At 61.5% G+C, this 111,074-nt stretch carries 109 protein-coding genes and 1 tRNA gene (2 of these 110 cut by a window edge); 45 read left to right on the forward strand and 65 right to left on the reverse strand.

The genetic code is table 11. The annotated features are described in order from the left end of the window. The 3 genes in view from grxC to ACP7AL_RS03915 are tightly spaced (each overlapping or abutting the next) and all read left to right on the forward strand, a layout consistent with a single transcriptional unit that may run on beyond the window. Nucleotides 1-41, forward strand: partial view of a glutaredoxin 3 gene (gene grxC / locus ACP7AL_RS03905; RefSeq protein ID WP_024921760.1) — the end only. 235 nt of this gene lie to the left of the window's left edge; only the last 41 of its 276 coding nucleotides appear in the window; its start codon lies beyond the left edge, outside the window; the stop codon is at nt 39-41. Then, nucleotides 38-928, forward strand: a complete 891-nt coding sequence (locus ACP7AL_RS03910) for a carbon-nitrogen hydrolase family protein (protein WP_425989077.1) — start codon at nt 38-40, stop codon at nt 926-928. The genes grxC and ACP7AL_RS03910 overlap by 4 nt, the downstream gene beginning before the upstream one ends. Next, nucleotides 925-1,392 (forward strand): DUF1178 family protein, encoded by a 468-nt coding sequence (locus ACP7AL_RS03915; protein ID WP_425989079.1) that lies wholly within the window; start codon nt 925-927, stop codon nt 1,390-1,392. Before ACP7AL_RS03910 ends, ACP7AL_RS03915 begins: the two co-directional genes overlap by 4 nt. Before the next feature lie 23 nt (nt 1,393-1,415). On the opposite strand, the gene ACP7AL_RS03920 is transcribed toward ACP7AL_RS03915, so the two are convergent. Next, nucleotides 1,416-1,982 carry a TetR-like C-terminal domain-containing protein gene (locus tag ACP7AL_RS03920; protein ID WP_425989082.1) on the reverse strand — a complete coding sequence of 189 codons (567 nt, stop codon included), beginning with the start codon at nt 1,980-1,982 and terminating at the stop codon, nt 1,416-1,418. 601 nt (nt 1,983-2,583) lie between these two features. On the opposite strand from ACP7AL_RS03920, the gene ACP7AL_RS03925 reads away from it, so the two are divergent. Both ACP7AL_RS03925 and ACP7AL_RS03930 read left to right on the forward strand, forming a co-directional pair. Beyond that, nucleotides 2,584-3,558, forward strand: coding sequence for a helix-turn-helix domain-containing protein (locus tag ACP7AL_RS03925; RefSeq protein ID WP_425989084.1), 975 nt, complete (start codon nt 2,584-2,586; stop codon nt 3,556-3,558). Nucleotides 3,559-3,693: 135 nt separating this feature from the next. Next, nucleotides 3,694-4,143 (forward strand): EamA family transporter, encoded by a 450-nt coding sequence (locus ACP7AL_RS03930; protein ID WP_425989087.1) that lies wholly within the window; start codon nt 3,694-3,696, stop codon nt 4,141-4,143. A gap of 1 nt (nt 4,144) precedes the next feature. Here ACP7AL_RS03930 and ACP7AL_RS03935 read toward each other — a convergent pair whose 3' ends face one another. From ACP7AL_RS03935 to ACP7AL_RS03945, 3 genes are all read right to left on the reverse strand, one after another. Then, nucleotides 4,145-5,044 (reverse strand): EamA family transporter, encoded by a 900-nt coding sequence (locus tag ACP7AL_RS03935; RefSeq protein WP_425989090.1) that lies wholly within the window; start codon nt 5,042-5,044, stop codon nt 4,145-4,147. A gap of 102 nt (nt 5,045-5,146) precedes the next feature. Beyond that, the gene (gene ubiG, locus ACP7AL_RS03940; RefSeq protein WP_425989092.1) at nt 5,147-5,896 is read right to left on the reverse strand and encodes a bifunctional 2-polyprenyl-6-hydroxyphenol methylase/3-demethylubiquinol 3-O-methyltransferase UbiG; all 750 of its coding nucleotides are present in this window, start codon (nt 5,894-5,896) and stop codon (nt 5,147-5,149) included. A gap of 41 nt (nt 5,897-5,937) precedes the next feature. Continuing rightward, complete coding sequence (locus ACP7AL_RS03945) at nt 5,938-6,393, reverse strand: PH domain-containing protein (protein WP_024921414.1); 456 nt, start codon at nt 6,391-6,393, stop codon at nt 5,938-5,940. A gap of 128 nt (nt 6,394-6,521) precedes the next feature. Here ACP7AL_RS03945 and ACP7AL_RS03950 point away from each other — a divergent pair, with 128 nt between their 5' ends. The 5 genes from ACP7AL_RS03950 to ACP7AL_RS03970 all read left to right on the forward strand — a co-directional run bounded on the left by ACP7AL_RS03950 (nt 6,522) and on the right by ACP7AL_RS03970 (nt 13,518). Further along, a complete protein-coding gene (locus tag ACP7AL_RS03950) occupies nt 6,522-7,775 on the forward strand; it encodes an aspartate kinase (protein WP_425989094.1) in 1,254 nt (417 codons plus the stop codon). 282 nt (nt 7,776-8,057) lie between these two features. After that, complete coding sequence (gene ptsP / locus ACP7AL_RS03955; protein WP_425989096.1) at nt 8,058-10,325, forward strand: phosphoenolpyruvate--protein phosphotransferase; 2,268 nt, start codon at nt 8,058-8,060, stop codon at nt 10,323-10,325. 59 nt (nt 10,326-10,384) lie between these two features. After that, on the forward strand, nt 10,385-11,470 hold the full coding sequence (prfA, locus tag ACP7AL_RS03960) for a peptide chain release factor 1 (RefSeq protein ID WP_425989099.1): 1,086 nt from the start codon (nt 10,385-10,387) through the stop codon (nt 11,468-11,470). Further along, nucleotides 11,467-12,351 carry a peptide chain release factor N(5)-glutamine methyltransferase gene (gene prmC, locus ACP7AL_RS03965; RefSeq protein ID WP_425989102.1) on the forward strand — a complete coding sequence of 295 codons (885 nt, stop codon included), beginning with the start codon at nt 11,467-11,469 and terminating at the stop codon, nt 12,349-12,351. Before prfA ends, prmC begins: the two co-directional genes overlap by 4 nt. A 444-nt stretch (nt 12,352-12,795) precedes the next feature. Further along, nucleotides 12,796-13,518 carry a DUF4167 domain-containing protein gene (locus tag ACP7AL_RS03970; RefSeq protein WP_425990016.1) on the forward strand — a complete coding sequence of 241 codons (723 nt, stop codon included), beginning with the start codon at nt 12,796-12,798 and terminating at the stop codon, nt 13,516-13,518. Nucleotides 13,519-13,582: 64 nt separating this feature from the next. On the opposite strand, the gene ACP7AL_RS03975 is transcribed toward ACP7AL_RS03970, so the two are convergent. After that, on the reverse strand, nt 13,583-14,338 hold the full coding sequence (locus ACP7AL_RS03975; RefSeq protein ID WP_006022455.1) for a methyltransferase domain-containing protein: 756 nt from the start codon (nt 14,336-14,338) through the stop codon (nt 13,583-13,585). A 127-nt stretch (nt 14,339-14,465) separates the two neighbouring features. Between ACP7AL_RS03975 and gloB the strand changes: the two genes are divergently transcribed. Continuing rightward, nucleotides 14,466-15,233, forward strand: coding sequence for a hydroxyacylglutathione hydrolase (gloB, locus tag ACP7AL_RS03980; protein ID WP_006022456.1), 768 nt, complete (start codon nt 14,466-14,468; stop codon nt 15,231-15,233). Continuing rightward, entirely contained in the window at nt 15,230-15,670 is a 441-nt protein-coding gene (locus ACP7AL_RS03985; protein WP_425989104.1) for a cupin domain-containing protein, read from the forward strand. Before gloB ends, ACP7AL_RS03985 begins: the two co-directional genes overlap by 4 nt. Here ACP7AL_RS03985 and ACP7AL_RS03990 read toward each other — a convergent pair. The 3 genes from ACP7AL_RS03990 to ACP7AL_RS04000 all read right to left on the reverse strand — a co-directional run bounded on the left by ACP7AL_RS03990 (nt 15,667) and on the right by ACP7AL_RS04000 (nt 18,654). Beyond that, the gene (locus ACP7AL_RS03990) at nt 15,667-16,542 is read right to left on the reverse strand and encodes a DMT family transporter (protein WP_425989107.1); all 876 of its coding nucleotides are present in this window, start codon (nt 16,540-16,542) and stop codon (nt 15,667-15,669) included. The two genes, ACP7AL_RS03985 and ACP7AL_RS03990, sit on opposite strands and share 4 nt — an antisense overlap. A 72-nt stretch (nt 16,543-16,614) precedes the next feature. Further along, nucleotides 16,615-17,340 carry an acetoacetyl-CoA reductase gene (gene phbB / locus ACP7AL_RS03995; RefSeq protein ID WP_024921406.1) on the reverse strand — a complete coding sequence of 242 codons (726 nt, stop codon included), beginning with the start codon at nt 17,338-17,340 and terminating at the stop codon, nt 16,615-16,617. 138 nt (nt 17,341-17,478) lie between these two features. Then, nucleotides 17,479-18,654 carry an acetyl-CoA C-acetyltransferase gene (locus ACP7AL_RS04000; RefSeq protein ID WP_006022460.1) on the reverse strand — a complete coding sequence of 392 codons (1,176 nt, stop codon included), beginning with the start codon at nt 18,652-18,654 and terminating at the stop codon, nt 17,479-17,481. A gap of 297 nt (nt 18,655-18,951) precedes the next feature. Here ACP7AL_RS04000 and phaR point away from each other — a divergent pair, with 297 nt between their 5' ends. Further along, nucleotides 18,952-19,551 carry a polyhydroxyalkanoate synthesis repressor PhaR gene (phaR, locus tag ACP7AL_RS04005; protein WP_006022461.1) on the forward strand — a complete coding sequence of 200 codons (600 nt, stop codon included), beginning with the start codon at nt 18,952-18,954 and terminating at the stop codon, nt 19,549-19,551. 58 nt (nt 19,552-19,609) lie between these two features. Here phaR and ACP7AL_RS04010 read toward each other — a convergent pair whose 3' ends face one another. Beyond that, on the reverse strand, nt 19,610-21,310 hold the full coding sequence (locus tag ACP7AL_RS04010; protein ID WP_425989111.1) for an EAL domain-containing protein: 1,701 nt from the start codon (nt 21,308-21,310) through the stop codon (nt 19,610-19,612). A gap of 285 nt (nt 21,311-21,595) precedes the next feature. Here ACP7AL_RS04010 and ACP7AL_RS04015 point away from each other — a divergent pair, with 285 nt between their 5' ends. Beyond that, complete coding sequence (locus ACP7AL_RS04015; protein ID WP_425989114.1) at nt 21,596-21,913, forward strand: hypothetical protein; 318 nt, start codon at nt 21,596-21,598, stop codon at nt 21,911-21,913. 6 nt (nt 21,914-21,919) lie between these two features. On the opposite strand, the gene ACP7AL_RS04020 is transcribed toward ACP7AL_RS04015, so the two are convergent. From ACP7AL_RS04020 to mtgA, 3 genes are all read right to left on the reverse strand, one after another. After that, on the reverse strand, nt 21,920-22,627 hold the full coding sequence (locus ACP7AL_RS04020; protein WP_425989116.1) for a hypothetical protein: 708 nt from the start codon (nt 22,625-22,627) through the stop codon (nt 21,920-21,922). Nucleotides 22,628-22,774: 147 nt separating this feature from the next. Next, nucleotides 22,775-22,957, reverse strand: a complete 183-nt coding sequence (rpmF, locus tag ACP7AL_RS04025) for a 50S ribosomal protein L32 (RefSeq protein ID WP_002713690.1) — start codon at nt 22,955-22,957, stop codon at nt 22,775-22,777. Between the two features lie 140 nt (nt 22,958-23,097). Further along, a complete protein-coding gene (mtgA, locus tag ACP7AL_RS04030) occupies nt 23,098-23,772 on the reverse strand; it encodes a monofunctional biosynthetic peptidoglycan transglycosylase (protein ID WP_425989119.1) in 675 nt (224 codons plus the stop codon). Nucleotides 23,773-23,931: 159 nt separating this feature from the next. On the opposite strand from mtgA, the gene ACP7AL_RS04035 reads away from it, so the two are divergent. From ACP7AL_RS04035 to ACP7AL_RS04045, 3 genes are read left to right on the forward strand one after another with little or no spacing between them, the layout of a single operon-like run. Continuing rightward, nucleotides 23,932-24,858 (forward strand): polyprenyl synthetase family protein, encoded by a 927-nt coding sequence (locus tag ACP7AL_RS04035; protein WP_425989121.1) that lies wholly within the window; start codon nt 23,932-23,934, stop codon nt 24,856-24,858. Nucleotides 24,859-24,872: 14 nt separating this feature from the next. Continuing rightward, complete coding sequence (locus ACP7AL_RS04040; protein WP_425989123.1) at nt 24,873-25,550, forward strand: DUF1345 domain-containing protein; 678 nt, start codon at nt 24,873-24,875, stop codon at nt 25,548-25,550. Between the two features lie 7 nt (nt 25,551-25,557). Then, nucleotides 25,558-27,165 (forward strand): Na+/H+ antiporter, encoded by a 1,608-nt coding sequence (locus ACP7AL_RS04045; protein WP_425989125.1) that lies wholly within the window; start codon nt 25,558-25,560, stop codon nt 27,163-27,165. 34 nt (nt 27,166-27,199) lie between these two features. Here ACP7AL_RS04045 and ispG read toward each other — a convergent pair whose 3' ends face one another. From ispG to ACP7AL_RS04060, 3 genes are read right to left on the reverse strand one after another with little or no spacing between them, the layout of a single operon-like run. Next, nucleotides 27,200-28,489, reverse strand: a complete 1,290-nt coding sequence (ispG, locus tag ACP7AL_RS04050) for a flavodoxin-dependent (E)-4-hydroxy-3-methylbut-2-enyl-diphosphate synthase (RefSeq protein WP_425989127.1) — start codon at nt 28,487-28,489, stop codon at nt 27,200-27,202. Between the two features lie 18 nt (nt 28,490-28,507). Beyond that, a complete protein-coding gene (locus ACP7AL_RS04055) occupies nt 28,508-29,461 on the reverse strand; it encodes a DMT family transporter (protein WP_425989129.1) in 954 nt (317 codons plus the stop codon). 38 nt (nt 29,462-29,499) lie between these two features. Further along, entirely contained in the window at nt 29,500-29,991 is a 492-nt protein-coding gene (locus ACP7AL_RS04060; RefSeq protein WP_006022471.1) for a Fur family transcriptional regulator, read from the reverse strand. A 188-nt stretch (nt 29,992-30,179) separates the two neighbouring features. Between ACP7AL_RS04060 and ACP7AL_RS04065 the strand changes: the two genes are divergently transcribed. Further along, entirely contained in the window at nt 30,180-31,286 is a 1,107-nt protein-coding gene (locus tag ACP7AL_RS04065) for a patatin-like phospholipase family protein (protein WP_425989131.1), read from the forward strand. 149 nt (nt 31,287-31,435) lie between these two features. Here ACP7AL_RS04065 and pcaF read toward each other — a convergent pair whose 3' ends face one another. Further along, entirely contained in the window at nt 31,436-32,644 is a 1,209-nt protein-coding gene (gene pcaF / locus ACP7AL_RS04070) for a 3-oxoadipyl-CoA thiolase (protein ID WP_425989133.1), read from the reverse strand. 198 nt (nt 32,645-32,842) lie between these two features. On the opposite strand from pcaF, the gene mutS reads away from it, so the two are divergent. Next, a complete protein-coding gene (gene mutS, locus ACP7AL_RS04075) occupies nt 32,843-35,575 on the forward strand; it encodes a DNA mismatch repair protein MutS (RefSeq protein ID WP_425989135.1) in 2,733 nt (910 codons plus the stop codon). A gap of 6 nt (nt 35,576-35,581) precedes the next feature. On the opposite strand, the gene ACP7AL_RS04080 is transcribed toward mutS, so the two are convergent. The 4 genes from ACP7AL_RS04080 to ACP7AL_RS04095 all read right to left on the reverse strand — a co-directional run bounded on the left by ACP7AL_RS04080 (nt 35,582) and on the right by ACP7AL_RS04095 (nt 38,855). Continuing rightward, entirely contained in the window at nt 35,582-36,094 is a 513-nt protein-coding gene (locus ACP7AL_RS04080) for an OsmC family protein (RefSeq protein ID WP_024921394.1), read from the reverse strand. 56 nt (nt 36,095-36,150) lie between these two features. Further along, nucleotides 36,151-36,930: an ABC transporter ATP-binding protein gene (locus tag ACP7AL_RS04085; RefSeq protein ID WP_024921393.1), complete on the reverse strand. Its 780-nt coding sequence runs from the start codon at nt 36,928-36,930 to the stop codon at nt 36,151-36,153. Continuing rightward, nucleotides 36,930-37,781, reverse strand: coding sequence for an ABC transporter permease (locus ACP7AL_RS04090; protein ID WP_425989139.1), 852 nt, complete (start codon nt 37,779-37,781; stop codon nt 36,930-36,932). The genes ACP7AL_RS04085 and ACP7AL_RS04090 overlap by 1 nt, the downstream gene beginning before the upstream one ends. Nucleotides 37,782-37,880: 99 nt before the next feature. Next, the gene (locus tag ACP7AL_RS04095) at nt 37,881-38,855 is read right to left on the reverse strand and encodes an aliphatic sulfonate ABC transporter substrate-binding protein (RefSeq protein ID WP_425989142.1); all 975 of its coding nucleotides are present in this window, start codon (nt 38,853-38,855) and stop codon (nt 37,881-37,883) included. 246 nt (nt 38,856-39,101) lie between these two features. Between ACP7AL_RS04095 and ACP7AL_RS04100 the strand changes: the two genes are divergently transcribed. Continuing rightward, nucleotides 39,102-41,894, forward strand: coding sequence for a [protein-PII] uridylyltransferase (locus ACP7AL_RS04100; RefSeq protein WP_425989144.1), 2,793 nt, complete (start codon nt 39,102-39,104; stop codon nt 41,892-41,894). Here the strand turns inward: ACP7AL_RS04100 and ACP7AL_RS04105 are convergent. Further along, nucleotides 41,891-42,430 (reverse strand): methylated-DNA--[protein]-cysteine S-methyltransferase, encoded by a 540-nt coding sequence (locus ACP7AL_RS04105; RefSeq protein WP_425989146.1) that lies wholly within the window; start codon nt 42,428-42,430, stop codon nt 41,891-41,893. The genes ACP7AL_RS04100 and ACP7AL_RS04105 overlap by 4 nt on opposite strands. A 136-nt stretch (nt 42,431-42,566) precedes the next feature. Between ACP7AL_RS04105 and ACP7AL_RS04110 the strand changes: the two genes are divergently transcribed. Continuing rightward, nucleotides 42,567-42,941: a DUF1304 domain-containing protein gene (locus tag ACP7AL_RS04110; RefSeq protein WP_425989148.1), complete on the forward strand. Its 375-nt coding sequence runs from the start codon at nt 42,567-42,569 to the stop codon at nt 42,939-42,941. A gap of 18 nt (nt 42,942-42,959) precedes the next feature. On the opposite strand, the gene ACP7AL_RS04115 is transcribed toward ACP7AL_RS04110, so the two are convergent. Then, complete coding sequence (locus ACP7AL_RS04115) at nt 42,960-43,388, reverse strand: DUF1330 domain-containing protein (protein WP_425989150.1); 429 nt, start codon at nt 43,386-43,388, stop codon at nt 42,960-42,962. Between the two features lie 198 nt (nt 43,389-43,586). Between ACP7AL_RS04115 and ACP7AL_RS04120 the strand changes: the two genes are divergently transcribed. Then, nucleotides 43,587-45,866 carry a PBP1A family penicillin-binding protein gene (locus ACP7AL_RS04120; protein ID WP_425989152.1) on the forward strand — a complete coding sequence of 760 codons (2,280 nt, stop codon included), beginning with the start codon at nt 43,587-43,589 and terminating at the stop codon, nt 45,864-45,866. Between the two features lie 67 nt (nt 45,867-45,933). Here the strand turns inward: ACP7AL_RS04120 and ACP7AL_RS04125 are convergent, their stop codons facing one another. The 4 genes from ACP7AL_RS04125 to ACP7AL_RS04140 all read right to left on the reverse strand — a co-directional run bounded on the left by ACP7AL_RS04125 (nt 45,934) and on the right by ACP7AL_RS04140 (nt 50,253). After that, nucleotides 45,934-46,773, reverse strand: a complete 840-nt coding sequence (locus ACP7AL_RS04125) for a M48 family metallopeptidase (protein WP_024921386.1) — start codon at nt 46,771-46,773, stop codon at nt 45,934-45,936. Between the two features lie 252 nt (nt 46,774-47,025). After that, nucleotides 47,026-48,351, reverse strand: coding sequence for a polyhydroxyalkanoate depolymerase (locus tag ACP7AL_RS04130; protein ID WP_024921385.1), 1,326 nt, complete (start codon nt 48,349-48,351; stop codon nt 47,026-47,028). 277 nt (nt 48,352-48,628) lie between these two features. Then, nucleotides 48,629-49,459 (reverse strand): ABC transporter permease, encoded by an 831-nt coding sequence (locus ACP7AL_RS04135; RefSeq protein ID WP_425989155.1) that lies wholly within the window; start codon nt 49,457-49,459, stop codon nt 48,629-48,631. After that, nucleotides 49,456-50,253 carry an ABC transporter ATP-binding protein gene (locus ACP7AL_RS04140; protein ID WP_006022487.1) on the reverse strand — a complete coding sequence of 266 codons (798 nt, stop codon included), beginning with the start codon at nt 50,251-50,253 and terminating at the stop codon, nt 49,456-49,458. Before ACP7AL_RS04140 ends, ACP7AL_RS04135 begins: the two co-directional genes overlap by 4 nt. 95 nt (nt 50,254-50,348) lie before the next feature. Here ACP7AL_RS04140 and ACP7AL_RS04145 point away from each other — a divergent pair, with 95 nt between their 5' ends. The 4 genes from ACP7AL_RS04145 to ACP7AL_RS04160 all read left to right on the forward strand — a co-directional run bounded on the left by ACP7AL_RS04145 (nt 50,349) and on the right by ACP7AL_RS04160 (nt 53,269). Then, nucleotides 50,349-51,680 carry an ActS/PrrB/RegB family redox-sensitive histidine kinase gene (locus ACP7AL_RS04145; RefSeq protein ID WP_024921382.1) on the forward strand — a complete coding sequence of 444 codons (1,332 nt, stop codon included), beginning with the start codon at nt 50,349-50,351 and terminating at the stop codon, nt 51,678-51,680. A 113-nt stretch (nt 51,681-51,793) separates the two neighbouring features. Continuing rightward, nucleotides 51,794-52,348 (forward strand): ActR/PrrA/RegA family redox response regulator transcription factor, encoded by a 555-nt coding sequence (locus ACP7AL_RS04150; protein WP_006022489.1) that lies wholly within the window; start codon nt 51,794-51,796, stop codon nt 52,346-52,348. Between the two features lie 104 nt (nt 52,349-52,452). Beyond that, the gene (locus ACP7AL_RS04155; protein ID WP_425989158.1) at nt 52,453-52,656 is read left to right on the forward strand and encodes a hypothetical protein; all 204 of its coding nucleotides are present in this window, start codon (nt 52,453-52,455) and stop codon (nt 52,654-52,656) included. A 25-nt stretch (nt 52,657-52,681) separates the two neighbouring features. After that, nucleotides 52,682-53,269 carry a biliverdin-producing heme oxygenase gene (locus ACP7AL_RS04160; RefSeq protein ID WP_425989160.1) on the forward strand — a complete coding sequence of 196 codons (588 nt, stop codon included), beginning with the start codon at nt 52,682-52,684 and terminating at the stop codon, nt 53,267-53,269. On the opposite strand, the gene ACP7AL_RS04165 is transcribed toward ACP7AL_RS04160, so the two are convergent. After that, a complete protein-coding gene (locus tag ACP7AL_RS04165) occupies nt 53,266-53,751 on the reverse strand; it encodes an MmcB family DNA repair protein (RefSeq protein WP_425989162.1) in 486 nt (161 codons plus the stop codon). The two genes, ACP7AL_RS04160 and ACP7AL_RS04165, sit on opposite strands and share 4 nt — an antisense overlap. 149 nt (nt 53,752-53,900) lie before the next feature. Between ACP7AL_RS04165 and ACP7AL_RS04170 the strand changes: the two genes are divergently transcribed. The 3 genes from ACP7AL_RS04170 (at nt 53,901) to ACP7AL_RS04180 (ending at nt 58,582) form a co-directional block, all read left to right on the forward strand. Then, nucleotides 53,901-55,043, forward strand: coding sequence for a vWA domain-containing protein (locus ACP7AL_RS04170; RefSeq protein WP_425989165.1), 1,143 nt, complete (start codon nt 53,901-53,903; stop codon nt 55,041-55,043). Nucleotides 55,044-55,377: 334 nt separating this feature from the next. After that, complete coding sequence (locus ACP7AL_RS04175) at nt 55,378-57,813, forward strand: EAL domain-containing protein (RefSeq protein ID WP_425989167.1); 2,436 nt, start codon at nt 55,378-55,380, stop codon at nt 57,811-57,813. 97 nt (nt 57,814-57,910) lie between these two features. Then, complete coding sequence (locus tag ACP7AL_RS04180; RefSeq protein WP_425989169.1) at nt 57,911-58,582, forward strand: MBL fold metallo-hydrolase; 672 nt, start codon at nt 57,911-57,913, stop codon at nt 58,580-58,582. On the opposite strand, the gene ACP7AL_RS04185 is transcribed toward ACP7AL_RS04180, so the two are convergent. The 8 genes from ACP7AL_RS04185 to ACP7AL_RS04220 form a co-directional block, all read right to left on the reverse strand. After that, nucleotides 58,583-58,966, reverse strand: coding sequence for a nitrile hydratase accessory protein (locus ACP7AL_RS04185; RefSeq protein WP_425989171.1), 384 nt, complete (start codon nt 58,964-58,966; stop codon nt 58,583-58,585). It lies immediately after the preceding gene. Then, nucleotides 58,963-59,625 carry a nitrile hydratase subunit beta gene (nthB, locus tag ACP7AL_RS04190; RefSeq protein ID WP_425989173.1) on the reverse strand — a complete coding sequence of 221 codons (663 nt, stop codon included), beginning with the start codon at nt 59,623-59,625 and terminating at the stop codon, nt 58,963-58,965. Before nthB ends, ACP7AL_RS04185 begins: the two co-directional genes overlap by 4 nt. After that, nucleotides 59,622-60,299, reverse strand: a complete 678-nt coding sequence (nthA, locus tag ACP7AL_RS04195) for a nitrile hydratase subunit alpha (RefSeq protein WP_425989176.1) — start codon at nt 60,297-60,299, stop codon at nt 59,622-59,624. The genes nthB and nthA overlap by 4 nt, the downstream gene beginning before the upstream one ends. 170 nt (nt 60,300-60,469) lie before the next feature. Next, a complete protein-coding gene (locus ACP7AL_RS04200) occupies nt 60,470-62,401 on the reverse strand; it encodes a PAS domain S-box protein (protein WP_425990018.1) in 1,932 nt (643 codons plus the stop codon). 122 nt (nt 62,402-62,523) lie between these two features. Beyond that, nucleotides 62,524-62,790 carry a pentapeptide repeat-containing protein gene (locus ACP7AL_RS04205; RefSeq protein WP_425989178.1) on the reverse strand — a complete coding sequence of 89 codons (267 nt, stop codon included), beginning with the start codon at nt 62,788-62,790 and terminating at the stop codon, nt 62,524-62,526. A 32-nt stretch (nt 62,791-62,822) separates the two neighbouring features. Next, nucleotides 62,823-63,770: a hypothetical protein gene (locus tag ACP7AL_RS04210; RefSeq protein WP_425989180.1), complete on the reverse strand. Its 948-nt coding sequence runs from the start codon at nt 63,768-63,770 to the stop codon at nt 62,823-62,825. 29 nt (nt 63,771-63,799) lie between these two features. Further along, on the reverse strand, nt 63,800-64,975 hold the full coding sequence (locus tag ACP7AL_RS04215; protein ID WP_425989182.1) for a DUF3095 domain-containing protein: 1,176 nt from the start codon (nt 64,973-64,975) through the stop codon (nt 63,800-63,802). 157 nt (nt 64,976-65,132) lie between these two features. Then, nucleotides 65,133-65,420 carry a DUF3551 domain-containing protein gene (locus tag ACP7AL_RS04220; RefSeq protein ID WP_425989184.1) on the reverse strand — a complete coding sequence of 96 codons (288 nt, stop codon included), beginning with the start codon at nt 65,418-65,420 and terminating at the stop codon, nt 65,133-65,135. 134 nt (nt 65,421-65,554) lie between these two features. Between ACP7AL_RS04220 and ACP7AL_RS04225 the strand changes: the two genes are divergently transcribed. The 5 genes from ACP7AL_RS04225 (at nt 65,555) to ACP7AL_RS04245 (ending at nt 69,957) form a co-directional block, all read left to right on the forward strand. Continuing rightward, on the forward strand, nt 65,555-65,959 hold the full coding sequence (locus ACP7AL_RS04225; protein ID WP_006022505.1) for a YccF domain-containing protein: 405 nt from the start codon (nt 65,555-65,557) through the stop codon (nt 65,957-65,959). A 113-nt stretch (nt 65,960-66,072) separates the two neighbouring features. After that, entirely contained in the window at nt 66,073-66,975 is a 903-nt protein-coding gene (locus ACP7AL_RS04230) for a CHAD domain-containing protein (RefSeq protein ID WP_425989186.1), read from the forward strand. Between the two features lie 128 nt (nt 66,976-67,103). After that, the gene (locus ACP7AL_RS04235; protein WP_425989188.1) at nt 67,104-68,483 is read left to right on the forward strand and encodes a cytochrome P450; all 1,380 of its coding nucleotides are present in this window, start codon (nt 67,104-67,106) and stop codon (nt 68,481-68,483) included. Nucleotides 68,484-68,593: 110 nt separating this feature from the next. Next, nucleotides 68,594-69,772 (forward strand): saccharopine dehydrogenase family protein, encoded by a 1,179-nt coding sequence (locus ACP7AL_RS04240; RefSeq protein WP_425989191.1) that lies wholly within the window; start codon nt 68,594-68,596, stop codon nt 69,770-69,772. A gap of 108 nt (nt 69,773-69,880) precedes the next feature. Continuing rightward, nucleotides 69,881-69,957, forward strand: a tRNA-Arg gene (locus ACP7AL_RS04245). A gap of 64 nt (nt 69,958-70,021) precedes the next feature. On the opposite strand, the gene ACP7AL_RS04250 is transcribed toward ACP7AL_RS04245, so the two are convergent. From ACP7AL_RS04250 to ACP7AL_RS04265, 4 genes are all read right to left on the reverse strand, one after another. Next, nucleotides 70,022-70,453, reverse strand: coding sequence for an MliC family protein (locus ACP7AL_RS04250; protein ID WP_425989193.1), 432 nt, complete (start codon nt 70,451-70,453; stop codon nt 70,022-70,024). Then, entirely contained in the window at nt 70,407-70,685 is a 279-nt protein-coding gene (locus ACP7AL_RS04255; protein WP_425989195.1) for a twin-arginine translocation signal domain-containing protein, read from the reverse strand. Before ACP7AL_RS04255 ends, ACP7AL_RS04250 begins: the two co-directional genes overlap by 47 nt. 161 nt (nt 70,686-70,846) lie before the next feature. Continuing rightward, nucleotides 70,847-72,133, reverse strand: coding sequence for an MFS transporter (locus tag ACP7AL_RS04260; protein ID WP_425989197.1), 1,287 nt, complete (start codon nt 72,131-72,133; stop codon nt 70,847-70,849). 35 nt (nt 72,134-72,168) lie between these two features. Next, a complete protein-coding gene (locus tag ACP7AL_RS04265) occupies nt 72,169-73,095 on the reverse strand; it encodes a LysR family transcriptional regulator (protein ID WP_425989199.1) in 927 nt (308 codons plus the stop codon). Between the two features lie 342 nt (nt 73,096-73,437). Between ACP7AL_RS04265 and ACP7AL_RS04270 the strand changes: the two genes are divergently transcribed. From ACP7AL_RS04270 to ACP7AL_RS04280, 3 genes are all read left to right on the forward strand, one after another. Beyond that, nucleotides 73,438-73,806: a lysozyme inhibitor LprI family protein gene (locus ACP7AL_RS04270; protein WP_425989201.1), complete on the forward strand. Its 369-nt coding sequence runs from the start codon at nt 73,438-73,440 to the stop codon at nt 73,804-73,806. Between the two features lie 74 nt (nt 73,807-73,880). Next, nucleotides 73,881-75,365 (forward strand): FAD-dependent monooxygenase, encoded by a 1,485-nt coding sequence (locus ACP7AL_RS04275; RefSeq protein WP_425989203.1) that lies wholly within the window; start codon nt 73,881-73,883, stop codon nt 75,363-75,365. 127 nt (nt 75,366-75,492) lie between these two features. Further along, nucleotides 75,493-76,746 (forward strand): TAXI family TRAP transporter solute-binding subunit, encoded by a 1,254-nt coding sequence (locus tag ACP7AL_RS04280; protein ID WP_425989205.1) that lies wholly within the window; start codon nt 75,493-75,495, stop codon nt 76,744-76,746. 5 nt (nt 76,747-76,751) lie between these two features. Here ACP7AL_RS04280 and ACP7AL_RS04285 read toward each other — a convergent pair whose 3' ends face one another. The 4 genes from ACP7AL_RS04285 to ACP7AL_RS04300 form a co-directional block, all read right to left on the reverse strand. Continuing rightward, a complete protein-coding gene (locus tag ACP7AL_RS04285; RefSeq protein WP_425989207.1) occupies nt 76,752-77,951 on the reverse strand; it encodes an alpha/beta fold hydrolase in 1,200 nt (399 codons plus the stop codon). Nucleotides 77,952-77,985: 34 nt separating this feature from the next. Further along, entirely contained in the window at nt 77,986-79,437 is a 1,452-nt protein-coding gene (locus ACP7AL_RS04290) for a DUF4403 family protein (RefSeq protein WP_425989209.1), read from the reverse strand. A 16-nt stretch (nt 79,438-79,453) separates the two neighbouring features. Further along, nucleotides 79,454-79,783, reverse strand: coding sequence for a hypothetical protein (locus ACP7AL_RS04295; RefSeq protein ID WP_425989211.1), 330 nt, complete (start codon nt 79,781-79,783; stop codon nt 79,454-79,456). A gap of 114 nt (nt 79,784-79,897) precedes the next feature. Beyond that, a complete protein-coding gene (locus ACP7AL_RS04300; RefSeq protein WP_425990020.1) occupies nt 79,898-80,215 on the reverse strand; it encodes a GCG_CRPN prefix-to-repeats domain-containing protein in 318 nt (105 codons plus the stop codon). Nucleotides 80,216-80,857: 642 nt separating this feature from the next. Between ACP7AL_RS04300 and ACP7AL_RS04305 the strand changes: the two genes are divergently transcribed. Further along, nucleotides 80,858-81,685 carry a c-type cytochrome gene (locus ACP7AL_RS04305; protein WP_425989213.1) on the forward strand — a complete coding sequence of 276 codons (828 nt, stop codon included), beginning with the start codon at nt 80,858-80,860 and terminating at the stop codon, nt 81,683-81,685. Nucleotides 81,686-82,096: 411 nt separating this feature from the next. Here the strand turns inward: ACP7AL_RS04305 and ACP7AL_RS04310 are convergent, their stop codons facing one another. Further along, nucleotides 82,097-83,023, reverse strand: a complete 927-nt coding sequence (locus tag ACP7AL_RS04310; protein ID WP_425989215.1) for a LysR substrate-binding domain-containing protein — start codon at nt 83,021-83,023, stop codon at nt 82,097-82,099. A gap of 312 nt (nt 83,024-83,335) precedes the next feature. Between ACP7AL_RS04310 and ACP7AL_RS04315 the strand changes: the two genes are divergently transcribed. Together ACP7AL_RS04315 and ACP7AL_RS04320 are read left to right on the forward strand one after the other, a co-directional pair. After that, the gene (locus tag ACP7AL_RS04315) at nt 83,336-85,132 is read left to right on the forward strand and encodes an ABC transporter ATP-binding protein (RefSeq protein WP_425989217.1); all 1,797 of its coding nucleotides are present in this window, start codon (nt 83,336-83,338) and stop codon (nt 85,130-85,132) included. Nucleotides 85,133-85,144: 12 nt separating this feature from the next. Next, entirely contained in the window at nt 85,145-86,128 is a 984-nt protein-coding gene (locus tag ACP7AL_RS04320; RefSeq protein WP_425989219.1) for a phospholipase D-like domain-containing protein, read from the forward strand. A gap of 245 nt (nt 86,129-86,373) precedes the next feature. Here ACP7AL_RS04320 and ACP7AL_RS04325 read toward each other — a convergent pair whose 3' ends face one another. The 7 genes from ACP7AL_RS04325 to ACP7AL_RS04355 form a co-directional block, all read right to left on the reverse strand. Beyond that, the gene (locus ACP7AL_RS04325) at nt 86,374-86,817 is read right to left on the reverse strand and encodes a PTS sugar transporter subunit IIA (RefSeq protein ID WP_425989221.1); all 444 of its coding nucleotides are present in this window, start codon (nt 86,815-86,817) and stop codon (nt 86,374-86,376) included. 45 nt (nt 86,818-86,862) lie between these two features. After that, on the reverse strand, nt 86,863-87,552 hold the full coding sequence (locus ACP7AL_RS04330) for a response regulator transcription factor (RefSeq protein ID WP_024575731.1): 690 nt from the start codon (nt 87,550-87,552) through the stop codon (nt 86,863-86,865). Then, nucleotides 87,549-90,266 carry a DUF4118 domain-containing protein gene (locus tag ACP7AL_RS04335; protein WP_425989225.1) on the reverse strand — a complete coding sequence of 906 codons (2,718 nt, stop codon included), beginning with the start codon at nt 90,264-90,266 and terminating at the stop codon, nt 87,549-87,551. Before ACP7AL_RS04335 ends, ACP7AL_RS04330 begins: the two co-directional genes overlap by 4 nt. A gap of 12 nt (nt 90,267-90,278) precedes the next feature. Beyond that, on the reverse strand, nt 90,279-90,881 hold the full coding sequence (locus ACP7AL_RS04340) for a K(+)-transporting ATPase subunit C (protein ID WP_425989228.1): 603 nt from the start codon (nt 90,879-90,881) through the stop codon (nt 90,279-90,281). A gap of 71 nt (nt 90,882-90,952) precedes the next feature. Further along, nucleotides 90,953-93,073 (reverse strand): potassium-transporting ATPase subunit KdpB, encoded by a 2,121-nt coding sequence (gene kdpB, locus ACP7AL_RS04345; RefSeq protein WP_425989230.1) that lies wholly within the window; start codon nt 93,071-93,073, stop codon nt 90,953-90,955. Between the two features lie 24 nt (nt 93,074-93,097). Beyond that, a complete protein-coding gene (kdpA, locus tag ACP7AL_RS04350; RefSeq protein ID WP_425989232.1) occupies nt 93,098-94,801 on the reverse strand; it encodes a potassium-transporting ATPase subunit KdpA in 1,704 nt (567 codons plus the stop codon). A 51-nt stretch (nt 94,802-94,852) separates the two neighbouring features. After that, entirely contained in the window at nt 94,853-94,942 is a 90-nt protein-coding gene (locus ACP7AL_RS04355) for a K(+)-transporting ATPase subunit F (RefSeq protein ID WP_006023596.1), read from the reverse strand. A 382-nt stretch (nt 94,943-95,324) separates the two neighbouring features. On the opposite strand from ACP7AL_RS04355, the gene ACP7AL_RS04360 reads away from it, so the two are divergent. Continuing rightward, a complete protein-coding gene (locus tag ACP7AL_RS04360; RefSeq protein ID WP_425989234.1) occupies nt 95,325-95,459 on the forward strand; it encodes a hypothetical protein in 135 nt (44 codons plus the stop codon). A 288-nt stretch (nt 95,460-95,747) separates the two neighbouring features. Here ACP7AL_RS04360 and dapA read toward each other — a convergent pair whose 3' ends face one another. Next, nucleotides 95,748-96,680 (reverse strand): 4-hydroxy-tetrahydrodipicolinate synthase, encoded by a 933-nt coding sequence (dapA, locus tag ACP7AL_RS04365; RefSeq protein ID WP_425989236.1) that lies wholly within the window; start codon nt 96,678-96,680, stop codon nt 95,748-95,750. Between dapA and ACP7AL_RS04370 the strand changes: the two genes are divergently transcribed. Then, nucleotides 96,660-97,109: a hypothetical protein gene (locus tag ACP7AL_RS04370; protein WP_425989238.1), complete on the forward strand. Its 450-nt coding sequence runs from the start codon at nt 96,660-96,662 to the stop codon at nt 97,107-97,109. The two genes, dapA and ACP7AL_RS04370, sit on opposite strands and share 21 nt — an antisense overlap. Nucleotides 97,110-97,161: 52 nt before the next feature. Here ACP7AL_RS04370 and ACP7AL_RS04375 read toward each other — a convergent pair whose 3' ends face one another. The 9 genes from ACP7AL_RS04375 to ACP7AL_RS04415 form a co-directional block, all read right to left on the reverse strand. Continuing rightward, nucleotides 97,162-97,446, reverse strand: coding sequence for a hypothetical protein (locus ACP7AL_RS04375; RefSeq protein WP_006023593.1), 285 nt, complete (start codon nt 97,444-97,446; stop codon nt 97,162-97,164). 172 nt (nt 97,447-97,618) lie between these two features. Then, nucleotides 97,619-97,903: a hypothetical protein gene (locus ACP7AL_RS04380; protein WP_425989241.1), complete on the reverse strand. Its 285-nt coding sequence runs from the start codon at nt 97,901-97,903 to the stop codon at nt 97,619-97,621. Nucleotides 97,904-97,957: 54 nt separating this feature from the next. Beyond that, entirely contained in the window at nt 97,958-98,458 is a 501-nt protein-coding gene (locus ACP7AL_RS04385) for a hypothetical protein (protein WP_425989243.1), read from the reverse strand. A 125-nt stretch (nt 98,459-98,583) separates the two neighbouring features. After that, on the reverse strand, nt 98,584-99,171 hold the full coding sequence (locus tag ACP7AL_RS04390) for a flavin reductase family protein (protein ID WP_425989246.1): 588 nt from the start codon (nt 99,169-99,171) through the stop codon (nt 98,584-98,586). Between the two features lie 7 nt (nt 99,172-99,178). Next, complete coding sequence (locus ACP7AL_RS04395) at nt 99,179-100,036, reverse strand: ATP-binding cassette domain-containing protein (RefSeq protein WP_425989249.1); 858 nt, start codon at nt 100,034-100,036, stop codon at nt 99,179-99,181. Between the two features lie 7 nt (nt 100,037-100,043). Then, a complete protein-coding gene (locus ACP7AL_RS04400; RefSeq protein WP_425989252.1) occupies nt 100,044-100,856 on the reverse strand; it encodes an ABC transporter permease subunit in 813 nt (270 codons plus the stop codon). After that, the gene (gene ssuD, locus ACP7AL_RS04405; protein ID WP_425989255.1) at nt 100,853-102,019 is read right to left on the reverse strand and encodes an FMNH2-dependent alkanesulfonate monooxygenase; all 1,167 of its coding nucleotides are present in this window, start codon (nt 102,017-102,019) and stop codon (nt 100,853-100,855) included. The genes ACP7AL_RS04400 and ssuD overlap by 4 nt, the downstream gene beginning before the upstream one ends. Beyond that, entirely contained in the window at nt 102,016-102,984 is a 969-nt protein-coding gene (locus ACP7AL_RS04410) for a sulfonate ABC transporter substrate-binding protein (RefSeq protein WP_425989258.1), read from the reverse strand. The genes ssuD and ACP7AL_RS04410 overlap by 4 nt, the downstream gene beginning before the upstream one ends. 43 nt (nt 102,985-103,027) lie before the next feature. Continuing rightward, nucleotides 103,028-103,978 (reverse strand): sulfonate ABC transporter substrate-binding protein, encoded by a 951-nt coding sequence (locus tag ACP7AL_RS04415; protein ID WP_425989261.1) that lies wholly within the window; start codon nt 103,976-103,978, stop codon nt 103,028-103,030. Between the two features lie 438 nt (nt 103,979-104,416). On the opposite strand from ACP7AL_RS04415, the gene ACP7AL_RS04420 reads away from it, so the two are divergent. Then, on the forward strand, nt 104,417-105,403 hold the full coding sequence (locus ACP7AL_RS04420) for an aliphatic sulfonate ABC transporter substrate-binding protein (RefSeq protein WP_425989264.1): 987 nt from the start codon (nt 104,417-104,419) through the stop codon (nt 105,401-105,403). A gap of 12 nt (nt 105,404-105,415) precedes the next feature. Here the strand turns inward: ACP7AL_RS04420 and ACP7AL_RS04425 are convergent, their stop codons facing one another. Both ACP7AL_RS04425 and ACP7AL_RS04430 read right to left on the reverse strand, forming a co-directional pair. After that, nucleotides 105,416-107,308, reverse strand: a complete 1,893-nt coding sequence (locus ACP7AL_RS04425; RefSeq protein ID WP_425989267.1) for a GGDEF domain-containing protein — start codon at nt 107,306-107,308, stop codon at nt 105,416-105,418. A gap of 319 nt (nt 107,309-107,627) precedes the next feature. Further along, the gene (locus ACP7AL_RS04430; protein ID WP_425989270.1) at nt 107,628-107,885 is read right to left on the reverse strand and encodes a DUF3551 domain-containing protein; all 258 of its coding nucleotides are present in this window, start codon (nt 107,883-107,885) and stop codon (nt 107,628-107,630) included. A 449-nt stretch (nt 107,886-108,334) separates the two neighbouring features. Here ACP7AL_RS04430 and ACP7AL_RS04435 point away from each other — a divergent pair, with 449 nt between their 5' ends. Both ACP7AL_RS04435 and ACP7AL_RS04440 read left to right on the forward strand, forming a co-directional pair. Continuing rightward, nucleotides 108,335-108,553 carry a hypothetical protein gene (locus ACP7AL_RS04435; protein ID WP_006023581.1) on the forward strand — a complete coding sequence of 73 codons (219 nt, stop codon included), beginning with the start codon at nt 108,335-108,337 and terminating at the stop codon, nt 108,551-108,553. Next, entirely contained in the window at nt 108,550-109,410 is an 861-nt protein-coding gene (locus tag ACP7AL_RS04440; protein ID WP_425989274.1) for an SDR family NAD(P)-dependent oxidoreductase, read from the forward strand. Before ACP7AL_RS04435 ends, ACP7AL_RS04440 begins: the two co-directional genes overlap by 4 nt. 5 nt (nt 109,411-109,415) lie before the next feature. Here ACP7AL_RS04440 and ACP7AL_RS04445 read toward each other — a convergent pair whose 3' ends face one another. Further along, nucleotides 109,416-109,652, reverse strand: a complete 237-nt coding sequence (locus ACP7AL_RS04445) for a hypothetical protein (RefSeq protein ID WP_425989277.1) — start codon at nt 109,650-109,652, stop codon at nt 109,416-109,418. A 166-nt stretch (nt 109,653-109,818) separates the two neighbouring features. Continuing rightward, nucleotides 109,819-111,074: the 3' portion of a molybdopterin cofactor-binding domain-containing protein gene (locus tag ACP7AL_RS04450; RefSeq protein ID WP_425989280.1), read on the reverse strand. 1,021 nt of this gene lie beyond the right edge of the window; 1,256 of the gene's 2,277 nt are visible here — the last part of the coding sequence; the start codon falls outside the window, past its right edge — the gene reads right to left on this strand; its stop codon occupies nt 109,819-109,821.

Genomic DNA, 111,074 nt, shown 5'->3' on the forward strand with positions numbered 1-111,074 from the left:
GGCTCGACGGCCTGCTCGCCGGTCAGAAGGTATCTTCATGACGGCCAGCATCGAAAGCGGCGCTCCGTTCACCGCAGCCATGGTGCAGATGCGCACCGCGATGCTGCCGGAGACAAGCCTCGCCCAGGGAATCGCGCTGATCCGTGAAGCCAAGGCCAAGGGCGCGGACTACGTCCAGACACCTGAAGTCACCAACATCATCCAGCAGAACCGCAAGGCGCTGTTCGAACTGCTGGCGAACGACGAAGACGACCGTTCGCTTAAGGCCTATCGCGACCTCGCGCGCGAACTGAAAATCTACCTGCACATCGGATCGATTGCGGTACGCGCTACACCGGAACGCGCAGCCAATCGTTCGTTCCTGATCGCGCCGGACGGCAACATCCTCGCCAGCTACGACAAGATTCACATGTTCGATATCGAACTCGACGGCGGCGAGAGCTACCGCGAGTCCGCCAATTATCAGCCGGGCGAAACCGCCGTCATCTCCGATCTGCCGTGGGGCCGGATCGGGCTGACGATCTGCTACGATGTTCGCTTTCCCGCGCTTTACCGTGCGCTCGCGGAGGCCGGTGCGTCGTTCATCGCCGTGCCGTCCGCTTTCACGGTCAGGACCGGCGAGGCGCACTGGAGCACTCTGCTGCGGGCCCGCGCCATCGAGAACGGCTGCTTCATCTTCGCCGCCGCGCAGGCCGGCAAACACGAAAGCGGCCGCGAAACCTACGGCCATTCGCTGATCGTCGATCCATGGGGTGAAATCCTCGCGGAAGGCGGCGCCGAACCCGGCGTGGTGCTGGCGAAGATCGACCCGGCGAAAGTGCAGGCGGTCCGCAAGAGCATCCCGTCTCTGCAGCATGGCCGCCGCTTCGGCCTCGCCGACCCGAAGGCCGGGCCGGAACATCTGCATCTCGTACGAGGATCGGCATGATCCGCTATGCGCTGCGCTGTGAGCGCGGCCACGCATTCGACAGCTGGTTTCAGAGTTCCGCAACTTACGACAGCCAGCGCAAGCGCGGGCTTGTCGCCTGCCCCGTCTGTGAATCCATCAAGGTCGATAAGGCAATCATGGCCCCGCGCATCGCGCGCAAGGGGAAATCCAAATCGGCGCCGGAGCCGGTAGCCCCAGCGGCCGACGACACCACATCGACATCGCTGGTGATGGCGCCGCAGGAACGCGAGCTTGTGGCCAAGCTGAGAGAGTTGCGCGACACCGTCCTCAGGAATGCCGACAATGTCGGCAACAAGTTCCCCGAAGAAGCCCGCAAGATGCATTACGGAGACACCGAGCATCGCGCGATCTACGGCGAGGCAACCACCGAAGAGGCGCGCGCGCTGATCGACGAAGGCATCGAAGTGGCTCCTCTTCCTGTGCTGCCGGGCGACAGGAATTAAGGCACGTCCTCATGCGGCCAGCCCTACTCCGGCATGGTCGCGCACGGCAGCCTGGCAGAAGCCCCGACCGAGCACACCCCGGCCACGTAGATCTCGACCATCCTCTCGAAGCTCTCGTCATACGAATGGACTTGCGAGAATGAGCCCAGGATCTGATGCATGGTAAAGCCGCGCACTAAGCTGCGAAGCATATACCAGGCGCTTTCTGCGTGTTGCCCATGCACTCCACATTCAGCAAGAATAGATTTAATGAAGTCGTAAAGTTCTTTGTCGCCTGCCCGCCACTCGGCACAATCAATTGTGGCCGTTCTGGATGTGGCAGCCCACAAGGCGGGACGGTCCAACGCATACTGTCGCATTTCTCGGGCAACCGACTTCAAGGCGTCAAATGACGTTTGGTCCGTGCATGCCGTCTTCAACCTAACGAGAAGGTCGCGATACCCCTTTATGGCGAAGAATCTCCGCAATTCCGGAAACGGATAACGCTTGTCGCCGCAGAAATCCTTTACCTCTGAGGCGAGATCTCTAGCGAGCAGTTGATCCCAGGATGTCGACAACATTTGATCAACGTTAAAGCTACGTTCGCTCATAAATCCAGACTCGCGTTCAGGAGGAAGGTCGGTTGTCTTCGCAGATACAAGACTTCGATCAGGTTGCCGCGTGTGCTGACTCTCCTGCATTGTTTGGAGACCAACCTTGGAGGGGGCGTGAATAAGAGGTGGAACTGGGTGAGATCACCCGGAAGAATCGCCTCAATTTGGGCACCGAGGTCCCAAACGCTCAAGACCCGGCAGTTTGTGGCCCACAATCCATCGACCGACGTGCATCTCGCATAAAGTGGAGTGGAGAAAGCTACGCGCTTCGGCTTCGCCAGACTCAAGGACGGAAAGCCCAGCGTCTGTCTGGTCCTCGACTCATTTGCGAGGACAATGGCTCGCAGGCGGGAAACGTTTCCCGGCTCTACTGGCAGTTGTTCTGACAGTTGAGTCGCCTGACGCTCGTGAATCGTCGGTCGTTGCATCTGCAGCCGTATTTTTGCTAATGGCGGCGAAAAAGTCCTAGGTTCCCTGAGAGTGAACGTCCAACAACGGAGTTTCGAGTTGCGTTTGTTCCTAGCAAATGGTGTGTGCTTGTATTCGGCTACCATGGATCAATTCGTCGGCTACGCGACGGTTAAGGAACGGCAACCAGTTGAAAGCGATATTCTCGACCTCTGCGGTTCACCCCCGCGACCGATTTGATTATTGGCACAGCGTCGCCTGCAAGGAGATCATCGGTCATGACTCTGTGCCGGAAAACCGGGCGACGTTTCAGGCCGAGATCAAAGCCTCGAACTTCGGCAATCTGGACCTTGTTGAATTCAACAACTCGCCGATGCAGGTCGCTCACACCTTGGCCCATGTCGGGCGCACCAGCCCGGACACAGTGTTCCTGTGTTACCAGTTGTCGGGTAAAATCTTTATCGTCCAGAACGCGCGCGAGGTTAACCTGGACGCCGGTTCGCTGACACTTCTTGAGCCGCGCTTGCCTTATGATGCGCGGTTTTCGCGAGATTCGAAAACCCTTGTTATCAAGGCTCCGCGTCGCGAGCTACGCGCACGAATCGGTGGTTGCCAGGATTTGATCGGGCGCCGTGTGTCGACAGAGCGGGCGGACGATGATCTGGCACTTTCTGTTGCCGCAAAGCTGCCATTGCTCGCTGGGAGGATAACTTCTTTAATGGAAGAGATGGTCGGAAATCATGTCCTCGACTTAATCGGATTATCCATTGCGAGAACAACCGGGAGCGCGACTGCTCGCGTCTCAAATCCAAAAGCGTTGTTGCTGGGACAGATTCGTGCAGTGGTCGAAGCGAGGCTCACCGACCCCAACCTCGACGGACAGAAGGTCGCCGATACTGTCGGAATAAGCGTCCGATATGCGAACGCAATTCTTGCCGAACAGGATCTCTCGCTTCACCGTCTCATTCTGTCGAGGCGGCTCTCACATTGCCGGGTTGCTTTCGAAGATCCCGACCAGATGCATCGAACCATAGCCGAAATCGCGCAGGGATGGGGGTTTTCGGACATGACGCACTTTGGCCGCTGCTTTAAAGCAGCGTACGGGGCTTCACCGCGCGAGTATCAGAAATCGGCGGCGCAATCTCGGCAAGATGGGCGGCTCTGACCCTGGGTGCGCATCGAGAGAAAAAAGTGGCGACCTCCATCGGCGGTCCGCTAGGGTAACCCGACGAGGCGCAATGGCTCGGCGCTCATGAGTCTGCGTCCTGGATCAAACCTGGGAGCCACCCGAGAACCTGATATGAGCCCCGATTCGATGTCCTGGTCCGGTTCATGGCAGATGTGGGCGTTGCTGTCGGCGGTGTTTGCCGCGCTCACCGCGATTTTCGCCAAGGTCGGCGTCGAGGACATCAACCCTGATCTGGCGACGTTCATCCGCACGATCATCGTGCTGGCGAGTTTCGCGGTCATTCTCTTCGCCACCGGACAGTTCAGCGCGCCCGGTCACATCTCAACGAGAACCTGGACATTCCTCGTGCTGTCCGGGCTCGCAACCGGCGCGTCGTGGCTCTGTTACTTTCGCGCGCTCAAGCTTGGGCCAGCGACGCTCGTGGCGCCGATCGACAAGCTGAGCGTGGTGCTGGTCGCGCTGTTCGCGTTTCTGTTTCTTGGCGAGCGGCCGTCCGCAACGGGATGGCTCGGGATCGTGCTGATCGCGGCGGGCGCCGTGCTTCTTGCCGTGAAGAAGTAACTTAAACCGCCACCAGCATCGCCACGCCGATCAGGATCAGCGCAATACCGGATATTTCCCGCGCCGATATGGGCTGCTTCATCGAATAATAAGCCGCCACTTGCGCGAACAGCACCTCGACCAGCGCCAGCGTCCGCACATTCGCGGCGGCAGTGAGCGCGAAGGCAAGAAACCAGAACAGCGACGCGAACGATCCCATGAAGCCGGCAAACATCGACGGCTTCCAGAGCCGGAAGATCGCCGTCATGGTGCCCGGTGCGCGCACGATCAGCCAGCCTGACAGGACGATGGTTTGCATCAGCAGGGTCGCGACCAGCGTCACGCTTGCGGCGGTAACGAAGCTGACGCCAGTGACGTTGAGAATGGCGCCGCGATAGCCGACCGCTGACAACGCAAAGAACGACGCCGCCAGCAATCCCAGCGCGGTCGGTTTCAGGGTGCCGAAGCCCTTCATGCCGCCGGGCCGCAGCGCGGTAATCACCACACCGATGGTGGCGATCAGAATGGCCGCAACCTTCAACACCGTGAGATGGTCCGCGAGGAACACAAACCCGAAGATCGCCGCCTGGATGGCCTCGGTCTTCAGATATGCCGTCGTCACCACGAACGAGCGCTCGTTCATCGCCATCAGCATCAGGGCGGTGGCAACAATCTGGGCCATGCCGCCGACCACGAGCCACGCCCAGAAGCCGGCCTCCGGCCACGACAGCCGGTCGCCATTCACGGCGAGGATCAGCCCGAGAAAAACAAGCGAAAACGGAAATCCGAACAGGAATCTGATATGGGTCGCGCCGAGCGTGCCAAGCTGAGCCGTCAGCCCGCGCTGCATGGCGTTGCGCACGACCTGACCTGCCGCCGCGAGCAGAGTGAAGGGTATCCAGAGCCAAACGAACTGGGTCATGATGAGGGACAGGGCCAGAACGGCGGGAGCGCTGCATCCCAGAGGGCCATTGTCAGCGGCCCCCGGTCAACCGGCACGATCTCACGCCGGCGTTGCACGATCCTAAACCGCCGCCTCCGCGATCACCATGTAGTTCACGTCCACGTCGGACGAGAGGCTCCACCGGTCGGCCAGCGGATTGTAGACCACGCCCGCCTGATCGCTGATGGCGAGCTTGTTGCGCTCGAGATGATGCGTCAGTTCGGCCGGCGTGACGAACTTGTCCCATTGATGGGTGCCGCGCGGCAGCCAGCGCAGAATGTATTCCGCGCCGACGATGGCAAGGGCAAAACTCTTCCAGGTGCGGTTGATGGTCGAAACCACCATCATGCTGGTCGGCTTGAGCAGCGCCGCGCAGCGATCGAGAAACATCCCGACATTGGCGACGTGCTCGACAACCTCCATCGCCAGCACGATGTCGAACCGTTCACGCGGGTCCATCTCTTCGATGGTCGTGCAGCGGTAGTCGATGCTGAGGTGACCCCGTTCGGCATGAAGTTTGGCAACCGCGATGTTGGTGGCCGACGGATCGACGCCGATCACCTGCGCGCCGAGACGGGTCAGCGGCTCGCACAGCAGGCCTGCGCCGCAGCCGATATCAAGGATACGCAGCCCCGACAGACAGTTCAGACTCTTCGGGTTGCGGTCGAACTTGCGGCACGCCGCGTCGCGGATATAGGCCAGCCGCAACGGATTGATCTTGTGCAGCGGCGCCATCTTGCCCTTCGGGTCCCACCACTGCTCAGACAGCTGCGAGAACCGCGCGACTTCGCCGGGATCGACCGTGGACGCAGGTGGAGAATTTGTACTCATGACGGGCGTTTACCGGGTTATCGACAATGCCTGCCGAAAATTTAGCGTGCCGTGATATGATTGCGGAATTCGATCGGCGCACCGATCATCTTTATCGTCTTCGTGCCTTCTCCGACACCGTTAACCCTGACATCTCCCCATCCAAAAATCCGGCCCAGGATGCTCTGGCTGACATCGACGCTTTCGATTTTATCGAGGCTCATCTCAAAGGTCTGGCGCTTGATGAAGCCTTCCTTGTGGACCACCCGCAGCGACGTCACGTCCGTTTCCGTCGTCCAACGCTGGAACCAGGCCCGAAACAGCAGGAAGCCGCCCACAAGCGCCAGAAGGGCGCTCAACGCCAGCAGCGGGAAGATGACCCCGCCGCCCGAACCGACCAGACAGGCCGCGGAGGCGGCCAGGCAAACCAGTCCCGGGAGATAGACGATCCCGTGAATCGTGGTGGAATACAGAATCTTCTCGCCTGGCTGCAGGATATCGTCGATATAGCGGCTCATTCCCGTCCCGTGTTGCTTGCTCGCGACCTGATGGGTATGTATAGCCGCCTTTTCGGGGCCGTGCTGCCGTTTTGCGCGGAACTGGCTCCTTACTGACAACCAGCCTAACCGGGACCGCGCCATTCACCATGGGCCGCCTTGTGATGAAATTCGGCGGCACGTCCGTCGCCAACATCGACCGCATCCGCAACGTCGCGCAGCACGTGAAGCGCGAGGTCGATGCCGGTCATGACGTCGCCGTTGTCGTGTCAGCCATGTCCGGCAAGACAAACGAACTGGTGGCCTGGGCCACCGAGACCTCGCCGCTGCACGACGCGCGTGAATACGACGCCATCGTGGCGTCAGGCGAACAGGTCACGTCCGGCCTGCTGGCCATCGCGCTGCAGGCGCTCGGCATTCAGGCCCGCTCGTGGCAGGGCTGGCAGATTCCGATCCAGACCAGCGACGCGCATGCGTCTGCCCGCATCACCGGCATCGACGGCAGCGAACTGATCAAGCGTTTCAAAGAACGCAAGGAAGTCGCCGTGATCGCCGGCTTCCAGGGCATCCACGAAGCGACGGGCCGCGTGACCACGCTCGGCCGCGGCGGCTCCGATACATCCGCCGTTGCGATTGCGGCTGCGATCCACGCCGACCGCTGCGACATCTACACCGATGTCGATGGCGTCTACACCACCGATCCACGTGTGGTGCCGAAAGCGCGGCGGCTGGAGAAGGTCGCGTTCGAGGAAATGCTGGAAATGGCGTCGCTTGGCGCCAAGGTGCTGCAGGTCCGCTCCGTGGAGCTGGGCATGGTTCACAACGTCCCGGTGTTCGTGCGCTCGAGCTTCGACAAGCCGGAAGATATCGATCCCCACGGCACGCCGCCGGGAACGCTGATTTGCAGCGAGGAGGAAATCATGGAAAGTCAGGTCGTCACCGGGATCGCGTTCTCAAAGGACGAAGCCCAGATCTCCGTGCGCCAGATCGAGGACAAGCCAGGCATCGCAGCCGCGATTTTCGGGCCGCTTGCGGATGCGAGCATCAATGTCGACATGATCGTGCAGAACGTGTCCGAGGACGGCAAGTACACCGACCTCACCTTCACCGTTCCGGCCTCCGAATACAGCCGCGCCAAGGACACCATCACCAAGGCGAAGGACAAGATCGGTTACAAGGCGATGGACTCGGCCACCGACGTCGCCAAGGTTTCGGTGATCGGCATCGGTATGCGCAGCCACGCCGGCGTCGCGGCGCAGGCCTTCAAGGCGCTGTCCGAGCGCAACATCAACATCCGCGCCATCACCACATCCGAGATCAAGTTCTCGCTGCTGATCGACGCGGCCTATACCGAACTGGCCGTCCGGACGCTGCATACGCTCTACGGGCTGGATCAGGCCTAAGCCCGACCCTGCCTGTAGGCCGCCGCGGCATTTTGCCGAAGTCATTTTGCTGGACTGCCTCTCATCTTTGGCAGGTGTTTTGCTTGGCAAAACGCGCCTCAATTCGATATAGCCTCAGGATAAGGCACCCGCGCCCGCGCCTCTGGTTCTGGACCGTCTGCTACGTCCCAAAATCGGCCAAGCGGCCCACGCGAGACCTGAAAAGTCGTTATTTTACTGCTAGTTAACGCTATGGCAGCCGGTTGCGGGCCGTGCTGGAATTGCGGGTAAGGATGTCAACGGATGCGGAGCGCGCTGGGAGGCCCCCGCGTCTTGTTGAGACGGCTCCGCGAAGTGATGGCCGAACAGGTCAGCGCTCAGGAACGGCTCGACAAGATCGTGGTGCTGATCGCCGCCAACATGGTGGCGGAGGTCTGCTCGACCTACGTGCTGCGCGTCGACAACACCCTTGAGCTCTATGCCACCGAAGGTCTGAACCGGGACGCGGTCCACCAGACCGTGCTGAACGCCCACGAAGGCCTTGTCGGTCTCGTTGCCTCCGAGGCGACGCCGCTGAACCTGTCGAACGCGCAGTCGCATCCCGCATTCTCGTACCGCCCGGAAACCGGCGAAGAAATCTATCACTCGTTCCTCGGTGTGCCGATCCTGCGATCGGGCAACACGCTCGGCGTGCTGGTGGTGCAGAACCGCGCTCACCGCACCTACGTCGAGGAAGAAGTCGAAGCGCTGCAGACCACCGCCATGGTGGTCGCGGAGATGATCGCCTCGGGCGAGCTGTCGGCCATCGCCAAGCCTGGTGCCGAGCCGGCGGCACGTCATTCGCTGCACAAGACCGGCGCGATCCTGTCGGATGGCATCGCGCTCGGCCATGTCGTGCTGCACGAGCCGCGCGTCGTCATCACCAACTACATCGCCGAGGATCTGCCGAAGGAACTCAAGCGGCTCGACACCGCGATCCTGAAACTGCGCTCCGATCTCGACCGCATGCTGGAACGCGGCGATGTCGCCGAAGGCGGCGAGCACCGCGATGTGCTTGAAGCCTACCGCATGTTCGCCAACGACCAAGGCTGGCAGCACAAGCTGCATGAGGCTGTGGCAACGGGCCTGACAGCGGAAGCCGCCGTTGAGCGCGTGCAGTCCGATACCCGGGCGCGCATGCTGCGCTCGACCGATCCCTATCTGCGCGACCGCCTGCACGATCTGGAAGACCTCGGCCATCGCCTGATGCGGCAACTGGTCGGACAGGATCACGCGCCCTCGCGCGAGCAGTTGCCCGACAACGCCATCCTGATCGCGCGCTCGATGGGCCCGGCTGCATTGCTCGATTACGACCGCAAGCGGCTACGCGGTCTTGTGCTGGAAGAAGGCACTGCCAACTCGCATGTGTCGATCGTCGCGCGCGCGCTCGGCATTCCGGCAGTCGGTGAAGTGGCGAACGCCGCAGGCATCGCCGATCCCGGCGACGCGATCATCGTCGATGGCACGTCGGGTTCGATCTACATCCGTCCGTCACAGGAAATCCAATCCGCCTACGCCGAGCGGGTGCGCTTCCGCGCACGCCGTCAGGAACAGTACCGCGAATTGCGGGACAAGCCCTGCGTCACGAAAGACGGCCAGCCCGTCGACTTGATGATCAACGCGGGTCTCATCATCGACCTGCCCCACATCGACGACACGGGCTCATCCGGCATCGGACTGTTCCGCACCGAACTGCAGTTCATGGTTGGCCAGAGCCTGCCGCGCACCAGCGAGCAGCTTGCGCTGTATCGTTCGGTGCTGGATGCGGCCGGCGACAAGCCGGTCACATTCCGCACGCTTGATATCGGCGGCGACAAGGCGCTGCCGTACATGGATACGATCGTGGAAGAGAACCCGGCGCTCGGCTGGCGCGCGATCCGCCTCGGCCTCGATCGTCCAGGCCTGCTCCGCGGGCAGATCCGCGCGCTTTTGCGTGCGGCCTCGGGAAGATACTTGCGTGTCATGTTCCCGATGATTTCGCAGGTCGATGAATTCGATCAGGCCAAGCTCGTCATCGAGCGCGAACTGACCTATCTGCGCCAGCACGGACATACCCTGCCCGAGCGCGTCGATGTCGGCACCATGGTCGAGGTCCCGGCACTGCTCTATCAGATGGACGAACTGCTCATGCGGGTCGACTTCGTTTCAGTCGGCTCGAACGACCTGTTCCAGTTTCTGTTCGCGGTCGATCGCGGCAACTCGCGGGTCACCGACCGCTTCGACACGCTGTCGGCGCCGATCCTGCGGGCCCTGCGCGACATCGCGAAGAAGGCCAATGCGGCAGGCAAGTCCGTCTCGCTGTGCGGCGAGATGGCCTCGCAGCCGCTCGGCGCACTGGCGCTGATCGCGCTGGGCTACCGCTCGCTGTCGCTATCGGCTACGGCGCATGGTCCGGTGAAGGCTCTGATTCTCGATCTCGACGCCAAGAAAGTCGAGGCCATGATTATGCCGCTGCTGGATGCGCCGGCTGGAAGCGTATCGATTCGCAGCAAGCTGATGGAATTCGCCGAAGCCGAAGGGCTTTCGTTGTAGCGACACTTCTGGACAGTTCCGAAGCCCGCCGCTGAATTCATCCCGACCGATCGAGACCCATGACCACACTTCCCGAAGTTAAACTCGATGCCTTGCTGGCGCGTCATGCTTCACTTGAGGCCGAACTGCTCGGCCAGGTGAACTCGGAAACCTATGTTCGCATCACCCGCGAACTGAGCGAACTGACGCCGGTGGTCGACGCCGTGAAGGCGTATCGTTCGGCAGTCGACGAGATCGCCGGCATCGATGCACTGATCGCCGATCCTGCCACCGAACCGGACATGCGGGCGATGGCGGAGGGTGAACGGCCGCAGCTTGAAGCCCGGCGCGACGAACTCGCGCAGGATATTCGCATCGCGCTGTTGCCCAAGGACGCGATGGACGAGCGCAACGTGATGCTCGAAATCCGCGCCGGCACCGGCGGCGATGAAGCCTCGCTGTTCGCCGGCGACCTGTTCCGGATGTACGAACGCTTCGCGTCGCTGCAGGGCTGGAAGGTAGATCTTATTTCCGCGTCCGAAGGCACCATGGGCGGCTACAAGGAAATCGTCGCCGAGGTGCAGGGCCGCGGCGCATTCGCCAAGCTGAAATTCGAATCCGGCGTACACCGCGTGCAGCGCGTGCCCGATACCGAAACCCAGGGCCGCATCCACACGTCGGCTGCAACCGTGGCCGTGCTGCCTGAAGCTGAAGAAGTCGACGTCGCCATCAAGAATGACGACCTGCGGATTGAGACCATGCGCGCACAGGGCGCCGGCGGACAGCATGTCAACAAGACTGAATCCGCAATCCGCATCACGCACATTCCGACCGGCATCGTCGTCAACATGCAGGACAGCCGGTCCCAGCATAAGAATCGCGCCAGCGCGATGAACATTTTGCGCTCACGCATCTATGACGCCGAGCGGCAGCGTATCGACGCCGAACGCTCCGCCGAACGCAAGGGCCAGGTCGGGTCCGGCGACCGCTCCGAACGGATCCGGACCTACAATTTTCCGCAGGGCCGCGTCACCGACCACCGGATCAACCTCACGCTCTACAAATTGCCGCAGGTGATCGCGGGCGATGCGCTCGGCGAACTGGTCGATGCGCTGACCACCGAACATCAGGCAAAGCTGCTTGCAGAACAGGGCAACGCGCTGTGAGCGCGAGCCATCCGTTCGCCGGATTGACGATAGAAGCGTCCCGCCGCGCGCTCGCGGCTCAATTCAAGGCACGCGGTATCGAGACCCCTGAACTCGATGCGCGGCTGCTGATCGGCGCCGCGCTCGATCTCGATCACACCGCCCTCGCCGCACAGGCGGCGCGCCTCATCACCAGCGAGGAATCGAAAGCGATCGCACGGTTCGCTCAGCGCCGGATGGCGCATGAACCGGTGGCACGCATTCTGGGCCGCAAGGAATTCTGGGGTCTTGATTTCGAGCTTTCCGCGGCGACGCTGGTCCCGCGCCCCGATACCGAAACCGTCATTGAGGCCGCGCTGGAATTCTTCCAAAACTCCCGAGCCAGCGCGCTGCGCATCGCAGATATCGGCACCGGATCCGGCGCCATTCTGCTGGCACTGCTGTCCGAATTTCCGGAGGCAACAGGCGTCGGCACTGACATCAGTTCGGAGGCTCTCGCAACTGCGGAGTTGAATGCACGCCGCTTCGATCTCGCCGGCCGGGCTTCGTTCGTCCGATGCGACTATGCCGCCGCGCTGTCCGGTCCGTTCGATCTCATCGTCTCGAATCCGCCCTACATCCCTTCCTCACACATCGCGACCCTCGACCACGATGTCCGCGATCACGACCCGATTCTGGCGCTGGACGGGGGCACGGATGGTCTGGATGCCTATCGTGCAATCATCCCTCAGGCAGCCGCCCTGCTCGGCCCTGATGGGGTCCTGATCGTCGAGACCGGGCACGATCAAAGCACGCCTGTGAGCGATCTGATGCGCGCGGCGAAATTAACTCTCCCACGGCCGCCTGTGGCCGATCTGGGCGGCATTCACCGTGCCGTCATGGGGCGAAAAGCGGCATTTTAAAGGGTATCCGGGCCAGAAAAAACCTCTTGGAATATTGCCCCGGAGCGACTACGTTCCGGCCACAGCATCGGTTCAGGGTCGTGGCCCCCGTTCATACGGGCCGAGCCAGAAGTCTCGAGAGGGACGCCCGCCGAGTGAAAGGTTCCTACAAAGGCAGGTCATGACGAGCGCGAAGGCTGAAAGAGCTGCGCTGCTTGAGACCTCGAAGCGAACGAAAGCCTGATATTGCGCTTGAACGATCAACCGCTCAACGTCACGCCTGAAGGCTCAGGCTGATCCGGCCCAGACGGCTCATTGCCTGCGGGCATTTGGAGAACGCGTCCTTGTTGAACGCGAAATACGGCAACTACGGTCTGACTATTTACGGTATCGCCGCCTGCGCGAATGCATCGCGCCGTGTCCGCACATCAATCATCACGATCCAGAATCGGTAAAAGGCACCACATGAGAAACGGCCCGAACAACAACAAGCGTATGCGTAGCCGGAACAACAACAATAATAATAACAATAACAACAACCGGCGCGGCCAGAACCCGATGACCCGGGTTTTCGAGTCCAACGGACCGGACATCAAAATTCGCGGCACCGCCTCTCATGTTGCAGAAAAGTACGTCCAGCTCGCGCGCGATGCGCGCTCGTCCGGTGATCCGGTCGCCGCTGAAAACTACTACCAGCATGCCGAACACTATTTCCGTCTGATCGCCGCGGCGCAGGAACAGTTCCGCCAGAACCAGCCGCAACAGCAGCAGCCGATGCCGCGCCAGGACGGCGACGCCCTCGACGACAATGGCGACGACAGCGACAGCTACTCCAATTTCGGCGCTGAGCCCGGCTTTGTTCCGTCGCAACAGCAGCAGCCGCAGTTCCAGCCGCGCGAGTCCCAGCCGTATCCGCGCGAACAGCATCAGCCGCGTGAGCAGAACTTCCGTGATCGCGATCAGCGTTCGCAGCCTTCGGCACAGCCCGCGGAAGGCGATCAGGTTGATCGGCTTCCATCCTTCATTACGGGTGGAGCCCAGCCGCAGCCAAACGGAAACAATGCTGAAGGCAACGGCAATCCGGGTGGCGAGCGCTTCGGTCATCGCCGCCGCCGCCGGCCGCCTGGCCCGCGTCCTGAAGGTCAGGCCCAGCCTGCGGGCGAAGATATCAATTCAGCCAGCGAATAAGCCTGTTCGATGATTTTGGGATTTAGCTGCCCGCCTGAGCGCTCCTCAGGCGGGCAGCTTTCGTTTAGCCGGCCGCAGGCCGGTCGTCGCGCCGTGTCGGCGTCGGCAAGAGAACCGGCGGCATCGACGGAATAAGACGCGTGCGCTCGCGATGTGCCGGAATTGCGCGGTAGACCTGCTTCGATGCTTCCACGATGTGAACGCCGGCAAACGGCGACGACACCGCCGCGCTCATCCGCTCCCACGCCATTGCCGAACGAAGCACCCATCCGCCCTGAAATGGCGGCACGAACAGCGCTTCGCCCCATGCGGTCGGCGTGAACCATGTCTGCCGAAGCAATTGCGTAATCTGCGAGCGCGAGTACGGCCGGCCGTGTCCGAACGGCGTATTATCGGTCCGCGTCCACACGCCGCGGCGGTTGGGGATGATGGCCATCATCCGTCCCGACGGCGCCAGCACGCGCCAGACTTCGCGCAGCAGGCCTTCCGGATCGTCGGATATTTCCAGCGCATGAACCAGCAGGATGCGGTCGATCGCGGCGTCCGCCAAAGGCAGCGCGAACTCGTCGACCAGCGTCGACAACGTCGGCCGTGCCGTGGGCCATTTAAGAACGCCCTGAGCGGCGGGCATCAGCGCGATGCACCGCTCCGCATCCTCGCGAAACAGGCCAAGATACGGCGTCGGATAACCAAGCCCGGCCACGCGCAGGCCATCCGCCTGCGGCCAGTGCCGCTGGATGCCGCGATTGATCAAACGCCGTGCCACCGCGCCAAGGCGCTGCGAATAGAAATTCCGCAGATCGATCACATCGATTGTCATGATCCCAGCCTATCACGAGGAACAGCGCCGTGCAGCGGCCGCGCGGCCATCCCAGCAACGGCGTTAACGCATTTCACTCGCGAATGAGGGCGTGTTAGCCTGTGCCATCACGACAAATGGAGCCGTCATGACTGCCGAGATTCGCCTGTTTCCCTGCCTCTCCGACAATTTCGGCTATCTCATTCACGATCCGGTCACCAAGGCCACCGCCTCGATCGACGCGCCGGAAGCAGCTCCCATCATCAAGGCGTTGCAGCGCGAGGGCTGGACGCTGACCGACATTCTGGTCACCCATCATCACATGGACCATGTCGGCGGCATCGCCGAACTCAAGGAAAAATACAATTGCCGCGTGGTTGCGCCGCACGACAAGGCCGCGGCGATTCCGCTGGTCGATGAACGCGTCAAGGAAGGCGATACCGTCAAGGTCGGCAACCTCACTGCGCGCGTGCTCGAAACCCCGGGCCATACGCTCGATCACATCAGCTACGTGTTCGACGCGGACCGCGCGCTGTTTTGTGCCGACACCCTGTTCTCGATCGGCTGCGGCCGCGTCTTCGAGGGCACCTATCCGATGATGTGGGACTCGCTTCTGAAGCTGCGCGCATTGCCGAACGACATGCGCGTCTATTGCGGCCACGAGTACACCGCATCAAACGTCAAGTTCGCGCTGGGCATTGAGCCGAACAATCCGGCGCTGAAGGCACGCGCCGAGGAAGTGGCGAAACTGCGTGCAGCAAACCAGCCGACGATTCCGACCCTGATCCGCGACGAGAAGGAAGCCAACACGTTCCTGCGTGCGGACGTTCCATCCGTTGCCGCCGCTGTCGGCCTCGCGGGCAAGAGCCCCGCAGACGTTTTCGGCGAACTGCGCGAACGCAAGAACAAGGCATGACGCGCGAACCATCCGCATTGACGGCCGACGCCATCGTCGCGCGCCTCGGCCTGCAGCCGCATCCTGAAGGCGGCTACTATCGCGAGACGTTTCGCGATACCCGCACCATCGATGGCGGCCGGGCCGTATCTACTGCGATCTACTTCCTGCTGGCGCGGGGCCAGACATCGCACTGGCATCGCGTCGATGCCGTCGAAATCTGGCACTACCATGCCGGCGATCCGCTGATGCTGCGGATCGCCGATGACGGCGGCGAACGCGCCATCCGGCTTGGATCGGATCTCAATGCCGGCGAACAACCGCAAGCTGTTGTACCTGCTCACGCATGGCAGGCCGCGGAGAGCACCGGCGACTGGACGCTGGTCGGCTGCACTGTGGCGCCCGGATTTGACTTTGCAAGGTTTGAGCTCGCGCCGCCGGATTGGTCACCGGCTTAAGGGGATCGTTTGAAGATCATGTCCTTCGCCGCGATCACCCCCCCGCCCGCGATCAGCGCGGCGGCGATGGCGAGTGTTGCGGTTGGCTTCGCAAAGCCGGCCATGATCAGAAACGCGGTCGACAGCACGGGCGTGGCATAAGAGGCTGCGCCCAATACGCGAATATCGCCGCGTTTCATGCCGATGTCCCATACAAAGAATGCGATACCTACCGGTCCGATCCCGAGTGCCACGATCGCAAGCCATTGCGTCATCGTCTCCGGCCAAACCGTCGTCTCAAGAACGAGATGGCCCACCGTCGCGAGCAGCGCAGTGGCGAAGCAAAATCCGGCAACCGCGTCGGTCGGCACCGCCGCCTGTTTCCGCGACATCACCGAATAGCCGGCCCAGACAAACGCAGCGATAAACGCTGCTATAAAGCCGGGAATATGCGCCGGATCGGGTGACGATCCGGTGTTTCCCGTGAACAGCAGGATCGTCCCGGCGAAGCCGAGAAGCGCGCCGACGATGTGATGCGGCGCCAGCCGCTCGCCCGGCAACAGCGAAGACAGCAGCACAATCAGGAGCGGCCAGAGATAATTCAGCAGTCCCGCTTCCGCCGGCGGCGCGAGGCGCAGCGCCAGAAAGTACAGCGCGTGATAGCCGAACAGCCCGCCAATGCCTACCAGCCACACCAGCAACGGTTGCCGCAACGCGCGAATGGCTGATGGCCGCCACAGCCATGTCAGCGGGCCGATGCAGGCACCGATGGCGAATGTCATCGCCAGTAATTGAAACGGCGGCACGCGGCCCGTCGCCACGGTGAGCGCGGCGAGCAGCGACCACATCACAATGGCAGCGAGGCCGACAAGGGTGGCGGTTGAGGACGTCATCGCGGATCAATGCCATTCAATCCGCGATAACGCCATATCCAGAGGCTGATTCCGTTGTTCGAGGAACAACGTCTATTGCAGGTATTGTCCGCCGTTGATGGTCATCGTTGACCCCGTAATGAAGCCGGAGTCGTCGGAGGCAAGGAATACCACTGCGCGCGCGATTTCCTCCGGCTCGCCGAGGCGGCTTACAGGAATCTGCGGAATGACATTCTTTTCGAGCACGTCCTTGGGCACGGCCTGGACCATCTCGGTGTTGATGTAGCCGGGGCAGATCGCGTTCACCGTGATCCCGCCGCGTGCATTCTCGAGCGCCAGCGCCTTGGTGAATCCGATATCGCCGGCCTTCGCAGCCGAATAATTGACCTGACCGAACTGGCCCTTCTGGCCGTTGATCGACGAGATGTTGATGATGCGCCCGAACTTGCGGCCGCGCATGCCCTCGATCACCTGCCTTGTCATGTTGAACAGCGAACCGAGATTGGTGTTCATCACGGCATTCCACTGATCGAGCGTCATCTTGTGGAACGGCACGTCGCGGGTGATACCGGCATTGTTGACGAGGACGTCGATCGCCCCGAGTTCGGCTTCGACTTTCTTCACGCCGTCCGCGCACGCATCGAACGCACCGACATCCCACTTGTAAACGGGAATTCCCGTCTCGGACTTGAATTTCGCTGCGGCTTCATCGTTGCCGGCATAACTCGCCGCAACCTTGTAATCCGCAGCCTTCAACGCCTTGCTGATCGCAGCGCCGATGCCGCGCGTTCCGCCTGTTACCAATGCCACGCGTGCCATATCAGGTATCCCCTCCGCAGTTCACTGAAGTGTTTTTAGAAAACAAGTATTCAGGCCAATTGCGATAACAGCAAGAAAAAATGCCCGGCAAACTGCCGGGCATTTTGATTTTGTATTGTGCAGTGCGTTCAGGGAATTTTATCGTTCAACGCACAATGCAATGCCCATGCCGCCGCCGATGCAAAGCGTCGCAAGGCCCTTCTTGGAATCGCGCTTCTGCATTTCATGCAACAGCGTCACCAGCACACGCGCGCCCGATGCACCGATCGGATGACCGATCGCAATCGCACCGCCGTTGACATTGACCTTGGCGGGATCCCAGCCGATTTCCTTGTTCACGGCCGAGGCCTGCGCGGCGAAAGCCTCATTGGCCTCGATCAGATCGAGATCGCTGGCTTTCCAGCCTGCTTTCTTGAGCGCGGCGCGGGACGCCGGGATCGGTCCGGTGCCCATGATGGACGGATCGACACCTGCCTGCGCCCACGAGACGATGCGTGCGAGCGGGGTCTTGCCTTCCTTGGCCGCCTGCTTTGCGGTCATCAGCACCAGCGCCGCGGCACCGTCATTGATGCCCGACGCGTTACCGGCGGTCACCGAACCGTCTTTCTCAAAGGCTGGCTTCAGCTTGGCCATCGCATCCATCGACGCGCCATGACGCGGACCTTCGTCCGCTTCCACGACGATATCGCCCTTGCGGGTCTTCACGGTAAACGGGACGATTTCATCCTTGAACTTGCCGGCCTTCTGCGCGGCCTCGGCCTTGTTCTGCGAACCGACGGCAAACTCATCCTGCTGCTGCCGGGTGATCTGGAATTGCCGCGCGACGTTTTCGGCGGTGTTGCCCATATGGTAGCCGTTGAAAGCGTCCCACAGGCCGTCCTTGATCATCGTATCGACGAAATCGAGAGCACCCATTTTCACGCCTGCGCGCAAATGCTGTGCATGGGGCGACATGCTCATGGATTCCTGGCCGCCGGCGACCACGATCTCGGAATCGCCGTTCATCAGCGCCTGATAGCCCAGCGCCACCGTGCGCAATCCCGAACCGCAGAGCATGTTGACGCCCCAGGACGGGCTTTCCACGGGAATGCCGGCCTTCATGGCGGCCTGACGGGCGGGATTCTGCCCCTGAGCGGCGGTCAGGATCTGGCCCATGATGACTTCGGAAACGCGCGCTGGCTCAATACCGGCCCGCTCAAGCGCAGCCTTGATGGCGACTGCACCCAGTTCGTGGGCTGGGATATTGGCGAACGCGCCGTTGAACGTGCCGACCGGGGTGCGGGCAGCGCTGACGATGACGACATCGTCGGACATGGGCATCTCCTGCTTTTTTGAAGTCGAAAGACGTGAGGGCGCGAGGGAAAGCCGCCACAAGGCTCAGGCTGGCTCTCGCACTATCCTGTTAACCTAGCCGTTTCGTGTCAATGAGCCAAAGCCATTCTGGCGGCTCGCCGGCCGGTTCCGCCCTTCCTGCTATGCCCGGACATTAACCGTCCTGCACAAAACGGTAGCCGTACCTTTCTGAAAGTGCTTAGTTTATTGCGATGCATTGTTTGCACTGCCCTCGGCAACGTTTGCCGGTTCCTCTTTACGCTAGGTACGTGTGACTCCATGGCAAAATCCGACCAGCCAATTACCATTAAAAAGTACGCCAATCGGCGCCTCTACAACACCGGCACCAGCACCTATGTGACGCTCGAAGACCTCGCCGCGATGGTGAAGGAAGGCGAAGACTTCCTCGTCTACGACGCGAAGACCGGTGACGACATCACCCGCTCTGTGCTGGCACAGATCATCTTCGAGCAGGAAAACAAGGCCGGCCAGAATCTGCTGCCAACCACATTCCTGCGCCAGTTGATCCGCTTCTACGGCGACAGCATGCAGATGGTGGTGCCGAAGTATCTCGAACAATCCATCGACACGCTGACGCGCGAGCAGGAAAAGTTCCGCAAGCAGATGACGAACACGTTCAGCAACACCCCGTTCGCGCCGCTCGAAGAACACGTCCGCCGCAACATGGAAATGTTCGAGCGCACGTTCGCGATGTTCAAGCCGTTCGGGGCGCCGGTGCGGAATCAAACTCCGTCCGCCGAATCCCCGCCGACTGCGAACGAGGCCCCGGAGGCCGACATCGACGATCTCAAGCGCCAGATGAAAGAGATGCAGGATCGTCTCGAACGGATGTCGAAAGAGTCAGAGAACAAGGGCTGATCGAAGCAGCCCTTGCAGCTCGTACGCGGCGGCAGGTTCTGCCGCCGATGTGGTGAAGTCAGTTAGCGCCTATCGCCGCGGCCGGCTTCGCCGCCATGGCCCATGGTTTCGTCAGTGACGCCAGTCCGGTCAGCCGTCCCTGAATGTAGTCGCAGCCCCAGCCCTGCAACAGCTTGGCGGACTCTTCATCCTGCACCCATTCGGCGACGGTCTTAATACCGAGCCGATGGGCGAGATCGATCAGGGTCTGCACGAAAGCCCGGTCATCCGATGAGCGCGCGATGTTCTGCACGAACGCGCCGTCGATCTTCACAATATCCACGCCCAGCTTTCGCAGGTTGCGGAACGACGTGTAACCCGCGCCGAAATCATCGATCGCAATCCGGCTGCCGAAATTTTTCAGCCGCGTGACGAAACCGCGAACGTCGTCCAGATCCTGGATCGCGACGGTTTCGGTGATCTCCACGATCAGCCGCTCGGCGACGCCGGGATGCGCCCGCATCAGCGATTCAATGCTGGCCCACCAGTCCGGATCCATAGTCGTGTCGGGCGAGATATTGAGACTGAGCTGGGCGTGAGGCGCGTCGGCCAGTTCAGCGACGACCAGTTCGAGCACCCTGTGATCGACAAGCCGGATCAGGCCGAGTTTCTCGGCGACCGGGACAATGTCCGGCGACAGCGAATACTCGCCGTCCTCCTGGCGCATCCGCACCAGGCACTCGTGGAATGCTGGCTGCCGCGAGCCCGTGGCCACAACCGGCTCGTAAGCCATCACAATACGGCGCTCATTCAGCGCCGTGACGATTTCATCGGTGACCCGGATGTTGACCCGGCGCTGGGCATCGCGTTCGACGTTCGGACGCCAGACCATCAGCGAACCCCGGCGGCGCGCCTTGGCGAGATCGAGCGCCTCCTGGGTACGGCTCATCGCCTCCTCGACGGTGCTGGCGTGCCGGAGTGCGTTGATAGCGCCAATCGACGCGGTCAATGCCACCGGACCGGAGCGCGTCGGCACTATTTCATCCCGGATTCCCGCAAGAAACCGCTCAGCCGCGACATGCATGTCATCGACAGAGCAGTTCTTCAGGATCAGGCCGAACTTGTTGCCGGAAAACCGGCCGAGCACATCGCCGCCGCGCAGCCGAGCACGAATGCGCTTTGCGACTTCGACGATGACTTCGTCGGCAACCTCATAGCCGAAGGCATCGTTGATCTGAGCAAGGTGATCGATGCCGACCAGCATGAATGCGAAGGATGAGCGGAAACGGCCGGCTTCTTCGATCGCCTCGGCTAGCGCCGCTGTCAGACGCGTGCGATTGAACTCGCCGGTCAGCGGATCGCCCTGCGAAAGCTTCAGAAGCTGCTCGTCCCGGGCGTGACGCTCGTTGTTGATGCGAATGATTCCCTGCGCTCGGGATGGCCTTCCATCCGCGCCGGCAAACCAGCGGCCGCATTCATCGACCCAGAGCACCGGCGACGACGTGCTGGGGCGCACGCCGTATTCGATCTGGTACGGCACACCCTCGCCGCTGTCCGTGGCAGTGGAGTTCAGCACCGCGTCGTTGCGGATGGCGCGCATCGGCTCGATCAGCTTCGAGAACTCGCTGGCCTTCGACAATGACGATTGCGGGATGTCGCGAAGCACGGCCGCGACGTTATCGCTCCAGTGCAGCGTGTCGCCGGCGATGTTCCAGGAAAAGCTCGCCTGCCCAAGGGCTGCGAGGAGATCCGCATCCGACGTTCGAAGAACGCTGTGCAAAAAGGGGCTGTCGCCGGGTGCGCCAGCAGGTCCCGGATTCCCCGAGGCTTGAAACGTCGTAGCTTTCAAAGGTGCCTCGTTCCGGGACGGCGGGGTGATTCGACGGCCAAGATTAAATCGTCCAACGCCCATCAGCCTAGGCCAACTTCCTGAACAATCCGACAAACCGCTTGATTATCAATGTCCGGAAGCAGGTAACCCCCTGCCAACCACATCCGGCATGGCCCTTGCGATGTCTTATCGAGGAAGCGCTTTGCGTCCCAAAATGAGACAGGCAGCCAGGTTATGATCGTATCCAGGATCGCATCGACGACCGGACCAAGCTCGCAGGCGCGGCAAACTGGGGCGGCAGCCAATCCCGCCTCCGCGGAGCCCGTTTCGCACCGGGCTCTGGTACCCGTCGAACCTCCGGGCCGGATGCCTGCGGTGCGCCCGGCACGCCCGGATGCATCGTTCGTGACCCATCTGATTGCCATGGCCGAGCAGACGCCTCAGACACGCACCTTGCGGCGCGCGACTCCGGCGGACGCGCACGCGGTCTACGGCCGCGCCGCGGCACTGCGTCCAAATTATTACGGGAAAGCGTTGTCGCAGACCGCCTGAAGCCGATCAGGGCTTCGGTGGCGTTTTAACCGTGCCATCCGGTGCGCTGTCCGACACAAGGTCGCTGACATTCCAGTCCGAAACCTTGCGATCTGCAGCGGGCGTTACGCCATCGGAATTGCGGATCACGGCGAGGGTCGGCACCGGCTTCGGCGAAGGCTCGGTGTCCGCGTGCTGGGAAGACGGGAACACTGGTTCAGCGGGCTTCACATCCTGATGCGGAGGGTCGAAAGCCGGTTCGGCCGGCGCGAGATTGGCCGGTGCAGGACTGACCGGCGCGGGACTGGCTGGCACGGGCGCAGGCTCGCGTTCGACCGCGGCAGGCTCAACGGCCCGAGTCCGGCGTTGCCGGTTGCGGAAGCCGATCGAAACCCCTGCGATAAACTCCACGACCATCAGCACGGTCAGCAGAAAAAAAGTCGATGTGCCGAACGGCACAAGCAGCAGAAACTCTGCCACCGCAGCGCCTGACACGATCAGAGACAGCAGATGATCGGTCAGATAGCGCGCGCCGGGACGCGCGGCCTTGATGACTTCGAACATCAGGAGAAGCGCTGTCAGCGCCAGTAGCGCATCGCCGAACGTCGGCGCCCACTGCACACCCGACATCAGGTTCACGCTCGCGACCGGCGCGGTGAAAGCCACGCCCGGCATCAGGAACACGAAGATGTTGTAGATCGCGAACGGAATCAGAAGCAGCGGAAAACCGATCATCGTCGGCAGGCTCTCTCTGAAGAAGTATCCTGTGATGCACAGGTCATCACATGCGTCTGTGGCGTTCTTATGAAGCCGCGTTCGCGTGCTCCCGCCAGCATCGCGGGCAAGCGCGCTGCGTGACAGCAGCGCGCCGCGATCCGGACGTTAGTCCTTCTTGACCTTCAGGACCTGGCGGCCCTTGTACATGCCGGTCTTGAGATCGAGATGATGCGGACGGCGAAGTTCGCCCGAATCCTTGTCCTCGACATAAGTCGGCTTCTTGAGCGCGTCCGCCGAGCGGCGCATGCCGCGGCGTGACGGCGAGGTTTTCCTGCGTGGAACGGCCATGGGATCGTCGTCCTCTAAATCAAGGCTCACCCGCCGGGCGGGGGCTCTCCAGAATTCGGATTGAGGCCGCGCTTATAGATGAAGGTTGCCGGGAAAGCTAGACCGACGGGCCCGAGAAAATAGGTCAAAAAGGCCCCAAATCAGCGATTTCGCTCCCAGCAATCGGAGATTTCAGCCGATTGGGCCCGGACCACATAAGTCCCTGCCATCCGCCGCACGCCCGGCCCCGGATTCCGGGCACTTCTGGTGACCGGGTTGGGCAGGATCGAGGCCAAAAGGGCTGCTTCGCGGGCCGACAGGGCCGCCGCGGGGCGTCCAAATGCATAGTTTGCACCCGCCTCCGCACCGAACTGACCGTCCGGGCCGAGCTCGGCCACATTCAGGTAAAGCTCCAGAATGCGCTTCTTGGACAGCACCAGATCGATCCACATCGCCAGCGGGAACTCAAGCGCCTTGCGGACCACGCTTCGCCCCGGCCAGAGGAACAGGTTCTTTGCCACCTGCTGCGTAATGGTCGATCCTCCGCGCGCGACCTCGCCGTCCTGCGCGTCCTCAATGATGTTCCGGACCGAATCCCAGTCGATGCCGTGATGAAAACAGAATTTGGCGTCCTCGGCAGCGACGACGGAGCGCGGCAGCGCCTCGGACATCTCGTCGAGATCGACCCATTTGCGGGTGACGGTTTGGCCCGTGAGATATCGCCCGATCATCAATGTGGAGACAGGGTGACCGCTGCCGTAGAGCGGGGTCAGCACGTAGGGCAAAAGCACCAGCCCCAGTACCACCAGCAAAACCATGCGGATCAATCTTCGCATCACACCTCGTGTCCGGGGAGCTCTTCCAGCAACCCCGACCAACAGAAACCATGCCTTTTTGTTTTTTCCAATCCCCGGCCAAGCCAGGCTTTGCGGAATTGACGCGGGCGCTGCCATAACCGATTGTCCGCCGAAATTTGCGTTCGTTTGGAGTTTTTGATGACCACCGGCACTACACCACAGGATTTCATGAAACGGCTTGACACCACGGCCGCCGACACGGAGGCGCTGTTGACGCGCCTTTTGTCTGACCAGCCGTTGTCCGGCGAGATCGTGCGCCCGCACCGGCTAATGGAGGCGATGCGTTATTCAAGCCTCAATGGCGGCAAGCGGCTGCGTCCGTTTCTGGTGGTGGAAAGCGCCGCCGTGTTCGGCGTGCCGCGCGATGCTGCGCTGATGGCCGGCGCCGCGCTGGAATGCATCCATTGCTATTCGCTGATTCATGACGATCTGCCGTCGATGGACAACAGCGATCTGCGGCGCGGACGGCCGACCTCGCACAAGAAGTTCGATGACGCCACCGCGATCCTCGCGGGCGACGGGCTGCTCACCATCGCCTTCGACATCATTACACGCGATGAAGTTCACAAGGACCCGACGGTGCGCCTGCTGCTGACCCGCGCACTCGCACGCGCTGCCGGCGTCGGCGGCATGGTGGGTGGCCAGATCATGGATCTCGCCGGCGAGGGCCGTTTCGGCGATCCCGAGCCACCGGACGTCGCCAAACTGCAGCAGATGAAGACCGGCGCATTGCTCAAGTATGGCTGCATCGCCGGCGCGCTGCTCGGCCAGGCGCCGAAGGACCAGTACGACGCGCTCGATGCCTATGGTCACGCGCTTGGCGAAGCGTTCCAGATCGCCGACGATCTTCTGGACGTCGAAGGCGACGCTGCCGCCCTCGGCAAGCCTGCCGGGCAGGATGCGGCGGCGGGCAAAACCACGTTCGTCACACTGCTGGGAATTGACGGCGCCAAGGCGCGCGTGCGCGACCTTCTGAAGCACGCCGATGCCGCGCTCGCGCCGTTCGGTGCGAAGGGCGATGTCCTGCGCGCGACCTCGCGTTTCGTCGCCGAGCGGCAGAACTAGAAAGGCGCAGCAGCATGCCGGGCAAGAAGGACGGCGATCCGTATCTTCTCCGCCTCAAAGGCATGCCCAGGCCGCTCCGCATTATCTACGGACGCCCGCGCACATTCATCGCGCTGGCGATCGGCCTTGTATCGCTTTTTGTACTGCCGATGTCGTGGCGGCCTGCGAGCCGCCTTCTCGTGGCATGGGATATCTTCGTCGCGATCTACATGATCCTCGCTTACGTGACGGTGTTCACGTGCGACACCGCTCAAATCCGCCGGCAGGCGGCGATCCAGGACGACGGGCGCTTCTTTATTCTCGCCATGACGGGCCTTGGCGCCTTTGCGAGTATTGCCGCCATCGTTATGGAGCTTGCTGTCAAACCGCAGGGAACGCCGCAGCTCGTGCTTGCGGTTGTGACCATCGCGCTGTCATGGGCGATGATCCACACCACATTTGCGCTGCATTACGCCCACGACTTCTATCGTGGCGCCAAGGCTGGCGGACTTTCGTTTCCGGGCGGAGGCGATCCTGACTACTGGGATTTCGTTTATTTCTCTTTCGTAATCGGCATGACCGCGCAGGTGTCGGATGTCGGCGTCACCGACAAGATCATCCGCCGGACTGCAACGGTCCACGGCGTCGTTTCGTTTATCTTCAACACCGCGCTGGTGGCCTTGATGGTCAATATCGCGGCCAGCGCAATATGACCGGTTCATGGTAACAATTTTCCTCACTTTCCTTCTTGTGCTTACGGCACTTGCGGCTTCCGCAACACTCGCGAAACGGCTGTCGGTCGCGCCGGCCATCGTTTTCCTGATCGTTGGAATCATCCTGGCATTTCTGCCGGGATTCCCGCGCATCGAGATGAAGCCGGAAGGCATCCTGCTGCTGGTGCTGCCGCCGCTGATCTATTCGTCCGGCGTGTCGATGAGCTGGCGCGAATTCAAGGCCAACCTGCGCCCGATCGGCCTGCTCGCCATCGGCTGTGTGATCTTCACGACCGTGCTGGTCGCCGCCGCTGCCCATTATGCGCTTGGATTGCCCTGGAGCGTGGGTTTCGTCCTCGGCGCAATCGTGTCGCCGCCGGATGTCGTCGCGCCGCTCGCCATCGCCAAACGGCTGAAACTGCCGCATCGTATTCTCGTCATTCTCGAAGGCGAAGGGTTAGCGAATGACGCCACCGCGCTGATCCTCTACCGGTTCGCGGTGCTCGCCGTCAGTACGGGCACATTCTCGCTCCCGCCCGCTGCCGGAACATTCGTTGCGATCATCATCGGGGAAATTCTGTTCGGCATTGCGGTGGGCTGGCTCAGCCTGCGCTTGCGGCAATGGGCGCACGATCCGCGCGTCGAGATTTCGTTGTCGCTGCTGACGCCGTATCTCGCCTTCTGGGTTCCTGAGCACTTTCACGGATCGGGCGTGATCGCCACCGTCGTGACCGGCCTCTATGTAAGCTGGAATGGACCGCTGCTGATTTCATCGAAAACCCGATTGCAGGGCATCTTTTTCTGGGACTTCACGATCTGGCTTATCGAGGGCGTGCTGTTCCTGATGATCGGCTTCCAGTTGCGGCTTTTAATGGAGAAATCGAAAGCGCTTCCGGTATCCGAGATCCTGACGGCCATTGCGATTGTCTCGGCAATCGTCGTCATCGCACGCTTCCTGTGGGTTTTTCCAGGCACGTACCTGCCGCGTCTCCTGAGCAAGAGAGTTGCCGCGCGGGACGCCAAACCGCCATGGCGATACATCGTCGTTATCGGCTTCACCGGCATTCGCGGCGTTGTCTCGCTTGCCGTCGCGCTAGCGTTGCCGCTGACGCTGCCGAACGGACAGGACTTCCCGTATCGTGATCTCATCCTGCTCGTCACCTTCGGCGTCATCATCTTCACGCTGATCGGCATCGGACTGACGCTGCCGTTGCTGGTCAAGCTGCTCGGTCTGTCGGAACACGGACATCTTGAAGCAGTCCGCGAGCGGGAAGCCGAAATCGCAGCACGGCGTGAAATTCTCGAATCGGCTCGCGAATCGCTCGACCGGATCATCAAGGAACGCAACCTGCCTGAGGGGCTTGCCAGATTTCTCGAGGCCCGTCATGAAACCCGCATGCGCGCGCTGCCCGAACCTCCACGGGAAGAAGGTCAGTTCACACCTGCCACGCAAGGCGCGGCGTTGGTGCGCGAAATCATCACGATCGAGCGAACATGCCTTCACAGACTGTTGCGCGAGGGCAAGATCACCGACGAAACACGCCGGCGTATCGAGCGCGATCTCGATCTTGAAGAAGCCGTCGTCGATAACCGCGAAAAAAACGACCCGCTGTAACAGCGGGCCGTATACGCGCGAATGCGCGCTGAACTTATTCCGCTGCGGTTACGGCCGAAGCCTTCGCCCCTGCGCCACCGTAACGCTGATCGATATAATCGATCACCAGCGCCTTGAAGTCGGCGGCAATGGTTGGCCCGCGCAGCGTGCGGAATTTCTGGCCGTCGACAAACACCGGCGCGGCCGGAGTTTCGCCGGTCCCGGGCAACGAGATGCCGATATTGGCATGCTTGGATTCGCCGGGGCCGTTGACGATGCAGCCCATCACCGCGACGTTTAGTTCTTCGACGCCGGGATAGCGGGTTTTCCAGTTCGGCATTTCGTCCCGAATGAACGCCTGAATATCGCGTGCCAGTTCCTGGAACACGGTCGACGTGGTGCGGCCGCAGCCCGGGCACGCCGCGACCAGCGGCACAAAGGTGCGGAAACCCATGGTCTGGAGAATTTCCTGAGCGACCTTTACCTCGATCGTGCGGTCGCCGCCCGGCTCCGGCGTCAGCGAGACGCGGATGGTATCGCCGATGCCGTCCTGAAGCAGAATGCCGAGTGCCGCGCTCGAGGCGACGATGCCCTTCGAGCCCATGCCGGCTTCGGTGAGGCCAAGATGGATGGCGTAATCGGAACGCGCCGCGAGCTCGCGGTAAACCGCGATCAGATCCTGCACGTTCGACACCTTGGCCGACAAAATCATCCGGTTCTTGGGCAGGCCGATTTCCTCGGCACGCGCCGCCGACAGCAGCGCCGACTGCACCATCGCTTCGCGCGTCACCGCGCGGGCGTCGATCGGGTCAGGCGACTTCGCGTTCTCTTCCATCAGCTTGGTCAGCAATTCCTGATCGAGCGAACCCCAGTTCGCGCCGATGCGGATGGTCTTGCCGTGTTTGAGCGCCATTTCGACAATGTCGGTGAACTGCGTGTCACGCTTGTTCTTGAAGCCGACGTTGCCGGGATTGATGCGATACTTCGACAGCGCCGCGGCGCAGGCCGGGTGATCGGCCAGCAGCTTGTGGCCGATGTAGTGAAAGTCGCCGATCAGCGGCACGTCGATCCCGAGCTTGTCGAGTTTCTCGCGGATGTGCGGAACGGCGGCAGCCGCTTCGTCGCGGTCCACCGTGATGCGAACCATCTCCGAGCCGGCGCGCGCAAGCGCTGCAACCTGCTTGACGGTACCCTCGATGTCCGCGGTGTCGGTGTTGGTCATCGACTGCACCACGATCGGTGCGCCGCCTCCGACCTTGACGTTACCGACTGTCACCTGAACCGTCCGATGGCGCCCCTTGGGGCCAGCCTGGATTTCCTTGGTCCGCTCTTTCAGATCGCTCACGTCAAAATCTCTTTGGGCTCAGGTGTCATTTTCGGTGACCGGAAGCAGGGGGTTCCCCGCCGGCTCGCCGGGGCGGTTTACCAGATATAGGCCTGCCATGACCAGAAGGGCAGCCCCCGCAAAGGCCAATGTCAGGGTGTCGTGCATCACGAAATAGCCCCCAACGACCCCAAACAGGGGCGTCATGAAGGTAAATGACGACAGTTTGCTGGCCGAGTAGGTTTTGACCAGGGCAACCCAGATCAGGAATGTGATCCCAACAATCCAGACCGTCTGGTAGATCATCAGTCCCCAGGCCAGCGCTCCCGGCATATGGGTGATGCTCTCGCCGGAGACAGCCGCCCCGAGCGCCAGAATCGGAACCGACACGGCAACCTGATAGGCCAGCGTCTTTTCGGCAGGGGCATGCAACAGCGGCGTCGCCTTCACGATCAGCGTGGTCACGGCCCACAGGATGCCGCCTGCCATCACAAGGACATCTCCCATGATGACCCCGGCGTCCACCGACGGTTGCGGCACGCCGATCGCCAGCGCCACGCCGACGAACGACAGCGCGAGCCCGCCCCACTGCAAGCGGATCAACTGCTCGCCGAGGAAGCGCTTCGAGCCGAGCGCGACAACGAACGGCGCAATGTAGAGAAACACGACCGCACGCGATGCCGTGGTGTAGACCAGCCCGCGGTAGATCAGGATGAACTCGACGCCAAAGAAAATTCCGGCGATCAACCCTGCGCGCAGCGTGCCATCGCGTTTGAACAGCGAGACGCCGCGAAACCATGCCACGATGAGAATGATCATCAGGCCGCCCGCGGAACGAATTGCGGCCTGGGTCAGCGGGGGAATATCAGGCAGCGCCAATTTGACCGTGATCTGATTGAAGCCCCAGCTGAGGCACAACATCACCATCAGGGCGATAGCCGTCGTGTTCAACGGACGCCCCGCTGGCACGACCTTCAAACCGTCTGATGGCATGGCACCCCGTGTCCGGCTTTCCGCCGTGTTGTTCTGATTTAGGCAGCTCGTTGACAATGTGCGCAGGTGCCGGTGATTTCCACCACCGATAATTTCGGTGCGAAGCCCGTGCCGCGCGCGGCTTCGTTGAAACTTTGTGCGAGCGGCGCGGCCGGAATCTCGCCGACCGATCCGCAGGTCTCGCAGATCAGGAACGCCACCACCGCCGTCTCGTCGTGATTATGCGCGCAGGCAAGAAACGCGTTGCGGCTTTCGATGCGATGGACCAGACCGTTGTCCATCAGGAAATCCAGCGCACGATAGACCGTGATCGGCGCCGGTCGCGGCATGGTCTTGGCAAGCTCGTCGATCACTTCATAGGCACCGAGCGGCCGATGGCTCGAGAGCAACGCGCCCAAAACCTGCCGCCGGATCGGCGTGAACTTCTGCCCGCGCCCGGTACAAACCTTTTCGGCATGCGAGAACGCATCCTCGGCGCAACGGCCGTGGTCATGGTTTGGGTCAGGGAAAACGGGCTTCGCTTGTTTCATTCGCCCAATATGTAGTGCGGTTAGGATGATTCCGCTCATAATTTCAGCGGCATAACTTGACACAACATTTTGCAATGCATCATTTTTATTGCATTGCATCATAAAAGCCCCAAATCATCGGCATACAAAGGAACTTCGCGGGTCTCCAGGGAACCCCATAATTGAACCATTTCAGAGAGAAAGAGCTCATGGCGACCACTCTCAAGACCTATCTCGACAACCTGACTCCTTGGAACTTTTCCGGCGTGCGCAAGGCGGGCGCCGCCAAGAAGATCAATCTGGCGCTTCAGGGCGGGGGATCGCATGGCGCGTTTACCTGGGGCGTGCTGGATCAGTTTCTTGCCGACGGGCGACTGGAAATCACCGGGATTTCCGGTGCGTCTGCGGGCGCCCTGAATGCGGTGATGGTTGCGGACGGTCTCACCCGTGGCGGTCCCGAAGAGGCACGCAAGCGCCTCGCCGAATTCTGGCGCGCGACAAGTACCGGCGGCGATCTTCCTCCGGTCCAGCGCGCGATGACCGACCGGATGTTTTCATTGATGCCGTTTGCAGCCACACCGCTGCAGAACTGGTTCGAGGCGATGGCGCATTACTTCTCGCCGTACGAACTAAATCCGCTCAATATCAATCCGCTCAGTCAGCTCATCGAACGTTTCGTCGATTTCGACGCGCTGCGCGCCAACACGGATCTCGCACTCTACATCTCGGCGACCAATGTTCATACGGGCCGGCTGCGCATTTTCGCGAACGAGAAGATCACCGCTGACGTGGTAATGGCCTCCGCCGCACTGCCTTTCATGTTCCGCGCGGTCGAGATCGACGGCGTGCCGTATTGGGACGGCGGCTACATGGGCAATCCCGCGATCTTTCCCTTTTTGCAAGCGACCGACGCAGAAGACGTGCTGGTGGTGCAGATCAACCCGGTGTCGCGCACCACGACGCCGCGAACCTCCGGCGAGATCATCAACCGGCTGAATGAGATCACCTTCAACTCGGCGCTGATCTCTGAATTGCGCACCATGGATTTCGTCAATCAGTTGATCGACGACGGCCGGTTGCCGCGCGGCACCGGCAAGGACCAGTACCGCCGGCTCAACATTCACCGGATCGATCTCGGCGGTCTCGGCACGCGCCTTGCCGCCTCCAGCAAGATGAAGACCGACTACGACTTCTTCGAACTGCTCCACCGGGCCGGCATGCGCGCCGCCAAGAAATTCCTCGACAACCATTTCGACGATATTGGCCGCCGGAGCACGATCGACCTTGCTGCCGAATCCGGCGTGGAATGGGCTTAGCCGCGATGAAGTATGTCGAGCCCGCACGCTGATCGATCGAGGGAGGCGCCGCTGCATCAATAATCGCAGGCGAGCGATCATGCGGCAGGCTCCGCACCAAAGCAAAACGGGGAGCCGAAGGCTCCCCGTTTGCATCAGATCCGGAACGATCAGTTCAGTTTTTCGATGGCCGCCGCGGCGCCCTGCCCGACGCCGACACACATGGTGGCCAGCGCGTACTTGCCGCCGCGCTTTTCGAGACCATGCACAGCCGTCAGCACCAAACGCGCACCGCTCATGCCGAGCGGATGACCGAGCGCAATCGCGCCGCCATGCGGGTTCACGAAATCAGCATCTTCCTTGACGCCAAGCTGGCGCAGCACCGCGATGCCCTGCGACGCGAACGCTTCGTTGAGCTCGATCAGATCGATGTCACCGATCTTGAGGCCAAGCTTCTCGAGCAGCTTGCGCACCGCCGGCACGGGGCCCATGCCCATCACACGCGGCGCGACACCAGCCGATGCATGACCGAGGAGCTTTGCGCGCGGCGTCAGGCCGTGTTTCTTCACGGCTTCTTCCGAGGCGAGGATCAGCGCAGCCGCACCGTCATTAACGCCCGAGGCGTTTCCGGCCGTCACCGTACCGTCGGGACGCGTGACAGGCTTCAGCTTGGCAAGCTGCTCAATTGTGGTTTCGGGACGCGGATGTTCGTCCTTGTCCACAATCACAGGACCGGCCTTGCCACCGGCAACCGTTACCGGGGTAATTTCCTCGGTGAAGTAACCTGCGGCGATTGCCTTGCCCGCGCGCTGCTGCGAGCGGATTGCGAAAGCGTCCTGATCGGCGCGCGAGATCTGGTAATCGGTCGCCACGTTCTCACCGGTTTCCGGCATGGAATCGACGCCGTACATCTTCTTCATCAACGGATTGACGAACCGCCAGCCAATGGTGGTGTCGTAGGTCTCGACCGCGCGCTGATAAGCCTCGTTGGCCTTGCCGGTGACAAACGGCGCACGCGTCATGGATTCGACACCGCCCGCGATGGCGAAATCGATCTCCCCTGCGCGGATCGCGCGCGCCATACCGCCGACCGCATCGAGACCCGACGCGCAGAGCCGGTTGACGGTCATGCCAGGCACTGTCTCCGGCAATCCGGCCAGCAACAGCGCCATGCGAGCGACGTTACGGTTGTCTTCGCCGGCCTGATTGGCACAGCCATAGGCGACTTCATCCAGCGCACCCCAGTCGGCCTTGGGATTGCGCTCCATCAGAGCCTTGATGGGCGCCGCGGCCAGATCGTCCGCACGCACCCTTGCCAGCGATCCGCCGAACCGGCCGATTGGCGTCCGCACCGCATCACAGATGTAAACATCACGCATGGTCGTTCTCCCTGAAGTTGGTCCGGACAAAGTCCTCGGCTGCCGCGAGTTTTAGGAAGCACGACGCGGGGCGTCAAATGATCGATGACCGGAACAGCCTGATTGGCCGGCAGAGCGGCCATGCACCGGCCGTCTCAAGGCGTGGAAAACGTCCCGTGCAATTCCACCATGCGAAAGAACTTTGCTAGTGTTCGCTCCATGACCATCCATTCCACGCCCCCCGCACCGCTTAACGCCGAAACTGCCTCCCCGGAGGCCGCCGGACGCGTGACGCCGATGATGGAACAGTACCTTGAAATAAAGGCCGCCAATCCGGGCCTGCTGCTGTTCTACCGGATGGGCGATTTCTATGAACTCTTCTTCGAAGACGCCGAGACCGCCTCGCGCGCGCTTGGCATCACGCTGACCAAACGCGGCAAGCACATGGGCGAAGACATCCCGATGTGCGGCGTGCCGGTGGAGCGCTCCGATGACTATCTGCACAGACTGATCGCACTGGGTCATCGCGTCGCGGTGTGCGAGCAGACCGAAAATCCTGCCGAAGCGCGCAAGCGCGGCAACAAGAGCGTGGTGCGGCGCGACGTGGTGCGGCTGGTGACGCCGGGCACCCTGACCGAAGACACACTGCTCGACGCCAAGACCAACAATTATCTGCTGGCGATTGCACGGACGCGCGGATCCTCTTCCGCCGGCGACCGCATCGGACTGGCGTGGATCGATGTTTCGACGGCGGAGTTCAGCGTCACCGAATGCAGCGCCGCCGAGCTTGGCGCGACGCTGGCGCGAATCAATCCCAATGAAGTGATCGTCACCGACGCGCTGTACTCCGATCCGGAATTGTCTGCGCTGTTTCGCACGCTGACCGCCGTGACCCCGGTGACGCGCGATGTGTTCGACGCCGCCACCGCCGAGCGGCGGCTGTGCGACTATTTCGCCGTCGCGACCATGGACGGCTTCGGCGCGATGTCGCGCCTTGAGGCGACTGCGGCCGCAGCGGCGGTGACGTATGTGGACCGTACGCAGGTCGGCCAGCACCTGCCCCTGTCGCCACCGGCGCGCGAGGCGGCCGGCACGACGATGGCGATCGACCCTGCCACCCGGGCCAACCTCGAACTTACGCGAACGCTGGCGGGCGAGCGGCGCGGATCGCTGTTAGATGCCATCGACTGCACAGTCACCGCAGCCGGCTCGCGGCTGCTGGCGCAGCGCCTCTCCGCGCCGCTGACTGACAGCACCACCATCTCGCATCGGCTCGACGCCGCTGCATTATTCGTGAACGACAGCGCCGCACGCGACGATCTGCGCGGGATTCTGCGCGCGGCGCCTGACATTTCGCGCGCACTGGCGCGGCTGTCCGTCGGGCGCGGCGGGCCGCGTGATCTCGCCGCGCTACGCGACGGAATTCTGGCGGCGGACAAGGCCGTCGAGCGGCTGGCGCGGATCGAAAAACTTCCACGCGACATCATGCTTGCCATCGACGCACTGCGCCGCCCGTCCCGCGACCTCGCAAAGGAATTCGCGCGCGGCCTCGCCGACGAGCTACCGCTGTTCAAACGCGATGGCGGCTTCGTGCGTGCCGGCTATGAACCCGCGCTCGATGAAACGCGTAACCTGCGAGATGCCTCGCGGCTGGTGGTGGCCGCGATGCAGGCGCGCTACGCCGACGACACCGGCATCAAGGGCCTGAAGATCCGGCATAACAATGTGCTTGGCTACTTCGTCGAGGTCACCGCGCAGCACGGCGACAAGCTGATGGCTGCGCCGCTCAACGCGACCTTCATCCACCGTCAGACCCTCGCCGGACAGGTGCGTTTCACCACAACCGAACTGGGCGAAGTCGAGGCCAAGATCGCCAATGCCGGCGACCGCGCCCTCGGGCTTGAACTCGAGATATTCGACAAGCTGTGCGCAATGGCGGTTGCGTCCGGTGACGACCTGCGCGCCGCGGCACACGCGTTTGCGCTTCTCGATGTGACGTCCGCGCTGGCAAAACTCGCGGTCGACGAGAATTATGCACGGCCCGTAGTGGATAATTCGCTTAAGTTCTCCATCGAAGGCGGTCGCCATCCTGTCGTCGAACAGGCGCTCAAGCGCGATGGGCAGCCTTTCATCGCCAATGCCTGCGATCTGTCGCCAGGGCCGTCACAATCCTCCGGACAGATCTGGCTGCTGACCGGCCCGAACATGGCCGGTAAATCGACTTTCCTGCGGCAGAATGCGCTCATCGCGCTGATGGCGCAGATCGGCAGCTTCGTGCCCGCCAAGCTTGCTCATATCGGCATCGTCGACCGGCTGTTCTCCCGCGTCGGCGCAGCGGATGATCTCGCGCGCGGCCGCTCAACCTTCATGGTCGAGATGGTGGAAACCGCAGCGATCCTCAATCAGGCGGGCGAGCGCGCACTGGTGATCCTGGACGAGATCGGCCGCGGCACCTCGACCTTCGACGGGCTCTCGATTGCGTGGGCCTCGATCGAACATTTGCATGAGAGCAATCGATGCCGCGCGCTGTTCGCCACGCACTATCATGAATTGACCGCACTCTCGGCCAACCTGCCGCGATTATTCAACGCCACAGTGCGCGTCAAGGAATGGCAGGGCGACGTGGTGTTCCTGCACGAGGTGCTGCCGGGATCGGCGGATCGTTCTTACGGCATTCAGGTCGCAAAGCTCGCCGGCCTGCCGGCTGCGGTGGTGGCGCGCGCGAAGTCCGTGCTCGCGAAACTGGAAGCACAGGACCGTGGCACCACGGCGCGTGCGCTGGCCGACGACCTGCCGCTGTTCGCAGTCCCGTCACGCGCGGCCGCCGAACCCCAGCCGCCAAGCGCCGCCGATCAGGTGGCCGAGGCGCTCAGCGCGCTACATCCCGACGAGATGTCGCCGCGCGAGGCGCTGGACGCACTCTATGCGTTGAAGGCGAAGCTGCCGAAGTAACGCACGTTAAATACGATTGAGCGACACCACGGTCTTCGGGCCGTTCTTGATGGTCTGGTAGACCACGCAGTAACGCTCGGTGAGTTTCAGAAGCTGATCGAGCTTGTCCTGCGGCGCGTCGGTATCGACATCGAAACGCAGACGAATTTCCGCAAACCCGACCGGCGCTTCCTTGTCGACGCCGAGGGTGCCGCGAAAATCGAGATCGCCTTCAGCGGTGACGTTGCCGGACTTCAGTGGTGCATCAATCGCGGTCGCCACCGACTTCAGCGTCACACCGGCACACGCCACCAGCGCTTCGAGCAGCATGTCGCCCGAACACAGTTCAAGCCCGGAGCCGCCGGTCGCCGGATGCAACCCCGCGATCGCGGCGGCCGCCTTGCCGGTCTCCACCTTGCAGGACAGACCTTCGCTGTCGAGCGATCCTTTCGCCTTCAATGTGATGAACGCAGCCTTGGGATCGGATTTGTAGCGATCCTTGATCGGCGCCTGCATGGCGCGGAGTGCAGTTGAATCCATTGTCTCGTTCTCCGTTTCCATCGGCATCAACAACGCCGTATGCAGCTTATTCCGCTTTATATCCCCTCGCCGACCGTCAGCGAAACGTCCGCGGGACGCATGGCTCGGTTGAGCGAGCGATCCAGCGACGCCAGCACCTGATGCTTGACCGTCTCGAAGGCAGATGAATTCCTGTCGCGCGGACGGGAGAGGTCCACCCGGATCTCCTCGAACAGACGTCCCGGCAATGGCCGCATGACCACCACGCGGTCGGCCAGCACCACCGCCTCATCGACATCGTGGGTGACAAGAACGAGGGTCGGCTTGGTGTCGGCCCACAGATCGAGCAGATGATCCTGCAAATCGGCACGCGTGAAGGCGTCGAGCGCGGAGAACGGCTCGTCCAGCAACAGCACCTCCGGCGACGGCACCAGCGCCCGCGCGATGGCGACACGCTGCGCCTGCCCGCCCGACAATTCACGCGGCCAGGCATTGGCCTTATCGGCAAGGCCGACACGCGCCAGAGCACGCGCAATCCGCTGTTGCCGCTCCCCGGATGTCAGATGACCTAGGCCGAAGCCGATATTCTCCGCGACGCTGAGCCACGGCAGCAGCCGCGGCTCCTGAAAGATGATGCCGATCTTTTCGTGGGGCGCGGTGATCGAGATGGCATCGAGCGTGACCGACCCGGTCGTCGCGCGGTCGAGCCCGGATATCGCGCGCAGCAGGGTGGATTTCCCGCAGCCCGATCCGCCGATAATCGCGACGATCTCGCCGGGCTTGATGCGTGCGGAAAAATTCTCCAGTGCATGGACGCCGTTCGGATAAGTCTTGCCGACATGATCGAGGGCGAGCATCAGGCTGCTCCCGCATGCGCGCCGAAGGAATCCTGCCAACGCAGGAATGGCGCCGCCGCTACCTGGATCAGCCAGTCCGTGGTCTTGCCAAGGACTGCGAACACGATGATGGCAGCAACGATCTGCGCGGGTTTGCCGAGTTGCTGGCCGTCCGTGAGCAGATAGCCGAGGCCCTCCGACGCGCCCATGAATTCAGCGGCCACCACGAACATCCAGCCAAGACCGAGACCGGAGCGCAGCGATACGATGTAAGCCGGCAGCACTGCCGGCAGCATGATGCGCCGGATCATCGCAAAGGCGCTGAGGCGGAAAATGCGGCCGACCTCGACGATCTTGCGGTCCACGGCAAGGATCGCGCCCATCACGCCGAGATAGATCGGAAAGAAAACGCCGACCGCGATCAGCGCCACCTTGGAGGTTTCGAAAATCCCGAGCCAGAGGATAAACAGCGGCACCCAGGCAATCGAGGGGATCGCACGCAAGGCCTGAAAGGTCGGATCGAGCAGACGCCGCGCCAGCGTCCAGTAGCCGCAGATCGCGCCAAGAATTGTTCCTGCCGCGATGCCGAGACCGAAACCTGTACCGACGCGGCTCAGTGTCGCGATAATGTGCCGGCTCAATTCGCCGCTGGCAGAGAGTTCAACCAGCGTCTGCCAGATGCGGCTCGGCGGAGGCACCAGCCGACCGTTGGAATAACCGAACCGCACGGCAAGCTCCCACGCCAGCGCAAGGCCGAGCGGCAGCAGCAAGCCAATTGCAGGACGCGCAACGCGGCGCAGGCGGCCGGCCGGGCGCGATCCCGCCTCCTTCGCGATGACGTCCGGCGCTGGCGTGTCGAGTGTCATGGTCATAGCAGAAACCGCTTATCACAACCGATTGCAAGAGTACTCAGCGCGAAGGCCCGCAGGCTTGCGGCATGCGGGCCTGTTAACGTGCCATCCGCGGCCTCGTCAGTTCGTCGGCAGCGGGACCTGATCGTCAATCAGCGCATCCACCGTCGCCTTCACGTCGACGCCCGGCTGGATCACGCCGGCCTGCTGAAGGGCAAGACCCGCGGCCAGAATGGACTCGCGCTGCGGCGCGCCGATCCGGTTATGCGTCAGCTCGGTGCGTTCCTTGAGCTGCTTGTCGACCACAGTTTCCGGCAGCTTGGTGACCGCGATGAAGCCTTTTTTCAGTTCATCGTAATTGGCTAGCGAATACTTGCGCGCCTCCTCATAGACTGCGAGCACGCGCTGAACGATCTTCGGATTGTCCTTCAGGAACTGTTCGCGGACATTGAGAATGCCCCAGGTATTGGCCTCGGGCTTGCGGAAGAACAGCTTTGCGCCGTCCTCGATTTCAGCCTGCGCCATCATCGGATCGAGCCCCGCCCACGCATCGACGTCGCCGCGGATCAGCGCGGCTTTGCCGTCGGCGTGCTGCAACAGAACAGGTGTAATGTCCTTGTCGGTCAGGCCCGCGTCCAGCAGCGCCCGCACGAGGAAAATGTGCGGATCGGTGCCGCGCGTCACCGCAACGCGCTTGCCTTTCAGATCGGCGACCTTCGCAATCCTGGAGTCCTTGCCCGTCACCAGCGCAGTCCATTCGGGACGCGAATAGACATAGACCGATTTGATCGGATTGCCGTTGATCTTCGCGACCAGGGCGGCCGAACCGGCCGTCGAACCGAAATCGATCGAACCGGCATTGAGGAACTCGAGCGCCTTGTTGGAGCCCGCCGACTGCACCCAGACGATCTTGATCCCGTCCTTCTCGAATTCCTTTTCGAGCAGACCCTTTTCCTTCAGGATGATCGACACCGGGTTGTAGGTCGCCCAGTCGATCGCGATCTGCTTCGGCGCGTCGGCTGCAAGGGCAGCAACCGGGGCGAACACAGCGCCTGCGATCAAGGCAGCAACAGCGCGTCGGGTTGGTCGGAACATCGTCGTCTCCATCTGGATCGATTAGCGGGTGATTTGGGACTTCCGGTGCATACGACCGCTTGCCCAATACGAAAAAATCATGATATTTTTCAATAAGTTAAACGGGAACGTCAACGAGAAAATAACTCCGTAAATGCAACCCGCAGGAGAACTGCCTTCCCCCAAAGGGAGGAAAATCAGAACGTACGGCTCGTCTTGCCGCAATCCGCTGGTGACTCCGTTGCCGCCGTCCGTTATCCGAATGGAATGGACAGCGTGACGGCCCCACTCCCGGACGACGACGTGATATTCGACAGCGAACGCATCGCAGGCGAAATCGACGCGCTCGCGCAGCAACACGCCGGAAAAGACGATCTGCTTCGGGCAGCCATTACGCAACTGCTGAAAAGCGAACTCGCGCAGGCCCGCGAGGTCGCGCAGACAGAACTGCTAAAGGATCGACACGGGCGGCGATGTGCCGAGCGGCTTTGCTTCGTTCAGGACGAGATCATCCGAATCCTTTTCAACGCCGCGACCAGACATCTTTATCATTCGCCGACGCCGTCAGACTCCGAACGCATGGCCGTCATCGCCACCGGCGGTTATGGCCGCGGTCTGATGGCGCCTGAGTCCGACATCGACCTCCTGTTCATCCTTCCCTACAAGCAGACCGCCTGGGGCGAGCAGGTCGCGGAAGCGATCCTTTACTGCCTTTGGGACATGGGACTGAAGGTCGGTCACGCCACCCGCTCCATCGACGAATCGATCCGGCAGGCGCGGGGCGACATGACGATCCGCACCTCGGTGCTGGAAACGAGATTCCTCACCGGCGACACAGCGCTCTACGACGAACTCGTCACCCGTTTCGACAAGGAAGTCGTACAGGGGACGGCGACTGAATTCGTCGCGGCAAAACTCGCTGAACGTGAAGAGCGGCACCGGCGCGCAGGCCAGTCACGATATCTCGTTGAGCCCAACGTCAAGGACGGCAAGGGCGGTCTGCGCGATCTGCACACGCTGTTCTGGATCGCCAAATACGTCTACCGCGTCAGCAACACCGAAGATCTCGTCCAACGTGGCGTGTTCGATCCGCAGGAATACCGCACGTTCCGCCGCTGCGAGGACTTCCTCTGGTCGGTCCGCTGCAACATGCACTTCTTCACCGGCCGTCCTGAAGAGCGGCTGTCGTTCGAAATGCAGCGCGAGATCGCGCAGCGGCTCGGCTACACCTCGCATCCCGGCATGCAGGACGTCGAGCGCTTCATGAAGCATTACTTCCTGATCGCCAAGGAAGTCGGCGATCTCACCGCGATCCTGTGCGCCAAGCTGGAAGATCAGGAAGCCAAGCCCGCGCCGGTGCTGAGCCGGATGATGGCCAGGCTTCGGCCCGGCCGCAAACGCGGCCGCGTTCCGGGCGGCGAAGATTTCGTGATCGACAACAACCGCATCAATCTTGCCGCGCCCGACGTGTTCAAGACCGATCCGGTCAACCTGATCCGCATTTTCCGGCTCGCACAGAAAAACAATCTGGCGTTTCACCCCGACGCCATGCGCGCGGCAACGCGCTCGCTCGGGTTGATCACGCCGAAGCTGCGTGAGAATCCCGAAGCCAACAAACTGTTCATGGAAATTCTGACGTCGAACGACGCGGAAACGGTGCTGCGGCGGATGAACGAGGCCGGCGTGCTCGGCCGCTTCATCCGAGCGTTCGGCCGGATCGTGTCGATGATGCAGTTCAACATGTATCATCACTACACGGTCGATGAGCATTTGCTGCGCTGTATCGGCATCCTTCAGGACATCGAGCGCGGCGGGAACGATGAATTCGTGGTCGCCAGCGACCTGATGCGGAAAATCCATCCCGAGCATCGCGCCGTGATCTACATGGCGGTGTTCCTGCACGACATCGCCAAAGGCCGTCCCGAGGATCACTCCATCGCGGGCGCCAAGGTCGCGCGGCGGCTTTGCCCGCGCTTTGGATTCAATGCAGCCGACACCGAGCTGATCGCGTGGCTGATCGAGGAACACCTCACCATGTCCACGGTGGCGCAATCGCGCGACCTGTCGGACCGCAAGACCATCGAGAACTTCGCAGCGGTCGTTCAGTCGGTCGAGCAGATGAAGCTGCTGACCATCCTGACCACGGCCGACATTCGGGGCGTCGGCCCCGGCGTCTGGAACGGCTGGAAAGCACAGCTCATCCGCACGCTGTATTATGAAACAGAACCGGTGCTGACCGGCGGCTTCTCCGAGGTCAATCGGGCCCAGCGCATCGACGCGGCGCAGGCGGAATTCCGTGCAACCTTCACCGAGTGGCCTACCGCCGAACTCGAGGCCTATATCTCACGGCACTATCCTGCTTACTGGCTGAAGGTGGAACTGCCGCGCAAGATTCGCCACGCGCGCTTCGTCAAGGCCAGCGAGGCCGGCGGCCACAAGCTCGCGGTCAATGTCGGCTTCGATGAGGGACGCGGCGTTACCGAACTGACGATCATGGCGCCCGATCATCCCTGGCTGCTGTCGATCATCGCGGGCGCCTGTGCCTCCGCCGGAGCCAACATCGTCGACGCGCAGATCTACACCACCACCGACGGCATCGCGCTCGATACCATCGCGATTACCCGCGAATACGATCGCGACGACGACGAAGGACGGCGCGCAACCCGCATCGGCGACACCATCGAACAGGTACTGGAGGGCAAGCTGCGCCTGCCGGACATGATGGCGCGCCGCACGGCCTCCAGGACCCGGCTCAAGCCATTCAGCGTCGAGCCGGAAGTCAGCATCAACAATCAGTGGTCGGATCGCTACACCGTGATCGAGGTTTCCGGTCTCGATCGTCCGGGCCTGCTGTTCCAGCTCACCACCGCGATTTCGAAACTGAACCTCAACATCGCATCGGCCCATGTCGCCACCTTCGGCGAGCGCGCCCGCGACGTGTTCTATGTCACGGACCTCCTCGGCGCGCAGATTACTGCGCCGACGCGACAGGCCGCCATCAAGCGGGCATTGATCCATCTGCTCGCCAATGGCGACGCGGCGGAGAAACCCGCAGCCTAGTTGCGTGCTCGCTTGCCGAGCGCCGCGCCTTCATGTGCGAGCAGCCATTCCTTGCGCGCGAGCCCGCCGCCATAGCCGGTCAGCGAGCCATCGGCGCCGATCAGCCGGTGACACGGCACGACGACACTGACCGGATTTGAACCGTTGGCGAGCCCGACCGCGCGAGCTGCATTCGGCACATTCAGGCGGGCAGCGAATGCACCGTAGCTCGATGTTTTCCCCGCACTGATTTTTTGCAGCTCCGTCCAAACCTTGCGCTGGAATGGCGTGCCGTTGGTTTTCCATTTGATCTTTTTCAGCTCGCCAAGGTCTCCGGCAAAATAGCTTGTCATTGCTGCCGCGATGCTTTTGGGAGCGGGCGCCTTCTCCAAGGCATAGTCCCCGTAATGCCGCCGCAGCAGGCGATGCAGCCGTGTCTCGTAATCACTCCAGTCGAGTGCGCGCAGGAAGCCCTGATCGTCGGTGACGAGCAAAGCGGTGCCGATCGGCGTCTCAAGCCGATCGAGGTGGAATCGCTGAGGTTGTTTTGCGGTCATGTCCGGTGTCCGTCATCACGAGTTTCGGCCATCCTGGCCGCAGTGACGTGGGAAGTCTTTCCGTTTTCCGACAACGTCGAGGTCTCGGCAATCGCCGCGCTTGCTGCTAGGTTCCACTCGTACAGGGGGAATTGCCATGAATTTGATTGCCAATGTTCTCGTCGCACTGGTCGCGGCGTTGCACATCTATTTCCTGGTACTGGAGATGTTTCTCTGGACCAAGCCGAAGGGCCTCGCGACATTCGGCAACACGATCGAGAAAGCGCAAGCCTCCGCGGTGCTCGCCGCCAATCAGGGACTTTATAACGGCTTCCTGGCTGCCGGTCTGATATGGGGGCTGCTCCACCCAAACCTGGCGTTCGGCTTCCAGATCAAGGTGTTCTTCCTGCTGTGCGTGATCGTGGCCGGGCTTTACGGCGGCTATTCGGTCAGCAAGCGGATAATCATGGTGCAGGCGCTTCCCGCTGCGGTCGCGCTTGTATTGCTCTGGTTGGCGCGCGCCGCGGCCTGAGCCGGGACGTAGCTCGCATCACACGGGGATTTCGCCGAAGGTTTTACCGACCTGCATCGGAGCGGTGCGGATCAGCCGCGAGTCCTCGACTGCGGCTTGACGATGCTTGACCGCTTCGCGGTAAGCCGGGTCGCGGATCATTTCCACGAATGCGGCGACGCTCGGATACTCGGCGATGAAGCAGTGATCCCATCGCTCCGATGAAGGACCGATCAGCATCAGTTCGAACTTGCCCTGCCAGACGATCCGGCCGCCAAGCCGCGTGAACACCGGCCCACTCTCGCGGCCGTAACTGTCATAGGCTTCCGCACCGGTCGCCTTGCGCCCGTCGGGATATTTCGCCTGCGCATGCAGCCGCACCAGATTCAGCATGTGGATCGGGCCGGGACGATCATTCTCACGAAACGCCGCAAACACGTCCTTGGTGGGGTCGATATGGCCGGTCATCGTCGGTACCTTTATGCATGAAATTTTCCGATAGACTCTGTCGATCCGCCAAGCCAGGTCAAGGCAACTCCGGACCGGCATTTCTGCCATGCCCGCGACGGAACATCTAATCCCTCGTTAACCTTTGCGTAACGCGCCTTTAAACCGCCATCGCTAGCCTGCACGCCTTATGTAACCGGCATACCGGCACGAGTTTGAATGGCGTTGGGACGTAAAAAGCAGGGCGGTCGCAAGGAGCCGAAGTTCGACGGTGCCGCGTCGCTCGATAGCGTCCGCCTCAATCCGCGCGACCGCATCGGCCGGCGGGATGACGACGACGCTCCGCCAAAGCGCCGTGCAGCCAAAAGCCGCCCCCTCGACGACGACGAAGACGACATGCCGCGCGAGCGTTTGCGCAAGACCCGCGCTGCCGAGCGGAAAGAAAGCAAGTCCAGGGCACGTGGCCGCTCGCGGTCCGGCCTCGGCCGTCTTGTTTATTGGGGTGCAGTACTAGGTCTGTGGGCAATCATCGCCGGCGCTGGTGTCATCATCTGGGTCGGCGCGCATCTGCCTGCGATCCAGTCGCTGGAGATTCCCAAGCGTCCGCCCACCATCCAGATCACCGGCATGGATGGCAGCGTGATCGCCACCCGCGGTGAAATGCCGGGGGCCAATGTCTCGTTGAAGGATCTGCCGCCTTATCTGCCGAAGGCGTTCATTGCCATCGAAGACCGCCGCTTTTATTCGCATTTCGGTATCGATCCGACCGGCATCATGCGCGCCGCCGTCACAAATCTTCTGCATCGCGGCGTGTCGCAGGGCGGCTCGACCCTGAGCCAGCAGCTCGCCAAGAACCTGTTCCTGACGCAGGAGCGAACCATGCAGCGCAAGCTGCAGGAGGTCGAACTCGCGCTGTGGCTGGAGCGGAAGTACTCCAAGAACGAAATTCTGGAGCTCTATCTCAATCGGGTCTATTTCGGCTCCGGCGCGTATGGTGTCGAAGCGGCGGCACAGAAGTATTTCGGCAAATCCGCGAAGAACGTTTCGCTGTCGGAAGCCGCGATGCTGGCAGGTCTCGTCAAGTCGCCGTCGCGGCTGGCGCCCAACCGCAACCCGGAAGGCGCTGAGAAGCGCGCACAGATCGTGCTCAGCGCGATGGCCGATACCAATTTCATCACCGAGGCACAGGCCAAGGCGGCGATCGAGAAACCATCTTACGCGGTTAAACCGGTAGGTGCCGGAACCATCAACTATGTCGCCGACTGGATCGGCGAAGTGCTCGACGATCTTGTCGGCCAGATCGACCAGAACATCGTGGTGGAAACATCGATCGATCCGAAGCTGCAAAGCGTCGCGGAAGCCGCGATCATCGACGAACTTGCCACCAAGAGCGTGAAGTTCAATGTCACCCAGGGCGCGCTGGTGGCGATGACCCCGAGCGGCGCAGTGCGCGCCATGGTCGGCGGGCGCAACTACGCCGAAAGCCAGTTCAACCGCGCAGTCACCGCAAAACGCCAGCCGGGCTCGGCCTTCAAGCCGTTTGTCTATCTCACCGCCGTCGAGGGCGGCATGACACCTGACACGGTGCGCCAGGATGCGCCGCTCGACGTCAAGGGCTGGCGGCCGGAGAACTACAGCCGCGAGTATTTCGGCCCGGTGACGCTGACACAGGCGCTGTCGATGTCGCTGAACACCGTTGCGGTCCGGCTCGGGCTCGAAGTCGGCCCGGCCAATGTGGTGCGCACCGCACATCGTCTCGGTATCGCATCAAAGCTCGAGCCCAACGCGACGATCTCGCTCGGCACGTCGGAGGTTTCGCTCAACGAGTTGGTGGGCGCTTACGCTCCGTTCGCCAATGGCGGATTCAGCGCTTCGCCGCATGTGGTCAACCGAATCCGCACCCCCGACGGCAAGGTGCTTTATGCACGCCGCAACGATGCTCCGACACGGGTGATCGATGCCAACGCGGTGGGCATGATGAATGTCATGATGCACGAGACGCTGGTCACCGGCACGGCAAAGAAGGCAGACATTCCGGGCTGGTCGGCTGCGGGCAAGACCGGCACCAGCCAGGATTTCCGGGACGCCTGGTTCATCGGCTATACCGCCAACCTCGTCACCGGCATCTGGCTCGGCAACGACGACAACTCGCCGACCAGAAAAGCAACCGGCGGCGGATTGCCTGTCGAGGTATGGACCCGCTTTATGAGGGCCGCGCACCAGAACGTCGCGCCTGCTCCGCTGCCCGGCTCAACGCAGTCACCGGGCGGCTTCCTCTCGAATCTGTTTCCCGGAAATTCGCGGGCGCCTGCGCGCGAGCCCTACCCCGCGCAACCCTATCCGCAGTCGTCGAACAATCAGGACTATCCGAACGCGCCTGCGGCATACCCGCCGCAGCAACAAACCCGTCCGCCGGTCACGCAGACATCTGCGCGTCCGGAAGCGGCAGCGGGTCTCGATGGCTGGCTGATCGATCGGGTTTTTGGCGGACGGCGCTGATCGCGCAAACTGAAGTGTGATTCAGCTTTACTGGATCACACTCGCGTCTCATCTGCGAAATCAAATGCTATTCTTCGATGCCGTAGCGATGCAGATCGTTGCCGTGGGTGTCGAGCCATCGCTTGGCGCGTTCGGTCGCCGGACAAATCTTTGCCACGACCTTCCAGAACCGCGGCGAGTGGTTCATCTCGACGAGATGCGCAACTTCATGTGCCGCAAGGTAATCCAGCACATAAGGCGGCGCGAGAATAAGCCGCCACGAGAACGACAGCGCGCCTGCAGAGGTGCATGATCCCCAACGACTCGACTGATCGCGGATCGTGATCCGCTTCACCTTGACACCAAGCTCCTCGGCATAGCGATGTGAAGCTTCTGTCAGTGCACGTCGGGCTTCGCGCTTGAGAAAATCGTGGACGCGGCGATCAATGAATTCAGAATCACCTGCGACGCACAGAATCTTGTCGCCGCTGTCGCGCATTTCGGGCCACACGGTTCCACGCACGCCGGCGCGATGCACGATTCGATGCGGAACACCGCGCAACGGCACCGATGTACCGGGTGAGAATGGCGCAGCTTTCGGCAAACCACCGAGACGTGCCGCGATCCAGGCGCCGTGACGCTGCGCGAAGTCCTTGGCTTCATACAGATTTCCGCGCGGAGGCATGGTGAGAATGGCTTCGCGTCGGCTCGGATGAATGCGGAGTGTGTATCGGCGCGCGCGGCGATGTCGCCTGAGCTGAATCGTATAAGTCGATGAGCCAATTTTGACCGCGAGCGTGCGCGGTTCGGTCGGGCGTCGATAAAGGAGAGCTCGAAAGGCCATGTCAGCGGGTCCGGACAGCAGGAATTCGCCGGGATTCTGCCATATCCGCCGCCAGTGAAATTCATCGGCGCAAAAACAAATCATTTGCCCAATATATCGTAGTTTTATCGAGTTAGCCTCCTACATCCGGGGGGATGAAACATGAAATGGTGATTCATTTCTAAGCTAAAACCTCAGCCGGAAACGGCACGCGAAATTCACTCCTCTGCCGCAATTGGAGAGGGCCAAAACGTGTGCATATCCAGATAGTTACGGGTACTGCCGCAGATCCGGGAACGCAAAGCCCCGGAATCCCCCATAAAACGGGCTTTTTCGACCCCAAACGCCCGAAAAAGTCTATTCGGCGGCCGCCAGCGACAGCTTGGTATGGGCGGCCGAACGCATGAAATCGGAGATTCGAGGCACGATTTCCGACTTGAAGCGGGAGCCGTTGAAGACGCCGTAATGGCCGACGCCTTTCTGGACATAATGTACCCGCCGCGCATCCGGAATCGAACTGCAAAGCCCGTGGGTTGCTTCAGTCTGCCCCAAACCGGAGATGTCGTCGTTCTCGCCCTCGACCGTCATCAGCGCGACGCGCTGAATCTTCGACGGATCGACCGGCTTGCCGCGATGCTTCATCTCGCCCTTCGGCAAAGCGTGTTTCACGAACACCAGATCGACCGTCTGCAAATAGAATTCGGCGGTGAGATCCATCACCGCCAGATACTCGTCATAGAATTCGACATGCTTGTCGACGAGGTCACCGTCGCCTTTGACGAGATTGCTGAACAGCCGCTTGTGCGCATCGACATGGCGGTCGAGGTTCATGCTCACAAAGCCGGTGAGCTGAAGAAAGCCCGGATAAACGTCGCGCATGAATCCCGGCTGCGGGAAAGGCACCTTCGTGATGACGTTGTTGCGGAACCATTCGATGCCCTTTTGCTCGGCGAGATCATTGACACCGGTCGGATTGCGGCGTGTGTCGATCGGCCCGCCCATCAGCGTCATCGAGGTCGGGAAGTAGGGATCTTTCTCGGCTTCCATGATGGACACCGCAGCCAATACAGGCACGGATGGCTGGCACACGGCGACAACGTGCACGTCGCCCTTCAGCGCGTGGATCATCTCGATGACATAGTCGACATAGTCGTCGAGATCGAAACGGCCCTGCGCCACCGGCACCATGCGCGCGTCAGCCCAGTCGGTGATGTAGACGTCATGTCCCGGCAGGAAGGCTTCGACCGTCCCGCGCAACAGCGTCGCGTAATGTCCCGACATCGGCGCCACGATCAGCACGCGCGGATGCGGTGAACGCAGCGGCTGGGTGAGCTTGCGCTCGAAATGCAGCAGCCGGCAGAACGGTTTTTCCCAGACCGTTTTGATCTCGACCGGAACCCGCATGCCGTTAACTTCGGTATCGTGCAGACCCCATTCAGGCTTGCCGTAACGGCGGGTGGTGCGCTCGAACAGCTCGCAGCCGGCGGCGATGGATTTTCCGAACTCGGTGCTGGACAATGGGTTGAAGGGGTTCTCGAACCACAGCTTCATCATGTCGGTCATCGCCCGCGCCGGATTGAGCGAGGCCTGACCCATCTCGTACATCCAGTACATGGGCGTGGTCAGCGCAGGGCTGACCTCGGACGGCAAGCTAGGCGGCCTGCCAAATTCGCCTATCGGCATAATGATTCCTCGATCCTAGTGTCCCGTATCCGACGTTCGCCCTCACTCTGCAGCACCTTCCGAACGAACGTCGGATACGAAAGGACACTAGCGTTGTGATTCTAGTGATCCTTTGGTTCTGACATTCGTAAAAGGTGTCGGCCGGGAAATGATACGAATGTCAGAACCGGATCACTAGTTTCGCGGCGCAACATACTGTCGGGCCTGCGACAAAGCGTCAATCCGCCCATTTTACAGATCAGATGATTAATTAACGGGCGGAGGCCGCCAGCGGTGGTTATTCACCGCTCTGGACCAGGGAACCGTTCTTTCGGGCGCTTTTCAGCAACAGCAAGAAGGCAACAGTCGATATGGCGAATAGAGCCACATTGATCGCCAGCGCCTCGATCATCAGATCGGCCCGAAAGACATGGTCGATCAGCAGCGCCCGCATGCCCTCAAAAACGTAGGTCGGCGGCAGCATCCACGCCACCACCTGAAGCCAGTCCGGCAGGACCGAGACCGGGTAGTACACGCATGACAGCGGCAGCAGCGCGAACATCAGCGTCCACGCCAGACCCTCTGCGCCCATGCCATTGCGCAGCACCAGCCCCGACGAGATCAGACCGAACGACCAGCTCGTGAAGATCAGGTTGCAGAAGAATGCCACCAGGGCGAAGCCAAATCCGAACAGGTTGAACCCGAAGAAAGCGATGGCAAGTATCGTCATCGGAATGACTCCGACAGCCAGCCGCACCACGCTCATCACCATCAGCGAGATCAGATACTCGCTCACCTTGAGCGGGCTCATCAGCAGATTCCCGAGATTCTTGGACCACATCTCTTCGAGAAACGACATCGAGAAGCCGAGCTGTCCGCGAAACAGAATATCCCACAGGATCACCGCGCCGATGAAAGTGCCACCGGCCTTGGCAAAGAAGCCTGCGTTCTGCGAGATATAAGCTTGCGAAAAGCCCCACGTGATCAATTGCAACACCGGCCAGTAAACAAGTTCGAGCAGCCGTGGCCATGACGACGTGAGAAGATACCAGTGGCGCAGGATCATCGCGCCGATGCGATGCGGAGCGATCATCTTCGGATTGCCGCGGCGAAGCTCCATGCTGCTCATGACGCGGCCTGCTGCACGCGGCCGCGCGCCACATCGAGAAACACTTCTTCCAGCGTTGTGCGGTTGTAGCGCGCCAGAATGGCGGACGGACTGTCATCGTCTTCGATACGCCCGCGCTTCATGATGATAACCCGGTCGCACAGCCGCTCGACCTCAAGCATGTTGTGCGATGCCAGCAGGATCGTCGCTCCACGCTCCTTGCGGTAGGTTTCAAGATGGCTCCGGATCCAGTCTGCGGTGTCCGGATCGAGCGACGCGGTCGGCTCGTCCAGCAGCAGAAGTTCCGGCTCGTTGATCAGGGCCTTCGCCAGCGCCACGCGTGTCTTCTGGCCTGCGGAAAGCTTTCCGCTCGGGCGGTCGAGAAATTCGCCGAGATCGAGATCGGCGGCGAGCGAAAGGATCCGGTCCTTCAAATGCGTCACGCCGTAAAGCCGGCCGAATACGGTGAGATTCTGCCGCACGGTGAGGCGGCCAGGCATATCGACGTACGGACTCTCGAAATTCATCCGTCCGAGAACCTCGGCGCTTTGCTCGGGCATGGCGCAACCGAGCACGCTGACGCGGCCCGAGGTCGGCGACACCAGCCCCATGATCATCGAAATGGTCGTGGTCTTGCCGGCGCCATTCCCGCCGAGCAGCCCCGTCACAGAACCGCGCGGAATCGTGAAGGTGATGTCATCGACGGCGCGGGTGGTCTTATAGACCTTTACCAGCCGCTCAAGCTCGATCGCCGCGTCGGGCGATGCCGGACCGGAATGCGACGTGGCACGGGAAGGCGAGAGCTGCACGGTCATATCATGCGTTCATTGAGCCAACAGGGCGCTATCCGCAAGAGCCGGATACGCAGGGCCGGTTTGTGATCGGCGTCGCCGGACGCTAAAGATACGATATGAGCGACATTGCGACCTCCGATTTCCGCCACCCGCGCCGTTATGTGCGTCTCGACACCATCCTTCGGCTGCGCTGGCTGGCCGCGCTCGGGCAGTTGGCGACGATTTTCATCGTCTCGGAGGGGCTTGATTTCGAGGTCCCGGTGATCCCCTGCGTGGTCATCATCGGGCTATCGTCGCTTCTCAATCTGGCGCTGCAGATACGGTTTAACCCGGTCCACCGCCTGGCGCCCCGTTATGCTGCCGCCCTCCTCGCGATCAACATCGCCGAGCTTGCCGCTCTGCTGTTCCTGACGGGAGGTCTGCAAAATCCGTTTTCATTTCTTTTCCTCGCGCCGGTGCTGATCTCGGCAACCGCACTGCCGACACGAATCACGATCGCGCTTGGCGTCTTTGCTGCCGCCTGCGCCACAGCACTTGGGTTCTTCCATCTGCCGCTGCCGTGGAACGGCGAAGAGCCTCTCGTGCTGCCGCGCACCTACATGATCGCCGTCTGGATCTCTATCGTGCTGGCGATCGGTGTCACCAGCCTCTACGCATTTCAGGTGACGGAGGAAGCCCGTAAGCTCTCCGACGCGCTGGCCGCCACCGAACTCGTGCTGACGCGGGAGCAGCATCTGACGCAGATCGATGGCCTCGCCGCCGCCGCCGCGCATGAACTGGGAACGCCGCTCTCCACCATCTTCCTGATTTCACGTGAGCTGGAGCAGGCGATTCAGACCAACGGTCTCGACGAGCACGCCCGCGGCGATCTGAAGACGCTGCGCGAACAGGCGCAGCGCTGCCGCGAAATTCTCGCCAAGATCACGCAACTGTCGTCGCAGGGCGCGCCGTTCGACCGCATGCCGCTGTCAACGCTGATCGAGGAGACGGTCGCCCCGCATCGCGACTTCGGCATCGCCATCAAGGTGCGTATCGCGCTGGCGCAGGACGCCGAACCCGTCGGCATGCGCAATCCTGCGATCCTGTACGGCGTCGGCAACATTCTGGAGAACGCCGTCGATTTTGCGCGCGAGCGTGTCGAGGTGAATGCGTGGTGGAATGCGCAGACGGTTGAGATCGTCATATCCGACGACGGGCCGGGAATTCCACCGGACATTCTCAAGCGGATCGGCGAACCCTACCTGACGCGGCGGCGCGCCGGTGACACGGGAGGCGAGCGAAACGGACTTGGGCTTGGCGTTTTCATCGCCCGTACCCTGCTGGAGCGAACCGGCGCACGGGTGTCTTTCACCAACCGGACCTTCCCCGCTCATGGCGCGATTGTCACAATCGTCTGGCCACGCAGCAGCTTCGAAACCGAGGAAGTTCCATCGGCGACGCTGTCTTAACCAAACGGCCCACGCCGTTTTGAGTTGGCAAAGCCGCATCGGCCTTGGCATCGCCCGATTGACGCGCCATATCTAAAAGACACATCATAAGACACCTCAGGAGGCGCAAAACCGTGACCGCAACTGCCGATTTGACCGAAATTGCCGACCGTTCCTTGCTGATTGTCGAGGATGACAAGGCGTTTCTCGAGCGGCTGGCGCGGGCAATGGAGACTCGTGGCTTCGCTGTGAGCACCTGCGACAATGTGTCCGACGGCCTCCATCACATCGACCAGACACCGCCCGCTTTCGCAGTGGTCGATCTGCGGCTCGGCGATGGCAATGGTCTCGATGTGGTGTCGGCGCTGAAGCGGCAGCGGCCCGATGCACGCGCCATCGTGCTGACCGGCTACGGAAATATCGCGACCGCTGTCACCGCGGTGAAGATGGGCGCGGTCGACTATCTCTCGAAGCCGGCGGATGCCGACGACGTGGTCGCCGCCCTGCTCGCGAGCGGCAACGACAAGTCGCAGCTTCCGCAGAATCCGATGTCGGCGGACCGCGTCCGCTGGGAACACATCCAGCGCATCTATGAGATGTGCAATCGCAACGTTTCGGAAACCGCGCGCCGCCTGAACATGCATCGCCGGACCCTGCAGCGCATCCTGGCCAAGCGCGCCCCGCGCTGAGCGGCTGTTCCGGCGGGGAACCTTTGTGTGCGGCACTGCGTTATCGACGCAGGACTGTTACAGGGAGCGGCCCCGCCGTGGAGCAGATGCGAAAAGCACGAAATATGGAAATCTCGTCCCGTCTCGAAGCCACCAAACAGTTTGGTCTGGTTGAGGATTACCGGATCGACTGGCCTCAGGCTTCGAAATTGCGCGCGCCTCGTGTCACGATCCGCCGGCGCGAAGCCTATCCTGTTCAACTCACGCGCAACTATGTCACAACTCTGCTTGAGCCTCTCGTTCCCTCCCGCGAAATCGTGGTGATGTAAGTTCTCAATCAAGGGCGAAACTGTCATGGCCGCCGCAATCTGGGACATGATCCGCGAAGCCACACGAACGTCACACAGCCGCCTCGACATCGCGCTGTCCCGGCTCGATATCGCAATTCCTCTATATTACGAGGCCTTTCTGCGGAGTCAGGCCGAGGCGCTGTTTCCAATCGAAGCCGCCTTGGAAGCAGGCGGAATCGAAGAGCTTGTTCCGGACTGGACGCTGCGCGTGCGCACACCAGCCCTTGAACGCGATCTCGCAACATTGGGCATCGTCATCAAGCCGCTGCCGGCGCCCGCTTTCAAAACCGCTGCGGAAATGCTTGGGGCAGTCTACGTGCTTGAAGCATCACGCATGGGTGAACGGGTGATGCTGGCGCGTCTCGCGGAAAATCCCGACTCCGACACCATGAATGCGACGGCGTATCTGCGTCATGGCTTCGGCAAGCGGTTCTGGCCGAGCTTTCTCACACTGCTGGAAAATCATCCTGCCGCGCTGGCCGATCCGGCTGGCGTCGTGCGCGGGGCGGAGATTGCCTTTGCAATGTTCGAGGATGCGCTGACCCCGGTGACGAGCGTCGCTGCAACCTCATTCACACAAGCGAACCTCTAATCGTTCGCATGTCCCTGCGGATCGACGAGACGGCTGATACGCTGCGCCGCCAGCAATCCAAAACCCACGATCATCGATTTACGTGTCGCAGCCGGTAGCCGGTGTTCGGGCGCTTCGCAGTGCAGATGCGCGCCGTAAGCATCAGCGACAATCAAACCTGTATCTGCCGGAAACAGTTCGCACGGCATCTCCTGGGTGAAGGCAAAGAACAGCCGGTCGCAATGCATCCGGTAGTCCTGCCATTTTTGATCGGCGCGCAAATCCTCCACCGATGATTTGATTTCGACAATCCAGATGTCGCCGCGCGCGTTCATCGCCACCAGATCGGCGCGCCGGCCTGACGGCAGGGTCAATTCACTGACACAGGAAAATCCCAGCGATTTCAAGAATCTGGACGTACCGCGCGCAATCGCGAGCGCTGTGTCGGACTGGCGGCGATCCGGCGGCAAACCCGGCTCGATATGGCGAAATGGTGAATGCATGATTCCGGCAAGTGTAGCAGAGAAGCCAAGACCCCTCAGCCTCAAAAGCGTACCCGCCCCGACACAATTCCGACCGCGAGCCATCGCGAAACAGGGGAACCATCGGTTCCGCTGGGAGCGAAACATGGTTTCAGCCCTTGGAGGGGGAAATGGACTCACGCATCACCGACAGATTCACATTCGGCGGCATTGCATTCGCGCTTGCCGTTCTCTTGTTGCCAATCACCTCGACATTCTCACAAGCCGTTGCCAAACCGACCGTCGAAGTCGCGTTCGTTCTCGACACAACAGGTTCGATGGGCGGCCTGCTCGAAGGGGCCAAGCAAAAAATCTGGTCGATCGCGACAAGCGTCGTCGACACCAATCCCGATGCCGACATCCGGATCGGCCTTGTCGCCTATCGCGACATTGGCGACGAATACGTCACCAGGACTTTCGATCTCACCACCGACATTCAGGACATCTACGCCAACCTGCTCGAACTGAAAGCACGCGGCGGCGGGGACTGGCCCGAGAGCGTCAACGAAGCGCTCGATATGGCGATCAACAAGCTGCAGTGGACCAAGGGCAGCGATGCAAAACGCATCGTGTTTCTCGTCGGCGATGCGCCGCCGCACATGGACTACGCACAGGACACCAAATATCCGAAGACGCTGGCGGTCGCCAAGCAGCGCGACATCGTGGTCAACGCCGTGCTGGCCGGAAATGCCCGCGACACCGAGCGGGTCTGGCAGGATATCGCGCAGCTCGGCGACGGCCGCTTCATTCCGATCCCGCAGGACGGCGGCGAACTCGTGGTGATCGAAACGCCTTACGACGACGAGATCATCATCCTGCAGAAACAGATCAACGGCACGGTCATTCCGTATGGTCCGCAGAAAATGCAAAAACGCGTTGAGGAAAAGACCCGGCAACTGTCGCAGGTCGCGGCGGCGGCCCCGGTGCAGGCATCGGACATGGCGAGCTACCTCAACAAGCGTTCGAAATTTTCGTCGGAGGCCGTCACCGGCGACGGCGATCTGGTCAGCGCCGTGGCATCGGGGCGCACCAAGATCGAGGGCGTCAAGGACGATGACTTGCCAGACGAGTTGCGCAAGCTCTCGCCCGAGCAGCGCAAGGCCGAGATCGACAAGAAAACTGCGGCGCGCAAAGGCCTGAACGAAAAGCTCGCTGTCCTGGTTCAGAAGCGAGACGCCTTTGTCACCGAGAAGAAGCGCAGCGCCGCGCCCGCCAAGGCCTCGTCATTCGACCGGGCAGTGGAAGACACCCTGAAAGCCCAGACCAGTCGATAATCAGATCGTCAGCGCTCGGGGCACTCTACGCGCAAGGCCGCCACCATGGCCGGTCCATGACCCGGATCGGCCGTTGAGGCCGCGGAAGAGCCTGTTCTGATTGGGTTTATCGCTGGCAGCATGAATTTACCTGCAAATCTTATCTGATCGTTTACCCGCGATTCACGCAACTCTCCGGTTCTGCAACCGGAGAGCGTGGTGTTGGAATGCCTTTAATCAGATGCCGCGAATGTCGGGATGCGCATCCCGGCTGTCCGAGGCTGTCGGTTGCGACTGGTAATGGGACTTAGCAGGGAATTCGCGTCGAACAGCAGGCAGGGGGCGTACGCGTCCGATGAAGCTTAATCTTGTGTCGGTGAATATGCGGCTGCTGCGGCTGGTCTCGCCCTTCATTGCCATTGTCCTGCTGCAAGCCTTTCTTGCCGGAATGAGCCTGAGCATTCTTTCTTCCGTTCGCGCCTATGTCGGCGGCGAAAGCCTGTGGTCGAAGGGGCAGAAGGACGCCGTCCACCATCTTTATCTTTACGGCGAAACCGGCGACGACCGGCACTACGAGTCTTACCAAAGCGCCATCGCCCGGCCGCTGGGCGACCGCGACGCACGTCTCGCGCTGGAACAGAGTCCTCCGGACCTCGCAGCCGCCCGTACCGGCTTCCTGCAAGGCGGCATGCATGCCGACGACATCGATGGCATGATCTGGCTGTATCGCTATTTTCGCGGGTTTCCGCCTTTCAGGACAGCGATCGCGCACTGGGTCAATACCGATCCCCTGCTCGACGAACTGACAGCGCTGGCAAGAGAAATCCAGTTAGAGCAGAACGGCACTCCGATTTCGCCTCAGCAACTCGAATCGCTGCGCGACCGGATCGACCATTTCAACGCGCGCTTCGCGCCCGAAGCGATGGCATTCGCCGGGAGCCTCGGTAACGGCTCGCGGCAGGTCAAGTTCGTGCTTACGATCGCCAACCTGTTCACCGCCGGGTTGCTGGTGCTGTTGCTGATGATGCTGACCCGCTACTTCCTGGCGCAGCGCCGCAGATTCGTGCACGCGCTGCAGGCCGAGAAGGAGCGCGCGCAGATTACGCTGGCGTCGATCGGCGATGCCGTGATCAGCACCGACGCCCAGGGCCGCGTGGACTACATGAACCCGGCCGCAGAAAGGCTGGTCGCCTGCCGGGCTCCGGCAGCCAGAGGGCTGCCGCTGACCTCGCTTTTCCGGATTCTGGATGAGGAAAGCGGTCAGCCGCGCGAGGGACAGGTCGAGCAGATCCTCACCGGACGCGATCTTGCCGCCAACACCCGGCCTCAACTGCTGCAACGTCCCGACTCCACGTCGGTGGCGATCTCCATGGTCGGCACTCCCGTCTACAAGGGTGGAGCCGTCGCTGGGGCCGTGCTGGTGCTGCACGACATGACCAGCGAAAAGAAATACATCGCACGGCTGTCGTGGCAGGCATCGCACGACAGCCTCACCAAGCTGGCCAACCGCCGCGAGTTCGAACACCGGCTGGAAAAAGCACTGCAGCGGATGGACCGCGATCAGGACAGTCCGCACGCGCTGATGTTCCTCGACCTCGACCAGTTCAAGATCATCAACGACACCTGCGGTCATGCCGCCGGCGACAAGCTACTCTGTGAAGTCTCGGATTCACTGCAAAAGCATCTGCGCGTGGACGATCTGCTGGCGCGGCTCGGCGGCGATGAATTCGCGATCCTGCTGGAGAATGGTGGTCTCGAACGCGCTGCGATCGTCGCCGAACGCTTGCGGCAGGCGATTCACGACCTGAACTTCGTCTGGAATGGACGTCCGTTCACGATCACAACAAGCATCGGTCTGGTGCAAATCCGCGGCGGTGCGACCAAGGACGAAACCCTGCGCACGGCCGACCTCGCCTGCTATCTCGCCAAGGAAAAGGGGCGCAACCGCATCCAGATCCACAATCCGAGCGACAGCGAATTGCTGCACCGTTTCGGCGAAATGGCGTGGGTGCAGCGGATTCACGATGCGCTGGATGAGCAACGTTTCTGTCTGTATTCGCAGAAAATCGTCGCATTGCATGGCCCGAGCCAGACCGGCGCGCATATCGAGCTTCTGCTGCGCCTGCGCGACCGGGACGGCAACCTCGTGCCACCCGGCGATTTCATTCCCGCGGCCGAGCGTTACGGCCTGATGCCGCTGATCGACCGCTGGGTGGTGCGTCACGCGTTCGAGACCATCGCGACACGGCTTGGCCGCGCGGCATCGGCGGCCATCGCCACCTGCGCGATCAACCTCTCCGGGGCAACCTTCAGCGACGAGGGCTTCATCGACTACGTTCGCGAGCAGCTCGAGCTTCACAACATTCCGCCGGCGATGATCTGCTTCGAGATCACCGAGACCAGCGCGATCGGCAATCTCGACAACGCCGCCCGCTTCATCAAGGTGCTGCAACGGCTGGGCTGCCGGTTCTCGCTCGACGATTTCGGCAGCGGCATGTCGTCGTTCGGCTATCTGAAGAATCTGCCGGTGAACTACCTCAAGATCGACGGCGGTTTCGTCAAGGACATGCTCGACGATCCGATCGACCGCGCCATGGTCGAGATGATCTGCCGCATCGGCAAGGTCATGGGCAAACAGACGATCGCCGAATTCGTCGAGAACGATGCCACGATAGAAGCGCTGCGCGAGATCGGCGTCGATTATGCGCAAGGCTACGGTGTCGGCCGGCCGGAGCCGTTCGAGATTGCCGGCCCGGTGATCGCCGGCCAGCCGAACCTGCGGGTTGCCTGACCGCAGGGCGAAATCAGCCTGCGGCGCGCAGCCCTCATCCCCGGGAACAGCGGCGGAATCTGCTTGGCGCGGCGGAAAAAATCAGCATTGTGGCCACATGACAGATGAATCGAAGCAAGCCGCCAAAGCCGGCGCCCTGATCGTGCCGGTTTCCCCGTTTCAGCAGAATTGCACGCTGCTGTGGAACGAAGCGACCAAGCACGGGGTCGTGATCGATCCCGGCGGGGACGTTCCGGATATCCTCGCGGCGATCAAGCAGTCCGGCATCACGGTCGACGCGATCTGGATCACCCATGGCCATATCGATCACGTCGGCGGCGCAGCGGAGTTGCGCGACGCGTTGAAGGTCCCCATCATCGGCCCGCATGCCGCCGACAAGTATCTGCTCGATAACGTCGTCGCGAGCGGCGCGAATTTCGGCATGACCGGCGTGCGCAACTTCGCGCCAGACCGCTGGCTGAACGAAGGCGATCAGGTCAAGATCGGCGACCTTGTGTTCGACGTCTATCATTGCCCCGGCCACTCGCCGGGCAGCGTGGTGTTCTTCAACAAGGATATGCGCTTTGCGATCGTCGGCGACGTGCTGTTCAACGGCTCGGTCGGCCGCACCGATCTGCCCGGCGGCGATCACGCCACCCTGATCCGCTCGATCAATCAGAAACTGCTGCCGCTCGGCGACGACATCGGCTTCATCTGCGGCCATGGCCCCGGCTCGAATTTCGGCCACGAGCGCGCCACCAACCCGTTCCTCAATGGTGGCTTGGGGTAGCTAGCTGAAATCTTCGGGAGTCAGTTCGATCGGCTGACCGTGCGGCGTGCGGTCTGCGGCGTGATCCCATGCATCGCGGTAGCGGTGCAGTTCGTTCTCCGGCGCGACATTCTTTTCTGCGACCAGATGCTCAAGCGTCGCGAGCCAGTGCCTGTAATAGGTTTCGCCGGTATCGGCGTCACCTTCGGCCTGCGCGCGCTTGATCTGCTTCGCCAGTGCCTCCGCCCATTCCGGCCAGGTGAAAAGGCCCCGCGCATGCAGCGCCAGTGCCATTGTAAAGGCGCGCGCTTCCCATGGCTCGCGAAACACCGGGCCGTCGCCGTCGCGCGGAAGTCCCGGAACGCTGGCCGCCGCCTGCATTGCTGCCTGCCGGTCGATGGTCATTCAGCACGCTCCAGATAGGATTCCCAGGCATCCACCGAAACGGCGCTCGCGGGATCGGCACGATCGCCCCACAATTCGCGCCCGGTGAAGCACACGGTGTAGAGCTGCTGCGGATTCTCGCCGTCACCGCGCGCGTTGCTGTCCGCAAAGACATGCGCGCCATGCAGCAACTCCACCACGCCGACATGACCGCGCACATAGCGCGGCAAGCGAATGTGACCTTGCGGGTGAATATTTCTCGCTCGCACGCGGTCGCCGATCGTGAACATCGGGGTCGAGGTCGCGTCGCGCTCCGTCGGCGCGCCTCGGCGCAACATGCCCTCGACATCGCCGGGCGCCAGAACCGGCACACCCGCCTTCGGCGGATACAGCACGCGGCCGGCCTCGACTTCATCCGGCATCACCAGACCGCGCTCGTGCATCAGCCGTTCAAGGCCCGCAAGCCAGATCTGATAGTAGCTCTTGCCAAGATAATCCGCAGGCGAACGGTCCTCGCGGGCAAAGCGCGACATGTCGATATTCCAGCCGCCGGGCCGCGCCATCGCCAGCGTCAGCGCAAGCACCCGCCGCTCCCACTCGCCATGAAACACCGGCTCGTTCGGCTCCGGAATCACCGGGCCGAAACCATCGACACCACCCATGTCGTGTGCGCCGTTCATGGTGCGGCCCGCTCCGGCGATTTGGGAAGGCCGGTGCCGATCATGCTGTCGCGGGTGACAAGATCAGCGAGTTGCTCTTCGCTCCAGCCCTCGGTTCCGGCGGGGCGCTGCGGCACCACCAGATACCGGATCTCGGCGGTGGAATCCCAGACGCGGATTTCTGTCTCGGCCGGAAGCTCAAATCCGAAATCGCGCAGCACGCCCCGCGGATCGATCACAGCACGCGACCGATACGGCGCGGCCTTGTACCAGACCGGCGGAAGCCCGAGCACCGACCACGGATAGCAGGAGCACAGGGTGCAGACGACCATGTTGTGCCGCAGTTGCGTGTTCTCGACCGCGACGATGTGCTCGCCCTGCCGGCCGGCGTAACCAAGCTCTGCGATCGCTGGCGTCGCGTCATTCAGCAGACGCGCACGGTAGGCAGGATCGGACCACGCCTTTGCGATCACGCGCGCGCCGTTGCGCGGCCCGACCTTGGTTTCGTAGGTTTCGATTAAAAGATCGAGCGCGGCAGGATCGACATAGCCCTTCTCGGTGAGGACCGTCTCCAGCGCGCGCACACGCAATTCCGTCTCCGACAATTCGGAATGATCGTGATCGTGGTGATGATGGTGGCCGTGATGATGGTCACCATTGCCGTGGTGGTGGTCGTCGTGATCGTGTCCGCTCATGAGACAAAGAATAGTCCTGCCCGCCTCGGCGTGTCGAGAGCGGGATGAACATGGCAGCAAGATGTGATTCAAGGATGCGCGCCGGGTCTTCGCGCGTCAGTCCTTCAGAAGGAAGGTTACCGTCCGGCGTGGCCGCGCACGAACTCACAAATTGCGTTTGTGACCGGAAATCAGTTCGCGATCGCCGCCGTGACAGCCTGCATCAGCTCCTGCTGGCGAAACGGCTTGCCAAGCTTCGGCAGGTTGGCATCCACGCCCGGCGGCAATTCCGCATAACCCGTCGCAAGAATGACCGGAAGGTCCGGCCGCTCGGCCTTGATCGCTGCGGCGAGTTGCGCCCCGGTCATCCGCGGCATGGCATGATCGGTGATGACGAGATCGACCGAGGGCTCGCGCCGCAAGATCTCCAGCGCCTGGTCACCTGACGTCGCCTCGAACACCGTGTGTCCCATGTCCTGCAACATCACTGCGGTGTTCATCAGCACGAGACCATCGTCATCGACGGCAAGCACCACCAGCGGACGGGTGCCGGTCGCGCCGTCCTTGATGAAACGCCCGCCCTGCGCGGGCTGCGTCGCTTTCGCTGCAGGCAACCAGATTTCCGCCGTCGTGCCCTCACCTTTTTGGCTCTTTAGGAAGAACCGCCCACCGGACTGTTCGGTCATGCCATGGACCATCGACAATCCGAGGCCGGTGCCGCGGCCCACACCTTTCGTGGTGAAGAACGGCTCCATGGCGCGCCTGAGAGTCGTCTTGTCCATTCCCTCGCCCGTGTCCTTCACCGAAAGACGCACATAGCGTCCGGCTTTCAGCTTGCTCCGCGAGCGAGGCTTGACGGTTTCCTCACGCGCCGCGATGACGATACTGCCGCCGTCCGGCATCGCGTCGCGCGCATTCACCGCCAGATTCAGCAGCGCCATTTCAAGCTGATTGGCGTCGGCATGGACGAGGTCGAGCTTGAGCGGAAAGTGCGTCTCGATCTGCACCGACGGTCCGAGCGAACTCTGCAACAGATCGGTCATGCCGCGCACAAGCGCGGGGATATCGATCGGCTTGAGATCGAGATCCTGACGCCGCGCGAAAGCCAGCATGCGCTGGGTCAGCGCCGCGCCGCGCTGCGCCGCCTGCGTCGCATTGGAAATCAGCGTCGCAACCCGCGCATCGTCCGGGAGCCGCTTGCCGGCCAATTCAAGACTGCCGAGAATGACCATCAGCAGATTGTTGAAATCGTGCGCGATGCCGCCGGTCAGTTGGCCAATGGCATCCATCTTCTGCGAATGGGCCAGCGCCTCGCGCGCGTGCTCGAGCGCCTTCTGTGTTTCCCTGCGCTCGGTGATGTCGCGGGTGATCTTGGCGAAGCCGATGATGGCGCCGGTCTCATCGCGGATCGGATCGATGATAATGTTGGCCCAGAACTGCGTGCCGTCCTTGCGCACACGCCAGCCTTCCTTCTCGAAACGTCCTTCGCGCCGCGCGGTGGCGAGCGCGTTCTGCGGCTCGCCCTTCAGCCGGTCGCCCTCGGTATAGAATTTCGAGAAATGCTGGCCGATGATTTCCTCGGCGCGATATTGCTTGATGCGTTCCGCGCCCTGATTCCAGCTGCTGACGTAACCTTCCGGGTCGAGCATATAGAGGGCGTAGTCGGTCACGCTCTGCACCAGCAGCCGGAACTGTTCTTCCTTCTGCCGCAGACGATCCTGGGCGGCCTTGCGCTCGGTAAGGTCGCGCGTGATCTTGGCAAAGCCGACGAGCCGGCCGTCAGGCGAACGGATCGGGTCGATCACCACATGAGCCCAGAACCGGCTGCCGTCTTTTCGGATGCGCCAGCCTTCGTTTTCGAATTTGCCTTCGCGGGCAGAAATTTCCAGGGCGCGCGCCGGAAGCCCGGCCTTGCGGTCTTCCTCGCCGTAGAACTGCGAAAAATGACGTCCGATGATTTCGTCGTGGGTGTAGCCCTTGAAGCGCTGCGCGCCCGAATTCCAGCTCGTGACCCGCCCTTCCGGGTCGAGCATGTAAATGGCGTAATCGGTAACCGCTTCCACCAGAAGCCGGTATCGCCCTTCCGGGGTCAGGGCATCCTCGAACCGGTTCGATCGCTGCAAGGCAGTATTTTCAAAGGCCATTCAATGTAACCCCGTACCAACAGGGCCAAACGCCGCCGGACCGGTAAAGTTCCACCTAAATTTGAGGACTTCGCCCAAAGTCGAACAGGGACCGGGGCTCTCTATTGCTGCTTTTCGTAGGCCGCCAGCATGTCCTCGACCTTGATCCCGTTGATGGTCATGCCCTCGATCCGGCAGTCGGTGAGGCAGGCCCCCGACATATTGGCGTTGTTAACGTGCAGGCCCGCCAGGTTGGCGTAGTCGATCCGCAGTCCGCTGAGATTGATGTCATGAATGTTGCAGCCCGACATGTTGACGTCTTCGAAGGTCGACCCTGAGACGTCGGATCCTTTCACATCAAGGCGCTGCTTTTGTTCAAGGATGTCCATGTTCGCTGTGACCCTTTGCTTGTGACCAGCATCTAGTTCCGCACCGCGTAGAGCGGCGTCCGCAAGGTGAACTGGACAATTGGCTCGGGTGTCCAGGCCACTTCGATCGAGGCGCCAAACAGCCGGTTGTCGTTGTCGTCCATTCGCTCGAGATCGAACCTGAGCAATGGCTGGGTAAACGCCCTGGCCCTGATGAGGCCCGCGCCGATCTGCGCGCCACCGAAGGTCTGGACGCCCATCCGCGCGGACACCTTCCAGTTGTTCGGCCACTGATAATAGCCGCCCATATATCCGGCGAATGCCGGCTCGACCCTGGCAAGACCCGAATCCACCCAGACAGCGGTCAATCGCGTCCCGAACAGCAGACCCTGGGTTTGATCTTCATCCAATCCGTAATCGAGTTCGACCACAGTTTGGTTCGAGGTCGAGGCCAGCCCCGGCGCGCTGGTGATCGATCGCGTGAGAGTCGAAATCACCGTCACCGTCTTGCTGTCCTGCTGAATGACGTCGGCATTGAAACCGATATTCCAGCTATCGAGCGTCATCGACGACCATGACGTGGCATCGCTGCGCGACGTGCTGGCGCTGATACCGGCATACACCGAGAACCGCTCGGTGATGTCCACCGTCAGCGGCGCGTTCAGTGTCACGACCTGCGCTGCCGCTGGAATCGGAGACACGAAATTCCTGAACCCGATGGCCAGCGTGTTGGGCGGCACGGTCGTGTATTGCGTGTTGTAATCCAGATAGATGTTCGGCTGCTTTGCTTTGGCTGGCTCTTCATCTTCGTCATCACTGGCGCGGGCGAGATCGAAGGTGCCAAGTACAACGCCAAGAAGGACGCACAAGCCGAGCGGGACACGGCGAAGCATCCAGCCGCAACGATCTTCCTGGAAATCGATCGCCTTCAAAGCAACGCTCACCGATCTGAAAAGCCGCGAAAGTGCGGCGATGGTGACGTGTTCCGCATCTCTTTTCAATGTTCGCTCAGGTGAACCGCGGCTTGATTTTAGTTCAGTGTGGCTTTCAGCGCGGTGGCGGCCGAGGCATAGCCGCCCCGCGCGCCGTCGACGAAATGAAAATGATCCGGACGTGACGCCGACAGCGTGAAGCACGTCATCATCGCCGCATCCTGACGGTGCAGGCCGTATCGCGCAGTGCCGGCGGCAGCCGCGGCGGCAAGACGGCTTTCCAGCGCATCGGCCAGTTCAGGCTTGCAATCGAGCACCATGCGCAGGCCATCGTCATATTTCCGGAAATCCGAGTTTTCGACCACCTGCTGCATATAGATCTGCGGCACGAAACCGCCGGCCGACATGTTGAGGCGAAACAGCAGATAGGCGAACAGTGTCCATGCATGAACGCTGAGCCGGCGCCTGAACAGCGATCCGCCGCGCTGCGCCAGCGCCTCGTAATCGGCGCCCGGTGTCGGCCAGCGCATGCTCGGCCCGGATGACGGCACGGGCCGTCCCGCACCGGGACTTCGCTCGACCAGCGTCACCACGTCCTCGATCAGGCGGCGAAACGCCGCGCTGTCCGCCGATGCAGGCACGATCAGCATCGACAGAATGAGGCCGCGCTCCGCCGGCATTTCGGAGAAGCGGCACGACAGTCCGGTGAGATCAGGATGCGCACCCGGCGAAGCCATCGGGATGGTGAACTCGCCGCGCTTCATTGCGGCTTCCGCCCATGCCAATCCGCCGCCTGAGAACATCGCATAGGACACGTGCGGCGACGCCGCATAGCGCGCCACACGCACATCGAGACCCTGCGCGCGAATGGCCTCGATCGGCACCAGCGCGACGCGCAGCGACAGATCGAGATCTTCCTTCACCCAGGTTGCGGTCGCTGCCAGCGCTTCGCGCGCCGCGTCGGCGTCCTGCGGGGATATCGCAAAGCTCGCGCCATCGCCGCCGAAGGCAAACGGAAAATCCCTGCCCTCCAGCGCATTGGTTACCGATGCGATCACCGCCGCACCCGCCATGTTCACCGCCTTGTAGCGGTTGTTCGCGATCGCCCTGGTGGACTGCACGATGTCGGCAACGCCGATCAGCCATCCATCCGGCACCGGCCGGTACAACGACGGGTCCATCAGATTCGCGAAGCCGCGAAACACCGGCATGGCGCGGTAGAAATCGTCCCGGCCGCCAACATCCGCGGCACTCTGGTCCTGCGACACGCTCATGACCGTTGCTTTGCCGATTTCATGCCTGCCAAATCCGTGCGGCCAGCGTTCCAAAAATACGGGCGTTCAGCAATACGGGTTCAGGCCCGATGCAAACAAAATCGGCGCAGCCACGCCGCGCCGACAAACAGGATCACAGGCCGTCCGCCGGATCACGTCAGTGGCGATGCTTGTGCCTGGGCTTGCGATAGCGGCGTGGAGCGGGGTCATAATACTGGCGAGGCTGATACCACGCATTGACGTGGCACGACCCGCCGACACCGCTGGTCGCGGCCTGACACTGTTCATAGGTGTAATAGTCGCACACCCTGCCCATTCCGGTACGGCCGAAATTTTCCGAACAGAACGGCGCATCCCCCCTGGCATGCGCTGCGGAGCCGGGCATGATCGCCAGCACCGCAACGACGGCCATGGCGAACCCGGACGCAAAATCGATCTTCAGCATTTCGAATCTCCTAGATGTCCCTCTATACGGGCTTCGCCACCTGATTGGCTATCTCCAATCACCCGCCGTTTTCACCGCCGCGCCGCCGGAAAAGTGCTACGCTGAACCAAACCGGCACCAACGCAGGAGTTCCGATGTCACCCGTCTCGTTTATGCTCAATGTTCTGTGGGTGGTGCTCGGCGGCTTCTGGATGGCGCTCGGCTGGGCCGTTGCCGCCGTCATCATGGCCATCACCATCATCGGGATTCCATGGGCACGCGGCGCCTGGAATATTGCCATCTACACGCTGTTTCCGTTCGGCCAGAAGGCCGTCTCGCGCGAGATCTATATCGGCGAACGCGACTTCGGCACCGGCATTTTCGGATTTATCGGCAATCTGATCTGGCTGATCCTGGCCGGATGGTGGCTGGCGCTCGGCCACCTGTTCACCGCACTCCTGCTCGCCATCACGATCATCGGAATTCCGTTCGCCTGGGCGCATCTGAAACTCGGCGCCATCGCGCTGTGGCCGATCGGCAAGACCATCGTCCCCGCATGATGTTGCCTGCCGGCCCGCTCGCCATCCCGCATTCGCAGAATGACTGAAGAGACGACTTCCCTGGGCGCGGAGAAACTGTAAATTTGGCGCGAACCGGTTCTGGACAGACGCCGATGGTGGCGGTCCCTCAAGCTGAGCCAAACGCCCATTCGCTGCGCGAGGTCGCGAATGACACTCTGGCTATGGCCAGGGCCGCGCAAGAAAAGCTCGACAGCCACGAAACCAGCACAACCATTCATGAGCTGCGTGTCGCGCTCAAGCGCTGGAGAGCCTTGTTGCGGTTGCTCGAGGACTCGATTGGCGACGAGACCGTGGCTCTGCGCCACGAGGCAAGCCACATCGCCCGCGAGTTCGGCCGCAGCCGCGATGCGCAGACGGCTCTAGATGCGCTGGCCGACATTACAAAGCCGAGAGTCACCGAGACGCCGCCGCTGTCGGAACGAACCAAAGCCACTCTCACCCAGCGGCTTGAGGACGTGCGAAAGGCTTTGGAGGCCGAGCAGCTTCATCCGGAAGCCATTCAGCACCTGCGCGACGGCCTTGTCCGGGCGTCCGCCTGCGCAGCAAACTGGCCGCTTGAACGAATCCATTTCGACGACATCGTGACCGCTCTCGCAAAATCCTATCGCCGGGCCCGCCGGCGCCGCCCGCGCGAATGGGACACGGCCGGTCCGGAAGAGGTTCATGATTTCCGCAAGGCTGTCGTGGCCTTCCGCTATCAGCTCGACCTCATTGCGCCGCTGTGGCCAAAAATGTGGAACACCTTCATCGACGAGGTGCAGAAGCTGCGCACGCAGCTTGGCAGGAGCAGCGATCTCGTTGCTCTCCGCGGCTTGATTCAACCGAAGCAACCGCTGGCTCCCTGGCGCTCACGCCTGACGCCGCGGATCGACTCCCGGCAACAGTTTCACCTTGGCCGCGCGCGATCGCTGTCCGGCCGGGTGTTCGCGGAATCGCCGCGGTCATTCCGCAAACGCATCGAGGCCCTGGCGGAAGCGGCCGCAGAGTCCCCTTGATCCGCAGGCATTTCCGGGCTCACGGCGCAATGCACCGCACCATCACAACTCCCCGATTTAATGGCGATCGGAGTTGTCGCTCCTCGCCAACTCGGCGATAATTCCGGCAAATAGCGCACGGACACGCCATGTCGATGCATAGCCTGACATCACCGGCTGCGATCAAGGCACCTCTTATGGTGGATCGCACAAGGCTCGCCCACATTCCCGGCGATGAAGGCTGGCCGCTGATCGGACGAACACTCAGTGTGCTCGCCGATCCGAAAGGCGAAGTTAATGCGATGGCCCGCGAGTACGGGCTGATCTATCGCTCGCGGGTTCTCGGCGAGACAAGTGTCTCCCTGCTTGGCCCCGAAGCCAACGAGTTCATGCTGCTCGACCAGACCAAGCTGTTTTCCTCGACCAACGGATGGGAAACGATCCTCGGACGGCTGTTTCCCCGCGGACTGATGCTGCTCGATTTCGAGGAACATCGCCTGCATCGCCGCGCCATGTCGGTCGCGTTCAAATCGGGACCGATGAAAAACTATCTCTCGCAGCTCGATTCAGGAATTGCGGCGCGCGTCGATCAGTGGCGCGAGGCGCCGGGTCCGATGCTGTTCTATCCGGCGATGAAACAACTGACGCTCGATCTCGCCGCGACCTCTTTTCTCGGCACAGGGATCGGCCCCGAGGTCGAGGAGGTCACGCGCTCCTTCGTCGACATGATCGCCGCGTCCGTGGCGGTGATCCGCAAGCCCTGGCCCGGCACGCAGATGGCGCGCGGCGTCAGGGGACGCCAGCGCATCGTTGCGTATTTCTCGCAGCAGATTCCCCTGCGGCGCGAGAACGGCGGCGACGATCTGTTCTCGCAACTGTGCCACGCGACCCATGAAGACGGCGCGCTGCTGTCGACGCAGGACATTGTCGATCACATGAGCTTCCTGATCATGGCGGCGCACGACACGCTGACATCGTCGCTGACGTCGTTCGTGGCGCTGCTTGCGGCACATCCGGACTGGCAGTCGCGGCTGCGCGATGAGGTCGCGTCGCTTGGGATCGCACCCGGCGCGCCGCTGCCGTTCGAGAAACTCGACGCGATGCCGCTCACCGAGATGGCCTTCAAGGAAGCCATGCGGATGAAGCCGCCGGTGCCGTCGATCCCGCGCCGGGCGACGCGCGATTTCAGCTTCAAGGGCTTTGACATTCCGGCCGGCACGCTGGTCAGCATGAATCCGCTGTTCACCCACCATATGAGCGAACACTGGCCCGATCCCGAAACGTTCGATCCGCTGCGCTTCACCGACGAGGCACAGCGTGCCCGCCATCGCTTCGCGTTCATCCCGTTCAGCGGCGGCGCGCATATGTGCATCGGAGTGCACTTCGCCTACATGCAGGCCAAATGCTTCGCGTTTCATTTCCTGCAAAATCTCAAGGTCTCCCTGGAGCCAGGTTATGTGCCCGCATGGCAGATGTGGCCGATCCCGAAGCCCAGGGACGGCTTGCGCGTCACCCTGTCCACCGCTTGATGCGCCGCGCGCGAAGCCGTTGACTCTGCGCTCCCTGTCAGACAAGCAATCGGCAACACGCGACCGAACCGCGCGAAACTGACCGGCCGGCGATATTTGAGGAAACGACGATGACCCAGGCGAAATTCGATGTCGTGGTTTATGGCGCCAGCGGCTTTACCGGCCGGCTCGTCGCCGAATATCTCGCCGCGCATTATGGCCCCGGCAGCAATCTCAAATGGGCGATGGCAGGCCGCAGCCGCGACAAGCTTGCCGCGGTCCGCGACGAGATCGGCGCACCGAAAGACACGCCGCTGATCGAAGCCGACGCGAGCGATCCTGCGTCGCTCAAGGCGCTGGTCGGCCAGACCAAGGCGGTTCTCACCACCGTTGGCCCCTATCAGCTTTATGGCTCCGAGCTTGTTGCAGCCTGCGCTGCCTCCGGCACCGACTATCTCGATCTCTGCGGCGAGCCGGCATGGATGCGCCAGATGATCGACGCCCATCACGCCAAGGCGCAATCGACCGGCGCCCGCATTCTGTTTTCCTGCGGGTTCGATTCGATTCCGTTCGAGTTCGGCGTGTTCTTTCTGCAAGGCGCGGCGAAAAAGCAGTTCGGCGCGGCCGTGCACCGCGTGAAGGGCCGCGTGCGCAAGATGAAGGGCACGTTCTCGGGTGGCACGGCGGCAAGCCTGAAGGCGACTTACGCCGCCGCAGCGAAAGATCTCAGCATCGTGCCGCTGCTCAAGAACCCGTTCGCGCTGACGCCGGGCTTCGAGGGCCCGAAACAGCCGCCGGGCAACAAGCCGCTCCACGACGACGAGCTTGGCATGTGGGTCGCGCCGTTCGTGATGGCGACGATCAACACCCGCAATGTGCATCGCTCGAATTTTCTGATGGGCTTCCCGTATGGCAAGGACTTCGTCTACGACGAGATGATGCTGGCCGGCCCCGGCGAGAAGGGTGAAGCCACTGCCAGAGCCATCGTCGCGGCGAATGCCGCGATGGGCGGCCCCGGCGGGCCGAAGCCCGGCGAAGGCCCCTCGAAGGAAGAGCGCGAGACGGGCCTCTACGATATCCTGTTCGTCGGCGTAACGCTGGACGGCCGCCAGATCCACGCCTCGGTCAAGGGCGATCGCGATCCCGGTTATGGATCGACCTCCAAGATGATCGCCGAGTGCGCCGTCTGTCTCGTGCGCGAAGCGCAGGATGTGGCGGGCGGCATCTGGACGCCGGGCGCGGCATTGGGCGATCGCCTGATCAAGCGGCTGGAGGACAATGCGGGGCTTCAGTTCACGGTTGAAGGCTGAGGGGCGAAATACCTGCGGCAAACCAGCAGGCTTTGGTCCAAATCAGGCGCTCAAGACCCCTCGCCAGCCGTTGCCCGCACCGGCCCAATCGGCTAAATGGAATGCGCCGCACCCGTAGCTCAGCTGGATAGAGCGTTGCCCTCCGAAGGCAAAGGTCACACGTTCGAATCGTGTCGGGTGCGCCAGTACCATGACGTAGACCGCGCCAGCGATTAAGAAAACGTCGGGACTTTAGCTGCGGAGACACACCTACCGTGTGCGGCACTCCGTGATACTTCCCGCTCGCGTTAATCTCGCGGCGGTTCCTTTGATCCAAAATTCGATCCCTTGCGCGGCATATCGGCCGCCATCCGCAGACTGGACTTGTGGGAGTGTGATCGACTTCTGACCCGATATGGCGAGTTGCACCGACCCCGTCGGACCAGGCGCGCTAAAATCAGCCTTCAGCGACGATCCGTCGTCACATTTGTACAAGGCCTCTGTCGCGTGGGACACGGCTGTCAGCGCGATCAAAACAATACTCGCGAGCAATGTTCTCATAAGAACCTCGAGTTTTCCAAGTGTGACTACGCGGGTAAAGCCGTCAGGAGAAGCGCCCGCCGACGTAACCGTCGGCGGTTCGCATCCCTGCAGATTAGCGACCGCCGCCACCATGCTGATTGGCGAAGCGAATTCCTTCATTGACCTGCGCAATCGCCTGTTCGATCAGTTGCGAGGCCGCTTCTTTGTGGCCGCCTTTGTTCGGGGTCGCCTGACGCAATGATTGAAGGGCATCCTGCAACGACATGAGCGCGCGATCCATATTGCCTTGCTCGGCATGAGCGCTTGCAAGCGGAGCGGTTACCGCGATAGCAAGAGCTGCGGCCGCAGCGACGCGCATGAAAGTCCTTCGTGAATTGAGCATATCGAACATTGTGTATTCCTCCAGGTTGAATTGACGCAGGACGTTTATCCAACCGGATCTGGGAGCACCAATATGACTTCGATATCCACCTATTCGCGCGCGATATAGCTGGAGAAATGCCTGTATCTGCGACGGATTAGCCGGGCTACTCCCCCTCGCTGTTACCGTCGCTATTCAAAGCCAGATACTTTCAATCGCCGAAAAACCCAAGGCGCAATCACAATGAGGAGGCCGCCAACTGCACTGATGGCGCCCAACGATACAAGAGCAGGACCAAAATCTCCTGTCTGTCCTTTGACCCAGCCCACGAGATAAGGCCCGGTAAAGCCGCCCAGATTTCCGATCGAGTTGATGATCGCGATCCCGATTGCAGCGGCGCTGCCGGCCAGAAAATTCGACGGCAATGTCCACAGTACGGCGTTCGCTGCGAAAATCGATGCGGCAGCGATGCTGAGCGCCAGCAGTGACAAAGTGGGCGACTGAAATTGCGCGGCAGCGATGAGGCTTGCGCCGGAAAGAACGGCGGCCGCCGCGATATGGTTTCGGCGTTCGCGATGCGCGTCCGATCGCGCGCTCCAGAACAGCATGCCCCCGATCGACGCCGCGTATGGAAGCGCCGACAGCAGCCCGGTCTGGAGAGGCGTTGTCCCGAACCCGCTCACGATCTGGGGCAACCACAGGCCGACGCCGTAGATTCCCATGATGAAGCAGAAGGAGACGATGGAGAGCAGTGCCACCCGGACATCAAAGACACTTCCGAGCAATCCGTCGCCGGTCAGCTTCGCTGTGTTTGTATGTTCGGCGGCGATTGTATCCGCCAGCCATCGCCGCTCCTCAGGAGCCAGCCATGTTGCCTGTGCGTGACTGTCCGACAGCCAGAAAAACGCAATGATGCCCAGAACAATCGACGGTAATCCCTCCAGAATAAACAACCATCGCCACGCCGGAATTCCCATTGTCTCGCCAGTGCTGAGGATCAGGCCGGAGAGCGGGTTGCCCAGCGTGCTCGCAAGCGGAACGGCGACCAAAAAGACCGCATTGAAGCGTGCACGCGCGTCTCGCGGAAACCAGCAACTGAGATAATAGATGAAGCCGGGAAAGAAGCCGGCCTCAGCGATGCCCAGCAACAGTCTCAATGCGATGAAGCCTTTTGAACCCGTGACGAAGGCCATTCCCGCCGAGGCAAGCCCCCACGCAACCGCAATACTGACAATCCATAAGCGGACGCGAACCCGTTGCAGCAGCAAGCTGCTCGGAATCTGACATATTGCGTAGCCTAGAAAGAAGATGCCTGCGCCCCACCCGAACACGACAGGCGGCATCCCGAGCGATTTGTTCATATCGAGAGCAGCGAAGCCGATATTCACGCGACTAAGGAAGTTGAAGAAGAAAAGCAGCATCAGTAGAGGAAGGAGGCGCCAGCCAATCTTCCGAATGATACTGTCCGGCTCGATCATCTGTTGGCACTCGATTTCGATCGGGTCGCGATAGTTCAATGCTTGATAAGGGAGGCGCCGGGCCTTTTGCCGTCCTGTATGAACGAACTGATGATCGACGCGATCGACGAGCGAGCAGCATTACCCGCGTTGGTCAGGGTGGAATCGCCTGACGAGATAATGGAGCAGGTCATTGTTATAGGCGGTTCGATGACGAGAGGCTTTGCGAACGTTTCAAATCCGGCCTTGGGGAATTCCCCGATATTGAGAATCGTGTGACCGATGCCGGTCCGCACCGCGGCCAGTTCGCTCGAGAGATTGTCGGCCTCAGCGATAACATTCGGGGCGATATTCAGCGCGGCGAATGCTCCATCGATCAATCGTCTTCGCTCGATATTGTCTCCGGGCAGAACGAGGGGCAGACTTCCGATATCCTTGATTGAAATGGACGATCTGGCTTTGCCGGGAAGCGGCTTGCCCACCAGATATAATCTTTGGATGAAAATCGGCAGGCGCAGGAAAGCCGGCACGAATTCGTGCTCGAAGATGACCGCAAGATCGAGCTTGTGAGCGAGCACACGCGCGCTCAAGGTTTCGCTGTCGCCGTCCATGCATTTCAGCATGACATTGGGAAACGCAGACTTGATATGCTCGACGATGGGTCCGATCAGAATCTCCGCGAGCGATGCCACAATCCCGACGCTGACAGTTCCGGTGATGTTACCAGCGCTCGATTTCAGGAGCCCGGGAAGTTCGTCGAGGCGGCGAAGGATCGATGAGGCTTTCTCGAACAGGATTTCCCCCGCGGGGGTGGACTGCACGCCGCGCGGCGTTCGGTGGAGCAGCTTGATCCCCATTTCTTCTTCGAGTTCAGCCACCTGCTGGCTGAGTGCCGGCTGCGCTACATGGATGGTGCTTGCAGCGCGGGAAAAGCTGCCGGCTTCCACGATTTTTACGAAATAGCGAAGTTGTCTGTACTGCATGAAAAGGCCGGACCGCAAAGCCGCATAGTAATCCTTAGACTATTGCACAGCCTCGGTTTTTTGTCTTGGCACAGATCGGCGTTCAGGGGTTTAAAAAGGGGCATACGCCCGTTTTGCGATCAAGCCGCCGGACCGCCGCCGGTATGTCTGAAATCCAGTCGCTATAGCGGTCACCGATACCCGCATATCGAACCCGTATTTGATTTGCCGCTGACGCCAGACAATTGTCCCGCCACGGAAATTGTTCTTGCGACCCCAGACGCAGGCCGGAACCGCGTTCAGCGATAGCGGCCGCTCGAGCAATCTTCTTTCAACGACGGTTTCGTCATGAGGGCATGTGTCATGAATTTTTCAAGGAGTATCATCGGTGTTTTAGCGATGCTGCTCGTCTTCGGCGCGGCCTTGAGCTCGGCCAATGCAGCGGACTATTCGCCGCTGGATTGCAAGAAGGCGAGTTCGGCAGCCGAGCGAACGATCTGCTCGGACTATGGGCTGGGTCAGAGCGAAGCACGGGTTGCGACACTCTACGGGCTAACGACCTCGCTCGTGGCAATGGGACAGCGCGGCACGATCCAGGACGATCAACGCGCCTTTCTCAGGCAGCGTGACGCATGCGGTGCGAACGCGGGTTGTCTGCGTGCTGCCTACGCCGCCCGGGACAAGCAGCTGGAAGCGGTCATGCAATCCATCCAGCAGCGCGGACCGTTCTGATCTGTCACAACCAAATTCGCTGGCCGCCGTAAATCTCACGCGACGAACCAGGCCCGTCAGGAACCCAAACCGCTATGACTTCAAAAGTTTTGATCGTTGGTGCTGGCCCGGTTGGACTCACCATGGCTGCCGAACTCGCGCGCTATGGAGTGCCGGTACGGATCATCGACAAGGCGGCAACGCGTTCCGACAAGTCAAAGGCGCTTGTGCTGTGGAGCCGGACTCTCGAGTTATTGGACCGCGCCGGTTGCACGAATGAGTTCATTGCGGCCGGTCATAAAGTTGACGCTGCAAATATCATCGCTGCCAACAAGCTCCTTGCGCATGTCAGTTTCGCGGAAGTGAATAGTCCCTATCCTTATGCGCTCATGTTGCCTCAATCGGAGACAGAGCGTCTTCTTGAGGCACATCTGAATGGGCTAGGCGTCCAGGTGGAACGCGGCTTGGAATTGATCCGCTTTGCGCCCGGCTCTGCGTCGGTCTGCGCCACCTTGCGCTCCGCCTCAGGACAGGACGAAAATCTCGACGTGCCATGGATGATCGGTTGTGACGGCGCCCACAGCGCGACACGCCATGGTCTTGGGATATCGTTTGTCGGCGATACGCTGCCGAGCGACTGGATTCTTGCCGATATTCATCTCAAGGCGTTTCCGTTTCCGGCATCCGAGATAGCCACCTACTGGCATGAAAAAGGGGTGTTGGCGGTATTTCCCATATCGCCCGGTCGCTATCGCATCGTCGCCGATCTCCCCATGTCGGCAGGTGAACACCCACGAGATCCCGACCTCAGCGATGTGCAGGGCGTTCTCGATCAGCGAGGTCCCGGCGGGCTTGTCGCTTCCGATCCGGTCTGGCTCTCCTCGTTCCGCATCAACGAACGCAAAGTGGCCGACTATCGATCGGGTCGCGTCTTTCTTGCCGGTGACGCCGCGCATGTTCACAGCCCTGCAGGCGGTCAGGGCATGAATACAGGCATGCAAGATGCCTTTAATCTTGCCTGGAAGCTGGCGATGGTCTGGCGGGGCGCTTGCGACGAGAGTCTGCTCGATAGCTACAGCGTCGAACGCAGCGCAATCGGCGAACACGTTCTGGCAAATGCTGGACGGTTCACAGCGCTTGCAACCTTGCGAAATCAGGCCGCGCAGATCGTGCGTAATCTGGTCGGACATTTTCTACTGGGGCTTGCCCCGGTGCGCGCTGCGATGGTCAACGAGATGACGGAGGTGTCCGTCGGTTACGAGAAAAGCCCGCTCAATGGACCGGCGGCTCACGGACTCGATGGTCCTGCCGTCGGGGCCCGCGTGACGCCGGTGTCCGGACAGACGTCCTTTGGCGCGGGACAAACGCCGCGGTTCACGCTGCTGGCAGCCTCCAGCGAAGCCGTGAGCGGCCTTGTTGAGGATTTTGGCGATCTGGTCGAGTCATCGCTGCTGCCGCCTCCATACGCATCCGGCGCTTGGCTGGTGCGCCCGGACGGTTATGTGGCCTGCGCCGTCCCGGCCAAGGATATTGGGCCGATTGTCGGCTATCTCAAGGCGCTGAGACGAAAAGCAAGTTGACCCGCCGCGGCACAGCACCAAAACTATCTGTCAGCGACATTCTTTGGTGCTTGTAATGAGGCTATCTGCCCCCAGGCTTCCGCTGTGGCTCCGGATCGTCATGGTTGCCGGGGCTACATGTCTTGTATTGGGCGCAGGCCTGTTTGCTTACAGGCTCTACACCAAACCAACGACGCTGAGCGTCGGCGTCGGATCAATCGACGGCGAGATCGTCAAGGGCGCGTTGCTGATCGCAAATCGCTTCGTGAAATCGAACGCACCCGTGAGGCTCAACATCGTCAAATTCGGCAACGTCCTGGACGCAACAAAGGCCTTCGCCGCTGGCAAGGTTGATCTTGCGGTTGTAAGGGCCGATGTTGGCGATCTCTCGGACGCAAGAGCCATCGCTGTGATCGCCGAGGCGGTAGTGATGGTTGTCGCCGCGCCCGGTTCTTCCATAACCGGGATCGAGCAACTCAAGGGTCGATCCATCGGCGTGGTCGGCGGCGAGATCAACCATCGCCTTGTAAAAGCGCTCAGTCGTGAATACGGCCTGGAGGGACACACAACCTTCAAGGATCTATCGCCGCCCGACGCGCAGCGAGCCATGAAGGCCGGGGACGTGGATGTGCTGGTCATGGTGGTGCCCTTGACCAAGCGATACCTGGACTACGTCAGGAATCTGTCTGGCGGTGGTTCAAGTCGCTCGCCGACATTGGTGCCGATCGATTCAGCCGGTGCAATTGCCGATGCGGAGGGAGCCTTCGAGAGTTTCGCAATACCCAAGGGGACGCTGCGTGGCTCCCCGCCCAATCCGGGTGACGACCTGACAACACTCAAAACGGGCTTCTATCTGGTTGCGCATGCCAAGCTCGATGCCGATGTCGCAACCGGCCTGACGCAGGCGCTGATGAATGCCCGCGAAAGTCTGGTGGCAGCGCATTCGGTTCTGTCCGGGATTGCAGAGCCCGATACGGATCCCGATGCCAACATTCCCGTACATCCCGGCGCAGCCGTGTATTACAACGACGCGCAGCAAAGCTTCATGGACAAATATGGTGACGCCATCTACCTGACGCCAATTGTCTTCGGCTTGCTGGCATCGGTCTTCGCGGCGGCATGGAAGTTTCTTGGTCTTGGCCGGTCCAGGGCTCCTGATCCTGTATGGCGCGTGCTGTATGAGCTGCCACGGCGCATCAGAAGCGCGACAAGCGAAGCGGAGCTTATCAACATCGAGCAAGAATTCGACGAACTCCTCAAGGACGAAATCGCCAAATCATCGCTTGGGGATGACAGAGCGGCGGATACTGCGACCCTGACATCGGCAGCGCAGCGGCTGGATAATCTCATCCACCGTCGCCGGACCGTGATGGCGCGGGAAAAATCCCACGCCGATCATTGAGCGGGTCAGCGAGCGGCAGAGCCGCAGTCGCTCGGCACGGCGTTTCCTGCAAACCTGTCCGCCATCCACGCGGTTGCGGCATCCGCGCTATCGCGGCCGGCAAAGCCGTGGCTGACGTTTGGCATCATCATGAAGCGCACCTTGCTTCCTGCCTCGCATAGTCGGTGCATATAGGTTTGTGTGACCTGCGGACGAACCAGGCCGTCGGTCGAGCCTTGCGCAAGGAAAACCGGAATTGATGGGTGCAACGTGCCGGGGGTGTTTTTAGCGAGCAGCGAACGCCACGGCTCGAGAGTTGCCGGATTTGCGACAGTGAGAAAATCCTGAGCCAAGGGCTTCGACGTTTCGCTGCGCAGCAGGATATCGAACACGGATTCGATACACTCGCCGGCAAGGCGATTTACCGTTGGCATCGCAGCGGGTGAAACGATCTTGTCGACGGATGCGCCGTAAACACGGTCCCATGACCAGACCGTCATCGCGGTTAAATTTCTTCCGCCGGTGGTGTTGAGATCGTCTGTCATCAGGGTGGCAAGATCGGTGGCGGGCGCAGCGGCAGCGACCCCGACGAGACGCAACTCCGGGGCATAACTCTTGGAGATCAGGCCGGTAAACAATGAAGCCTGACCGCCCTGGGAGTGGCCCCACACGGCATAGCGGTCACCGTTGGCAACACCGGGAAATGAGCGGGCAGCGCGAACGGAATCAATCACTGCCCGCGCCTCGCTGTCGCCGACGAGGTAGGGGTGCGGGCCGGGAGTACCTAACCCCGGATAATCGGTTGCGGTAATCGCAAAGCCGCGGTCGAGCAGCTGACGGCTGCCGGCAATCTGTTGAAAGATGAACATGGCCAGCGAAGGGGCGCATCGCGGGACGACACCTGTCGTGGGATGAGCCCAGGCAACGATTGGGCGGCCGCCTTCGGGGGCCGGACCGGTCGGAACAATGATCACACCGGAGACTGCGATGGGCCGCCCTTCCGGATTGGTGGATCGATAGAGAACGCGATATGCAGCCGCTCCATCCGGAGCACCGAACATCGGCTCCTGTCTGATAACAGTGCCGGGTGGTCCCGCAATTTCATCGTTGGATGCCTGATAGAAAGCCGTCTGAGCCTTCGCCTGCTGGCAGGCAAAAGCCAAAAGCTGACACGCCGCCAGCGCGCCGAGGACAATCCGGAATATGAGATTTGCGCTGAGGGTCATGTCAGATGTCCTTCCGACGCTCGAGAAACGGCGATCACATGCCGTAGAGAATTTTCAAATGGCCGCTGGCGCGCAGGTCGATCCGGATTGCATCGGGAAGGAGCGAGACTTGCGAGAGTCCGGCAGACGCCAGATTTCCTTCGCTGCGAAAGCCGCCCGTGAGGTGCCGGGTCAATCGTGCGTTGGCAGAGGCCAAAAGGGTTTGCCACTCGCTTTGGAATGCGAGACCAGCCTGCTGCCGCAGATCCTGCAAAAGAGCTGGATCGTTGAACAGCGCAGCAAGCGGTGAGCCTGCAGCCGTGGACGAGTCCGGCACCAGGGCCAGATCGCCGAACTGGACGGTCTGGGCATTTGCATCGACCTGCGGCGTTGCCGTCAGATAGATCCATGTGCCACCGCTCGCGGTATCGGCGGATGTGAGATGCAATCCCATCACCAGCTTGCCGGAAGAAGGATAGACCGAGATGTCCTGCACATTCGGACCACCGGTTTGAGCGCGCGCCGTCATGACGGCCTGGATTTTTTCCCGGATCTGGTCGTAGCTGATCGTCACCGGAAGGATGACGGAAAAGCCGCCGGGATTGGTCACATCGCTGCCGAGTGCCGGAAGCGGCGTCGGCACAGATGCAGACGGTTGCTGCCCGACAGATGTCTGTGTCGTTCCCGCCATTTCGATCGCACCCTCGAGAATGTCGCCGCGTGCATGCGTTCCTGAAAAAGCGATGGTTCGCGGTGTTGTCTTCAGCCAGATAGCGGGCGCGTCCACAATCTTCACGGTCGAGAACGCCTGCTGCCATGCGGCCTCAGCCTTGCCGCGAATGTCCATCGCCGCCACGCTCGCAGCGGCATCGCTGCGTACGCGCGACATCTGCGCTTGAATCTTCGGCTCGATGTAACGGGTCAGATCGATACGAAAACCCAGTATCTGGAGTGTCGGAGGTTCCTGCCAGCGGAAACCCTCTGTTATATCGAGTGAAACCGACCAGTCCGGCCGAAGCTGCGGTCGAGCCGTCGCATAAACCGTTAGCTGGCCTTCGCCGGTCCCGTGCAGCAATCTTGCGAAGCGTCCGATACCCTGGCCTGAGACGGAGCCGAACAGCGGGATCGCCGCAATCAGCCGGCCGTCTTCCGCGCGCAGGGAGATCGGTCCGGTGCGTTGCACGGAGCCGGAATATTCGCAATCGATATTGACCATGCGCCCGAGGATACGCCGGCTCCAGCAGCTTCGCCCTGAATCTTCGATCGTCGCAAGCTGTCTGGGGACTTTGCGTTCGAGCGCGCGATCAAGCGCCGACAATGAGAATTGCACGGTTGCGGAGACGCTTGAATCGGCCGTCGTCGCTGGCGGCGTATCCGCAGCCAGCGGCGGCTTTCCATCCGCAAGCGCCACGGAAGCCGTCAGGAGCGTCGCAAGTCCGATCGTGACGATACTGCCGACATAGCGGCTTTTGAGACTTTCCCGAAGCGTATGACAGTCGATGATCATGGTCAGCTCCCGTAATTCAGATCACTTCATAGGCAAACAGCGTCGCAACCAGCGTGATGGCCACCAGAGCGAAAATAAAAATTATGTCAGCGGCTTGCTCGAGCCGGGCGCAGAGTTTCGCTTTTCCTGCAAAGCGGATGGAAAGGTAGGAGGTGAGAGCTGACGCGAGAAAAGAGACTGCGGCGAGTGCCGCATACTCATCGACGCGCGTGCCGCCCGACCTCGCCTCGGCGACCTTCACAAGGCCGACCAGCGTCACACAAACGCCGATCATCGTGCCTGATACCGGCAGGATGTGGCTTGCGAGACTGTTGCTCTGTGTGAAAATTCGCGCTCGATCCGACATTTTCAACTACTCGATCTGGAGCTTGAATCGGTATTGCAAAGTGAGATCGCGCCGCAGGTTGCGTCAGCTAAGCATCGCAAAAAGTGCGGCGCGATTTCTCAAATCAACGGAATCCTACTGCCACTGACCATCCGGCAGACGGCCATGGAAAGGCGTGTTGCGGCAGTGACCGTATGGCCCGCGCCAGTAACCTTCGGGGCAACCGAACACCGGATGCGGCTCGGGCTGATAGTAACCGCCGGGCAGCGGACCGTAATACGGCGTGTTGCGGCAATGACCCCATGGGCCGCGCCAGGCATTCGGACCGCAGCCGCCGGAGACCTGAATGGTCAACGATTCCTGATTGACGATCGGTGCAGCGATGGGAGCCGCATGCGCAGCCGCGCAAACCGAAATGACGATTGCCGATGCGAGACCGACGACGATACCCATTCTCGATGTAAACATGGAAGTTCTCTCCTCTTTGCTTTTGATGTGCCAACCCAAGCCCACGCAGCGTCAATCGCTGCCTCAAGGCTTGGCGCTCCTTCGAACTTTCTTAAAGTTTGAACCGCGTCACACCCGTCATCTTAGTGGCGGGCCTGTGTGTCAGTGACGACTCCATCGTCGGCACCGGCATGGGGTTGTCGAATTGGCAGCGCCCCCGCTGAACGTGGCCGCATATGCGTCGATGCCGGACGCGAAAACAAATACAGTGTTGATATGCAGGTATCGGAGAAAGTTATGGGGGTGCCGAGATCGGCCGGTTCGCGATTTCCCGGCAAGTCGGACCGGGATAGTTCGGCGGCGGCGTCCTTGGGGCAGCGAAAAGAGCTTGCAAAGGAAGCTCTTCTGCAGAACTTTTGCGATCGGCTGACGTGAATGATCTTGTGGTCATCGACGGTGCGAGGGGCGATGCGGTTCTCTGGCCTTCATTTTCTTGAATTTCAATTGCCTGGATTGCGGGTGATCCTATTGGCGGCGATCGCGTTTGCAGTGGCGCCTTTGGATTTCGCATGTGCGCAAACTCAAGCTCCTGCCCTCTGGACTGTGCCTGAAGTCGGGGCGTTACCGAATGATGCGTTTGGCGGTCAGGTGCGTCGGGGCCGCGATCTAATCACCGCAACATATGCGCTGATCGGGCCGGAAGTCCCGGACCCCGCCAAGCGATTTGCCGGCAACAATCTTGCCTGCAGCAATTGCCATCTTGAAGCAGGCCGAAAGAAATTCGGATTGCCGATCTTCGGTCTGTTCGGGCTGTTTCCGCAATACAGTGCGCGTCGCGGAGCAGAGATCACCATTGAGGATCGGGTCAACTCCTGCATGGTTCGCAGTATGAACGGGCGCGAACTGCCGACGGACAGCCCGGAAATGCAGGCCATCGTGGCCTACATTCGATTTCTTTCTTCGGGCGTCGCTCCGGGCCAGATCGTGCCGGGGCTGGGCGCGGGTGCGATGCCGGAACTCCAGCGCGCGGCCGATCCTGTCCGTGGCCACGCGGTTTATGCGAAGTCCTGTCTTGCCTGTCACAACACGGATGGTTCAGGGATTCGTCGCAGCCTTCCGACGACCGATCTTGGTTACATGATGCCGCCGCTATGGGGGCCGGACAGCTTCAACAACGGTGCAGGAATGGCGCGGCTTATCACCGCTGCGAATTTCGTGCATTTCAACATGCCGCATGGTGCCGACTATCTGAATCCTCAACTGACGGTCGAGCAGGCCTGGGACGTCGCGGCCTATCTGATATCGCAGCCGCGCCCGAAGAAAGCGGGACTGGAAAAAGACTTCCCCGACCTGCTGCAAAAGCCTGTCGATGCGCCTTACGGCCCCTATGCTGACGGCTTCAGCGAGCAGCAGCATAAATACGGGCCATTTTCCCCGATACGGGCTGCGATTGCGCGCGCCAAGCAAAAGCAATGACCGGCATACGACCAAGAGCCACGATGTTGCATGCGCATATAACTGGCAGCGATATCGCTATATCCAGATGATATTTGAGCTTTCGTCCGATGCGTTCTTAAACGATCGATAAACAGCAAAGCCGAAATTTAATTATAGGTCTCCAGTCATGACAATAAAATCCAGTTCAATCGCCATTGCCGCATGTCTTGCTTTCGCGGCTTTGCCCGCCGGAGCCTTTGCGCAAGGTACATCCGATCAGAGATCAGCCTGCATGGGCGATGCGTTCCGATTCTGCAGCGCGGACATTCCGAATGTTGCAAAGATCGAGGCTTGCCTGAGCCAGAACAGGGCTAATCTCACGCCAGCTTGCGCGGCGGAGTTTCAGCCGGCGCAGACCACGCTTCTCAAGCCGGACCATTTCCGGAAGAACTAGTTCACGTCTGGCCCGATCCATTCGGCGCCAGGCCGTTTCGTTTCCTTGATTAGATCATGGGCGAAACGAATCAATGTGTCGCGCACAGCTTCGCCGGCATGCGTCAATGGAAAGTCGCTTGATGATATGATCGAACAGGTCATCCAGATCGGTGGCTCGATCAGCCGAGGCTGGCCGAGGCCTATCTGGCCCATCATGCCGGCATTGAGTATGGAATGGGCAAGGCCTGCGCGGATAGCTGACAGTTCGCTCGAAAGCGTATCCGTCTCGGCGATCACATTAGGTGCTAATCCTTCATTCGCGAACGAACGATCGATCAATATGCGTCGTGCATTCGGCGCGCTTGGCAGCACCAGCGGGAGCGAGGCAATATCTTTCAGCAACACGGGTCCATTCCGGTCAGCGAACTGAGCGTTGCTGATTAAAAACATCCGCTGACGGAATAGCGGCACGCGCGAGAACGCCGGAACCAGTTCATCCTCGAACACGATGGCCATATCGAGCTGATTGGAGATGATCCTCTGTTCGAGGGATTCGCTGTCCCCGTCAGCGAACTTTATCGTGACCTTGGGGATCCTTGCCCGACATGCCTCCAAAAAGGGGCCAGACATCGGCACCGACAGCGAAATGGCAAAGCCGAGGCTCACCTTGCCCTCGGCATCCGCGCCGCCGGATGCCAGCAGGCCGGGCAATTGCTCAAGCTCTATGAGAATCGAGGAGGCCTCGCGGTAAAGCACTTCGCCCGCAGGGGTGGGGCGCACGCCGCGGGATGTCCGCTGGAGGAGCGGCACGCCCATGCGTTCCTCAAGATCCGCAATCTGTTGGCTCAGGGCTGGCTGAGCCACATGTATCGTCGCGGCGGCACGGGAAAAACTGCCCGCTTCGACAATTTTAACGAAATAGCGCAGATGCCGGAATTGCATGATCGCCGGTTCTTATGAGCAAACATTATCATCAATCCGGCAATCGTATCCGTCCGGAGGCGGCACTTCAAATGGGCTGATCTGTCGCACAAGGCGTTTTCAGGCCGAGCCGCGAAAGCAGGCAGTCTACCGGCCATCCAGGCCCCGGCGGGGAGCCATATCTGCCGCCGATAGCCTCATATCAAAGCGGTATTTGAAAGGCCGATAGGCCGGGGGTACGTCTCCCGGCATCCGGTTCGGCGGACGGGCGTTCGGCGCCTGCATCGGCAAAACCATCAGACTTTCATCGATATCGAAACTGGGATTCGGCAAATGATACGTCTCGTCATCGATTTGCTTCGCCCCTACAGGGGACGGCTGCTCATCGTATTCCTTGCGATGCTGGTGGAAATCGCTGCAAGTCTTGCGGCCCCCTGGACCCTGAAACTCGTTCTGGACGATGCGCTCGGACAGCACCAGCTGCCCACTTGGCTTGCCTGGGCACATGACTATGGATTCGGACGGCATGCGATGGGCGTTGCGTTGTTCGCCGGAGTGGCGACGCTTGTCATCGCCATCGTCGGAGCGATTGCGACCTACATCGACAACTACTACACGACGAACATAGGCCAGTGGGTGGCGAACGACCTTCGGATTCGAATCTATCAGCATCTGCACCGGCTGTCCCTGCGCTACTACGATCACGCGAAAATCGGCTCGCTGATTTCAACGATCATGACCGACGTTGATACGTTGCAAGGTTTCGCATCGTCCTCCACTCTCGACATCCTCGTCGACTTCATCACCATCGTGTTCATGGTCGGCATCATGTTCTGGCTGGACTGGGATTTCACGCTGATCGCTCTTGGCGTGACGCCGTTCCTGCTGGTTTTTGTCTTCCGTCTGAAAAAAGCCGTGAAGGAAGTGACCCGCGCGGTCCGCGCCCGGCAAAGCGAGATGCTGTCCGTTGTTCAGCAGGGCCTGGGTTCGATTCGTGCGATCAAGGCTTTCGGCCGCCAGGATTTGGAGCTGGCCCGACTGGAGGCCGCGAGTCACGCGACCATCGGCGCCGCGCTCCGCGCGCGGCAGGTGAAATCGGTTCTGTCGCCTCTGGTCAGCGTCGTTGTCGCCGGATGTACGGCGATTGTGCTCTGGAAAGGAACGTCGCTGATCGTGGCGGGCACCATGACGGCCGGCGCATTGACGGTATATCTGGCTTACCTGGCCAAGTTCTTCAAACCGGTCAAGGATCTCGCCAGCATGACCAGTGCCGTTGCCCAGACGACCGTCGCGCTCGAGCGCATCCAGGATATCCTGTCTGCCGATGACATCATTCGTGTGCCGGATGACGCCCGAGATCCGGGCCGGGTTCTTGGCGGCATTCGTTTTGATCGTGTCGCATTCGGCTACGACAACGATACGTCCGTGCTGCGGGATGTCTCGTTCGAGATTCGTCCGGGGCAGGTGGTTGGTATTGTCGGCCCAACAGGGTCGGGAAAGTCGACGGTCCTTAGTCTCATTCCGCGTTTCTATGAAACGACGTTTGGGCGCATTCTGATCGACGGTCAGGATATTCGGGAGATGAAGCTGGCGGCGCTGCGCGAGCAGATCGGCTTTGTCCTCCAGGAAACCGTGCTGTTTCGCGGGACCATTCGCGAGAACATCGCTTACGGCCGGCCCGGTGCCACAGATGAAGACATCATCGCGGCGGCAAAAATCGCCAATGCGGATGAGTTCATTTCGCGTATGCCGAACGGCTACGACTCCCTCGTGGGCGAGCGCGGCGATACGCTTTCCGGCGGACAGCGGCAGCGAATCGGGATCGCGCGTGCCGTCATCCGTAATTCGCCCATCATGATTCTGGATGAGCCGACTGCGGCGCTTGATACCGAGTCCGAACATCTGGTGATCGAAGGCCTGCGGCGGCTGATGGCGGGCCGCACCGTCATCATGATCGCACATCGTCTCAGCACCATCAGGAACGCGGATAAAATCATTGTCCTGAAGGATGGTATCGTCGCTGAGGAAGGAACGAACCGCGAGCTTATCGCGCTCGGCGGCGTCTATGCGGAGCTTCATCGTATTCAGAACCAGCCAGCGCCCCGCGCGTCCCTTGCCGACGTGGCGTGAGAAGGACCGAAGATGTCACATTCCCTGATCGTGCTTCCTGACGATTCCGCCGCGTCCCTTGTCGATCCCATCAATGCGGCGGTGAAGTCGCTCAACATTCGCATGTTTCTCTTCACCGATCCGACCTTGATGAAGGCGGTCATCGCGGCACGTCATCGCGGCGTTCATGTGCGGGTGATGCTGAATCCGGCGCGGCGCAACGGTAAGGCCGATAACGAGGCCGCTCGAAAAAGACTGATTGCTGCCGGTATCGATGTTCGCGATAGCTGCCCGACCTTTGCACTGACCCATCAGAAATCAATGGTGGTGGATGACGAGGTCGGCTTTGTCGAGTCATTGAACTGGGAGACGCGGGATCTGATCGAGACGCGCGACTATGCCGTGATGACGACAAAAAAGTCCGAAGTCGAGGAAATGGTGAAGTGCTTCAATCTGGATTTCATGCACCTTCCGTTTGAGCCGCATGAAAAGTCGGACCTGATCTGGTGCCCCAACAACGGACGTGAACGGATCGCGGCGTTTATCGATTCGGCCAGACACACACTGTTTATCCAGAATGAACGCTATCAGGACACGGTGATCATCGAACGCATCGTGCGTGCGATCAATCGTGGCGTGAAGGTTCACATCATGGCGCGTCCGTCGCACAAGCTGAAGACCGAGAAAATGGTCGAAGGCGTGGGCGGCTTGCGGATCATGGAAGATATCGGTGCGAAAATTCATCGCATGAAGAACCTGAAGTTGCACGGCAAGGTTCTGCTCGCGGACGAGAAGCGTGCGATTGTAGGCTCAATCAATCTGACGCCGGGAAGTTTCGACGCGAGGCGCGAACTTGCTATTGAAACGGACAGCCGCCATGTGGTCGAGCGGCTCGCCGAAGTCGCCCATCACGACTGGAAACACTCGTCTGCCCTCGATTTGTCGGACGAGGGCCTGCTGGCCGAACTTCAGAAGCACAAGATGGAGGGTGCCAGACAGTTGGCACTGGGCCACTGATAAACATAACAGCGCCTCGCGAGTCGCATCCCGGATTTTCGCCCGCTTTCCAAGCCGAAAATGTCGCGAACATTAATCCGCTTTCTGCTCGCCATCCTTCCTCCTCTAGCTAGCAAATAGCTCACTGACGGAGAGGCAAACGCACGCATAGTCAGCAGGAAATGCCTAGAAAATGCGGGCTTTGCGAGCGCTTTCAAATCGGTGCAAATTCGCGCAAATAGTAATCTTCGCCCTCAGACCCCGACCTATCCGGTCATGACCGCGAAAAAGTCGGGCGCGCTTTTGGCGCGCCGCATGCGTTCAAGCATTCCGGCGGTCTTCAATGTCCGGGCGACAAGGGCCAGTACGGTCAGTTGATCGGCCTCGGGCGGCGGCGGGAGCAGCAGCATAAACACCAGGTCGACCGGCTGGCCATCGATCGCGTCGAAATCGACCGGCGGCTTCAGCCGCGCCACGAGGCCGTAAGGCCGTTTCACCACCGGCAAACGCGCATGTGGTATCGCAACGCCATTGCCCATCCCGGTTGACCCAAGTTGTTCGCGTTTCAGAAGCTCGGACGCGACATGGTCCGCCTGCAGGCCGAGGCTTGAGGCTGCCTTGCGCGCCAGATCCTGCAAGAGCTGCTGCTTGGTTGGCACGCGCAGATCGATGACGACATCGGCCGGAGCGAGAAAGTCGGAAATCTTCATAAATGATCCAGGAGTGTGCGACGTGCGCCGGGATGTGACGCTATTTCAGTCCGGTGCACGCAGCCGGTAGCCGATGCCCGTTTCGGTCAGAACATATTGCGGCCGTTCCGCATCGCCTTCGATCTTCTGCCTGAGCTGCCGCACATAGACGCGCAGATACTGCGCGTCGGTCAGCTCGTCCCACAATTCGTGCAGAAGAAACTTGTGGGTGAGCACCTTGCCGGCATGCTGAACCAGCACGCGCAACAGATCATACTCCTTCGGTGACAGCTTGATGTCCCTGTCGCCGACCTTGACGATGCGCCGGACCAGATCGACCGACAGATCGCCGGTGCGGAAAACCGGACGTTCGCCATGAACCTGCAATTGATGACGCAGCGCCGCCCTGATGCGCGCGAGCAGTTCATCCATGCCGAACGGCTTGGTGACATAATCGTCGGCGCCTAGATCGAGCGCCTGAACCTTGCCGGCCTCGTCGCCCCGGCTGGACAGAACAACAATCGGCACGCTTTCGTTGCGCGCACGGATCATGCGCAGAAGATCGTGGCCCTGAATGTCGGGCAGGCCGAGATCGAGAATCACAAGGTCCGGCTTGTTGTCCAGCAGCTCAAGCGCGGTCTTGCCGTTCGGCGCGTCGAGAATGTCATAGCCCTGCGTGCTCAGGCCCATCCGCAACAGCTTGCGGATCGGCGGCTCGTCATCGATCACCAGAATCTTCAGCGGCGCGGGGCTCATGCGGCGGTATCCAGTGTTTCGGTGATTTTGGGAATCGGAAGCCGGATCGTCAGAACGGCGCCGCTGCGATCCGACCGGTTCGCCGCCGAGATGGTGCCGTGCATGGCCTCCACAAATCCGCGTGAGATGGCAAGCCCAAGTCCGGTGCCCGGCCGGACATGGTCGCCCTTCTGCACGCGGTAGAACTTGTCGAAGATGGTTTCCAGTTCATCGGGCGGAATGCCGTCGCCCTCGTCCAGGATCTGGAGACAAACCGAATCGGTTTCGCGCCAGCTTTGAATCCGGATCTGACTTCCGGCTGGCGCATACTTCGCCGCATTGTCCAAAAGGTTGAACAAAACCTGCTCGAACAGAACAGCATCGAGATCGAGCATCGGCAGATCGGCCTGCAATTCCAGATCGACACGGTGCCGTATCAGAATCTTGCTGGCCCGCCGCAGTGCGCTGCCGACAACTTCGCCGAGATCATGCGGCGCGGAGTTCGGCACAATCGCGCCGGACTCAAGCTTGGTCATGTCGAGCAGGTTGGCGATGAACCGGTTGAGGCGCTCGGATTCATCGATGATCGTCGCAAGCAGATCGTTCTTCTCCGCGTCGGTCAACTGGCCCGACAGATCGCGCAGGGTGCTCGCAGACCCGAGTACAGACGACAGCGGCGTCTTCAGATCGTGTGAGATCGACGTGAGCAATGCGGACCGCAGCCGGTCAGTCTCGACCACGCGCTTGACGTGATCGATATCTTCCACGAGCCGCACGCGCTCGATCGCGAGCGCGCCCTGATCCATCAATGCGTCCAGCAGGCGGGTCTGGTCCGGCGTGAGGATCGGGCCGGTACGATCGTCGTCGATGCCGATGACGCCGATCGGTCCGCGGCCGGTGCGCATCGGCAGAAACAGCCGCTTCGCGCCGGGCAGGGTGTCCGAGCCGCGCCCCGCCGGACGATCATTGCTCCACGCCCAGTTGGCCGCCGCGAGATCGGCCTGATCGAGTTCGTCTTCGGGCGGGTAGCCCGCCTTGACAACGATGCGACCGTGCTCTGGGAGCAGCAGCACAACGCGCACCTTGAGCATCAGCGCTGTCTGGTACGCCGTCGCCCACAACACATCGTCCAGCGTCGCCGTTCCGGCGAGCTTTCGGCTGAACGAATAGAGATACTCGGTCGTGCGCGCCCTGCCCGTCGCCATCACGGCCTGGGTCCGCACCCGCGCCGCAACGTTGGACACAATCATTGCGATCAGCATGAAGAAGAAGAACGCCGCAACATTGGTCGGATCGGTGATGGTGAACGTATAGACCGGCGGAAGAAAAAAGAAATTGTAACACAGCGACGCCGCGATACTGGCGACCAGCGACGGGAACAGACCGAACCGGACCGCCACCGTCACAACGACAGTCAGAAACACGAGGTCGACGTTCTCGATGCCGAGAAACGGAAAGATCAGTTTGCTGATTCCGAGGGCGACGGCGACAAGCGCCAAAGACCAGACATACGGCACCGGGTCGGCGGCTTCCGCGCGCTCCGCCGTCCGCACGCCCTTAGCCGCGAATGTCTCCGGATCGAGCTTGTCACCGGCGATGACATGGATGCTGATATTGCCAGCGCGCCGCACCAGATCGTGAACCACCGAGCCGCGCACCAGTTCGAACCACCAGGAACGGGTGGCCTTCCCGATCACGATCTGGGTGACATTGTTGGCGCGCGCGAAGGTGAGAATATCGTCGGCAATGCGGCGTTCGACGGCCGGGATCGTCAGGGCATCGGCACCCAGCGCTTCCGCAAGCCGCAAGGTGGTTGCGATCCTGTCGCGCTCGGCATCGCTGAGCTGCAGGCTCCGCCGGGTTTCGATGCAGATGGCCGTCCACGGCGCATGCAGCCGGTCAGCCAGCCGTTTGCTATAACGAATCAAACCGGCGCTGCGCGGGTCCTCGCTGACGCAAACCAGAATCCGCTCGCCCGCGGCCCATGGCCCCGAAATGGCATTGGCCTGCATGTGATTGAGCAGTTGCTCGTCGACACGCTCGGCGGTTCGCCGCAGCGCCAGTTCACGCAGCGCGGTCAGATTGCCCGGCGAAAAGTAATGCTCGAGCGCGCGCTCGGCCTGCTTGGGAACGTAGACCTTGCCTTCCTTGAGGCGCTGGATCAGATCGCCCGGTGTCAGATCGACCAGTTCGATGTCGTCAGCACGGTCGATGATGGAATCGGGAACGGTCTCGCGCACGCGCACGCGCGTGATCTGCGCCACGACATCGTTCAGGCTTTCGATGTGCTGGATATTGACGGCGGTGTAGACGTCGATGCCGTTATCCAGCAGTTCCTCGACATCCATGTAGCGCTTCGGATGGCGGCTGCCGGGCGCATTGGTGTGCGCGAGCTCGTCGACAATGGCGAGCTTCGGCCGCCGCGCCAGCAATCCATCGAGATCCATCTCGTCGAGAGTCTGGCCCTTGTAGGCCAGCGCCTTGCGGGGAAGGATTTCAAGACCGTGCAGCAGCGCCTGCGTTTCCAGCCGGCCATGGGTCTCGACCACGCCGACCACAACATCCACGCCGGCCTTCACCTTGGCATGCGCGCTTTGCAGCATCTCGTAGGTCTTGCCGACGCCGGGAGCCGCGCCAAGAAAAATCTTGAGACGGCCGCTGCCGTTTTCACGGCGGGCCGCCTCAAGCAGCGCTTCCGGCGAGGGCCGTTGTTCAGGATCGCGGTTGGTTGCCATCAGACATGCAGGTTACTTCGCCGCGCGATCAAGCGCCAGATTGAGCGCAAGCACATTCACGCGCGGCTCGCCGAGCAGCCCTGCAAAACGGCCTTCCACGTTATCGTTAACCAGTTTGCGCACTGCATCCTCCGGCATCTTGCGTGCGGTCGCGACCCGAGGGACCTGAAACAGCGCGGCTTCCGGCGAGATGTGGGGATCGAGGCCGCTGCCCGTGGTCATGACAAGATCCGCCGGGACCGGCATTGAGGGATTCTCCGCTTTCAGCTTGGCGACGTCCTCGGTCATGCGGTCGCTGAGCGCCTTGCTGGTCGGGCCGAGATTCGAACCCGATGAATTCGCGGCGTTATAGGGCGCCGGAACGGTCTTGGTCGAATCCGCAGGGTCCGCCGCCGTCGTCACGGACGGACGGCCATGGAAATACTTGTCTTCCTTGAACTCCTGCCCGATCAGAGCCGAGCCGATCGTCTTGCCGTCCTTCTCGATCAGGCTGCCCTGCGCCTGATACGGAAAGATCGTGCCGGCAATACCGGTGATGGCGAGCGGATAGGCCAGGCCGGTGATGAGCGTGAGGCCGACGAGAATAAAGAATGCGGGCCGGATTTCTTTCAACATGGTGTCTCTCCTTCGAGCTTCTTGCGCACGATGCTCCCGAAAGCCGGTGGTCCGGCTTTCGGGATCATGCGCTAGGCGAGATGCAGGGCGGTCACGATCAGATCGATCGCCTTGATGCCGATGAACGGAATGATGATGCCGCCGACGCCATAGATCAGCAGGTTGCGGCTCAGCAGCGCGCCCGCTCCGATCGGCTTGTAGGCGACGCCTTTCAGCGCGAGCGGAATCAGCGCGATGATGATGATCGCGTTGAAGATGATCGCCGACAGGATCGCGCTTTGCGGGCTCGACAGGTTCATGATGTTGAGCGCCTGCAACTGCGGATAGAACGCGAGGAAAATCGCCGGGATGATGGCGAAATACTTCGCCACGTCGTTGGCAATCGAGAACGTGGTCAGCGCGCCGCGCGTCATCAGCAACTGCTTGCCGATTTCCACGACCTCGATCAGCTTGGTCGGGTTCGAATCGAGATCGACCATGTTGCCGGCCTCGCGGGCGGCCTGCGTTCCGGTGTTCATCGCAACGCCGACATCGGCCTGCGCCAGAGCTGGCGCGTCATTGGTGCCGTCACCGCACATCGCCACCAGCTTGCCCTTGGCCTGCTCGTCGCGAATGAGCTTCAGCTTGTCCTCGGGTGTCGCCTGGGCGAGGAAATCATCCACGCCCGCTTCGGCGGCGATGGCCGCGGCGGTCATCGGGTTGTCGCCGGTGATCATCACGGTGCGGATGCCCATGCGGCGCAATTCGGCAAACCGCTCACGAATGCCGCCCTTGACGATATCCTTGAGGTGAATGACGCCGAGTAGCCTGCCGTCACGCGCGACCGCCAGCGGTGTGCCGCCCGATTTCGCGATCTCATCGGCAATCGTCTGGATTTCCCGGACGGTGTCGGCGACGATCGCCGGAGCAATCGCACGAACCGCGCCGCCCGAGGCAACTGCCGCGCGCGGGCCGCCGTTGACATAGTTCAGGATCGCATCGACCGCGCCCTTGCGCACGGCTGAGCCGCCGGCATCGACGCCGCTCATGCGGGTCTGTGCCGTGAACGGAACGAAGGTGGCGCCAAGCTCGCCCATGTCGCGGCCACGGATGCCATACTTCTCCTTGGCCAGAACAACGATAGAGCGGCCTTCAGGCGTCTCGTCGGCGAGCGACGCAAGCTGCGCAGCATCCGCAAGCTCCTGCTCGGTCACGCCGTGCACGGGACGGAACGCCGTCGCCTGGCGATTGCCGAGGGTGATGGTGCCGGTCTTGTCGAGCAGCAGCGTGTCGACGTCGCCCGCGGCCTCGACCGCGCGGCCGGACATGGCGAGCACGTTGAAGCGCACCAGCCGATCCATGCCGGCAATGCCGATGGCGGACAGAAGCGCACCGATGGTGGTCGGAATCAGCGTAACGAACAATGCCACCAGCACGACGACCGACACCGATCCGCCGGCATAGGCGGCATAGCTTGGGATCGTGACCGTCGCGAACACGAAGATGATGGTCAGACCCGCAAGCAGGATGTTGAGCGCGATTTCATTGGGCGTCTTCTGCCGCTCGGCGCCTTCGACCAGCTTGATCATGCGGTCGATAAAGGTCGAACCCTGCGCCGCGGTGATGCGGACGCGAATCCAGTCGGACAGAACCTGCGTGCCGCCGGTCACCGCTGAACGATCGCCGCCCGACTCGCGGATCACCGGAGCCGATTCGCCGGTGATCGCCGCCTCATTGACGGAGGCAACGCCTTCGATGACTTCGCCGTCGGACGGGATGTTGTCACCCGCCTCCACCAGCACGATGTCGCCGACCTTCAGGCTGGTGCCCGGCACCAGGCGATAGGTCCGGTCCGATCCCGAGCCGGTCAGCAGCTTGGCCTGGCTTTCGGTACGGGTCTTCTTGAGCGACTCGGCCTGGGCCTTGCCGCGGCCCTCGGCGACGGCTTCCGCGAAGTTGGCGAACAGCACCGTGAACCAGAGCCACAGAATGATCTGGAAGGTGAAGCCGAGGTCGTCGCCGCCGGTCAGCAGCGCGCGCAGAAAGATAACCGTCGTCAGCGCGGCGACGACTTCCACCACGAACATCACCGGATTTCTGACCATCGCCCTCGGATCGAGCTTGGCGAAAGCCGACCAGATCGCGGGCAGGACGATCTTCGGATCGAGCATTGCCGATCCCGTCGTCCGCTTTTGCAGTTTCAAGGTTTCCATGAGTGTCACTCCAAAAGGGATCGATCAGAACAGGGTGTTCGCGGTCATCGCCAGATGCTCGACGATCGGCCCGAGCGCGAGCGCCGGGAAGAACGTGAGGCCTCCAACGATGAGGATCACGCCGACAACCAGCCCGACGAACAGACCGCCTGTTGTGGGAAGCGTGCCGGCGGATGGCGGGATCGACTTCTTCTGTGCAAGCGATCCGGCCAGCGCCATGGCCGGCACGATCATGAAGAAGCGGCCGACCAGCATCGAGCACGCCAGCGTCAGATTGTAGAACAGCGTGTTGCCGGTGAGGCCGCCGAACGCCGAGCCGTTGTTGCCGGTCGCGGATGTGAAGGCATAGAGCACCTCGCTGAAGCCGTGCGGCCCCGCATTGGCCATCGAGGCGACAGCCGACGGCAGAACGACGGCGACCGCGGTCCAGCCGAGATACATCAGCGGCAGGATCAGAATGGCGAGCATGGCCATCTTGACCTCACGCGCCTCGATCTTCTTGCCGACATATTCCGGCGTGCGGCCGACCATCAGACCGGCTACGAAGATCGCCAGCACGACGAACAGCAGCATGCCATAGAGACCGGCGCCGACGCCGCCGATGATCAGCTCGCCGAGCTGCATGTTGATCAGCGGGATCATGCCGCCGAGCGCGGTGAACGAATCGTGCATGGCGTTGACCGCGCCGCAGGAGGCTGCAGTGGTGACGACGGCGAACAGCGCCGATGCCACGATGCCGAAGCGGACTTCCTTGCCTTCCATGTTGCCGCCGGAGAGGCCGAGCGCATGCATGATCGACGTGCCCGAGGCTTCCGCCCAGTAAGTCACGGCGACGCCGGCGATAAAGAGCACGCCCATCGCGGCCAGAATCGCCCAGCCCTGGCGCTGGTTGCCGACCATGCGGCCGAACACGTTGGTGAGCGCCGCGCCGATCGCGAAGATCGAAAGCATCTGCACGAAGTTCGAGAAGGCCGTCGGATTCTCGAACGGATGCGCGGCATTGACGTTGAAGAAGCCGCCGCCGTTGGTGCCCAGCATCTTGATCGCAATTTGCGATGCGACCGGACCCACCGCGATGGTCTGTTTAGCGCCCTCGAGCGTGGTCGCATCGACATAGGCGCCGAGCGTTTGCGGAATGCCCTGCCAGACGAGAAACAGCGCATACACAACGCAGATCGGCAGCAGCACGTACAGCGTGGTGCGGGTGACATCGACCCAGAAATTGCCGACGGTGCGTACGGACGAGCGGGCGAAGCCGCGGATCAGCGCCACGGCGATCGCGATGCCCGTCGCGGCCGACAGGAAATTCTGGTGGGTCAGGCCGACCATCTGGGTCAGGTAAGATAGCGTGCTTTCGCCGCCGTAGTTCTGCCAGTTGGTGTTGGTGATGAAGCTGACCGCGGTGTTGAACGACAGGTCCGGCGCGACGGCGGACTGCTCCATCGGATTGAAGGGCAGCACGGCCTGGAAGCGCATCAGCGCGTAGAGAATCACGAAGCCGCCGACGTGAAAGAACAGCATCGCGACCGTGTAGGTCAGCCAATGCTGTTCGCGCTTTTCATCGACGCCGCCGATCCAGTAGAGCCCGGCTTCGACCGGGCGCAGGATCGGCGAGAGAAACGTGCGCTCGCCATTGAAGACGCGCGTCATATAGCCGCCGAGCGGCTTCACCAGCGCGACGATAATCGCGCAGAACAACAGAATTTGAATCCAGCCAATGACAGTCATGGTCGTGTGCTTTCGTGAAATTGCGCGCCTGTTCGCTCGAGGAAGCGGCGCTTAGAACCGTTCAGGCCGCAGCAGCGCGTAGGTCAGGTAAACCAGCAGTCCGGCGGAAACGACGCCAGCGAGTGCGTAATCGAAGATCATGATCGTTCTCCCTCAGAGTCTGTCGCAGGCGTAGGCGTAGCCCACCGACAACACAAAGAAGCCCACTCCGAGGGCCAGCATGATAATGTCCAACATTGAATGCTCCTTGTGGTGCGACGGCACCATCGATGCGGGCGCTGTCTCATGTGTCTCAACCGAAACACGAGGACATCCCGCAGCTTCTGCACCGAATGGAATGGCATCTGCGCCATAGGGTTTCGAGATGGGCGGGACCGCGACGTTATAGGAATCTTATAAAGGCTCCGTGGGTTCCGTTGCGCCGCTGCAGCAGCGGCCGGCCGGCGCCGCAAAGGCCCTATATGATCCGAACAAGCAATAAGGGGAGCGTCACGATTGCTCTGGATTGGGCCGGGATTGCTCTATGACTTTGCCGGGACCGTTGCTTGTCGTGGTGACCGGGATCGCGCCGGAAGCCCTTTCCACAAATCATGCCGCCCGTCCGATCCAGCCGGATTCAGCTTCGATCCTGGCTGTGGACGACGAGGCCCAACGGTAGCGGCGAAAGCCTGTTTCAGGCGGCCGCTGCCCATCCGGTCGAGATGACGCTGCAGAATGGCAGGGCTGGCGGCGCGCTGCGGATTGGCGATTGCGTTACAGAGCTCAACGCTGGTCTTGCGAAAGAAACTGAAGCCGGCTGATCGCGTGTCCCGCCGGTCGATCTCGGTCGCGGTTGCATGGACTGCCAGTCTGTCGTTGTTGTCCAATGTGACTGCAAATCGCAGCAACGCCAACAGCCAGGACTGAACCAGCTTCTCACTGCGCTCGCCGGTGTCTGTCATGCGCTTCAGCCGTAATTCAACGACACAGGCCCCGCGCCGTTGCAGGCAAGCGCGACAGCCCGCGCAACCTCCGCTTTTGCCGGCTCTGTCAATTCAACAAGCGGCAGACGGAGACGGGGCGACATCAGGCCAAACAGGCTGAGCGCATACTTCAGCGGAGCGGGAGTAGCCTCCCGCAGCAATGCATCCGTCAGTTGCCCGATCCGGAATGCGGAATGCCGCGCAAACCGCAATTCACCCTGCCTGCAATTGAGATACAGTTGCCGGCAGAGTTCCGGCACGACGTTCGATGTCACCGACATGCATCCGTCGCCGCCGTGAACCAGGAAGGCCGGCGCGGTCCTGTCGTCTCCCGACAGCAGCCGGAAATCCGGCCGAACCAGCGGCCGCAAACGCAACGGGCGCGCAACATCGCCGGTCGAATCTCTCACGCCGATGAACTGATCCGATTCCGCAAGCCGCACGAGAGTGTCATCCGCCAACTCGCGGACCGTTCGGGATGGAACATCGTGCAGAATGATCGGCAGCCGCGTCGAATCCGCGATGGTCCGGAAGTGGGCATAGATGCCCGCCTGCGTCGGCTTGTTATAGTAAGGCACCACGGACAGCACCGCATCGGCGCCGTCCGCCTCGGCTCGCCTTGATAACTCAATGGCCTGGCTCGTTGAGTTGGAGCCCGCGCCGGCAATAACCGCCGCACGGCCGCGTGAAGCCCGGACTGCGATACGAACAAGGGCCGAATGCTCCGGCAGCGACAGCGTCGAATCTTCGCCAGTCGTTTCTCCGACCACAAGCGCTTTCGCGCCGGCCGCGATCTGACGCTCGCACAATTGCCTGAACGCGGCCGCGTCGATTTCGTCGTTGTCGCCGAAAGGCGTCGGCAGATCGCAGATGTAGCCAGCTAACCAGGGAGCCGGATGGTTCATCATCGAAGGCATTTTTTACGCCGCTTTGACCATGTGGCTAAAACCGTGCCGGTGCGCCGCGAGCACGAACTGCCGATGGCATTTCACACCGGCCTGGATTCGAAAGCTGAGCTGCTCCAGCCTGTCCCGAACCTTCAGGCCAAGGCCTTTCTCACAGGAATCGATCACGACGGCGATCGTCGCGTTCGCACTCAGAAAATGAGAAATCTGGGTCAACGCGGTTTCAAGGGCGTGAAGCGAATGCTGACCTACGACGAGGCCAATCGAATACTGCGCCCGTGGCACGCAGGTGAGCGTCGTCGCGACCCGGAAATAACCCCGGCGCCGCAGTTCAAGATCGATTTCCGCACTCTCGCTGCCGGCGACGGCAATCCGGTGAAGGCTGGACGGGCGTGTGAGTTCGATCATGGTTCGGATGATCTGCTCGCGCGCGGGATCTGATACTGGCTTAAGCATTGTCATGTCCGGACTGGCAGGGGGTTGAAAAGATGCCTCACGCGGCCCGCCGCTGAGCGGCGCTTTCGTCGTTGGCGCGTGCCGGCGCGAGATCGGAGGAGTGTGGCGTCCGGCCCATGTCGATCTCGAGTCCATTTGGTGCCGTCACCACGGCCTCGGGCCGGTGGCCATTCTCGAACAGTGCATATCGGATCGCCTCGGCGCGGTTAATGAAAAGGCCGCCGAAAAGACCGTGCTCTTCCTGGGCAACCCAGTTGCCGCGACTGTTTTTACCGACAAATACAAGTCCGGAGCGACACGACGGAGGTTCAGTCTGCTTCACGATTCGTCTCCTGATGAGAGCTTTGTTGGAGAGATGGGGAACTGCCTGAGGGCAATCCTGTGGAGTTGCACTCCGCCAATATCCGATCACCGGCATATGAATTCGAGAACAGAGCCATGGCTGTGTCATAGGGAAAGTAAAGTGATGGAGGCTGGGGATTGCGAGTTGCGGGTCAGGAGCCGCTCGCCTGATTGATGGTCAGCGTCAGGCAGTAAAGGGCGCCATAAGCGGCGCCCTCATCCCAATGAGTCAGCGTCGAACCCAGCGGCAATTCTCTGCGCAGTATCGCAGCGAGGGTGCAGAGGATCGTCGAGGACCACAACAGCGCCGCAAGGCTCCTGCCGAAACCGACACTTCCCAGCGTCGCGAAGACGCAGAGGACGACGATCCGCAAGCAGAACCGGACAAACACTTGCGCGGATATCGCGCCGTTCGGCGTGTTGGGTGACTGCGCCATGTTGGAAGCGTTTCGTTGGATCCAGCCCGAACACCTTCACGCAGCGACCGCGATTCAGGTGAAGTTCTCGCAGGACACCGAAGGCTGCGGCGGCGAGACACCGAGACCGGTGGGACGGCACGTGTCTTCGACAATTTCGCCATCGCGCCTCTTCGCTTCGACGAATGCCTTGAGCAAAGCCAGCGGCAGCTCGGAATGGCTGGTCTCGACTGCCTGATCCAGCCAATCAGGAAGATCACGCTGGAGGGAGAGCGCGCAGTGCCACTCCCCCTCGTCATACACCAGGCGCCGCAGCCTCCATCGCGGCAGTTCCGTCTCCATGAGCATCACGACCGCGTCAGTCCAGGCGCCGGCCTCTATCAGCTCGCGCAGATGCGCAGCGGCGCGGCCCTGACCCGAAACAGGAAGGCGATCGCAGCATTCCGCGATGATCTCCGACACGAGACCGGCCGTCACCACATCGGTGGACTGCAAGCGATCCGCGGCTTTGCCCAGCCGTTCTGCGGGCGTGAGATGGAATAACATGGCGGTCTCCTCTCGATAGCGACCACGCATGGTCACGCTATCCAGATGAGCGAAACGTCATTGGAATTCGAGAGGGAAGCGCCGCCGCGAATATAGCCATCCCATAGGATTTGCAGGCGCTCGATATAGGCGGCTCATCGACAGGCGCGCGGCCGTCAAATCTGCCAGAGTGCCCGCGATGTCGGGAAACTCACCTCCGCAAGCCGCACCGCGTCCTCGTTCTGGTCGAGGGCGACATACTGGCCCTGCCAGTAGGTCAGCGCCGGCTTGCCCGGCGAGAGCCGCAAATCGAGCACGCGCCCGATCACGATGGCATGCGAATGGCGCTCCACGACATGCTCGACCTCGCAGTCGAACACGGCCAGCGCGCCGGCCAGCAACGGCACGCCGGAAACGAGGCTGATCCACTCCGCGCCGGCAAAGCGCTCGGCGCCCTTCAGCCCGCCGATCCCGGAAAACCGCTCCGCAATATCGATGTGATCGGAGCTGAGAATGTTGACGCCGAACACACCATGCCGCTGCAGCAGCGGCCACGACGATGCCTTGCGGTTGATGCTGACGATCAGCGTTGCCGGATCGACCGACAGCGACGACACCGATGTCACGGTCATGCCGGACAGATCGTTGCCCCGTCCCGCCGTAATGACACTGACACCACCAGCGAGCGAGCGCATCGCGTTCCGAAAATTGTCGGCCGACGCCTCGAGCCTGCTTTCACGAATATTGCGGACAACCGAATTCATGACGGCCTCATGCGCCGGCCAGTTCGCCGGTCTCCTTGAGCAGTTCGCGAAGAATGCTGCCTTCCAGCGCCGCGAGCTCCGCCGAGCCGCGCTGGCGCGGGCGCGCCTGATCGACATCGATATCCTGCGCAATCCGGCCGTCATCGATCACCAGGACACGATCCGCCAGGGCAACGGCTTCCGACACGTCGTGCGTCACAAGGATCGCGGTGAACCCCTGATCGTGCCAGACACGCTCAAGCAGCCGCTGCATCGAAATCCGCGTCAGCGCATCGAGCGCGCCGAGCGGCTCATCGAAGGCAAGAACCCGCGGATGGCTGACCAGCGCACGCGCCAGCGCTACGCGTTGCTTCTGTCCGCCGGAGAGAACCGCCGGCCACTGGTCCCGCTTGTCATCGAGACCGACCTCGACAAGTGCCTCGTCAGCACGCGTCTTCGCGTCCGTTGTGTCGCGATGGCGGCCGAGCCCGACTTCGACGTTCGATAATACCCGCGCCCATGGCAGCAGCCGCGGCTCCTGAAACATCACACGGACATGATCGCCGGGGCTGCCTTCATGATTGCCGAATTCGATCGTGCCCCCTGTGGGCTTATCGAGGCCCGCGATCAGGCGCAGCAGCGTGCTCTTGCCGCACCCTGACTTGCCCACGATGGCAACGAACTGCCCCGCCGGGATGTGCAGATCGATCCCGCGCAGCACCTCGTTACTGCCGAAGGACTTGCGAAGGCCCCGGATCGTCAGCGACAGCGCCCGGGACGCAACCGGCTCGCGTTTGTCATCACGAACGAAGGCCGCGCGGCGGATCAGTTCCGCGGCCTGCAAACTTTCGGCACTCGATGGCACAAGTCGAACCAGTTGCTGCATGAGGGCCTCAATGTTTCTGGAATGCCGGGTGCCAGGACAGCGTGAACCGCTCCAGCACGCGTGCGGTTGAATCCGCCACCTTGCCAAGCAAGGCGTAGATCAGAATGCTAAGGACGACGACGTCGATCAGCATGAACTCGCGCGCCTGCATCGCCATGTAACCGAGCCCGGACGACGCCGCGATGGTTTCCGCCACGATCAGCGTCAGCCACATGATGCCGAGAGCGAAGCGCAGGCCCACGAAAATCGACGGCAGTGCGCCGGGGAAGATCACGCGGCGGAACAGTTCGCCGTTGCCCATGCCGTAGATCCGGCCCATTTCGATGAGTTGTGGATCGACGGTGCGGATGCCGTGCAGCGTGTTAAGATAGATCGGGAAGAACACGCCGAGCGCGACCAGAAACAGTTTCGCCGACTCGTCGATGCCAAACCACAGGATCACCAGCGGAATCAGTGCGAGATGCGGCACGTTGCGCACCATCTGCAAGGTGGTGTCGGTGAGCTTGTTGCTGAGCTGCGACAGGCCATTGGCCAGCCCGAAAATGAACCCGATGCCGCCGCCGATCAGAAGGCCGACGCTGGCGCGCCAGAAGCTGACCCAGATATTGCGGACCAGCTCACCCGACAGCAGCAGCTTCCACCCCGCCACCGCCACATCGGACGGCGCAGGCAACACCCGTGCCGACACAAATCCGGTGACGCAGGCCACCTGCCAGACCAGCAGAATGACGAGCGGCACGATCCACTGCGTCAGCCCGTCGGCGCGGGGAATGCGAAAGCTGCGCGAACGCGCTTGTGACAGGGTTTCTGCGAGACTCATGACGACGAGGCCTGCTTCTGGGGACGGAAGTCGTTGCCGATGGTCTCGCCGAACGGCCCGGTGTTGACGCGCAGATGTGGAACATTGGACTGGTTCAGGTTGAGCAGCGGGAACACCAGTTCGGCGAAGCGATAGGCCTCTTCGAGATGCGGATAGCCGGACATGATGAAGGTATCGACACCGGCGTCCTGATACTCCTTGATGCGCGCCGCCACCGTCTGTGGGTCCCCGACCAGCGCTGTCCCGGCGCCGCCGCGCACGAGACCGACACCGGCCCACAGGTTCGGGCTGATCTCGAGCTTGTCGCGGCGCCCACCGTGAAGCTGCGCCATCCGCTGCTGGCCGACAGAATCCATCCGCGAGAAGATTTTCTGCGCCGCGGCAATGGTGTCATCGGTGACGTACTGAATGAGTTCGTCCGCCGCCCGCCACGCTGCTTCATTGGTCTCGCGCACAATCACATGCAGGCGAATACCGAAGGTCAGCTTGCGGCCTTTCTTGGCTGCCGCGGCCTTCACTTTCGCAATCTTCTCGGCCACCTGCGCCGGGGGCTCGCCCCAGGTGAGATACTTGTCGACGGTATCGACTGCGACATCGATACCGGCGTCCGACGAGCCGCCGAAATACAGCGGCGGGCGCGGCGACTGCACCGGCTCGAACAGCAGCCGGCCATCCTCGATCGAAATATGCTTGCCCTTCACGTTGACGGTCTTGCCGGCGAGCAGATCGCTGTAGACGTTCAGGAACTCGCGCGTCACGGCGTAGCGCTCGTCGTGATCGAGGAAGATGCCGTCGCCCCTGTTCTCGACCGGATCGCCGCCGGTCACGACATTGATCAGCAGCCGCCCGTTCGACACCCGGTCCAGTGTCGCGGTCATGCGCGCCGCGACGCTCGGCGACTGCAGACCGGGACGCACGGCGACGAGATAACGCAGCCGCTCGGTCCAGGGCGCGACCGCGGACGCGACCACCCACGAGTCTTCGCAGCTTCGCCCGGTCGGCAGCAGGACGCCGAAATAACCGAGTTGATCGGCAGCCTGCGCGATCTGGCGCAGATAGTTGAAGTTCACTTCGCGTCCGCCGGTGGTGGTGCCGAGATAGCGGCTGTCGCCGTGGGTCGGCAGAAACCAGAGAACGTTGGCGGGAGTCGTATTCGCACTCATGATCCGGACTTTCTTGCAACGTCGGAAATCTTGATGGCTTTCGGGATCAGGCCGAGGGACAGGAACGTGTCTGCAACCTGCTGCTGCTCGGCAATCACGGCGTCGTTGATCGGCTTGATGCCATAGGACTGACGCTTCAGCGCCAGTTCGAGCACCGGCACCGGTAAGCCCACCGACGGACTGAGCTGCTCGGCAACCGCCTTGATGTCCCCCTTCGCCCAGTCGTCGACTTCGCTCAGTTGTGCCAGCACGAGATCAACGACCTTCGGATCGGCGCTCAGGAATTTCTGCGAGGAGAAATAGAACTGGTAGTTCGAGACAATGCCGGTGCCGTCCGCAAGCGTGCGCGCCTGCGTCGCCACTTCCGCCGCTGCCTGGAACGGGTCCCAGATCACCCAGGCATCGACCGCGCCCTTCTCGAAGGCTGCGCGGGCGTCAGCCGGCGCAAGGAACACCGGCGTGATCTCGCTGTATTTGACGTCGGCTTTCTCCAGCGCCTTCACCAGCAGATAGTGAACGTTCGAACCCTTGTTCAGCGCGACCTTCTTGCCCTTCAGATCGGCGACCGTTTTCAGCGGGCTGTCTTTTGGAACAAGGATGGCCTCGCCCTGCGGCGCGGGCGGCTCATAGGCGACGTACTGGATCGGCGCACCGGCGGCCTGCGCGAAAATCGGCGGGGCTTCGCCGGTATTGCCGAAGTCGATCGCACCGACGTTGAGCGCTTCGAGCAGCGGAGGGCCCGACGGGAATTCGGTCCAGACAACATTATAGCCCAGCGCCTTCAGCGCGGGCTCGAGCGAGCCCTTGCTCTTCAGCAGCACCAGCTTGCCGTACTTCTGGAAGCCGATGCGGACGACCTTGTCCTGGGCCTGTGCAGACGTGACCGGCAGGAGCGCTGCAAGAGACAGCGCGACTGCGGCGGAGGCCGCCAGAGTGAGATTCGTAAACGCGCGGCGTGTGTGCATGAAAATATCCTTGTGAAGGAGAGCGGCTAGAGATGATGACGCGTCAGGTCTGCGGTGACTTCCAGACAATGTCCCGGACAGCGATCCGCTTCGGGATCAGTCCGAGTTTGTGGAAACGATCAGCGACACCTTGCTGGGTCTCGATGATACCGTCGGTCACCGGACCGATGGCGAACGAGGCGCGGCTCGCGGCCAGCGTTTGAATCTCGAGCGGCACGCCGGTGATTTCGTGCAGGGATTTCGCCACCGCATCGCGATTGTTCTCCGCCCAGTGCGCCGCCACCGCCAGACCCGCGATCACCTCGCGCAGCGGCCCCGGCTGCCTGTTGGCAAAGTCGCGATTGGCGATGAAGAAGGCGTTGGTCTTCGCCACTTCATACGCATTGATGAGAATGCGGGCGTTCTGCTTCTTCTCACCGATAGCAAAGTACGGATCCCACACCGCCCATGCATCGATGCTGCCGTTGGCGAAGGCCGGACCGGCATCCGGCGGCGTCAGATAGACCGGTGTGATGTCTTCATAGGTGAACCCGACCTTTTCGAGGGTCTGCACGACAATGTTGTGGGCGCTTGAGCCTTTGGTGAAGCCGACCCGTTTTCCCTTGAGGTCCGCAACCGTACGGATCGCTGATCCGGAAGGAACCAGTATGCCTTGACCGTTGCTGATCGGCGATGCCGCGGCATAAACGATGTTGGCGTTCGCAGCCTGCGCGAAGATCGGCGGCGAATCTCCAACCGCACCGAAATCCGCGGCGCCGTTGCTGATCGCCTCCAGCAGCGGCGGCCCCGATGTGAATTCGATCCATTTGACCGACACGCCGCCGGCAGCAAACCGCTTCTCAAGAGTTCCCTGCTGACGCGCAATCACAAGAACGCCGGTTTTCTGATAACCGATGCGAACTTCCTTCACCGCCGTCTGCGCGCGCGACACACCCTGCGATGCTGCAACGGCAACGGCCGCCGTAGACAGTTTCAGAAATTCCCGTCGCTTCATTCCAGATCTCCAGCACAGGAACGCGCATATCGCCGCGTCCTTGGTCTGGAATGATGATCACGCGAATTGGGAGTGTCGAGTGCTCTGGGAAAATAGCGATGCCCGCGCTGTCGTCATGCGCGCGCTCAATACGAATGTTTCAGGAAGCGCACTGAACGCAGATTGATTTTCTGCATCGATTTTCATCACGCCGGTGTGAGCCGAACAAACCACCGCATTGAAGTCCCCGACCCCTCATGCGCGCACAACAAGCAACAATTTGCCGTCGCGCGTTCATTTCACGCCGCCGTCGAAATTGAGAATGAAACGCGCGGCGGGTATCGGAACTTTGGCAACTCATTGTCCGGCTTGTTTCCTACAGTCTCTCGCCAGAGGCCGTCATGATTGCGCTTCCCAAGCAAGGTCAGCGGATCACCCCATGCCAAGGATCAAGAAACGATGACGCAACGCTTCAGATTATCCGGTTCCAGATTGCTTTCCGGTGCGCTCACCGCCGCATCGATCATGCTCGCAGCGACGGCATCGACCGCGCAGGACAAGCCCGCCGGTCAAATCCGTATCGGCTTGCAGAAGTCATCGACATTGATCGCGGTGCTCCGCGCCAACGGCGAACTGGAAAAGGCGCTCGCGCCACTCGGCGTGAAGGTCTCCTGGCATGAATTCTCCAGCGGCCTTCCACTGCTGGAGTCGCTGGGCGTCGGCAATCTCGATTTCGGCGCGGATGTCGCCGACACTGTTCCGATCTTCGCGCAGGCAGCCGGATCGAGGCTCGCTTATGTCGCAGAAGAGAGCGCATCGCCCGCCGCACAGGCGATTCTCGTAGCCAAGGATTCGCCGATCAAGACGCTGGCGGACGTGAAGGGCAAGAAAGTCGCGGTGACCAAGGGCGCCGGCAGCCACTATCTGCTGCTCGCGGCGCTTGGAAAGGCCGGATTGAACTTCAAGGACATCTCACCAGCCTATCTCGCCCCGGCCGACGGACGGGCGGCATTCGTCAGCAGCAACGTCGATGCGTGGGTGGCGTGGGACCCGTTCCTGACCAGCGCGCAGCGGCAGTCCGGCGCACGGGTTCTCAGCGACGGCAGCGGCGGCCTTGCAAGTTACAAGCGTTACTATCTAGCCTCGGAAGCCTTCGCAGATCGCCGGAGCGACGTGCTGAACATCGTGTTCGCCAAGCTGCGCGAGACAGGCAAGTGGGTGAAAGCCAATCCGAAGGACGCCGCCACGCTGCTGGCCGGGCTTTGGAGCATCGACGCTGCGACCGTTGAAGAAGCCAACAGCCACCGCAGCTACGGCGTCGGCGCTGTCACGCCTGCGGGCCTCACCGAGCAGCAGAAAATCGCCGATGCTTTCCTGGGCGAAGGTTTGATCCCGAAGAAGCTGGATACCGCCGCGGTCAGGATCTGGACGCCACAAGCGCCATGATGTCCTGACGACTCACGACGAACGCTTCGCCGCCGATGCTGCTCCGACAATCGTCAGCACCTGCGGCGGAATTTCACGCGGAGCGTTCAGATCACCGTCGTCCGGCAGGTCCGGCACCAGCGTCGGCTGCGGCATCAACGAATGACGAACGCAATTGCGGCCGTCGGACTTTGCGCGGTAAAGCGCGGCGTCGGCGGCTTCGACCAGCCGCCGCCACGCAAACTGTCCGAGATTGCCCCTGGCGACACCGAAGCTCGCCGTCACGGTCAGCACGGCGCCGCTGGACAGAACGATCTCGTTGGTTTCCAGCGCGGCGCGAATTCTCTTTGCCAGTGCGTTCGCTTCGCTGAGATCGTGCCCCGGAATCAGGATGACGAACTCCTCGCCGCCAAAGCGGGCGAAGATATCGTTCTGGCCCAGCATCGGGCGCACCCGCCGCACGGTCTCTTTAAGGACATGATCGCCTTCGAGATGGCCGTAGCGGTCGTTGATCGATTTGAAATGATCGATGTCCATCAGAATCAGGCAGGCGCCGTCCGCCATCACCTGACTGCTGGTGTGACTTTCGCCGATCATGTCGAGCGCGCGGCGGTTCATCAGCCCGGTCAGCCCGTCGGTCTCCGCCTGATGCTTGAGCTTCTTTGTCAGCGAGGCGCGCTCGGCCAGACTGTCGCGCAGAATCGCGATGGCATCGAACAGCCGCCGCATCTCGGTGGCGTCATGATGCGGCTCCGGATAAGGCACCGTGGGACGATCTTCCGCCAGCACGATCACGGCTTCCCGCGCCCGCATCAGCGGACCGAACACAAAGCGCTGGGCTGCAATCAACAGGCCGACCATAATGGCAAGAATGACTGTCGTGATGGCGATCGTCACCACAAGGGTCGCAAGGGCGCCGTTGCGCAGGGCGGTCAGTCGTTCAATGGTGACGTCGAGAAAATCTCCGCGCAGACGCTCGAGCGGCTTCAGGGTGTTGACGAAACGGACGGTGAACTCGTCGGCCGTCATGGAGTAATTGCCGGATTTGCGGCCCTCCGCGACCAGGCCATCAAGAATGCCAAGGCCCTCGCCGAAAAACATCAGTTCAATATCGCCCAGATCAGACGCAAGACGCGGATCGTGGATACCGATCACCTTCTGATTTCCAGCCAACCGCCACAGTTCGAGGATGCGGCCACGCGTCCTGTTGCTGTCGACAAGATGCTTAAGCTGCAACGGCTGACTGACGGCGATCGGCGCCATGATCTGCGACGCGATCCTGCCGCCAAACTCGCGCAGTTCGCCGAATATTCGCCCGATCATCACCGGCGCCGCCAGTTCGGGATTCTGCGCTGTCAGATCGCCGGCTTTCCATACGATGACGGATTGAAAGATATCGACCACGTCGAACATTTTCTCGATGACGGACTGCACGTCTTGCAGACCGCGGCGATCGCGCGGAATGGCCGCGACGCGATCCACCTCCTGCCGGCCTTTCTGAAGCTGCGCCTTCGTCGGAGCGAGCAATTCCGCAGGAACACCGGCGTTCGTGGACAATTGATCGAGAATTGCGTCCGACCGCGCGCGGAATGCCGTGAGACGTTCACGCAGCGCACCGTGCTCCGCGGCGGTCGCACCCAGCACGCTGTTCGACGGCCCGCGTTCGGCCGAAAGAAGATTGGCGGTATCAAGGATCAGCCGGAAACTCTCCAGCCCGCGGAGATTCTGCCGGGCGTGTCGATAGTCGTCGAGCGACTGGCCGATCACACTGATGGCAAGGATCGCTGTGCAGATGAGCGCTAGACCTGTGCCGATCAGCAGCTTGCGGCGCAGGCTGTAATCGCCGCCGCACGGCATGCTGCGCATGAACTGGAGTTTGACCCGCTTCAAAGCTGCTCCGAGGTGGCTGATGGACCGGGGGGTCATCGTTCTGGCTGGTCCTTCACAACGACGCTTCTGCGTTCGCCGCCATAGGCGCATGCGGGAATTTCATTTGAGTAAAATGACACGGTTAAGATTGCATCCAAAATGACCGCGCCGCTGAAAAGCGATTGCTTTCATGAAAAAATGCCGCGCAAACACGGGCAGTGGCATTGCGTCTGCCTGCCTGTTTCGAATGCATTAGGGGAAAATTCAGCTTAACACATCGCGCCGTGTATAACAGGCGACAGCATCGATCATGCGCGTCATCTGCGCACGCGAACGCGTGCCGCCACAATGACGGCGCGCGGTGCAATCTTTCGATTCAGGAACGAGGCGTGCGGCGGGGGCGAGGCTGCTGGCTGCCTTGGCCCGTTTGGGACAGCCAGTAATTCGGCTGGCAATAACTGCCGGTTTCGGACACCGCGGTCTGACATTGCTCCAGCGTATCGTATCGGCAATCGCCGGGCCCGCCTCCGGTATTTCTGCAAAATGGATAGTCTTTCGCCGTGGCCGGAGCCGCGCCAAATGCCGAAAGCGCAGCGAGAGCCACCGCGGCCAAAATGATCTTGTGCCCATTCATTGCTCGTAATCTCCGATCCAGGTCTATTTGCGCGGATCAAGCGATCCTCCAGCGTCGCTGTACGGTCAAGAAACGAATGTGTGAGCATGAACGATAGAGCAACTGAAGAAAATTCAGGCTGGAGCCGCCGGATTATCCGGCAACATGCGCTTGAACAGCGCGATCATTCGTTCGGCTTCTTTCAGCTTGAGGGTGATGGCGTGGCGGACCGCCGCGGCAATCAGTGTCATGGTCAGACGGGCGGTTGCCGCCAGAGTTGCGACATCACGTCGCGGCGCGCGACTTCTCCGACCATGTCCGCATGACCGCGGCAACCGGCCGGACGATTGCCTGGGCCGCAGCCAGCGTATTGTTCGTGGCCGCTCTTGCCGCACGCTGAAAGCGTTGACCGAACCGATGAAACCCCTTGTATGATGACGGCCTGAACGCCCGGTCATACGAGGGTTGGCATGCGCAAGGTTATCGAATTCGACGACGGGACCTACCAGGCTCTCGTGCAACTTGGCCGCGACCGGATGGCGACGCTTCAGGAACTCGCCGATGAATCCTTCGCTGATCTCCTGAAGAAACACGGCGTGCCGAAAGACCTGCGGGAGGCATTGCGCAGAAGCGTCAAGGCTTCCGCGCCCGCCGCGAAGCGCAAGAAGAAAACTGCGCGCCGCAAATGACGCCGGCCCGCGACAAGAATGCAGGCGGCCCGGTGCTCGTCACCGGATGCTCGAGCGGTGTCGGCCATGCCGCAGCGAAAATCTTCCGCAAAGCAGGCCATGAGACTTTCGCCACGGCACGGGATATGTCCGCGCTCGATGACCTCCGCGCGCTCGGCTGCCGCACACTGGCGCTCGATGTCACCGATGAGGTAGCGAGGCGCACCGCGGTGGAAGGCATCGAGCGCGAATTCGGCGCGGTCGGAATTCTGGTCAATAATGCGGGCTACGGCCAGTATGGTCCGCTGGAAGAGATTTCGCTCGACGCGCTGCGGCTGCAATTCGAAACCAACGTCTTCGGCGGCCTCCGACTGTCGCAACTGGCGCTGCCGGCGATGCGCCGCGCCGGGCATGGCCGGATCGTCAATGTCAGCTCGGTCGCAGGACGCGTCTCCTCGATCGGCGGAGGCGCGTATCATGCCACGAAATTCGCCGTCGAAGCGCTGACCGACGCTCTGCGCCCGGAGGTCGAACCGTTCGGCATCGACGTCGTCAATGTGCTGCCGGGTCCCATCGCCACGCGCTTCGCGGCGACGCTGCTGAAAACGATTCCCGATACCGGGCCGGACAGTCCCTATCTCTTTTTCAAGCAGCGGCTCGCGGCCTACATGCGCGATTTCCTCAACCCCGAGAAGCTGGGAGTGATGTCCGCAGAGACTGTCGCGCGCATCGTTTTCAAGGCTGCGACGGCGAAACATCCGCACACGCGCTACAATGTGGGACTCATCGCCCATCTTGGCCCCATTGGCCGCGCTCTGACGCCCGACCGCGTGGTGGATTTCATGACGCGTCGAAAGGTGCCAGTCCAGAAGCCTTAGGACGATCAACCGCCACGGTCGATCCGCTTCAGCAGCACGAGCAGGCACGCCACGACGCCAAGCACAATAGCGAAACCGCCAAGCCCGATCAGCACGGCCTTGAAGACAAATTCGTCTCGAAAGATCCAGGCCGCTATCCAGCACAGCACGGTGACCGACGGCACGAAAATCAGAATCGGCAGCAGCGCCTTTTCCAGATTTTCCCGCGTCCGAACACCCCTGTCCTCTCGTTTACCCGTCATTGCGCCAGATTGCGGGAGCGGCTGCTGCCGGTCAATGATCTGAAGCAAATCAAACGCCGCAAACAAAACCGGAAGCATCCGTAACGATGCCTCCGGTTTTCTGGGATTTTCAGATGTCACGCGCGGGTCAAGCCCGCGCATGATAATCTCGCCATCGAACCAACGGTCACGCCTTCTTCATGCCGGCCTTCACTGCATCTGCCGTGATCGGCAGCGAGCGAACGCGGGCACCGACCGCGTTGTGAATGGCATTGGCCAGAGCCGGCGCCACCACCGTCACCGCAGGTTCGCCGACACCCGTCGCGGGTTCGCCATTGGCAATGACGGCGATCGCCACCTCCGGGATCTGGCTCATCCGCATCGGGGTGTAGGTGTCGAAGTTGGTCTGCTCGATCGCGCCATCCTTCATGGTGGCCTTCTCGAACAGCGCCAGCGACATGCCCCACAGCGCCGCGCCCTCGACCTGGGCGCGGATGCCGTCCGGATTGACCTGGGTGCCGACATCGGTGGCCACGGTGAGTTTCTTCACTTTCACCTCGCCGCTGTCGTTCACCGCGACATGGGCGACACACGCCGTCCAGCTCGCGGTGGCGCGTTCCTGCGACGACACGCAGGCGACCCCCATGCCTTCACCCTTCGGCAGCTTCTTGGTGCCGTAACCGGCGAGACCCATCGCGGCCAGCAGCGTGTTGCGCAGCCGCTGCGCGCCGCCGGCATTGGCGCCGGCGCCATCGAGCATGTCGATGCGGAATTGCGCCGGGTCTTTCCCCGCCGCGACCGCGAGCTCGTCGAGCATGCTCTCCACCGCCCAGAAGGTCCAGCCGGGAGCCACCGAGCGCAACTGGCCCGACGGCGTCGCCGACTGCGCCAGTTCGTTGATGATGGCGCGGACATTGTGGTTGGGCACCGTATAAAAGAAGTCCGCGCCGTTCACCGTGAAGGCATCGAGCGCGCCCTTCTTCTCGACATCCGGCGACAGGAACGCCGGAATGCCCCATCGCTTGGTCGGCCAGGCGCTGACAACGTCATGATTGAACGCCACCAGCTTGCCGCTGTCGTCGAGACCGGCCTTGATCTTCTGGAAGGTCAATGGACGCGAGAAGTCCATGGTGGTGTCGTCCTCGCGCGAGTAGATGACCTTCACCGGCTTGCCGACGGCCTTCGCCGCAAGCACCGCCGGAATCAGCATGTCGCCGTCGAGACGCCGGCCGAAGCCGCCGCCCAGCCAGGCCTGATGCATGACGATGAACTTCGGATCGACACCAAGCGCACCGGCCGCGATCGCGCCCGAGCGGGTGGCGAACTGGTTGCCGGTGTAGACATGCCAGATATCGCCCTTCAGTTCGGCCGTGGCATTCATCGGCTCCATCGGCGCATGGATGTTGATGTTGGTGGTGTATTCCGCCTCCATCACCTTCGATG

This window comes from Afipia sp. DC4300-2b1 (genome assembly GCF_049895725.1).
Taxonomy (GTDB): domain Bacteria; phylum Pseudomonadota; class Alphaproteobacteria; order Rhizobiales; family Xanthobacteraceae; genus Afipia; species Afipia broomeae.

What these genes read in the sequence shown, in the direction of transcription:
- ACP7AL_RS04355 (WP_006023596.1), bottom strand. Translation starts at nt 94,942, where the DNA reads ATGATCTTCGATTACGCACTCGCTGGCGTCGTTTCCGCCGGACTGCTG.
- ACP7AL_RS04435 (WP_006023581.1), top strand. Translation starts at nt 108,335, where the DNA reads ATGCGCAAGGTTATCGAATTCGACGACGGGACCTACCAGGCTCTCGTG.
- ACP7AL_RS04100 (WP_425989144.1), top strand. Translation starts at nt 39,102, where the DNA reads ATGGACAGCGTGACGGCCCCACTCCCGGACGACGACGTGATATTCGAC.
- ACP7AL_RS04140 (WP_006022487.1), bottom strand. Translation starts at nt 50,253, where the DNA reads ATGACCGTGCAGCTCTCGCCTTCCCGTGCCACGTCGCATTCCGGTCCG.
- phbB (WP_024921406.1), bottom strand. Translation starts at nt 17,340, where the DNA reads ATGGCACGCGTGGCATTGGTAACAGGCGGAACGCGCGGCATCGGCGCT.
- ACP7AL_RS04425 (WP_425989267.1), bottom strand. Translation starts at nt 107,308, where the DNA reads ATGACCCCCCGGTCCATCAGCCACCTCGGAGCAGCTTTGAAGCGGGTC.
- ACP7AL_RS04015 (WP_425989114.1), top strand. Translation starts at nt 21,596, where the DNA reads ATGATCGTATCCAGGATCGCATCGACGACCGGACCAAGCTCGCAGGCG.
- ACP7AL_RS04380 (WP_425989241.1), bottom strand. Translation starts at nt 97,903, where the DNA reads ATGGCGCAGTCACCCAACACGCCGAACGGCGCGATATCCGCGCAAGTG.
- ACP7AL_RS04160 (WP_425989160.1), top strand. Translation starts at nt 52,682, where the DNA reads ATGGCCGCCGCAATCTGGGACATGATCCGCGAAGCCACACGAACGTCA.
- ACP7AL_RS03920 (WP_425989082.1), bottom strand. Translation starts at nt 1,982, where the DNA reads ATGAGCGAACGTAGCTTTAACGTTGATCAAATGTTGTCGACATCCTGG.
- ACP7AL_RS04265 (WP_425989199.1), bottom strand. Translation starts at nt 73,095, where the DNA reads ATGCAGTACAGACAACTTCGCTATTTCGTAAAAATCGTGGAAGCCGGC.
- ACP7AL_RS04020 (WP_425989116.1), bottom strand. Translation starts at nt 22,627, where the DNA reads ATGATCGGTTTTCCGCTGCTTCTGATTCCGTTCGCGATCTACAACATC.
- ACP7AL_RS04230 (WP_425989186.1), top strand. Translation starts at nt 66,073, where the DNA reads ATGGTGGCGGTCCCTCAAGCTGAGCCAAACGCCCATTCGCTGCGCGAG.
- ACP7AL_RS04320 (WP_425989219.1), top strand. Translation starts at nt 85,145, where the DNA reads ATGTCACATTCCCTGATCGTGCTTCCTGACGATTCCGCCGCGTCCCTT.
- ACP7AL_RS04085 (WP_024921393.1), bottom strand. Translation starts at nt 36,930, where the DNA reads ATGCTCGCCCTCGATCATGTCGGCAAGACTTATCCGAACGGCGTCCAT.
- ACP7AL_RS04135 (WP_425989155.1), bottom strand. Translation starts at nt 49,459, where the DNA reads ATGAGCAGCATGGAGCTTCGCCGCGGCAATCCGAAGATGATCGCTCCG.
- ACP7AL_RS04035 (WP_425989121.1), top strand. Translation starts at nt 23,932, where the DNA reads ATGACCACCGGCACTACACCACAGGATTTCATGAAACGGCTTGACACC.
- ACP7AL_RS04040 (WP_425989123.1), top strand. Translation starts at nt 24,873, where the DNA reads ATGCCGGGCAAGAAGGACGGCGATCCGTATCTTCTCCGCCTCAAAGGC.
- ACP7AL_RS04290 (WP_425989209.1), bottom strand. Translation starts at nt 79,437, where the DNA reads ATGATCATCGACTGTCATACGCTTCGGGAAAGTCTCAAAAGCCGCTAT.
- ACP7AL_RS04400 (WP_425989252.1), bottom strand. Translation starts at nt 100,856, where the DNA reads ATGAGTCTCGCAGAAACCCTGTCACAAGCGCGTTCGCGCAGCTTTCGC.
- ACP7AL_RS03970 (WP_425990016.1), top strand. Translation starts at nt 12,796, where the DNA reads ATGAGAAACGGCCCGAACAACAACAAGCGTATGCGTAGCCGGAACAAC.
- ACP7AL_RS03930 (WP_425989087.1), top strand. Translation starts at nt 3,694, where the DNA reads ATGAGCCCCGATTCGATGTCCTGGTCCGGTTCATGGCAGATGTGGGCG.
- ACP7AL_RS04335 (WP_425989225.1), bottom strand. Translation starts at nt 90,266, where the DNA reads ATGGCAACCAACCGCGATCCTGAACAACGGCCCTCGCCGGAAGCGCTG.
- ACP7AL_RS04395 (WP_425989249.1), bottom strand. Translation starts at nt 100,036, where the DNA reads ATGCAGCAACTGGTTCGACTTGTGCCATCGAGTGCCGAAAGTTTGCAG.
- ACP7AL_RS04065 (WP_425989131.1), top strand. Translation starts at nt 30,180, where the DNA reads ATGGCGACCACTCTCAAGACCTATCTCGACAACCTGACTCCTTGGAAC.
- ACP7AL_RS04285 (WP_425989207.1), bottom strand. Translation starts at nt 77,951, where the DNA reads ATGACCCTCAGCGCAAATCTCATATTCCGGATTGTCCTCGGCGCGCTG.
- ACP7AL_RS04155 (WP_425989158.1), top strand. Translation starts at nt 52,453, where the DNA reads ATGGAAATCTCGTCCCGTCTCGAAGCCACCAAACAGTTTGGTCTGGTT.
- ACP7AL_RS03945 (WP_024921414.1), bottom strand. Translation starts at nt 6,393, where the DNA reads ATGAGCCGCTATATCGACGATATCCTGCAGCCAGGCGAGAAGATTCTG.
- ACP7AL_RS04310 (WP_425989215.1), bottom strand. Translation starts at nt 83,023, where the DNA reads ATGCAATTCCGGCATCTGCGCTATTTCGTTAAAATTGTCGAAGCGGGC.
- ACP7AL_RS04055 (WP_425989129.1), bottom strand. Translation starts at nt 29,461, where the DNA reads ATGCCATCAGACGGTTTGAAGGTCGTGCCAGCGGGGCGTCCGTTGAAC.
- ACP7AL_RS04270 (WP_425989201.1), top strand. Translation starts at nt 73,438, where the DNA reads ATGAATTTTTCAAGGAGTATCATCGGTGTTTTAGCGATGCTGCTCGTC.
- phaR (WP_006022461.1), top strand. Translation starts at nt 18,952, where the DNA reads ATGGCAAAATCCGACCAGCCAATTACCATTAAAAAGTACGCCAATCGG.
- ACP7AL_RS04105 (WP_425989146.1), bottom strand. Translation starts at nt 42,430, where the DNA reads ATGACCGCAAAACAACCTCAGCGATTCCACCTCGATCGGCTTGAGACG.
- ACP7AL_RS04410 (WP_425989258.1), bottom strand. Translation starts at nt 102,984, where the DNA reads ATGCACACACGCCGCGCGTTTACGAATCTCACTCTGGCGGCCTCCGCC.
- ACP7AL_RS04360 (WP_425989234.1), top strand. Translation starts at nt 95,325, where the DNA reads ATGACTTTGCCGGGACCGTTGCTTGTCGTGGTGACCGGGATCGCGCCG.
- ACP7AL_RS03990 (WP_425989107.1), bottom strand. Translation starts at nt 16,542, where the DNA reads ATGACGTCCTCAACCGCCACCCTTGTCGGCCTCGCTGCCATTGTGATG.
- ACP7AL_RS04110 (WP_425989148.1), top strand. Translation starts at nt 42,567, where the DNA reads ATGAATTTGATTGCCAATGTTCTCGTCGCACTGGTCGCGGCGTTGCAC.
- ACP7AL_RS04115 (WP_425989150.1), bottom strand. Translation starts at nt 43,388, where the DNA reads ATGACCGGCCATATCGACCCCACCAAGGACGTGTTTGCGGCGTTTCGT.
- ACP7AL_RS04220 (WP_425989184.1), bottom strand. Translation starts at nt 65,420, where the DNA reads ATGCTGAAGATCGATTTTGCGTCCGGGTTCGCCATGGCCGTCGTTGCG.
- ACP7AL_RS04295 (WP_425989211.1), bottom strand. Translation starts at nt 79,783, where the DNA reads ATGTCGGATCGAGCGCGAATTTTCACACAGAGCAACAGTCTCGCAAGC.
- ACP7AL_RS04080 (WP_024921394.1), bottom strand. Translation starts at nt 36,094, where the DNA reads ATGGATTCAACTGCACTCCGCGCCATGCAGGCGCCGATCAAGGATCGC.
- ACP7AL_RS04175 (WP_425989167.1), top strand. Translation starts at nt 55,378, where the DNA reads ATGAAGCTTAATCTTGTGTCGGTGAATATGCGGCTGCTGCGGCTGGTC.
- ACP7AL_RS03910 (WP_425989077.1), top strand. Translation starts at nt 38, where the DNA reads ATGACGGCCAGCATCGAAAGCGGCGCTCCGTTCACCGCAGCCATGGTG.
- mutS (WP_425989135.1), top strand. Translation starts at nt 32,843, where the DNA reads ATGACCATCCATTCCACGCCCCCCGCACCGCTTAACGCCGAAACTGCC.
- ACP7AL_RS04165 (WP_425989162.1), bottom strand. Translation starts at nt 53,751, where the DNA reads ATGCATTCACCATTTCGCCATATCGAGCCGGGTTTGCCGCCGGATCGC.
- ACP7AL_RS04370 (WP_425989238.1), top strand. Translation starts at nt 96,660, where the DNA reads ATGGTTCATCATCGAAGGCATTTTTTACGCCGCTTTGACCATGTGGCT.
- ACP7AL_RS04300 (WP_425990020.1), bottom strand. Translation starts at nt 80,215, where the DNA reads ATGGGTATCGTCGTCGGTCTCGCATCGGCAATCGTCATTTCGGTTTGC.
- ACP7AL_RS04330 (WP_024575731.1), bottom strand. Translation starts at nt 87,552, where the DNA reads ATGAGCCCCGCGCCGCTGAAGATTCTGGTGATCGATGACGAGCCGCCG.
- ACP7AL_RS04000 (WP_006022460.1), bottom strand. Translation starts at nt 18,654, where the DNA reads ATGTCCGACGATGTCGTCATCGTCAGCGCTGCCCGCACCCCGGTCGGC.
- ACP7AL_RS04340 (WP_425989228.1), bottom strand. Translation starts at nt 90,881, where the DNA reads ATGTTGAAAGAAATCCGGCCCGCATTCTTTATTCTCGTCGGCCTCACG.
- ACP7AL_RS04325 (WP_425989221.1), bottom strand. Translation starts at nt 86,817, where the DNA reads ATGAAGATTTCCGACTTTCTCGCTCCGGCCGATGTCGTCATCGATCTG.
- nthA (WP_425989176.1), bottom strand. Translation starts at nt 60,299, where the DNA reads ATGAGCGGACACGATCACGACGACCACCACCACGGCAATGGTGACCAT.
- ACP7AL_RS04180 (WP_425989169.1), top strand. Translation starts at nt 57,911, where the DNA reads ATGACAGATGAATCGAAGCAAGCCGCCAAAGCCGGCGCCCTGATCGTG.
- ACP7AL_RS04205 (WP_425989178.1), bottom strand. Translation starts at nt 62,790, where the DNA reads ATGGACATCCTTGAACAAAAGCAGCGCCTTGATGTGAAAGGATCCGAC.
- ACP7AL_RS04415 (WP_425989261.1), bottom strand. Translation starts at nt 103,978, where the DNA reads ATGAAGCGACGGGAATTTCTGAAACTGTCTACGGCGGCCGTTGCCGTT.
- ACP7AL_RS04125 (WP_024921386.1), bottom strand. Translation starts at nt 46,773, where the DNA reads ATGATTTGTTTTTGCGCCGATGAATTTCACTGGCGGCGGATATGGCAG.
- ACP7AL_RS03985 (WP_425989104.1), top strand. Translation starts at nt 15,230, where the DNA reads ATGACGCGCGAACCATCCGCATTGACGGCCGACGCCATCGTCGCGCGC.
- ubiG (WP_425989092.1), bottom strand. Translation starts at nt 5,896, where the DNA reads ATGAGTACAAATTCTCCACCTGCGTCCACGGTCGATCCCGGCGAAGTC.
- ACP7AL_RS04445 (WP_425989277.1), bottom strand. Translation starts at nt 109,652, where the DNA reads ATGACGGGTAAACGAGAGGACAGGGGTGTTCGGACGCGGGAAAATCTG.
- rpmF (WP_002713690.1), bottom strand. Translation starts at nt 22,957, where the DNA reads ATGGCCGTTCCACGCAGGAAAACCTCGCCGTCACGCCGCGGCATGCGC.
- ACP7AL_RS04240 (WP_425989191.1), top strand. Translation starts at nt 68,594, where the DNA reads ATGACCCAGGCGAAATTCGATGTCGTGGTTTATGGCGCCAGCGGCTTT.
- ACP7AL_RS04095 (WP_425989142.1), bottom strand. Translation starts at nt 38,855, where the DNA reads ATGTTCCGACCAACCCGACGCGCTGTTGCTGCCTTGATCGCAGGCGCT.
- ACP7AL_RS04235 (WP_425989188.1), top strand. Translation starts at nt 67,104, where the DNA reads ATGTCGATGCATAGCCTGACATCACCGGCTGCGATCAAGGCACCTCTT.
- nthB (WP_425989173.1), bottom strand. Translation starts at nt 59,625, where the DNA reads ATGAACGGCGCACACGACATGGGTGGTGTCGATGGTTTCGGCCCGGTG.
- ACP7AL_RS04255 (WP_425989195.1), bottom strand. Translation starts at nt 70,685, where the DNA reads ATGTTCGATATGCTCAATTCACGAAGGACTTTCATGCGCGTCGCTGCG.
- ACP7AL_RS04390 (WP_425989246.1), bottom strand. Translation starts at nt 99,171, where the DNA reads ATGAATTCGGTTGTCCGCAATATTCGTGAAAGCAGGCTCGAGGCGTCG.
- ACP7AL_RS04170 (WP_425989165.1), top strand. Translation starts at nt 53,901, where the DNA reads ATGGACTCACGCATCACCGACAGATTCACATTCGGCGGCATTGCATTC.
- kdpB (WP_425989230.1), bottom strand. Translation starts at nt 93,073, where the DNA reads ATGGAAACCTTGAAACTGCAAAAGCGGACGACGGGATCGGCAATGCTC.
- pcaF (WP_425989133.1), bottom strand. Translation starts at nt 32,644, where the DNA reads ATGCGTGATGTTTACATCTGTGATGCGGTGCGGACGCCAATCGGCCGG.
- gloB (WP_006022456.1), top strand. Translation starts at nt 14,466, where the DNA reads ATGACTGCCGAGATTCGCCTGTTTCCCTGCCTCTCCGACAATTTCGGC.
- ACP7AL_RS04430 (WP_425989270.1), bottom strand. Translation starts at nt 107,885, where the DNA reads ATGAATGGGCACAAGATCATTTTGGCCGCGGTGGCTCTCGCTGCGCTT.
- ACP7AL_RS04385 (WP_425989243.1), bottom strand. Translation starts at nt 98,458, where the DNA reads ATGCGTGGTCGCTATCGAGAGGAGACCGCCATGTTATTCCATCTCACG.
- ptsP (WP_425989096.1), top strand. Translation starts at nt 8,058, where the DNA reads ATGCGGAGCGCGCTGGGAGGCCCCCGCGTCTTGTTGAGACGGCTCCGC.
- ACP7AL_RS04260 (WP_425989197.1), bottom strand. Translation starts at nt 72,133, where the DNA reads ATGATCGAGCCGGACAGTATCATTCGGAAGATTGGCTGGCGCCTCCTT.
- ACP7AL_RS04315 (WP_425989217.1), top strand. Translation starts at nt 83,336, where the DNA reads ATGATACGTCTCGTCATCGATTTGCTTCGCCCCTACAGGGGACGGCTG.
- ACP7AL_RS04420 (WP_425989264.1), top strand. Translation starts at nt 104,417, where the DNA reads ATGACGCAACGCTTCAGATTATCCGGTTCCAGATTGCTTTCCGGTGCG.
- dapA (WP_425989236.1), bottom strand. Translation starts at nt 96,680, where the DNA reads ATGCCTTCGATGATGAACCATCCGGCTCCCTGGTTAGCTGGCTACATC.
- ACP7AL_RS04440 (WP_425989274.1), top strand. Translation starts at nt 108,550, where the DNA reads ATGACGCCGGCCCGCGACAAGAATGCAGGCGGCCCGGTGCTCGTCACC.
- ACP7AL_RS04250 (WP_425989193.1), bottom strand. Translation starts at nt 70,453, where the DNA reads ATGAAGGAATTCGCTTCGCCAATCAGCATGGTGGCGGCGGTCGCTAAT.
- ssuD (WP_425989255.1), bottom strand. Translation starts at nt 102,019, where the DNA reads ATGAGTGCGAATACGACTCCCGCCAACGTTCTCTGGTTTCTGCCGACC.
- ACP7AL_RS03935 (WP_425989090.1), bottom strand. Translation starts at nt 5,044, where the DNA reads ATGACCCAGTTCGTTTGGCTCTGGATACCCTTCACTCTGCTCGCGGCG.
- ACP7AL_RS03975 (WP_006022455.1), bottom strand. Translation starts at nt 14,338, where the DNA reads ATGACAATCGATGTGATCGATCTGCGGAATTTCTATTCGCAGCGCCTT.
- ACP7AL_RS03950 (WP_425989094.1), top strand. Translation starts at nt 6,522, where the DNA reads ATGGGCCGCCTTGTGATGAAATTCGGCGGCACGTCCGTCGCCAACATC.
- ACP7AL_RS03915 (WP_425989079.1), top strand. Translation starts at nt 925, where the DNA reads ATGATCCGCTATGCGCTGCGCTGTGAGCGCGGCCACGCATTCGACAGC.
- ACP7AL_RS04060 (WP_006022471.1), bottom strand. Translation starts at nt 29,991, where the DNA reads ATGAAACAAGCGAAGCCCGTTTTCCCTGACCCAAACCATGACCACGGC.
- ACP7AL_RS04185 (WP_425989171.1), bottom strand. Translation starts at nt 58,966, where the DNA reads ATGACCATCGACCGGCAGGCAGCAATGCAGGCGGCGGCCAGCGTTCCG.
- ACP7AL_RS04045 (WP_425989125.1), top strand. Translation starts at nt 25,558, where the DNA reads ATGGTAACAATTTTCCTCACTTTCCTTCTTGTGCTTACGGCACTTGCG.
- ACP7AL_RS04225 (WP_006022505.1), top strand. Translation starts at nt 65,555, where the DNA reads ATGTCACCCGTCTCGTTTATGCTCAATGTTCTGTGGGTGGTGCTCGGC.
- ACP7AL_RS04120 (WP_425989152.1), top strand. Translation starts at nt 43,587, where the DNA reads ATGGCGTTGGGACGTAAAAAGCAGGGCGGTCGCAAGGAGCCGAAGTTC.
- ACP7AL_RS04130 (WP_024921385.1), bottom strand. Translation starts at nt 48,351, where the DNA reads ATGCCGATAGGCGAATTTGGCAGGCCGCCTAGCTTGCCGTCCGAGGTC.
- mtgA (WP_425989119.1), bottom strand. Translation starts at nt 23,772, where the DNA reads ATGCGAAGATTGATCCGCATGGTTTTGCTGGTGGTACTGGGGCTGGTG.
- ACP7AL_RS04090 (WP_425989139.1), bottom strand. Translation starts at nt 37,781, where the DNA reads ATGACCATGACACTCGACACGCCAGCGCCGGACGTCATCGCGAAGGAG.
- kdpA (WP_425989232.1), bottom strand. Translation starts at nt 94,801, where the DNA reads ATGACTGTCATTGGCTGGATTCAAATTCTGTTGTTCTGCGCGATTATC.
- ACP7AL_RS04145 (WP_024921382.1), top strand. Translation starts at nt 50,349, where the DNA reads ATGAGCGACATTGCGACCTCCGATTTCCGCCACCCGCGCCGTTATGTG.
- prfA (WP_425989099.1), top strand. Translation starts at nt 10,385, where the DNA reads ATGACCACACTTCCCGAAGTTAAACTCGATGCCTTGCTGGCGCGTCAT.
- ACP7AL_RS04275 (WP_425989203.1), top strand. Translation starts at nt 73,881, where the DNA reads ATGACTTCAAAAGTTTTGATCGTTGGTGCTGGCCCGGTTGGACTCACC.
- ACP7AL_RS04215 (WP_425989182.1), bottom strand. Translation starts at nt 64,975, where the DNA reads ATGAGCGTGTCGCAGGACCAGAGTGCCGCGGATGTTGGCGGCCGGGAC.